Source organism: Nonomuraea angiospora (assembly GCF_014873145.1).
GTDB classification, from domain to species: Bacteria; Actinomycetota; Actinomycetes; order Streptosporangiales; family Streptosporangiaceae; genus Nonomuraea; species Nonomuraea angiospora.
In genome coordinates, this window is sequence record NZ_JADBEK010000001.1 from 2,493,763 (window position 1) to 2,605,235 (window position 111,473).

The 111,473-nt window shown below is 69.8% G+C and carries 113 protein-coding genes and 7 pseudogenes (2 of these 120 only partly in view); 73 read left to right on the plus strand and 47 right to left on the minus strand.

What is annotated here, in order from left to right; genetic code table 11:
* From H4W80_RS11390 to H4W80_RS11425, 10 genes and pseudogenes are all read left to right on the plus strand, one after another.
* Positions 1–563: the 3' portion of a TetR/AcrR family transcriptional regulator gene (locus H4W80_RS11390; RefSeq protein ID WP_192785065.1), read on the plus strand. Its footprint begins 46 nt before the window's first position; 563 of the gene's 609 nt are visible here — the last part of the coding sequence; its start codon lies beyond the left edge, outside the window; it ends in the stop codon at positions 561–563.
* A gap of 129 nt (positions 564–692) precedes the next feature.
* Positions 693–755 (plus strand): annotated as a pseudogene (locus H4W80_RS64475) (hypothetical protein); the annotation flags it as partial.
* A gap of 191 nt (positions 756–946) precedes the next feature.
* The gene (locus H4W80_RS11395; RefSeq protein WP_192785066.1) at positions 947–1,303 is read left to right on the plus strand and encodes a BlaI/MecI/CopY family transcriptional regulator; all 357 of its coding nucleotides are present in this window, start codon (positions 947–949) and stop codon (positions 1,301–1,303) included.
* Positions 1,300–2,232 carry a M56 family metallopeptidase gene (locus H4W80_RS63540; protein WP_192785067.1) on the plus strand — a complete coding sequence of 311 codons (933 nt, stop codon included), beginning with the start codon at positions 1,300–1,302 and terminating at the stop codon, positions 2,230–2,232. The genes H4W80_RS11395 and H4W80_RS63540 overlap by 4 nt, the downstream gene beginning before the upstream one ends.
* An 85-nt stretch (positions 2,233–2,317) precedes the next feature.
* Positions 2,318–2,536 (plus strand): hypothetical protein, encoded by a 219-nt coding sequence (locus H4W80_RS11405; RefSeq protein WP_192785068.1) that lies wholly within the window; start codon positions 2,318–2,320, stop codon positions 2,534–2,536.
* 75 nt (positions 2,537–2,611) lie between these two features.
* Complete coding sequence (locus tag H4W80_RS11410) at positions 2,612–3,031, plus strand: hypothetical protein (protein WP_192785069.1); 420 nt, start codon at positions 2,612–2,614, stop codon at positions 3,029–3,031.
* A 22-nt stretch (positions 3,032–3,053) separates the two neighbouring features.
* Positions 3,054–3,311: pseudogene (locus H4W80_RS64905) on the plus strand (VldE C-terminal domain-containing protein); the annotation flags it as partial.
* Between the two features lie 135 nt (positions 3,312–3,446).
* The gene (locus H4W80_RS11415) at positions 3,447–3,926 is read left to right on the plus strand and encodes a hypothetical protein (RefSeq protein ID WP_192785070.1); all 480 of its coding nucleotides are present in this window, start codon (positions 3,447–3,449) and stop codon (positions 3,924–3,926) included.
* Positions 3,927–3,979: 53 nt separating this feature from the next.
* The gene (locus H4W80_RS11420) at positions 3,980–4,342 is read left to right on the plus strand and encodes a cytochrome c oxidase assembly protein (RefSeq protein ID WP_192785071.1); all 363 of its coding nucleotides are present in this window, start codon (positions 3,980–3,982) and stop codon (positions 4,340–4,342) included.
* Between the two features lie 253 nt (positions 4,343–4,595).
* A complete protein-coding gene (locus H4W80_RS11425) occupies positions 4,596–5,351 on the plus strand; it encodes a glycerophosphodiester phosphodiesterase (protein WP_192785072.1) in 756 nt (251 codons plus the stop codon).
* Positions 5,352–5,487: 136 nt separating this feature from the next.
* On the opposite strand, the gene H4W80_RS11430 is transcribed toward H4W80_RS11425, so the two are convergent.
* Positions 5,488–5,844, minus strand: a complete 357-nt coding sequence (locus tag H4W80_RS11430; RefSeq protein ID WP_192785073.1) for an aminotransferase class V-fold PLP-dependent enzyme — start codon at positions 5,842–5,844, stop codon at positions 5,488–5,490.
* Positions 5,845–6,084: 240 nt separating this feature from the next.
* Here H4W80_RS11430 and H4W80_RS11435 point away from each other — a divergent pair, with 240 nt between their 5' ends.
* Positions 6,085–6,474, plus strand: a complete 390-nt coding sequence (locus tag H4W80_RS11435) for a hypothetical protein (protein ID WP_318786811.1) — start codon at positions 6,085–6,087, stop codon at positions 6,472–6,474.
* 124 nt (positions 6,475–6,598) lie between these two features.
* Here the strand turns inward: H4W80_RS11435 and H4W80_RS11440 are convergent, their stop codons facing one another.
* The 3 genes from H4W80_RS11440 to H4W80_RS11450 form a co-directional block, all read right to left on the minus strand.
* Complete coding sequence (locus H4W80_RS11440; protein ID WP_192785075.1) at positions 6,599–7,447, minus strand: F510_1955 family glycosylhydrolase; 849 nt, start codon at positions 7,445–7,447, stop codon at positions 6,599–6,601.
* A gap of 13 nt (positions 7,448–7,460) precedes the next feature.
* On the minus strand, positions 7,461–8,993 hold the full coding sequence (locus H4W80_RS11445) for a multicopper oxidase family protein (RefSeq protein ID WP_192785076.1): 1,533 nt from the start codon (positions 8,991–8,993) through the stop codon (positions 7,461–7,463).
* Between the two features lie 66 nt (positions 8,994–9,059).
* Complete coding sequence (locus H4W80_RS11450) at positions 9,060–9,452, minus strand: hypothetical protein (protein WP_192785077.1); 393 nt, start codon at positions 9,450–9,452, stop codon at positions 9,060–9,062.
* A gap of 513 nt (positions 9,453–9,965) precedes the next feature.
* Between H4W80_RS11450 and H4W80_RS11455 the strand changes: the two genes are divergently transcribed.
* From H4W80_RS11455 to H4W80_RS11470, 4 genes are all read left to right on the plus strand, one after another.
* Entirely contained in the window at positions 9,966–10,379 is a 414-nt protein-coding gene (locus H4W80_RS11455; RefSeq protein ID WP_192785078.1) for an ArsR/SmtB family transcription factor, read from the plus strand.
* Entirely contained in the window at positions 10,379–11,278 is a 900-nt protein-coding gene (locus H4W80_RS11460; RefSeq protein ID WP_192785079.1) for a cation diffusion facilitator family transporter, read from the plus strand. Before H4W80_RS11455 ends, H4W80_RS11460 begins: the two co-directional genes overlap by 1 nt.
* Positions 11,279–11,410: 132 nt before the next feature.
* Positions 11,411–12,637 carry a S1C family serine protease gene (locus H4W80_RS11465; protein WP_192785080.1) on the plus strand — a complete coding sequence of 409 codons (1,227 nt, stop codon included), beginning with the start codon at positions 11,411–11,413 and terminating at the stop codon, positions 12,635–12,637.
* Between the two features lie 639 nt (positions 12,638–13,276).
* Positions 13,277–13,651, plus strand: coding sequence for a hypothetical protein (locus H4W80_RS11470; RefSeq protein ID WP_192785081.1), 375 nt, complete (start codon positions 13,277–13,279; stop codon positions 13,649–13,651).
* 531 nt (positions 13,652–14,182) lie between these two features.
* Here the strand turns inward: H4W80_RS11470 and H4W80_RS11475 are convergent.
* The gene (locus H4W80_RS11475) at positions 14,183–15,319 is read right to left on the minus strand and encodes a PucR family transcriptional regulator (protein ID WP_192785082.1); all 1,137 of its coding nucleotides are present in this window, start codon (positions 15,317–15,319) and stop codon (positions 14,183–14,185) included.
* Positions 15,320–15,453: 134 nt separating this feature from the next.
* Here H4W80_RS11475 and H4W80_RS11480 point away from each other — a divergent pair, with 134 nt between their 5' ends.
* The 3 genes from H4W80_RS11480 to H4W80_RS11490 all read left to right on the plus strand — a co-directional run bounded on the left by H4W80_RS11480 (position 15,454) and on the right by H4W80_RS11490 (position 20,038).
* Positions 15,454–16,809 (plus strand): serine hydroxymethyltransferase, encoded by a 1,356-nt coding sequence (locus H4W80_RS11480; RefSeq protein ID WP_192785083.1) that lies wholly within the window; start codon positions 15,454–15,456, stop codon positions 16,807–16,809.
* Positions 16,810–16,814: 5 nt separating this feature from the next.
* Positions 16,815–17,981: an acetamidase/formamidase family protein gene (locus tag H4W80_RS11485; protein ID WP_192785084.1), complete on the plus strand. Its 1,167-nt coding sequence runs from the start codon at positions 16,815–16,817 to the stop codon at positions 17,979–17,981.
* Between the two features lie 641 nt (positions 17,982–18,622).
* Positions 18,623–20,038, plus strand: a complete 1,416-nt coding sequence (locus H4W80_RS11490; protein ID WP_192785085.1) for an MFS transporter — start codon at positions 18,623–18,625, stop codon at positions 20,036–20,038.
* A gap of 418 nt (positions 20,039–20,456) precedes the next feature.
* Here the strand turns inward: H4W80_RS11490 and H4W80_RS11495 are convergent, their stop codons facing one another.
* Positions 20,457–20,651, minus strand: coding sequence for a hypothetical protein (locus tag H4W80_RS11495; RefSeq protein ID WP_192785086.1), 195 nt, complete (start codon positions 20,649–20,651; stop codon positions 20,457–20,459).
* Between the two features lie 76 nt (positions 20,652–20,727).
* On the opposite strand from H4W80_RS11495, the gene H4W80_RS11500 reads away from it, so the two are divergent.
* Positions 20,728–21,336: a DUF2218 domain-containing protein gene (locus H4W80_RS11500; RefSeq protein WP_192785087.1), complete on the plus strand. Its 609-nt coding sequence runs from the start codon at positions 20,728–20,730 to the stop codon at positions 21,334–21,336.
* A gap of 19 nt (positions 21,337–21,355) precedes the next feature.
* Here the strand turns inward: H4W80_RS11500 and H4W80_RS11505 are convergent, their stop codons facing one another.
* Positions 21,356–21,934: a TetR/AcrR family transcriptional regulator gene (locus tag H4W80_RS11505; protein ID WP_192785088.1), complete on the minus strand. Its 579-nt coding sequence runs from the start codon at positions 21,932–21,934 to the stop codon at positions 21,356–21,358.
* A gap of 455 nt (positions 21,935–22,389) precedes the next feature.
* On the opposite strand from H4W80_RS11505, the gene H4W80_RS11510 reads away from it, so the two are divergent.
* From H4W80_RS11510 to H4W80_RS11525, 4 genes and pseudogenes are all read left to right on the plus strand, one after another.
* A complete protein-coding gene (locus H4W80_RS11510) occupies positions 22,390–23,067 on the plus strand; it encodes a sulfotransferase domain-containing protein (protein ID WP_192785089.1) in 678 nt (225 codons plus the stop codon).
* Between the two features lie 1,691 nt (positions 23,068–24,758).
* A pseudogene (locus H4W80_RS64480) lies at positions 24,759–24,896 on the plus strand (glycoside hydrolase family 27 protein); the annotation flags it as partial.
* The gene (locus H4W80_RS11520) at positions 24,897–25,475 is read left to right on the plus strand and encodes a hypothetical protein (RefSeq protein ID WP_192785090.1); all 579 of its coding nucleotides are present in this window, start codon (positions 24,897–24,899) and stop codon (positions 25,473–25,475) included. It begins immediately after the preceding pseudogene.
* Between the two features lie 2 nt (positions 25,476–25,477).
* Positions 25,478–26,047 (plus strand): NPCBM/NEW2 domain-containing protein, encoded by a 570-nt coding sequence (locus tag H4W80_RS11525; RefSeq protein ID WP_192785091.1) that lies wholly within the window; start codon positions 25,478–25,480, stop codon positions 26,045–26,047.
* Positions 26,048–26,359: 312 nt separating this feature from the next.
* Here H4W80_RS11525 and H4W80_RS11530 read toward each other — a convergent pair whose 3' ends face one another.
* The 5 genes from H4W80_RS11530 to H4W80_RS11550 all read right to left on the minus strand — a co-directional run bounded on the left by H4W80_RS11530 (position 26,360) and on the right by H4W80_RS11550 (position 30,890).
* Positions 26,360–27,043, minus strand: coding sequence for a hypothetical protein (locus tag H4W80_RS11530; RefSeq protein ID WP_192785092.1), 684 nt, complete (start codon positions 27,041–27,043; stop codon positions 26,360–26,362).
* Positions 27,040–28,116: a beta/alpha barrel domain-containing protein gene (locus tag H4W80_RS11535; protein ID WP_225963369.1), complete on the minus strand. Its 1,077-nt coding sequence runs from the start codon at positions 28,114–28,116 to the stop codon at positions 27,040–27,042. The genes H4W80_RS11530 and H4W80_RS11535 overlap by 4 nt, the downstream gene beginning before the upstream one ends.
* A gap of 232 nt (positions 28,117–28,348) precedes the next feature.
* Positions 28,349–29,344, minus strand: a complete 996-nt coding sequence (locus H4W80_RS11540; RefSeq protein ID WP_318786812.1) for a cupin domain-containing protein — start codon at positions 29,342–29,344, stop codon at positions 28,349–28,351.
* A 22-nt stretch (positions 29,345–29,366) separates the two neighbouring features.
* Positions 29,367–30,353 (minus strand): amidohydrolase family protein, encoded by a 987-nt coding sequence (locus tag H4W80_RS11545; protein ID WP_192785093.1) that lies wholly within the window; start codon positions 30,351–30,353, stop codon positions 29,367–29,369.
* Positions 30,354–30,572: 219 nt separating this feature from the next.
* Entirely contained in the window at positions 30,573–30,890 is a 318-nt protein-coding gene (locus tag H4W80_RS11550) for a hypothetical protein (RefSeq protein ID WP_192785094.1), read from the minus strand.
* Positions 30,891–31,166: 276 nt separating this feature from the next.
* On the opposite strand from H4W80_RS11550, the gene H4W80_RS11555 reads away from it, so the two are divergent.
* From H4W80_RS11555 to H4W80_RS64490, 3 genes and pseudogenes are all read left to right on the plus strand, one after another.
* Positions 31,167–32,375: a Gfo/Idh/MocA family protein gene (locus H4W80_RS11555; protein WP_225964742.1), complete on the plus strand. Its 1,209-nt coding sequence runs from the start codon at positions 31,167–31,169 to the stop codon at positions 32,373–32,375.
* 55 nt (positions 32,376–32,430) lie between these two features.
* A pseudogene (locus H4W80_RS64485) lies at positions 32,431–32,736 on the plus strand (substrate-binding domain-containing protein); the annotation flags it as partial.
* Positions 32,619–33,101, plus strand: coding sequence for a substrate-binding domain-containing protein (locus H4W80_RS64490; RefSeq protein WP_378526106.1), 483 nt, complete (start codon positions 32,619–32,621; stop codon positions 33,099–33,101). The pseudogene H4W80_RS64485 and the gene H4W80_RS64490, both read left to right, overlap by 118 nt.
* On the opposite strand, the gene H4W80_RS11565 is transcribed toward H4W80_RS64490, so the two are convergent.
* The 3 genes from H4W80_RS11565 to H4W80_RS11580 form a co-directional block, all read right to left on the minus strand.
* Positions 33,067–33,231 (minus strand): hypothetical protein, encoded by a 165-nt coding sequence (locus H4W80_RS11565; RefSeq protein ID WP_192785097.1) that lies wholly within the window; start codon positions 33,229–33,231, stop codon positions 33,067–33,069. The genes H4W80_RS64490 and H4W80_RS11565 overlap by 35 nt on opposite strands.
* Before the next feature lie 605 nt (positions 33,232–33,836).
* On the minus strand, positions 33,837–34,487 hold the full coding sequence (locus H4W80_RS11575; protein ID WP_192785098.1) for a DUF3159 domain-containing protein: 651 nt from the start codon (positions 34,485–34,487) through the stop codon (positions 33,837–33,839).
* Positions 34,484–35,719 (minus strand): FAD-dependent oxidoreductase, encoded by a 1,236-nt coding sequence (locus H4W80_RS11580; protein WP_225963370.1) that lies wholly within the window; start codon positions 35,717–35,719, stop codon positions 34,484–34,486. Before H4W80_RS11580 ends, H4W80_RS11575 begins: the two co-directional genes overlap by 4 nt.
* 66 nt (positions 35,720–35,785) lie before the next feature.
* On the opposite strand from H4W80_RS11580, the gene H4W80_RS11585 reads away from it, so the two are divergent.
* Complete coding sequence (locus H4W80_RS11585) at positions 35,786–36,421, plus strand: TetR/AcrR family transcriptional regulator (protein WP_192785099.1); 636 nt, start codon at positions 35,786–35,788, stop codon at positions 36,419–36,421.
* A 425-nt stretch (positions 36,422–36,846) separates the two neighbouring features.
* On the opposite strand, the gene H4W80_RS11590 is transcribed toward H4W80_RS11585, so the two are convergent.
* Positions 36,847–37,221 carry a hypothetical protein gene (locus H4W80_RS11590; RefSeq protein ID WP_192785100.1) on the minus strand — a complete coding sequence of 125 codons (375 nt, stop codon included), beginning with the start codon at positions 37,219–37,221 and terminating at the stop codon, positions 36,847–36,849.
* A 350-nt stretch (positions 37,222–37,571) separates the two neighbouring features.
* Positions 37,572–38,168 (minus strand): alpha/beta hydrolase, encoded by a 597-nt coding sequence (locus tag H4W80_RS11595; protein WP_192785101.1) that lies wholly within the window; start codon positions 38,166–38,168, stop codon positions 37,572–37,574.
* A 147-nt stretch (positions 38,169–38,315) separates the two neighbouring features.
* Here H4W80_RS11595 and H4W80_RS11600 point away from each other — a divergent pair, with 147 nt between their 5' ends.
* Both H4W80_RS11600 and H4W80_RS11605 read left to right on the plus strand, forming a co-directional pair.
* On the plus strand, positions 38,316–38,483 hold the full coding sequence (locus tag H4W80_RS11600; RefSeq protein ID WP_192785102.1) for a hypothetical protein: 168 nt from the start codon (positions 38,316–38,318) through the stop codon (positions 38,481–38,483).
* Between the two features lie 52 nt (positions 38,484–38,535).
* Positions 38,536–39,228, plus strand: coding sequence for a tyrosine-type recombinase/integrase (locus H4W80_RS11605; protein ID WP_192785103.1), 693 nt, complete (start codon positions 38,536–38,538; stop codon positions 39,226–39,228).
* Positions 39,229–39,370: 142 nt separating this feature from the next.
* Here H4W80_RS11605 and H4W80_RS11610 read toward each other — a convergent pair whose 3' ends face one another.
* Positions 39,371–40,264: an NmrA/HSCARG family protein gene (locus tag H4W80_RS11610; protein ID WP_192785104.1), complete on the minus strand. Its 894-nt coding sequence runs from the start codon at positions 40,262–40,264 to the stop codon at positions 39,371–39,373.
* Positions 40,265–40,278: 14 nt separating this feature from the next.
* Complete coding sequence (locus H4W80_RS11615) at positions 40,279–41,013, minus strand: enoyl-CoA hydratase/isomerase family protein (RefSeq protein WP_318786813.1); 735 nt, start codon at positions 41,011–41,013, stop codon at positions 40,279–40,281.
* A gap of 91 nt (positions 41,014–41,104) precedes the next feature.
* On the opposite strand from H4W80_RS11615, the gene H4W80_RS11620 reads away from it, so the two are divergent.
* The 5 genes from H4W80_RS11620 to H4W80_RS11640 all read left to right on the plus strand — a co-directional run bounded on the left by H4W80_RS11620 (position 41,105) and on the right by H4W80_RS11640 (position 46,274).
* Positions 41,105–41,677, plus strand: coding sequence for a TetR/AcrR family transcriptional regulator (locus H4W80_RS11620; protein ID WP_318786814.1), 573 nt, complete (start codon positions 41,105–41,107; stop codon positions 41,675–41,677).
* 786 nt (positions 41,678–42,463) lie between these two features.
* Positions 42,464–43,021, plus strand: coding sequence for a DDE-type integrase/transposase/recombinase (locus H4W80_RS11625; RefSeq protein WP_192785105.1), 558 nt, complete (start codon positions 42,464–42,466; stop codon positions 43,019–43,021).
* A 346-nt stretch (positions 43,022–43,367) separates the two neighbouring features.
* Complete coding sequence (locus H4W80_RS11630; protein WP_192785106.1) at positions 43,368–44,027, plus strand: ankyrin repeat domain-containing protein; 660 nt, start codon at positions 43,368–43,370, stop codon at positions 44,025–44,027.
* Positions 44,028–44,203: 176 nt separating this feature from the next.
* Positions 44,204–44,647, plus strand: a complete 444-nt coding sequence (locus tag H4W80_RS11635; protein ID WP_192785107.1) for a hypothetical protein — start codon at positions 44,204–44,206, stop codon at positions 44,645–44,647.
* Between the two features lie 412 nt (positions 44,648–45,059).
* Positions 45,060–46,274 carry an ISAs1 family transposase gene (locus tag H4W80_RS11640; protein WP_192785108.1) on the plus strand — a complete coding sequence of 405 codons (1,215 nt, stop codon included), beginning with the start codon at positions 45,060–45,062 and terminating at the stop codon, positions 46,272–46,274.
* A gap of 34 nt (positions 46,275–46,308) precedes the next feature.
* Here the strand turns inward: H4W80_RS11640 and H4W80_RS60570 are convergent.
* From H4W80_RS60570 to H4W80_RS11660, 4 genes and pseudogenes are all read right to left on the minus strand, one after another.
* A pseudogene (locus H4W80_RS60570) lies at positions 46,309–46,416 on the minus strand (IS5/IS1182 family transposase); the annotation flags it as partial.
* Between the two features lie 398 nt (positions 46,417–46,814).
* On the minus strand, positions 46,815–47,672 hold the full coding sequence (locus H4W80_RS11650; RefSeq protein WP_192785109.1) for a hypothetical protein: 858 nt from the start codon (positions 47,670–47,672) through the stop codon (positions 46,815–46,817).
* Between the two features lie 303 nt (positions 47,673–47,975).
* A complete protein-coding gene (locus tag H4W80_RS11655; protein ID WP_192785110.1) occupies positions 47,976–48,683 on the minus strand; it encodes a hypothetical protein in 708 nt (235 codons plus the stop codon).
* A gap of 200 nt (positions 48,684–48,883) precedes the next feature.
* A complete protein-coding gene (locus H4W80_RS11660) occupies positions 48,884–50,053 on the minus strand; it encodes an acyl-CoA dehydrogenase family protein (RefSeq protein WP_192785111.1) in 1,170 nt (389 codons plus the stop codon).
* A 117-nt stretch (positions 50,054–50,170) separates the two neighbouring features.
* Here H4W80_RS11660 and H4W80_RS11665 point away from each other — a divergent pair, with 117 nt between their 5' ends.
* A complete protein-coding gene (locus tag H4W80_RS11665; RefSeq protein ID WP_192785112.1) occupies positions 50,171–50,884 on the plus strand; it encodes a TetR family transcriptional regulator in 714 nt (237 codons plus the stop codon).
* Positions 50,885–50,983: 99 nt separating this feature from the next.
* Here H4W80_RS11665 and H4W80_RS11670 read toward each other — a convergent pair whose 3' ends face one another.
* A complete protein-coding gene (locus H4W80_RS11670) occupies positions 50,984–51,394 on the minus strand; it encodes an organic hydroperoxide resistance protein (protein WP_192785113.1) in 411 nt (136 codons plus the stop codon).
* Positions 51,395–51,476: 82 nt separating this feature from the next.
* Here H4W80_RS11670 and H4W80_RS11675 point away from each other — a divergent pair, with 82 nt between their 5' ends.
* Positions 51,477–52,049, plus strand: coding sequence for a TetR/AcrR family transcriptional regulator (locus H4W80_RS11675; RefSeq protein WP_318786815.1), 573 nt, complete (start codon positions 51,477–51,479; stop codon positions 52,047–52,049).
* A 24-nt stretch (positions 52,050–52,073) separates the two neighbouring features.
* Here H4W80_RS11675 and H4W80_RS11680 read toward each other — a convergent pair whose 3' ends face one another.
* Positions 52,074–53,852, minus strand: a complete 1,779-nt coding sequence (locus H4W80_RS11680) for a PA14 domain-containing protein (RefSeq protein WP_192785115.1) — start codon at positions 53,850–53,852, stop codon at positions 52,074–52,076.
* A gap of 131 nt (positions 53,853–53,983) precedes the next feature.
* On the opposite strand from H4W80_RS11680, the gene H4W80_RS11685 reads away from it, so the two are divergent.
* The 4 genes from H4W80_RS11685 (at position 53,984) to hypF (ending at position 60,516) form a co-directional block, all read left to right on the plus strand.
* Positions 53,984–55,027, plus strand: a complete 1,044-nt coding sequence (locus H4W80_RS11685; RefSeq protein ID WP_192785116.1) for a phosphotransferase enzyme family protein — start codon at positions 53,984–53,986, stop codon at positions 55,025–55,027.
* Between the two features lie 181 nt (positions 55,028–55,208).
* A complete protein-coding gene (locus H4W80_RS11690) occupies positions 55,209–56,816 on the plus strand; it encodes an FAD-dependent oxidoreductase (RefSeq protein ID WP_192785117.1) in 1,608 nt (535 codons plus the stop codon).
* 86 nt (positions 56,817–56,902) lie between these two features.
* Positions 56,903–58,150, plus strand: coding sequence for a cytochrome P450 (locus H4W80_RS11695; RefSeq protein WP_192785118.1), 1,248 nt, complete (start codon positions 56,903–56,905; stop codon positions 58,148–58,150).
* 35 nt (positions 58,151–58,185) lie between these two features.
* Positions 58,186–60,516 carry a carbamoyltransferase HypF gene (gene hypF / locus H4W80_RS11700; RefSeq protein ID WP_192785119.1) on the plus strand — a complete coding sequence of 777 codons (2,331 nt, stop codon included), beginning with the start codon at positions 58,186–58,188 and terminating at the stop codon, positions 60,514–60,516.
* Here the strand turns inward: hypF and H4W80_RS11705 are convergent.
* Positions 60,506–61,039: a DUF1440 domain-containing protein gene (locus H4W80_RS11705; RefSeq protein WP_225963374.1), complete on the minus strand. Its 534-nt coding sequence runs from the start codon at positions 61,037–61,039 to the stop codon at positions 60,506–60,508. The two genes, hypF and H4W80_RS11705, sit on opposite strands and share 11 nt — an antisense overlap.
* 109 nt (positions 61,040–61,148) lie before the next feature.
* Between H4W80_RS11705 and H4W80_RS11710 the strand changes: the two genes are divergently transcribed.
* Genes H4W80_RS11710 through hypE form a run of 13 tightly spaced genes read left to right on the plus strand, consistent with a single transcriptional unit; the run spans position 61,149 to position 70,706 of the window.
* Positions 61,149–62,195, plus strand: a complete 1,047-nt coding sequence (locus H4W80_RS11710; protein ID WP_192785120.1) for an NADH-quinone oxidoreductase subunit B family protein — start codon at positions 61,149–61,151, stop codon at positions 62,193–62,195.
* 16 nt (positions 62,196–62,211) lie between these two features.
* Positions 62,212–64,017, plus strand: a complete 1,806-nt coding sequence (locus H4W80_RS11715) for a nickel-dependent hydrogenase large subunit (protein ID WP_318786816.1) — start codon at positions 62,212–62,214, stop codon at positions 64,015–64,017.
* Positions 64,017–64,472 (plus strand): nitrogen fixation protein NifU, encoded by a 456-nt coding sequence (locus H4W80_RS11720; RefSeq protein WP_192785121.1) that lies wholly within the window; start codon positions 64,017–64,019, stop codon positions 64,470–64,472. The genes H4W80_RS11715 and H4W80_RS11720 overlap by 1 nt, the downstream gene beginning before the upstream one ends.
* Complete coding sequence (locus H4W80_RS11725; protein WP_192785122.1) at positions 64,469–65,104, plus strand: DUF5947 family protein; 636 nt, start codon at positions 64,469–64,471, stop codon at positions 65,102–65,104. The genes H4W80_RS11720 and H4W80_RS11725 overlap by 4 nt, the downstream gene beginning before the upstream one ends.
* Positions 65,101–65,319 (plus strand): hypothetical protein, encoded by a 219-nt coding sequence (locus tag H4W80_RS11730; protein WP_192785123.1) that lies wholly within the window; start codon positions 65,101–65,103, stop codon positions 65,317–65,319. Before H4W80_RS11725 ends, H4W80_RS11730 begins: the two co-directional genes overlap by 4 nt.
* An 8-nt stretch (positions 65,320–65,327) precedes the next feature.
* On the plus strand, positions 65,328–65,969 hold the full coding sequence (locus H4W80_RS11735; protein WP_192785124.1) for a DUF6084 family protein: 642 nt from the start codon (positions 65,328–65,330) through the stop codon (positions 65,967–65,969).
* A 6-nt stretch (positions 65,970–65,975) separates the two neighbouring features.
* A complete protein-coding gene (locus tag H4W80_RS11740) occupies positions 65,976–66,893 on the plus strand; it encodes a hypothetical protein (protein WP_192785125.1) in 918 nt (305 codons plus the stop codon).
* Complete coding sequence (locus H4W80_RS11745; protein WP_225963375.1) at positions 66,890–67,711, plus strand: hydrogenase maturation protease; 822 nt, start codon at positions 66,890–66,892, stop codon at positions 67,709–67,711. Before H4W80_RS11740 ends, H4W80_RS11745 begins: the two co-directional genes overlap by 4 nt.
* 6 nt (positions 67,712–67,717) lie before the next feature.
* Positions 67,718–67,825 carry a DUF6893 family small protein gene (locus H4W80_RS64495; protein WP_376776106.1) on the plus strand — a complete coding sequence of 36 codons (108 nt, stop codon included), beginning with the start codon at positions 67,718–67,720 and terminating at the stop codon, positions 67,823–67,825.
* Positions 67,826–67,832: 7 nt separating this feature from the next.
* Positions 67,833–68,216, plus strand: a complete 384-nt coding sequence (locus H4W80_RS11750; protein ID WP_192785126.1) for a hydrogenase maturation nickel metallochaperone HypA/HybF — start codon at positions 67,833–67,835, stop codon at positions 68,214–68,216.
* Positions 68,194–68,466: a HypC/HybG/HupF family hydrogenase formation chaperone gene (locus tag H4W80_RS11755; protein WP_192785127.1), complete on the plus strand. Its 273-nt coding sequence runs from the start codon at positions 68,194–68,196 to the stop codon at positions 68,464–68,466. The genes H4W80_RS11750 and H4W80_RS11755 overlap by 23 nt, the downstream gene beginning before the upstream one ends.
* A 12-nt stretch (positions 68,467–68,478) precedes the next feature.
* On the plus strand, positions 68,479–69,636 hold the full coding sequence (gene hypD, locus H4W80_RS11760) for a hydrogenase formation protein HypD (RefSeq protein ID WP_192785128.1): 1,158 nt from the start codon (positions 68,479–68,481) through the stop codon (positions 69,634–69,636).
* The gene (gene hypE, locus H4W80_RS11765; protein ID WP_225963376.1) at positions 69,633–70,706 is read left to right on the plus strand and encodes a hydrogenase expression/formation protein HypE; all 1,074 of its coding nucleotides are present in this window, start codon (positions 69,633–69,635) and stop codon (positions 70,704–70,706) included. Before hypD ends, hypE begins: the two co-directional genes overlap by 4 nt.
* A 23-nt stretch (positions 70,707–70,729) precedes the next feature.
* On the opposite strand, the gene H4W80_RS11770 is transcribed toward hypE, so the two are convergent.
* The 3 genes from H4W80_RS11770 to H4W80_RS11780 are packed head-to-tail and all read right to left on the minus strand — an operon-like array spanning position 70,730 to position 72,032.
* Positions 70,730–71,329: a D-sedoheptulose-7-phosphate isomerase gene (locus H4W80_RS11770; RefSeq protein WP_192785129.1), complete on the minus strand. Its 600-nt coding sequence runs from the start codon at positions 71,327–71,329 to the stop codon at positions 70,730–70,732.
* Positions 71,326–71,562 carry a HypC/HybG/HupF family hydrogenase formation chaperone gene (locus H4W80_RS60575; RefSeq protein ID WP_318786817.1) on the minus strand — a complete coding sequence of 79 codons (237 nt, stop codon included), beginning with the start codon at positions 71,560–71,562 and terminating at the stop codon, positions 71,326–71,328. The genes H4W80_RS11770 and H4W80_RS60575 overlap by 4 nt, the downstream gene beginning before the upstream one ends.
* The gene (locus H4W80_RS11780) at positions 71,550–72,032 is read right to left on the minus strand and encodes a phosphoheptose isomerase family protein (protein WP_225966527.1); all 483 of its coding nucleotides are present in this window, start codon (positions 72,030–72,032) and stop codon (positions 71,550–71,552) included. Before H4W80_RS11780 ends, H4W80_RS60575 begins: the two co-directional genes overlap by 13 nt.
* Before the next feature lie 150 nt (positions 72,033–72,182).
* Between H4W80_RS11780 and H4W80_RS11785 the strand changes: the two genes are divergently transcribed.
* Positions 72,183–72,722 carry a DinB family protein gene (locus H4W80_RS11785; RefSeq protein ID WP_192785131.1) on the plus strand — a complete coding sequence of 180 codons (540 nt, stop codon included), beginning with the start codon at positions 72,183–72,185 and terminating at the stop codon, positions 72,720–72,722.
* A 37-nt stretch (positions 72,723–72,759) separates the two neighbouring features.
* Positions 72,760–73,470, plus strand: coding sequence for an alpha/beta fold hydrolase (locus tag H4W80_RS11790; RefSeq protein ID WP_192785132.1), 711 nt, complete (start codon positions 72,760–72,762; stop codon positions 73,468–73,470).
* 68 nt (positions 73,471–73,538) lie between these two features.
* On the opposite strand, the gene H4W80_RS11795 is transcribed toward H4W80_RS11790, so the two are convergent.
* Both H4W80_RS11795 and H4W80_RS11800 read right to left on the minus strand, forming a co-directional pair.
* Positions 73,539–77,231 (minus strand): nSTAND1 domain-containing NTPase, encoded by a 3,693-nt coding sequence (locus H4W80_RS11795; protein ID WP_192785133.1) that lies wholly within the window; start codon positions 77,229–77,231, stop codon positions 73,539–73,541.
* Between the two features lie 533 nt (positions 77,232–77,764).
* On the minus strand, positions 77,765–78,268 hold the full coding sequence (locus H4W80_RS11800; protein WP_192785134.1) for a nucleotidyltransferase domain-containing protein: 504 nt from the start codon (positions 78,266–78,268) through the stop codon (positions 77,765–77,767).
* A 756-nt stretch (positions 78,269–79,024) separates the two neighbouring features.
* On the opposite strand from H4W80_RS11800, the gene H4W80_RS60580 reads away from it, so the two are divergent.
* The gene (locus tag H4W80_RS60580) at positions 79,025–79,162 is read left to right on the plus strand and encodes a hypothetical protein (RefSeq protein WP_225966528.1); all 138 of its coding nucleotides are present in this window, start codon (positions 79,025–79,027) and stop codon (positions 79,160–79,162) included.
* A gap of 161 nt (positions 79,163–79,323) precedes the next feature.
* On the opposite strand, the gene H4W80_RS11810 is transcribed toward H4W80_RS60580, so the two are convergent.
* A complete protein-coding gene (locus H4W80_RS11810) occupies positions 79,324–79,671 on the minus strand; it encodes a cellulose binding domain-containing protein (RefSeq protein WP_192785135.1) in 348 nt (115 codons plus the stop codon).
* Between the two features lie 1,267 nt (positions 79,672–80,938).
* Positions 80,939–81,571, minus strand: a complete 633-nt coding sequence (locus H4W80_RS11815; protein ID WP_192785136.1) for a TetR/AcrR family transcriptional regulator — start codon at positions 81,569–81,571, stop codon at positions 80,939–80,941.
* A 227-nt stretch (positions 81,572–81,798) separates the two neighbouring features.
* On the opposite strand from H4W80_RS11815, the gene H4W80_RS11820 reads away from it, so the two are divergent.
* From H4W80_RS11820 to H4W80_RS11830, 3 genes are all read left to right on the plus strand, one after another.
* Complete coding sequence (locus H4W80_RS11820; RefSeq protein ID WP_318786818.1) at positions 81,799–82,146, plus strand: nitroreductase family deazaflavin-dependent oxidoreductase; 348 nt, start codon at positions 81,799–81,801, stop codon at positions 82,144–82,146.
* On the plus strand, positions 82,076–82,939 hold the full coding sequence (locus H4W80_RS11825) for a DUF4386 domain-containing protein (protein WP_225963377.1): 864 nt from the start codon (positions 82,076–82,078) through the stop codon (positions 82,937–82,939). Before H4W80_RS11820 ends, H4W80_RS11825 begins: the two co-directional genes overlap by 71 nt.
* A 563-nt stretch (positions 82,940–83,502) precedes the next feature.
* Positions 83,503–83,925, plus strand: a complete 423-nt coding sequence (locus H4W80_RS11830; protein ID WP_192785139.1) for a hypothetical protein — start codon at positions 83,503–83,505, stop codon at positions 83,923–83,925.
* A 77-nt stretch (positions 83,926–84,002) separates the two neighbouring features.
* Here H4W80_RS11830 and H4W80_RS11835 read toward each other — a convergent pair whose 3' ends face one another.
* Positions 84,003–84,806: an IS5 family transposase gene (locus H4W80_RS11835; protein ID WP_192793430.1), complete on the minus strand. Its 804-nt coding sequence runs from the start codon at positions 84,804–84,806 to the stop codon at positions 84,003–84,005.
* A gap of 562 nt (positions 84,807–85,368) precedes the next feature.
* On the opposite strand from H4W80_RS11835, the gene H4W80_RS11840 reads away from it, so the two are divergent.
* Positions 85,369–87,621, plus strand: a complete 2,253-nt coding sequence (locus H4W80_RS11840; protein ID WP_192785140.1) for a tetratricopeptide repeat protein — start codon at positions 85,369–85,371, stop codon at positions 87,619–87,621.
* Here the strand turns inward: H4W80_RS11840 and H4W80_RS11845 are convergent.
* From H4W80_RS11845 to H4W80_RS64500, 6 genes and pseudogenes are all read right to left on the minus strand, one after another.
* Complete coding sequence (locus tag H4W80_RS11845) at positions 87,541–88,014, minus strand: hypothetical protein (RefSeq protein WP_192785141.1); 474 nt, start codon at positions 88,012–88,014, stop codon at positions 87,541–87,543. The two genes, H4W80_RS11840 and H4W80_RS11845, sit on opposite strands and share 81 nt — an antisense overlap.
* Before the next feature lie 9 nt (positions 88,015–88,023).
* Positions 88,024–91,485, minus strand: a complete 3,462-nt coding sequence (locus H4W80_RS11850; protein ID WP_192785142.1) for a CHAT domain-containing protein — start codon at positions 91,483–91,485, stop codon at positions 88,024–88,026.
* 108 nt (positions 91,486–91,593) lie between these two features.
* Positions 91,594–93,054 (minus strand): class II fumarate hydratase, encoded by a 1,461-nt coding sequence (locus H4W80_RS11855; RefSeq protein WP_192785143.1) that lies wholly within the window; start codon positions 93,052–93,054, stop codon positions 91,594–91,596.
* Positions 93,051–94,787, minus strand: coding sequence for an NAD-dependent malic enzyme (locus tag H4W80_RS11860; RefSeq protein ID WP_192785144.1), 1,737 nt, complete (start codon positions 94,785–94,787; stop codon positions 93,051–93,053). The genes H4W80_RS11855 and H4W80_RS11860 overlap by 4 nt, the downstream gene beginning before the upstream one ends.
* Positions 94,788–94,962: 175 nt before the next feature.
* Positions 94,963–96,705 carry a pyruvate dehydrogenase gene (locus H4W80_RS11865; RefSeq protein ID WP_192785145.1) on the minus strand — a complete coding sequence of 581 codons (1,743 nt, stop codon included), beginning with the start codon at positions 96,703–96,705 and terminating at the stop codon, positions 94,963–94,965.
* 237 nt (positions 96,706–96,942) lie between these two features.
* A pseudogene (locus H4W80_RS64500) lies at positions 96,943–97,014 on the minus strand (Mu transposase C-terminal domain-containing protein); the annotation flags it as partial.
* A 95-nt stretch (positions 97,015–97,109) separates the two neighbouring features.
* Here H4W80_RS64500 and H4W80_RS11875 point away from each other — a divergent pair.
* The 3 genes from H4W80_RS11875 (at position 97,110) to asnB (ending at position 101,014) form a co-directional block, all read left to right on the plus strand.
* Complete coding sequence (locus H4W80_RS11875; RefSeq protein WP_192785146.1) at positions 97,110–97,745, plus strand: TetR/AcrR family transcriptional regulator; 636 nt, start codon at positions 97,110–97,112, stop codon at positions 97,743–97,745.
* A 106-nt stretch (positions 97,746–97,851) separates the two neighbouring features.
* Positions 97,852–99,039, plus strand: a complete 1,188-nt coding sequence (locus tag H4W80_RS11880; RefSeq protein WP_318786819.1) for a cytochrome P450 — start codon at positions 97,852–97,854, stop codon at positions 99,037–99,039.
* A 133-nt stretch (positions 99,040–99,172) separates the two neighbouring features.
* The gene (gene asnB, locus H4W80_RS11885; protein ID WP_192785148.1) at positions 99,173–101,014 is read left to right on the plus strand and encodes an asparagine synthase (glutamine-hydrolyzing); all 1,842 of its coding nucleotides are present in this window, start codon (positions 99,173–99,175) and stop codon (positions 101,012–101,014) included.
* A gap of 454 nt (positions 101,015–101,468) precedes the next feature.
* Here the strand turns inward: asnB and rpmF are convergent, their stop codons facing one another.
* Genes rpmF through rpmG form a run of 5 tightly spaced genes read right to left on the minus strand, consistent with a single transcriptional unit; the run spans position 101,469 to position 102,580 of the window.
* Positions 101,469–101,636 (minus strand): 50S ribosomal protein L32, encoded by a 168-nt coding sequence (gene rpmF, locus H4W80_RS11890; RefSeq protein ID WP_192785149.1) that lies wholly within the window; start codon positions 101,634–101,636, stop codon positions 101,469–101,471.
* 2 nt (positions 101,637–101,638) lie between these two features.
* A complete protein-coding gene (rpsN, locus tag H4W80_RS11895) occupies positions 101,639–101,938 on the minus strand; it encodes a 30S ribosomal protein S14 (protein WP_192785150.1) in 300 nt (99 codons plus the stop codon).
* Positions 101,938–102,174 (minus strand): 50S ribosomal protein L28, encoded by a 237-nt coding sequence (rpmB, locus tag H4W80_RS11900; protein WP_192785151.1) that lies wholly within the window; start codon positions 102,172–102,174, stop codon positions 101,938–101,940. The genes rpsN and rpmB overlap by 1 nt, the downstream gene beginning before the upstream one ends.
* Positions 102,174–102,419: a type B 50S ribosomal protein L31 gene (locus H4W80_RS11905; protein ID WP_192785152.1), complete on the minus strand. Its 246-nt coding sequence runs from the start codon at positions 102,417–102,419 to the stop codon at positions 102,174–102,176. The genes rpmB and H4W80_RS11905 overlap by 1 nt, the downstream gene beginning before the upstream one ends.
* Positions 102,416–102,580: a 50S ribosomal protein L33 gene (gene rpmG / locus H4W80_RS11910; protein WP_192785153.1), complete on the minus strand. Its 165-nt coding sequence runs from the start codon at positions 102,578–102,580 to the stop codon at positions 102,416–102,418. The genes H4W80_RS11905 and rpmG overlap by 4 nt, the downstream gene beginning before the upstream one ends.
* 73 nt (positions 102,581–102,653) lie before the next feature.
* Here rpmG and H4W80_RS11915 point away from each other — a divergent pair, with 73 nt between their 5' ends.
* Entirely contained in the window at positions 102,654–103,796 is a 1,143-nt protein-coding gene (locus tag H4W80_RS11915; RefSeq protein WP_318786820.1) for a CobW family GTP-binding protein, read from the plus strand.
* On the plus strand, positions 103,793–104,020 hold the full coding sequence (gene rpsR, locus H4W80_RS11920) for a 30S ribosomal protein S18 (RefSeq protein WP_192785155.1): 228 nt from the start codon (positions 103,793–103,795) through the stop codon (positions 104,018–104,020). Before H4W80_RS11915 ends, rpsR begins: the two co-directional genes overlap by 4 nt.
* Here the strand turns inward: rpsR and H4W80_RS11925 are convergent.
* Complete coding sequence (locus H4W80_RS11925) at positions 103,996–104,280, minus strand: hypothetical protein (RefSeq protein ID WP_192785156.1); 285 nt, start codon at positions 104,278–104,280, stop codon at positions 103,996–103,998. The two genes, rpsR and H4W80_RS11925, sit on opposite strands and share 25 nt — an antisense overlap.
* Positions 104,271–104,672, minus strand: coding sequence for a hypothetical protein (locus H4W80_RS11930; protein WP_192785157.1), 402 nt, complete (start codon positions 104,670–104,672; stop codon positions 104,271–104,273). The genes H4W80_RS11925 and H4W80_RS11930 overlap by 10 nt, the downstream gene beginning before the upstream one ends.
* Before the next feature lie 114 nt (positions 104,673–104,786).
* Here H4W80_RS11930 and H4W80_RS11935 point away from each other — a divergent pair, with 114 nt between their 5' ends.
* The 8 genes and pseudogenes from H4W80_RS11935 to H4W80_RS11975 form a co-directional block, all read left to right on the plus strand.
* A complete protein-coding gene (locus H4W80_RS11935) occupies positions 104,787–105,554 on the plus strand; it encodes a class I SAM-dependent methyltransferase (RefSeq protein WP_318786821.1) in 768 nt (255 codons plus the stop codon).
* Positions 105,555–105,594: 40 nt separating this feature from the next.
* The gene (locus H4W80_RS11940; RefSeq protein ID WP_192785158.1) at positions 105,595–105,765 is read left to right on the plus strand and encodes a helix-turn-helix domain-containing protein; all 171 of its coding nucleotides are present in this window, start codon (positions 105,595–105,597) and stop codon (positions 105,763–105,765) included.
* Positions 105,766–105,834: 69 nt separating this feature from the next.
* Positions 105,835–106,570 (plus strand): annotated as a pseudogene (locus H4W80_RS60585) (permease).
* On the plus strand, positions 106,555–107,259 hold the full coding sequence (locus H4W80_RS11955) for a TIGR03943 family putative permease subunit (RefSeq protein WP_192793432.1): 705 nt from the start codon (positions 106,555–106,557) through the stop codon (positions 107,257–107,259). The pseudogene H4W80_RS60585 and the gene H4W80_RS11955 overlap by 16 nt, the downstream one beginning before the upstream one ends.
* 78 nt (positions 107,260–107,337) lie before the next feature.
* The gene (locus H4W80_RS11960) at positions 107,338–108,879 is read left to right on the plus strand and encodes an ABC transporter substrate-binding protein (protein WP_192785159.1); all 1,542 of its coding nucleotides are present in this window, start codon (positions 107,338–107,340) and stop codon (positions 108,877–108,879) included.
* Complete coding sequence (locus H4W80_RS11965; RefSeq protein WP_192785160.1) at positions 108,876–109,805, plus strand: ABC transporter permease; 930 nt, start codon at positions 108,876–108,878, stop codon at positions 109,803–109,805. The genes H4W80_RS11960 and H4W80_RS11965 overlap by 4 nt, the downstream gene beginning before the upstream one ends.
* Positions 109,802–110,593 (plus strand): ABC transporter permease, encoded by a 792-nt coding sequence (locus H4W80_RS11970; RefSeq protein WP_192785161.1) that lies wholly within the window; start codon positions 109,802–109,804, stop codon positions 110,591–110,593. The genes H4W80_RS11965 and H4W80_RS11970 overlap by 4 nt, the downstream gene beginning before the upstream one ends.
* Positions 110,594–110,882: 289 nt before the next feature.
* Positions 110,883–111,473: the 5' portion of an NAD(P)/FAD-dependent oxidoreductase gene (locus tag H4W80_RS11975; protein ID WP_192785162.1), read on the plus strand. The gene runs 342 nt beyond the window's last position; the window shows 591 of its 933 coding nt (coding positions 1–591); it begins with the start codon at positions 110,883–110,885; the stop codon falls past the right edge of the window.

Below are 111,473 nucleotides of genomic sequence, written 5' to 3' on the forward strand. Positions count from 1 at the left end.
AGCAGCGCGCCTGGCAGACTCGCCAGCGCATCGAGGAGGCGGCGGCTCGCGTTTTCGCCCGCCATGGTTACGCCTCCGGGACGACCGACCGGATCGCGGAAGAGGCCGGACTCTCCGTCGGATCGCTGTACCAGTACTTCCCGAACAAAGATGCGATCTTGGCAGTGCTTGCACAGGCACATCTCGAGCAAATGGTCGAAACGGTGCGCGATGTGCTGACCGAGCAGCGCCCTCTCGCAGAGTGGCTTCCCGAGCTGACCCGGGCGCTGGTGCGTATTCATGCCGCCGACCCGCAGTTGCACCAGGTGCTGTTCGAGCAGGCGCCGAGACCGCCGGAGCTGCTGGCCCGGTTCCGTCAGGCCGAGGACGAGGCGGTGGCCTCAGTCGAGAGGCTGCTGCGCGCCGATCCCGATCTGACGCCGGCAGATCCCGGGTGTCAGGCTCGCTTCGTCGTGGCCACGATCGAGTCGCTCATCCACCGGTTCGTGGGCCGAGTGCCGGACTTCGACGCGGCGGATCTCGAGCGGGAGATCGTCATGATCGTGACGGGGTACCTGTATTGATCGCCTGTCGACGGACGACATGGGGACGGTAGCCTTCTACCTTGAGTAGAACACGGCAGGAGGGTCGCCGTGCAGCTCGGCAGCTTGGAGCGATCGGTCACGGAAGCCCTGTGGGAGCATCCGGACGGCATGTTCCCCCACGTGCTCGCAGCCGGGCTGCCGTCCCGACCGGCCACCACGACGGTGCTCACCGTCTTGATGCGGCTTTCCAACAAGGGCATGGTCTCCCCCGGGCGCGTCGGCCGGGCCACACCTCTACAAGGCCACCGCCGGCAAGGACGCCTTCGTCGTCGCTGCCGGTGGTTCGACCACCGTGGCGGACCGACGCGGCGGAGTGGCCGCGATAGCCTTCTACTTCAAGTAGAAAGCGGCGGGAGACGGCAGTGCAGCTCGGCAACCTCGAACGATCGATCATGGAAGCCCTGTGGGAGCAACCAGAGGGCGTGTTCGCCCATGTTCTCGCGGCGCGCCTGCCGTCTCAGCCCGCCATCACCACGGTGCTGACCGTACTGGTGCGGCTCTGCAACAAGGGCCTGGTCTCCCGCGAGCGCGTCGGCCGGGCACACCTCTACAAGGCCACCGCCGGCAAGGACGCCTTCGTCGCCGAGGCCATGCGCGCCGCCCTGGACGAAGCGGGCGACGTCGCGGCGGCCGTCCAGCGCTTCGTCGGTGCGGTCCCCCCGGAGGTCGCCGCCGCTCTGCGGGAGGCGCTGGGCGAGCGGGACGGATCCGCCCAGTGATCGCCTGGCTGGTCGCGGCCGGGTTCGCGCTGCTGCCGGTCACGCTGGGCGACCGGGCCGCCCGGAGGTTGGCCGGGGCGGCATGGGCGCACCACCATCCCCGCTCGGCGCTGGCATTGTGGCAGGCAATCGGGGCGGGCGCCGGGCTCGGCGCGGTGGGCCTCGGGCTGGTGGCCGCGGTCGCGCCGCTGCCCGCGCTCTTCCCGCACGGAGTGCACACGCTGGCGCGTCAGATCGCCGACGGTCGCGGGCTGGACGGGCTCGGGCCGGCGCAGTTGCTGGCGCTGGCGTGGTCGGGGAGCCTGCTGAGCTGGCTCCTCATTCACACGATCCGCGTCACTGCCAAGACGATCAAGGAGCGGCGCCGCCAGCGCCTGCTGGTCGACATGGTCGCCGATCACTCCCCTGCGCACGACGTCTATGTGCTGCCGGTAGGGGAACGCGTCGCCTATTGCGTACCGGGCCGGCGGCGGCGGATCGTGCTGAGCCGGGGCACCATGGACGTGCTGTCCGCCCAGGAGTTGCAGGCCGTTCTCGAACACGAGCGCGCGCATGCCCGGGGCCACCACGACCTGGCCCTGCTCGCCTTCGTGGCGTTGGAGCACGCGTTCCCGTGGGCCGCCTCCCCGCGGACGGCGCGGCAGGCGGTCGCCTTGCTGCTGGAGATGCTCGCCGATGATCACGCCAGCCGGGCGCAAGGGGAGCTGCCGCTGGCGCGCGCCCTGGTCAGGATGACGGCCTGCGAGCCCAGCCCGGGCCTCGGCTCGTTCGCCCTGGCCGATGCGGGTGTGGTCGAACGTCTGCGGCGGCTGCTCGGCGAACGCCGCCGGTCCCGCTGGGTGCCCTTGGCGGTCTACTCGACGGCCGGCCTGCTGCTCAGCGGCCCGATGGCTGTGCTGATCGCCCCGCTGGTCTGCATCACCTTGTGAAGGAATCGTCCCCTGAGCACCGCCTCGCCCCATGGACTCCCCCATACTTCTACGGAGCGTAGAAGAAGCTGGAGAGGGAGCAGGCGTGACGGCTGGATGGCTGAGGGTTTCATATAGCACGGTCGGCTCGTTCCTCACTGTCGCCACGCTCGTCATGCTCCCGGCGCACGCGGAGCCCAAGCCCACCGCCGAGCAACTCGGCCGGCTCCAGAAGGATTTCGATCGCGCAGCCGCCGGCCACAACGCCAACCTGGCCGCTCTGGCCGCCGCCCAGCGCGCGGAGAAGGAGGCCGCGACCGGCTGAGGACCGCGCAGGGCGACTACGACGCCACCCGCGAGCAGCTGGTCAAGCTGGTGGCGCTCGCCTACCAGACCACCGGTGAGCCAGAGCGTCCCGATGGGCGCCCAGGAACCGCACGCCGCCCTCCACGCGGCCGCGGCCCTGCAGGAGCAGGCGCAGAACCAGCAGGCGATCATCAGCCGGTACGCCACCGCCCGCGACGCGCGCCAGCGCGCCCAGGAGACCGCCACCGCGAGAACGCGTGAGCTGCGCGATCGCGGGACCCGGCTGCGCGCGGAACGACAGAGGGCCGACAAGCTCATCGCCCAGATCACCGACCGGATCGACCGCCTCATGGCCGCGCCGGGAGTGCGCAGGTCCGACGGCAGCTGGGTGCCGGAGCTGCCGTCGGGCGCCGACAACATCACCCCTCGCACCCGGATGGTGCGAGATCAGGTGAAACGCCGGTTCATGTTGCCCAGCATCGGGTGTTTTCCGCTCGCTTCAGGACGGCGGTGAGCATCCCCAGGGACGCGCCTGTGATTTCATGATCACGCGAGGCGGCACGTGGCCCTCCCCCGCCCAGTCGGCTCAGGGTGACGCCCTGGCGGCATGGGCGATCAGGAACGCCTCCCGCCTGGGCATCAAGTACGTGATCTACAAGCAGCGCATCTGGCAGGGCTCCAGCTGGAGAACCATGTCCGACCGCGGCGGCATCACCGGGACCACGTGCACATCTCGATGCAGTAGCGAACTCTTACAACCTCTGTATTCGACATGCGACAGAACTTCTGCTTGACGTAGAAGTTCGCAGGCGCGGCGCGGAGTCGCGCCCCGGGCCGCCATCACTGTCGAGATCGCCGGGCTCCCCGACGCCGGAACCGTCACGCGCTGGGGACTGCCGGTCGCCAGGCTCGGCGCCGACCTGTCCGCCGTGATGACAGTGGGCCTGCTGCTCATGGCGACCGTCCTGCTCCCCTCCACCAAGGGGCTGCTGTCCCCCGAGGCGCGGGGATATGCGCGCATGGCGTCGTGGGCCGCCCTGTCCTGGGCCGGGACGACCGCGCTGACCATGCTGTTCACGCTGTCGGATCTCCTGGCGGTGCCCGCCACGGGGCTGAGCGGCACAGTGATCGTCAGCTTCGTCACCACCGTCCCGCAAGGCACCATGCTGCCGCTGGTGCTGATCCTGGCGGGCTGCGTCGCGGGATACGCCAGAGGGGTGGTGAGCGCGCATGGCGCCGCCGGACTGCTCGCCGTCGCGCTGCTGACGCTGCTTCCGCCCGTACTGACCGGCCACTCGGCCAGCTGTTCTCCTCCTCGTACGGGCTGCCCATCCTGGCCAAGACGGCCACCTTGGTCATCCTGGGAGGGTTCGGCCGGCTTCACCGCCACCACACACTGGCAGCCCTGAACGCCGGCCGGCCACGGGCCTTCATCCGGCTCGCGGCCGGCGCTGTCGTGGTCATGGCCGCCGCCATCGGGCTGGCGGTGGCCCTGTCGCGGACCTCACCGCCGCCCACCGCGCTACCCGTCGACCTGGTTGGCGACCTGCTGGGATACGCGATGCCGCCCGAGCTCACCACCGCCCGCCTGGCCTCGCTGTGGCGCCTGGACCTCTTCTTCGCCCTGCTGACCCTCGCCGGCGCCGCCGGATACGCGGCGGGGGTCGTCCGGCTGCGCCGCAGAGGTGACTCCTGGCCTCTGGGGCGGTCGATCGCCTGGACGGTCGGGCTCGTCCTCATCGTCGTCTTCACGCAGATGGGGATCGCCGCTGAGACCGGCCGCCAGGCGCTACATCTACAGATGAACATCTGGTCAGATGCTTAAACTCTGTGCAATGAAACGACTACTCTTTGTATCAGGTGCCGTTGGTCAGGACCGGACCACCTGTTACACCGGGCTCCGCGGGCCCGGTGCGGACGCGCACAGGAAGGGGCTCTGTATGAGAACCGTCCACGTCACCACCGCCGCTCCGGCGCGGCCTGGAGCTACTGCCTGCGCAAACGCATCGCCCCTGGCACGGCCCCGACCGCGGCCGACGCGCGCGTGGCGGCGGCCCGCTGCGACAGCCGTGCTCATCGTGTTCACGTTGATCCCCACTTCAGCCGCCCCTGCCGACGCCGTCCGGGCGGGCGGCCGGTGCCGTGCACCCGGCTTGATCGCCCATCGCGGCTATCCCCTCCCGGGGTCGGAGAACACGCTCGCCTCGCTGCGGCGGGCGCTGGCCGCCGGCGCCCGGCAGATGGAGATCGACATCCGCTTCACCAAAGATCATCAGCCGGTGCTCATGCATGACGCCACGCTGAACCGCTCCACGAACGGCAACGGCTTGGTGGCCACCTCGACCCTGGCCCGGATGCGCACACTGCGTGGCGGTGACGGACTCGCGCCGCCCACCTTGGCGCAGGCGCTGGGCGTGCTCCGCGGCCGCGCCAACCTGGTGCTGATCGAGCTGAAAAGCGTGCCGGACGAGGCTGACAGCCAAGCGCTTGCTGCCGTCTATCGCCACTATCGCCCCTACCGCTGGACGGCGCTGACCTCGTTTCTCCCCGGTGCGCTGACACGAGTGTCCTTCCTGCCGGTCGCCCAGGGACTGGTGGCTCGCACCGCCCCCTCTCCCGCCCAGGCCCGGGGCTACGCGTTCGTCGCCGTCCGCCACGACCGGCTCTCCCGCTCACAAGTGCGCCAGTACCACTCCGCCGGAGTGCCCGTCTACGCATGGACCCCCAACACGCCCGCCGACTGGCGGCGCTTGGCCGGATATGGCGTCGACCGCATCATCACTGACCGAAGCGCCCAGTATTCGAGCTGGGCAAGCACCATATGCGCCCCCTGAATCGCCGGACGCGGCAATCCGCCCCCGCACAGCCACGCCGCGACCGTCGACGGTCCCGTCCCAAGCGTCCGGCCACGGCCGGTTCGCCCTGGTGATGGCCGTCATGCTGCACTACCAGGCCGTCGGCGAAGCGCGGTCAATCCGCCAGTTCCTCGAGGAGCCGGTCCATCTCCTCTTCGGTGTTGTAGTAGTGAACGGAGGCCCGCACCACCGATGCCAGGCCGCGATCGGTCATGTCCAGGAGCGTCGAAGGCGCGCGTGAGACGCTGACGTTGATCGATCGACCGGCCAACCGGTCTTTGATCTCATCGGCGGGCACTCCGTCGACAGTGAAGGTGACGATGCCGCACTGCTCAGTCCCTTGGTCACGGACCTGGCAGCCGGGGATCGCGGCCAGCCGTGCGCGCAGCAGGCCGGCAAGGGCGTAGACGCGGTCACGGTATGGGCCAGGCCCCAGCCGAGCGCCTCGTCGATGGCCGAGCCGGGCGGCCACACCGTACTCCCAGTTCTCGAACCTGCGCGCCCCCGGCTGCACCTCATAGCGACCCGAAGCGACCCAGCGAGCGCCGTGCAGGTCGGGATATGCGTGATCGAGATGAGCCGGACACGATCGTCGATCATCTCGCGCAGGGCCTCGACGGAGATCTGGCCGAGCCCGTCGTTGGGCACCACGTCCACCTGGACCCCGAAGCGCGCTGCTCCGCGGTGAGCTGTTCACGCTCGCGGCTTCGTCGTGGCGGCCGCGGCGACGATCGTGCTGGTCATGCCGCCCTCGATCGATCCCGCCGCCACCGCGGCGACGCAGACGTCATCAGGCCCTCTCACGGCGGCGGACCGTGACCTGCTCATCAAAGTGCGGCAGGCGGGCCTGTGGGAGATGCCCGTAGGCGAGTACGCCGAGTCGCAGCGCGCCAAGGAGGTCGGCAGGCAGATCATGAACGAACACGCGAAGCTGGACCTGATGACCCGCCAGACCGCGAAGAAGCTGGGCGTCGCGCTGCCCGGCGACATGACCTACCCGGAATCCACCGGCCTGGTGGACCATGACCAACTGCCGGAACCTCCGACGCCCTCACCCGCCACGCCCCGCGCTGTGCCGGTCGAAACGGGGGGACAGAAATAAGGAGACAATCACCGAAGCGACTGGGCGGCGTCGGCCAGGCCTGCGGCGGGGTCGCTCAGCTGATTCCCTGCCGCAAGCCCCGGCCGGCCCGCTGACATCGCGTCCGGGGCAGCCTCGACCCTCGTCAGGGCTGGTGGACGGTCGTGAAGTCCTTGCCGCCGTTCATCGACTCGTAGACCGTGCCGTCCATGGCGGCGGCCAGGAGACGCTCGGCGGATACGGCGGTGAAGGCGACGGCCTGCATGGGCAGGCGCCCGGCCGGCTGCCAGGTCGCTCCTCGGTCGGCACTGACCTGCACCTGGCCGCCCGGGTCGACGCCGACCAGCCGATCCTTGCCGACGACGTCCAGGAACGACAGCAGCGGGGCTCCCTTCAGCGCTTCGAAGGATTTGCCGGAGTCGCCGCTGACCTTCACACCGTCGGGCGTCGTGGCGTAGAGGCGATCGGGCGCGTCGGCGCCGGCGGCGAGGTCGAGCAGGTCAAGCCGGGCGGCCGGCTCGAGGTCGGCTCCCTGCCCGCGCCAGATCTGGCCGGTCTGGCTGTCGTACCCGTAGGCCGTCTTCCCCGCGACCTGCAAGGCATGGAAGTCGGCCTTGCCCGCCAGCGCCACCTGCTCCCAGGTGAGGCCGGAGTCGGTGGAGCGGATCAGCCCGAGGTGCGGCGGCTCGCCGGCGGTGACGTCATCCGCGGCGGGGTGCCCGCTGGCGTAGAAGGTCTTCGGGCCGGCGACCGTGAAACCCATGTGGTCGGCGTCCCGGTCCCCCACCCTGACCAGCTTCCCGTTCTCCAGGGTGAACAGGCCGAAGTGGCCCGCGACGTAGGTCTTGCCGGTCGCGGGGTCCACCCCCAGGCCGTGAACGTGCCCGACGCCCACGTCCGAGGGACGGGCGGAAGGGGTGGCGGCCGGTTCGCCGGCACCGCACGCCGTCAGGCCGATGGCCAGGGCAAGCGCCAGCCCCAGTTTCTTGATCATCGCGCGGGTCCTTTCAGGCCTGGTAGCCGAGCAGGCTCATCATCCCGGCCTCGGCGTGGTAGACGTTGTGGCAGTGGATCATCCACAGGCCGGGATTGTCGGCGTCGAAGTCGACGTCGAGGGTCGCGCCCGGGAGCACGATCGCGGTGTCCTTCCTGAGGCCGGTCCGCGCCAGGGCGAAGGTGTGGCCGTGCAGGTGCATGGGGTGCCACATCAGGCTCTGGTTGACGAACGACAGCCTGACCCGCTCCCCGGACCTGATCGGCTCGATGATCTTCGGGTCGTATTTCCTGCCGTTGATGGCCCAGTCGTACTTGGCCATGGTTCCGGTGAGGTTCAGAGTGATCGTCCGATCTGCGGCCCGCTGCGGCAGCCGTACGTCCTGCGCGGGTTTCAGCTGGTCATAGCCGACGATGCGGCTGTTCAGCTCGTCGGGCCGGGCATCGGCCTGCGGGGTTCTGGCGCTCTTGGCGGTGCGAACCAGGGCACGGGCCAGCCCCCGCTTGCCTTCCGCCAGCGCGACCAGGGGAAAGGCGCCGTCCTTCAGGGTGACCAGCACGTCGTAGCGTTCGCCCATGCCGAGCAGCAGCGCGTCGGTCTCCACCGGCTCCACCGGGAAGCCGTCGGCGTGGGTGACGGTCAGCCGGTGGCCGCCCAGCGCCACCCGGAACGCGGTGTCGCCACCCGCGTTGATCAACCTGATGCGCACCCGGACACCCGGCTTGGCGGTGAACGTCTCCGGAGCGGCGGCCACCCGCCCGTTGATCAGGAAATGCGGGTAGTAGACGTCGCCGGCGTCTCCGCCGAGCAGGTCGCTCTCGGCGTTCATCATCATGTGCGGCCACTTCGCCGACGCGGTCGGCGTGGGCGTGGGCATGGCCATGCCGCCGTGGCCGTCGTGTCCGCCACCGCCGGTCGTCATGCCCGCCATCGCGGTCAGCTCCGCCAGCACGTCGTCGGGGGTGCCGGTCACGCCGTCCATCCAGTCATCCAGGACGACGACCCATTCCTCGTCGTAGCCGAGCGGCTCGGCCGGGTCCTCGACGATCAGCGGCGCGTAAAGGCCGCAGTCGAGCTGCGTGCCATGGTGCGGATGGAACCAGTAGGTCCCCGGATGGGCGGCGGTGAACTCGTAGAGGTGCTCGCCGCCGGACGGAACGGGCTGTTGGGTCACGCCCGGCACGCCGTCGGCGTCGTTGCGCAACGCCAGGCCGTGCCAGTGCACGGTCGTCTCCTTCGGCAGCCGGTTGACGAGCCTGGCCCGGACCACCTCCCCGTTGGCGACGCGGATCACCTGGCCAGGCAGGCGATCGCCGTACAGCCAGGTCCGCACGGTCGGCCCGCCGAGGTCGGCTCGCCCCTCATGGGCGAGGAGCCGGAACTCCCGTACGGAGCCAGGACGCCGGGCGGCTTCGGCGGCCCGCACCTGCGCCCCACCAGGCTGAACAAAAGTGGTGCTCTCGCTCGTCGAGCACGCCGACAACACGGCTCCTCCCACGGCGGCCACGCCGGCACGCAGGAAGAACCGTCGATCGATGGATGTCATGAATCGCTCACGGTTCGAAACGGACGGGAATCCTTGACGCCGGGCTCAGCCCGGCCCAGAGGACTCCTATGTCCGCAGAACCGCTACGCGTCGGAGAGAAAGCGCGTACGGCAGCGGCGACCCGCGCACCGCGGGCAGTTCCCTCGGGCGATGCGCGCCCGAGCGACCGATGGCATTCGGCCGGCCGAGGCCGAACAGGGCCAGCACGAACACGACGACCACCGCGGCCAGCGCGGCCAGGCACAACACGACAGGACCGTGATCGGAGCCGACGGACGACCCGTGGCCTGCGCTCATGCCAGGATGATCGTCACCCGACGCGGAGGCGCAGGCGCCGACCGCGGTGTGAGCGGCCGCGCAGAAGTGTGCGGTGGCGTAACTGAGCCCGACGCCCAGCAGGACGGCGGCCACGAGCACGAGTTTCGGCAGCACCGCGGCGAACGCGTTTCTCCCGCTCACGACTCATCCCACCAGACAGACACGGCTTCACCTTACCGGCACGAGGTATCGCCCTACGTCTGGCCTCGGCAGGAAGATGCCGGCGGCACTGCCAGAGGAGCTCAGCCGCAGGGCGCCCATGGTCACCTGGAGCGCACCGAGGGCGGCCAGGCCGTACGCCTAGTGGCTCGTCTCGCCCGCGGCTACGGCGGTCGCGGGGGCGTACGGGTCATCCGCGGAAGGCACCCCGTGGGAGAGCAGCACGAAGGGTCATGGCCAGCGCGCTCCAGGCCGGCCTCGTCACCGCCGCGTTCCCCCCGATCACCCCTGGCTCCCAGACGATCACACGGTATTCGTCGTGACCTAAGACGGATGAAAAGCTGACCGACAACAGTCGCGTGGCCGTATCCGCGAGGTTCCGCGCATGGTCCAGATCGCGCCTGCCCTGTTCGCCTCCCGGACGCCCTGCGCGACATCAGCCAACAAATCGGACGCTCTTGACACGGCATCCAGGCGACGCCATAACTTGATTATATGAAAGAGTCTTCAGATGAGCGCGTGTTGAAGATGGACGGCTGTGCTGTCAAGGTGGTCGACGCGGACAGGGTGTCCGCCGTCTGCGAGCGCATGCCTGCCGCCGAGGATCTGACCGACACTGCCGACATCTTCGGCCTGCTGTCCGACCCGAACCGGCTGCGACTGCTGGTGGCGCTGCTGGACGGCGAGCTGTGCGTGTGCGACCTGGCCGCGGTGACCGGCCAGAGCGAGTCGGCCGTCTCCCACGCGCTGCGACTGCTGCGCGCGCACCGCATCGTCGCCGCGCGCCGATCCGGCCGGATGGCCTACTACCGCCTGGAAGACCCGCACGTACGCATGCTGCTCGACCTGGCGCTCGCCCACACCGAGCACACCGACGCCATCCACCCCGAACGCGACGGAAACACCTGATGGGCGCCGGGCACGGGCACGGTCACGCGGGCAGCCGGCACCGCCGGCGCCTCGGTGTCTCCTTCGCGCTCATCGGCTCCTTCTTCATCGTCGAGCTCGCCTACGGCCTGATCTCCGGCTCGCTGGCACTGATGTCCGACGCCGGACACATGGCCGCCGACGTTGTCACCCTCGGCGCGGCCCTGATCGCCACCAGAATCGCCACCCGCCGGGACACCACGGGCCGCCGCAGTTACGGCTCCTACCGGGCCGAGGTGTTCGCGTCCCTGCTGGCCGTCGTGCTGATGCTGGGCGTCGCCCTCTACGTGGTCGCCGAAGCCATCGGCCGGATCGGCGGGCCGGCCGAGGTCTCCTCCGGCCCGATGCTCGTCGTCGGCGCCATCGGCCTGATCGTCAACCTCATCGCCCTGCTACTGCTGCGCTCAGGCGCCAGCGAGAGCCTCAACGTCAAGGGCGCCTATCTCGAAGTCGTCGCCGACACCGCCGGATCCGTCGGCGTCATCATCGCGGGCTGGCTCGTCGCCGCCACCGGCCAGACGTTCTGGGACACCGTCGTCGCCCTGGCCATCGGCGTCTTCGTCGCCGTACGCGCCATCTCCCTGGGCCGTCAGGTCTTCGCCGTGCTCGGCCAGCACGTGCCCGAAGGCATGGACGCCACCACGGTCGCACACGACCTGGCCGCGATCGACGGCGTGCGCGACGTACACGACCTGCACCTGTGGACCCTCACCTCCGGCATGAACGTCGCCACCGCCCACCTCGTCACCGCCGACCAGAACGACAATCACGCCGTCCTGGACCAGGCCCGTGACGTGCTGCTGCGCCGCCACGGCGTCGCCCACGCCACCCTCCAGGTCGAACCCGCCAACCACAAGGGCTGCGACGAACTCGGCTGGTAACCGACTGCCGAGGCCCGGCCCGTCAGAAACGAAGGAGCGCGGAGCCCTGTCTCGCCTCGATCATCGGGCTTAACCGCCTCTTATGTGACTCCTGACACTCTTCGAGAGCATCGGGACTTAGGGAGATGGCGGATGAACGCGAGCGAGCCCCATCAGCAGGGGACCAGCGGGTGGAGTCAGTTCGGCAGTGCACCGCCGGTGGCCGGGGGCTTCCCCCGACGCGACACGATCGTCATGGAGCAGCCGCCACCGCCGCCACCTCCCGTGAATGAGCCCGGTTCCGGCGCCGGCCGAAGGGCCGTCGCCGCGCTGGCCCTGGCCGCCATGGCCATCGGCGGCGGCGTTGTGGGCGCCGTCGTTGTCAGCACGTTCCGGGCCGAGCCGGTGGCCACCGCCGGCGCGCCGAGCCCAGTCTTCAAGTCGGCCGCCGACCAGCTCACGGTGGCCGAGGTCGCGGCCAAGGTGCAGCCGACCGTCGTGATGATCCAGGGCCAGAGCGGCGAGGGCTCCGGAGTGGTGCTGTCGCCGGACGGGCTCATCCTCACCAACAACCACGTGGTCGAAGGGGCCGGCCAGGGCGGCGGGCAGATGACCGTCAAGTTCAGCGACGGCAAGACGGCCAAGGCCGGCGTCGTCGGCACCGACCCGGCCACCGACCTCGCCGTCATCAGGGCCGAAGGCGTCTCCGGGCTGGCCAAGGCCACCCTCGGCGACAGCGGCGCGCTCAAGGTCGGCGACCCGGTGCTGGCCATCGGAAGCCCGCTCGGGCTGGACGGATCGGTTACGGCGGGCATCGTCAGCGCGCTCGACCGTACCCTCACCACCGGTCCTGACCAACGGCAGCAGATCCCGCCGGGCTTGGGCCAGGAGCAGCAGCAGAGCGCCGGGACCACGATCGGCGGCGCCATCCAGACCGACGCCGCCATCAACCCCGGCAACTCCGGCGGCGCGCTGGTGAACGCCACCGGCGAGCTGATCGGCATCAACACCGCGATCGCCTCGAACGCGGCGGGCGGCGGCGTCGGCTTCGCCATCCCGGTCAACACCGCCAAGCAGGTCTCCGAGCAGCTCATCAGCAACGGCAAGGTCAGCCACGCGTTCCTCGGCGTGAGCGTCACCGACGCGACCGGCGACGTTCCCGGCGCCCTGATCGGGCAGATCACCGCGGGGAGCCCGGCGGACAAGGCGGGCCTGAAGCAGGGGGACCTGATCACCAAGATCGGCGACACGACGGTCGACGCAGGGGAAACGGTGGTCGGACAGGTGAGAGGTTTCAAACCGGGCCAACAGGTCAAGATCACGTACATGAGGGACGGCAAGCTCAGCGAGGTCACCGTTGCCCTCCAAGAGAAGAGGTAGCGGGACTCCCCCAAGTCCGCCATCAGGAGAGGCGCCGGCTCACTCTCGCGCGCTACCACCGCGGTCCACACCGCCAGCGCCACCCGGTTGGCGCTGGCGGGTTGTCGTCCCCCGACACTGACCGGGTCACCTTCACCATCACCCTGCACACCGCCCGCGATCAGTCCTCCGATCGCCAAACGCGATCTCCAGGCAAACGGCCAAGCGCCAGGTCGACCGCCCGACCGTTCGAGGACTGACGGGTGTTGACGATCGGCTTCCCGCGGAGCCACCTGATGCCGGGCATCGGCCCGCGAGCATGCTCGTGTGGGGGCGGCCCATGCTGGTGTGGGGCCGTGCCGGGAAGCCGGGCCGGCCCATGCTGGTGTGGGGCCGTGCCGGGAAGCCGGGCGGCGGCGAGCACGTCCTCGGTCACCGTCGCCGGGCGACCGCCGACACGGCCAGCGGCGCGGGGGTGTCCAGGCCCTCCAGGGCGCGCTCCTGGATCAGGCCGCGTCCTGCCGCCGCCCGGCCAGGCGCGCGAAGGTGGCCTGGCCACCACATTCACCGTTGCCTGGTCAGCGGTCTGACGGATCCTCAACAGATCCTCAACGCGACCGATCTACCCTCGTCCCATACCGATCGAGATGGGAAGTGGTCATGGGCAGGCTTTCGCGGTTCGGGCTCGTCGCCGCAGGCGTGGTGGTGGGCGGCGCGCTCGCCTGGGGCGGGGTCGCGGCGGCGGGCCGGCTGTCGGGGCCCGCGGTCACCGTCGTGAAGGAGAGCAGGCAGGTCCCCAAAGGTTATCTCTCCACAAACGTGGTGTGCCCGCCGGAGCAGCGCGCCATCGGCGGCGGCTATGCCTACCACGGAGACCACGACCTGGAGAATCCTGTGACCGTCGAGGTGAACGCGCCCGAGACCACCAGCGACAAGCCGGGGAGCGTGGCCGACGCCTGGGGTCTGTTCTTCCTCAACCCCAAGAGCAAGACGATCACCGTCGAGGTTTCGGTGATTTGCGTCCCCATCGGCTAGCCCCGATGCCGATCGGAGCCAGTGATCCCCCGCTGATCGGCCCGGCCGGCCAGGTAACCCGCTGCTCGAGATCCGGGCCGGCAGCCAGGGTTTCGGTGCGAGCGGCCGCGTACCGCTCTGCGAGTGTTGCGCGGGCTGCGGCGGTCAAGGAGGCACGGATCGGGTACGGGCGCCGGCGGTTCACACGAGTTTCACCTCGTAAGAGTCCTGTCAGCGCCGTCGCGGACGTCCGGACTCTCCCGGGCATGGGAGGGCCTCGGCCTGCCGCGTCCGTGCGCGGCCCTCACGATGGATCTCCAGGTCAGCACGTGCCTTGATGTGGACGGCATCCGCACAGAGGAAGGTGGGCCCGGAAGGGATGCACACCTGGTTCGACGAGGGCAACCGCGGTGGGGAGACTCTTGTACACGTGACAGGACCTGAGCCACGGCGGCGCTCCCAAACCCGCGCGTGTCATCGCCACTCCCGCAGCGGGGACCTTCAACCACCCACCGGGGAGGACGTCGTGGCGGTCACGATCGATGTCGCCGCTCAGGTCACCACGGAGTGTCCGTTCGAGGGCCGGCCGCTGAGACGACGTGCCTTCAAGGCGAGGTGCAGGTGGGAGCGCACCAGCCCGTCGCGAAGATCCGCCCCGAGGGTCGTGGCTATCCGGTCGAGCCGGTAGTACACCGTGGTGCGGTGCAGATGCAGCGACGCCGCCGTGCGCTGAACGTCACAGCCGGCATCGAGGTACGTCTCCAGGGTCCGCAGAAGCTCTTCATCCTCTTTCAGCGGGACGAGCACGGGATCGGCCCCCGGCGCGACGGGAAGCAACATGCGGTACGGCCCGGCGCCCGACCACGGCAGAACCCGCGGCAAGGCCGGATCCAGCGCGGCCACCCCGGCCGCCGCCCTGGCTTGTCCATACGCGTCGCGCACCGCACGAACTTCGAAGGGCACTGGGTCACCGATCCCGATGGCGAAGGGACGACGGGCGACCTTGCGCAGCGCCTCGTCCAAGGCCGTGGGACCGCTCGGACCGGACAGGAGCAGGGCGATCACGTGCGTGGGAGTGACGAAGCAAGGAAGCACCCGCGGTAGAGCCGTGCCGAGGCGCTCCAGCTCGGTGGCGGACAAGGCGGGCACCCGCTCGCGGTGGCGTCCCATCGGCACGCCGGCGCAGATGAGGACCTCGGAGGAGAGCAGCGACGGCTCGAGCGCAGCCAGCCGATCACGGGCTCCTTCCCCGGTTCGGTCCGGATCGAGCAACCAGCGGATCAGGCCCTCACGCTCGTCGCCCCGCCCTGCCAGGGCCCGGGCCAGTTCGGCGGCGGCACCCTGCAGCGCGCCGAGCGCGGTCTCGTCGAGCGCCTTACCGTCCGCGGGGATCCACAGATAGCCGAGGCACCGCCCATCACGCCGGATGGGGACGCAGAAGCGAGCCCGTATGCCGAGCTCATCGTTCGGGGGCAGGCGGACGACCTCCGTGGCCTTGGAGATCCCGTACCGGTTCTGCCACTCACGAATCTCAGGCGGGACCCGGCGCGACATGACCGAGGCGACGCGGGCCGGGTCCGCGTGCGCGTCCTGCTTGCTGTAGCCGAGCAGCCGCCCATCCGTCGAGTCGACGAACAGTCCGCAGCCCAGCCGCTGAGCGAGGTCTTCCAGCAGGTCTTGAAGATCCATGCATGACTCTCCCCCCACCGTGCGACAAATGTCGAGACCGGCACGGCACGATCTCGGCGTCGATCCGATGTGCCGGCCGCCCGTCGCTGCTTACCGTCGAACCGCACGAGCCCGAACCGGGAGATGAGACCGTGATGCGTGCCCGCTTTCCCCGTCCCTGGATCTCCGCCGCGAGCGAGCGGCTGACGCGCGAGGTAGCAGGCGCCGTGGCGGGGCGATCCCCCGCCGCCACGCTGGAGGAGATCGGCCGCCTGGTGGCCTGGAACCACCGCATTCACCACGCTGAGGCGGTCAATCTCAATCCCGCGACAAACGTCATGAATCCCCGGGCCGAGGCGCTGCTGTCGGCTGGACTCGGCACGCGTCCCTCACTCGGCCATCCGGCGGAGAAGTACGAGACGGGCCTGGAGGCCATCGAACGGATCGAGATCATCGCCGCTGAGCTGGCCGCGCAGGTCTTCGACGCCGACTACGCCGAGGTCCGCGTCGGCTCCGGCGCGCTTGCCAACCTGTACGCCTTCATGGCGACCTGCCGCCCCGGCGACACGATCATCGTTCCACCCACGAGCGTCGGCGGCCACGTCACCCACCACGCTGAGGGGGCCGCCGGGCTGTACGGGCTCACCACCGTCCCCGCCCCCGCCGCCCAGGGCGGCTACACGGTCGACCTGACTGGGCTGCGGGAAATGGCCATGCGACTTCGTCCGAAGTTGATCACCATCGGCGGCAGCCTCAACCTCTTCCCCCACCCGATCGCGGCCGTGCGGGAGATCGCCGAATCCGTCGGAGCACGCGTGCTCTGCGATGCGGCCCACATGTGCGGCATGATCGCCGGCGGGGTCTGGCCGAACCCGCTGCGCGAGGGCGCGCACCTGATCACGATGAGCACGTACAAGAGCCTTGGGGGGCCGCCCGGCGGGCTGGTGGTCACGGACGATGAGGAACTGGCGCAGCGTCTCGACACCATCGCCTACCCCGGGTTGACCGCCAACTCCGACGCCGGTCGCATCGCCGCATTGGCCGTCACGATGCTCGACTGGCAGGCGGAGGGGCCCGCCTACGCACAGGCGATGGCGGCGAACGCGGCCCGGCTCGCGGCTGAACTGCGAGCGCTGGATGTGCCGGTGTTCGCGGGTGGGACCAGGTCGCACCAGTTCGCCGTGCCCGCCCACCGCTTCGGCGGAGGGCAGTGCGCCTCCCGCCGGCTCCGAGCCGCCAACCTGCTCGCGTGCGGCATCGGCCTGCCCATGGCGCCGGTGGCCGGCGACCTGAACGGCCTGCGGCTCGGCACCCCGGAGATCACCCGTAACGGCATGGACGAGGACGACATGCCCGCTCTGGCCGCCTTCATCGCCCGCGCCCTCGCCCCCGCCAGCGTGCCGGCCACGCTGGCGGCCGAGGTCACCGCATGGCGTGCGCCCTTCACCGAAGTGCGCTTCACCGCGGTCCCCCGGCCAGTAGGACCGCCTCATGACCCCTCCGACCAGTAAGGACCATGATGGAGCCGCTTTCCCGTCACAGCGACCGCTACTTGGACGTGCCCCGGGTGACCTGCCAGGTCGGGGTCCCGCTCGCCGATCAGCCGAAGATCGGGCACAACCGCTGGCATCCCGAGATCCCACCGGCCGTGACGGTGGATCCAGGCGGCGAGGTGATCCTGGAGTCGGCCGCCTATGACGACTACCAGATCCACGACAACGGCAGTCTCGACGAGCTGCGCCACGTCGATCTGTCCCGCATGCATCCGCTGACCGGCCCGGTGCACGTCAACGGCGCACGGCCCGGTGACGTGCTGGTCGCGGAGGTGCTCGGCGTCGAACCGCTGAGCGGCATCGCCTTCGCCAACATCCTGCCCGGCACGCCCGGACTGCTCGGCGAGATCTTCCCTGATGGTTACCGCTCGACGTGGTACGCCCGCGGCGGCATCGCCGAGTCGCCGCAGGTGCCCGGCGTGCGCATTCCCGCCCAGCCCCATGCCGGAACCATGGGGGTCGCGCCGTCGTACGAGCTGATGCGACTGTGGCACGAGCGCGAGCAGCCCCTCTACGCCGACGATCGCGCCTTCCCCCCGGATCCGCGCAACGCGTTGCTGCGTGGCCTCGGAGCCGACGCCGCCCGGATGGCGGCCCGAACCCAGCCGCCCCGGGAGAACGGCGGCAACATGGACATCAACGCCCTCGGCCCGGGCGCCACGATCTACTTCCCGGTGTTCGTGGAGGGCGCGCTACTGTCGCTCGGCGACCACCATCTCGCGGCAGCGGACGGGGAGTGCAGCTTCAACGCGATGGAGATGGACGGCCGCACCTGGCTACGGCTGCGTCTGATCAAGGACGGCATGGCCCGTCACCGAATCACCACGCCGATCGTCCGTCCGGCTCCCCTGGTCGCGCAGTTCGGTGCCGACCGCTATCTCGGCTTCACCGGTTTCTGCTTCCGCGGTAAGGAGCAGCGGTATCAGGACGCGAGCTTCGCCGCCCAAGAGGCGGTGCGCCGGGCCGTGGACTACCTGACAGGGCTGGGCTACAGCGGCGAGCAGGCGTACGTGATCCTGAGCGTCGCCCCCGTCGAGATCCGCGTCAGCTGCATCGTCACCATTCCCAATCCGACGGTGACGCTCTACCTTCCGATCGACATCTTCGACCGGGACGTCTTGCCGAGCTGACGTCCAGCCCCGTCCAGGTAGGCGATCACACCGTTCTCGGCGCCTGGGTCGGTGACAGGCGTGCGGCGCAGACACGGCAGGAGGCCCGCAACGGTTCCTACCAGGATGGCTGCTTCCACGGCACGAGATAGCCCGGCGGGCCGCAGGACGACGACGTCTCTTACGACCAGGACCAACGGCCCCGGCTGCCGGCATCGCCTGTGAGTTCTGGGCGCAGGCCTCCCGCCGGCGCGTCGAGACCCGGCACGAGCTGCTGACCGCACCGCTTCCCTGCGTCCCCCGGCCGTACTCAGCGGCCGAACCCTGTCATCACGACCGACCCGACCGTTCGACTGATCAAAACTGACAGTTACACGCCCTACGGGGTTGGCGGCGGGGACGGTTGGTGCGATCCGGGGGCCGCCGGCAGGGACCGTCCGGTTCACGATGAGTTTGCCGCTTCTGGCGGGTCATAACTCGTGACAGGCTCACCAACCCACGAGAACGGAGCCATCGATGCCAACGGACGAGGAGCGCATTCGTACGCCGCACGAGGGCGTGCCCGGCCCTCGATGCCCACGGCCGGACGCGGTCACCCTCCCGCCTATGCCAGGCGAACACCCCACGGCCAAGCGAACCGTCGCAGTCGCGGGGTACGCGGCATGAGCATTCGAGGAGACCGGAGGACCTTCTATCAGCTGTTGGTCAACACTCTGCTGGTGTCGGTCATCAACAACACCGTCTGGTTCGCGATCACTTTCTACGTCTATCTGCAGACGCGTTCGGTCTTCGCCACCGGCGTGATCTCCGGCATCTTCCTGGTGATGACGGCGCTCACCGGTGTCTGGTTCGGCAGCCTGGTCGACCGCCACGCGAAGAAGACGATGATGCAATTGTCGGCGTTGGTGTCACTCATGCTCTACGCCGCGGCGCTCGCGGTTTACGGGGCAGTCCCGGAGGAATCGTTCACCGATCCGGCGAGCGTTGCCCTGTGGACGATGATCGTGCTGCTGATGTTCGGCGTCATCGCGGGCAACATCCGGACGATCGCGCTGCCGACGCTGGTGACCACGCTGATCGAAGAAGACAGCAGGGACCGGGCCAACGGGCTGGTCGGCAGCACGTCGGGCGTGAGCTTCCTGGTGACATCGGTCTTCAGCGGCCTGCTCGTGGCATTCGGCGGCATGTTCTGGGTGCTGATCCTGGCGCTGACGGCACTCGCCGCAGGCGTGCTGCACCTGGCCGCCGTGCGGATGCCGGAGCGGCCGGCGGCCCCCGGCGTGCCCGTGCCGGTGGGGGCAGGGCCTTCGGCGGAGGCAGCCCCGGTGCTCGGCGAGCCGGCCGCCGCCCCGGCGCACGCCGTGGACCTGCGGGGCACGATCCGGCTGGTCCGCGAGGTGCCGGGGTTGATGGCACTGATCGCCTTCTCCGCGTTCAACAATTTCCTCGGCGGCGTCTTCATGGCGCTGATGGACGCTTACGGACTGTCCCTGGTGTCGGTGCAGGTGTGGGGGCTGCTCTGGGGCGTGCTGAGCACCGGCCTGATCTTCGGCGGGCTGCTCGTCGCCCGGACCGGCCTGAGTCACAACCCTGTACGCGTGCTGCTGCTGGTCAACCTGGTGCTGTGGACGGTGACCCTGCTGTTCCCGCTACGGTCCTCGATCGTCCTGCTCGCTGTCGGAATGTACGTGTACATGCTGCTCGTGCCGTACGCGGAGGCCGCCGAGCAGACGATCCTGCAGAAGGTCGTGCCCTACGAGCGGCAGGGCCGGGTCTTCGGCTTCGCGCAGAGCGTCGAGCAGGCTGCCTCTCCGCTGACCGCGTTCCTGATCTCACCGATCGCCCAGTTCGTCTTCATCCCGCTCATGACCGGCGGTGGTGCGGGCGCCCAGACGATCGGCGGCTGGTTCGGCACCGGCGCCGACCGCGGTCTTGCCCTCGTCTTCATGCTGACCGGCGTCATCGGCCTGATCGCCACCACCCTGGCACTACGCAGCCACCCGTATCGGCGGCTGAGCCACCGGCTCGGCTCGGGCCCGGCAACCGGGGCAGCCACCGCAGCGTCGCCTCGACCTTGAAGCCGCCGCCGGGCAGCCACAGCGACAGAAAACAGCACTCCGCGACGCTGAACGGCATCGAGGGAACCGGCTCATGATCTGTGGGTCGCGGGTTCAAGGTACGCCCGCCCTACCCTGGGCTCGCCATCGAGGTAGTTGATCATCTTTGGTTGCTCGTTGACTGCTCCTCACCTCATACTCCAGGATTTTGCGATACACAGTGTATGTGTACAGTACGATCTGTTCTGGATCGAGACAGAGAGGCAGCTCCATGGCAGGAACCCCGCACTGGCCACCGGAGGGTCTCTACAGTGGCCTGCTTCCGTGGCATCGGCCCGCACACGCTCCTGTGCGCCGCGCGCTCGGCCTCGACACCACCGGCATGGACCTCGCCCCACAGCGATCGGCGCTGCGCAGACCAAGGCGTCCAAGCGCGGGCTCACCGCGCGGTTCCTTCGCCACGAACGCGTTGCGACTGGCCGAGCTCGGGGAATCCTTCGACGCCGTGCTCGGCTCGCCGGTGTTCCACATCTTCGGCGACGACGAACAAACCGCCTATGCCGGCAGCCTGCATGTGGCGACGAAGCCTGGCGGTCGGCTGTTCCCCCTCTGCCGCCATCGACGACACCGTCATCCCGACCTCGTCCCGGCCCGGCTCGCCGCGCTCACCAGAATCCGACCCCCTCATCAAATCCCCGAAAGGACTGCCGATGCCGACCGCCGAAGCCCGCGTCGCGACCGAACGCGCCAGCCGATACCTCGTCCAGCTATGCCGCCACGCCACCCAGCTGGGCCACGGCTTCCCCGCTCACCCAGGCCGCAACCGGCACATGGACAGCGAGAGGCCGAAGAACATTCAGGCTGAATGGTCGGAAACCAGCGGGACCATCACCGTCGACTGGGGATCCTGCGTCCTGAAGGCCACTCCTGAGGCCTTGACACTAAGCATCGAGGCCGAGGACGAGGACGGGCTGCGGCGCCTCCAGACCCTCCTCACCAGGAACATCACCCGGATGGGCAGAAGGGACAACCTGGCCGTGGACTGGAACCGTACGGACGTGAACGCCGAGACGGCGCCCGCCATCGGGACGGCGCCCGGCGAGAAGGCCACACCACGTCGAGATCGGCACACGGTGGTCGGTCTTACGTTGGCCGCCCTCCTGGCGGTCGGCGTGCACGTGGGCCTGGCCGCGGGCATTCTGACGATCCCGCATTGGGCTGGAGTGGGCGCGGACGTCGTCCTGGTGGCCCTCCTGGTGAAGGCGGCCCTCGTAGCGACCCACGTCTGGCGCCGCCGCCCATCCGCCAAAGCCCGCTGAGAACGAGCGGGCGTCCGGCTCAGCGGGCTCGCAACCCCGCCAAAGTGAGTGCGACGAGCGTCTGGACAGCGGCTTCCGACGGAAGGGCGGCAGCCGCCTGAAGCGCGTGGAGGCAGAACGTGGCAAGCTCGTCCGCCGCCACGTCATCACGTATGACACCGGCCCGCACGGCATCGGCCAGCGCGTCACGGAGCATGGCGTGCAGCTGCTGCCGGGCGTGGCCGGCGTCGTGCGATCGGTGCAGGAGCGTGACGAGGTCGGGGCTGAGACCGTGCCCTGCCATCTGTCGATGGATGAGCGCGTACGTCTCCAGCATGGCCTCCAGCCGCTGCCCGGCATCGCTCTCGCGCTCCCCCGCCCGTGCGAGGTGCTCCAGATGCCCGGCGACCTGGCGGTTGTGCCAGGCCAGCAGAATCGTCTCGACGTCGGGGAAGTATTTGTAGAGCGTGGCTCGGCCGATGCCGGTCTTCTCGGCGATCTGCGACATCGTCACCGCCAGCAGCCCCCGCTCGCCCACCAGCTCGACTGTGGCGTCCAGGATCGCGTCATGCACGGTACGGCGGTGCGCCTCGATCGTCTCGTTCCACAGCTTGGGCACCCAGCTAGTGTACGAGGCGACATAGGAGCCACATCTTGCCCACGTCCCCACTCCCTGACGGTGGCAGAGCTCCCCCAGCAGTGCCCGCATCGAGCTTCCCTGCGGAGACACGGCGGTCAAGCACCTACGTGCGCCGGTTGACCATGCCCATCGCAACCCGGTCATCGGACCGACGTCATGACGCCGGCGATCGCGGCATGAACCACAGCTTTCTCTTCACCGGTCAGGTCCAAGGGGCGATGTGTGAGGGTGTTGTCCGTGTGGACGTGAACCTCCAGCCCCGACGACCTGGCACCAGCGCTCAAACGGCGTGCGTCCACGCTTATGTCGGCGTCCGCGAGGGCTACGCCCTCACTGACGGCCGAGCTGCACACCCACGCCGGCATCTCGTCCTTCCGACCCCGCACAGAACAATCCATGCGCACGCGATGCGCGAAGACGTTACCGTTAAGGTCATGATCATCTGGGTCGCCTCGTTCCCTCGATCAGGCAACACCTTCCTCCGCATCATCCTGAAGCAGCTGTACGGCGTGCGCACCTCCACCGTCTACGACGTCGATGGCGTGGCCGCGCGGCTCGGCCCTGACCTGATCGGCTTCGAGGAGCGTCCCTCCTCCATCGAGGAGATGCGCGCTTCCGAGAAGCTGCATTTCGTCAAGACGCACCGGCAGCGTGCCAGGGAAGAGGATCGGGCGATCTGTCTCGTCCGAGACGGCCGCGACTCCATAACCTCATGGGCGCACCTGACCAGCGCGCCTGATTTCGAGGCCGAGATCCGCGCGATAATCAACCGTCGTGACGATGTAGGAACGGGCAGCTGGGGTCAGAACGTACTGAGCTGGCTACGTCCGCCCGCGCCCCATCGCGTGATGCTCCGCTACGAGGAGCTGATCCGCCGGCCGCGACGGACCGTCGAGACGGTGCTGGCCACGCTGGCGCCGGCCCTGCGGCCACTGCCTGATGCCCGCATCCCTACCTTCGCAGAGCTCCACCAGGTCGATGGCGGATTCTTCCGGAGAGGACACCCGGGCACACACTCGGACGAGCTGCCAGAGGAGCTGCACCAGCTCTTCTGGTCCCGCCCCGACAACGTCGCGGCCATGGAGCTGCTTGGGTATTCACGCGATGCGTGAAGGTTAGGTCCGCTCTCGCATTTCCGGTCCAGGGAATCTACGCATCTCGAGGATGCCGTCGATGAAGTCGTTCACGGCACCCGGTGCATAGAGGCGCCGAAGCCTCATGGAAGCGTCCTCTGGCTGCGACTCAGATCACCAGCAAAGCGCCGCCAACGCCGGACGGCATTCGCCCGCTTCCCGCCTACATGGACCATCCGCTTTCAGCCTTTGATGTGGCTTCGCACACCCTCTGCGGGCGGGAAATCAGGCGTGGTGGCCCACTGCCGTCGTCTCCAACGGTGCCTGATCGAGGCCGGTTCCGCAGGAGGCGCTCACCGGCCTCTTCACCGACGAACACGGCTTCCTCTGCCAGAGGATGACCGACCGCATCGACGACCTGCCCGCTCGGATCGAGGCCATAGTAGGTGAATGACCGGGGCTTGCGTGCAGGCCCGCGACGAGGACGGGGAGCTGAGCTGTTACGAGGATGCTCTCGTGGGGCGGCCATGTGACTGCGGCCGCGACGAGCGGGTGCGTCGGCGGTGTTGATCGGACCGGCTCATCCTGGGAGCTTCCGCCAAATCTTCTGCCAGGACCTCTGCAGAAGGTGGAGGGCCGTCAGCAGCCGGGAGCGTCCCGTCCATCCAGCGCGACTCAGCGTCAGTCTCGGCGCAGTCGCGACATAACCGTTCTGGAAGGTCGTCCCACTTCCATCCAGCGCTGTCGCGGTAGTAGTAGTCGAAATCGGCCCTGGTTTCTTCTACATCAAACGTCTCGCCGCACCTGGGGCAGTCCTCTTCGCCGTTCGTAGGCGAGGGGCCGAGACATTTAGGGCCGTTCTCGAACTACTGCAGCCGGGGGGGCGGCGGCGGGCAGGGTGTTCGGGGACGTCCCGGCCCGCCGTTTGTCGTTTTGTCAGTTGACCTGCGGAAACATCTCAGATCGACGCAAACAAGATCAACCTTTTGGACCTATCCAGCACCAACGCGAAGAGCGCGACGAATGCGCAGATTCACCAGCCCCCGGGCAAGCCGGTACTGCTCGGCATGATCTACCGAGTACCGGCAGCCGCCGCACACCGGCCGAGCAGCCCACACGCCCAGGTTGATCGGGCCGCGCTGAGGAACCCACGCCGACTTGTCCAGCACGCTCGACTTCGACCTGGACACGTAGCTGGCCAACACCAGTCACCCGACATCCATCACGCCGCAGATATCGCACCGGTAGAGCGTGCCCTGATCATCCTCGCCGAACTCACTCCATAGATGAGCGTTGCCCGCCAAGTCGTACGGGTCGCCCGAGCAGAACTTCCGCGAACCAGCGCCCCGGCTTGCCGCGCCAGCCCGGCGGCCCGCGGACGTGACATGAGGCTTGGCAGGGTTAGGGACAGCAGGCGAAAGCATGGCATCTCCCAGGTGAAACGCTTCCCAAGCGGGTGGTGGGCATGTCCCTTTCCCGAAAGAAACCCGCGAAACCGTCAATTGGAGCCAGTGCTGGTCAACCTCCTCCTGGTACAGGTGGGCTCGCGATCAGCTGACGCGCGGAGCACATGCGGGAGGCGTACGCCGGGCACCTGATGTCGTTTAGGCGGTCAGGGGCTACTTCAAGAGCTGCCTGGCCATGACCAGGCGCTGGATCTGGTTGGTGCCCTCGTAGATCTGAGCTTCCTCGTCTACTCCATCTGCGAGCAGGGCAGGTCCGCGCCGTGGATCTGGGCGGGCGATGTCGGCCACCTGTGGCGGACCACCGTTGACATCCGGGACATCTGGCCCGAGGTCGCCGCGATCTTCCGTTCGACAGTCGCGCTCGCAGAGCACGCCGGCCCCGGCGCCTGGAACGACCCCGACATGCTCGAGGTGGCCAGCAAGGCGACCCTTGAGATCCTGACCAACCGCGACCTGATCGCGATCGATCAGGATCCGCTCGGCAAACCGGCGCGGGTGCTTTCGCACGTCGGCAAGCAGTGGATTCTGGTGAAAGACCTCGCCGGCGGCGACAAGGCCGTGTTGTTCTTCAACGAGGACATGGGGCCGGTGACGCAGCGCGTCTCGTTGCGATCGCTCGGCATCGGCGGCCGCGGTTCCTACGTGGTCAAGGATCTCTGGTCGCACAAGAGATCGCAGGTGCACGACCGGCTCACCGCCTTCGTCGAGGGTCACGGGACGGCGATCTACCGGGTCTCCCGACCCCGCGACATCCCGAGCCTGAAGCAGTCTCACGTCGCGGCGACGAACTCGGTCACCGACACCTACGTCGAGCCGGGCAAGTCGACGACCATCACTGGCAACCTGGTGAACGACGGCACGCGATCCATCAACCACGTTGCGCTCACTCTCAGCGTCCCCCCCGCTGGAAGGTGGAGCAGGTCAAGGGCCCGAGGTCGAGCGTGCCCGGCGGCGCAAGCACGAGCGCGTCCTGGGAGCTGACCGTGCCACCCGGCGCATCAGTGAAGGCGTACTCGGTCGAGGTCTCCGGCAGCTACCAGGTCGGCGGGCACCGGGAACGGAGGAGCAGCGAGAGACCGATCGTCGTCCCGCCCGCGCCGCCCACGGCGACGAGTTGGCTCAGCGACCTGCCGCGGACGTCGGCGGTCGGCAAGGCCTACAAGGACCAACAGCTCATCCCGAAGTACACCCCTGGCAGCGGCCTGTCCTACGAATACAAACCGATCACGATGCGCGGCGTGACCTACGCCAAGGGCGTCGGCACCATATCGGGATCGAGCTTGATCTACTACCTCGGCGGGCGCTGCTCGAAGCTGACCGCGATCGTCGGTGTAGATGACAACGCCTTCTCGTACGGGCTGCCCACGCCCTCGCTACCGATTCGGATCGTCGTCGATGGCAAGACGGTGTTCGATCAAAGGGTCGCCCAGGGTTCGCCGGTCGTGATCGACGAGGACCTCAGCACCGCCAAGGCCGTGGAGCTGGAGGCGGAGTTGGAGATGATCTCCAACCTCTCTGTCGACTGGGCGAACGCTCGGGTGGTCTGCTCTTAGAGGCCAAAGGATCGCCGCGGACCGATGACCGGCCCGCGGCGATCCTGGGTTCCGCCCCGTGGCTGACGGCCCCGTACCGAGCTCTGCAGACAGGCGATCACCGCCACGAGCGCTCACCGACCGGATAACCGCGCTGCGCCGCATCTCCCACACCCGCTGCTGTCCCAACTCCGCCAACAGCGTTGGCGGGCACCGCTGCGCTGCCGGCATGTAAGCCCTCCGAGGGCTTGCTGCAGCCGGTTGCCAGCGAGTTCGTCATCGGCTCCAACGTCAGGCTGCTGGATCATCGACCGTACGTTGCTTGGTGAGGCGTCAGGTGTTGGTCCACGAATGCGAGGCGGTGAGGACGAGTGTCGCGGTGAGGCCGGCGACGGCGAGAGTCAGCAGCAGGATGACGACTCGGGCGGTACGCCCGGATAGGGGCGTTGTTTCGCGACCGATGCCGACGATGCGGAGTGCGGGCAGAATTCGGCTGAGCGTGTGCAACCCGGTCGTTATGACCCAGGCAGCGGTGGCGATCTTGTGGAATGTCACCAGGCTCGTGGTGTCAGGGCCTGCGGCGACGAGGGCGAGTCCGGTGCCGAGCAGCGCCAGGGTGGACACGACGACCAAGGGGCCGAGGACGCGCAGAAGCATCGGTGGCGGGCCGGCCTGCCGGTAGGCGGGTCGATGGGTGTAATAGCGCAAGACACGCCAGCCGGTGGTCACGGTCTTGAGGAGTGCCGGTGGCACCAGCAGCGTTCCGATCGTAATATGCCAGCTGATGAAGCCCTCGAGATCGAGCATGGTGCCGATCTCGGCGAGAAACAACACCAGCAGCACCAGCCCGGTCCATGCGGTCAGGCGGGCGTTGCCGGCCGGGCCGCCGGTGCGCGGTGCGACCGGGTCGACCCGGTGGCGGCGCCCGGTCGCCTCGGCCAGGGTCTGGCCCGCCCACCGTCGCCACCGCGCTCCTGGCGCGGCGTCCGGTGTCCCGTCGTCACCGCCGATCGTCATGGCGAAAGGGTCGACAGAGCGCGGGGAGGCTCGGCCGCGGTCGACCCCTGCCTCACCCACTCGAAGACCGTGGCCTCCGAACGTGCGCCGGCGAGCGTGCGGGACCGGTTGGGTTCGCCGAGTTCGGCCAGCAGATGCTCGGAAAGATCGGCCAGCGTCGCCAAGCTCGCCGGGGTGAACCAATCGGGTCGGGTCGCGAACAGCAGATCTTCGCTGGCGGTGTTGCCGCTGGCGCTGGGCGCGAACGGGCAGCCCCCCAGGCCGCCGAGCGTGCCGTCGATCACGCTCGCCCCCGCGGCGAGGGCGGCGAGCGAGTTCGCCACCCCCATTCCCCAGGTGTCGTGACCGTGAAAGACGATGCGGCGCCACGCAGATGCGTCGCGCACCGCCGCGACGAGCGCGCTCACCTGCGCGGGATGCGCCTGTCCGAGGGTGTCGGCGAGCACGATGTCTGCCGCGCCCTGCGCACGCGGATCGTTCGCGATCTCCAGCACCCGCCGCGGATCCACCGCACCCTCGAACGGGCAGGTGAACGCGGTAACCAGGCACAGCTGAATCGAGCCGCCGGTGTCGCAGGCCAGGCGGACGGCCGCCGGCATGGCCGACAAGCTGTCCTCGGTACTGCGACCGATGTTGGCCTTGTTGTGCGAATCCGAGACCGACAAGCAGTACTGGAAGTTGCGTACGCCGGCGGCTGCTGCTTTCTCCACGTGCCGCGGTGTGGCCACCCAGAGCCAACACCGTTGCAGCTCTGCGGGTGTCAGTGCGGCGACCAGCTCCATCGTGCCGGCCATCGGCGGGACCAGGTCAGGCCGGGCCATCGAACCGATCTCCAGCGCCGGGACCCCCAATTGCAGGAGGGTGCGGGCGATTTCGAGCTTGCGTTCGGTGGGCAGCACATTGCCGGTCAGCTGCAGACCATCGCGCAGGGTGACATCGCGCAGGGTGACATCGCGCAGGATTATCGCCGAGCCGTCGTGCGCTGGTGGGTCGGATTGGCGGGAAGCGTTCATTTCTCGCTCCGGGATCATGTGGCGCAACGTCTTGTCGAAGCCCGATTGCGCCCCGGTCATTATTGGTTTTCGCGGAGATAGCGTCGCCGGATCTCGTCGGTATGCGCTCCCAGATCCGGTCCGATCGAGCCGCACGGTACGCCGGCCTCGCCGAGGATCTCGAGGACCTCATCACGCGGTCGCCTCGCGGTCCATGCGCCCATCGCGTCGTCGAGCGCTTCGCGCCGGGCTCAGCGACCATCGTTGGTAGCCAATTCGGGATCCGCAGCCAGATCCGGACGGTCGATGACGGTCATGTACCGCTGGAAGATGGCGTCGGAATTGCCGCGATGACAACCGATTTGGCGTCCGCGCACAGGTAGGCGTTGGACGGCGCGATACCCTCCATGCGTCCACCGGTGCGGTGTCGTTGGACTCCGTGGGCCAGGTAGTCGGGAACCAGCGACTCCATCATCGAGTAGATCGATTCGTTCAGTGCGACATCGATGATCCGATCTTGCAAAGGAATTGACTTGCCGGGGTGTCGTTGCCGATCAAGAAGCGCCATCACCGCGCCGAACGCGCCGTAGAGCCCAGCGATCGAGTCACCGATCGACACCCCCACTCGCGTCAGGGGCGAGGACGGGCCATCGAACGCCGGCGTCTGGTTCCCGACCGGCACCAAGCCCGCGCTCTGCCCGTAGAACATCTCCGACGCCGAGCGCGCTGGACACTGCTGCGCGGGGTTGCCGGGGCGCTGTTCGAAAAATAGTGCCTCGAGACCGATCACCAGCGGCAAGTCCAGCACATCAAGCCAGACCATCGGCTCGTCGCCCGGATTGTGATGCTCGTGCACGGTCCATCCCGGCGTGAGCACCAGGTCGCCGGGCGTCATCGGAATGGAGTCGCCATCGACCACGGTGTAGGCGCCACGGCCGCCGAGAATGAACCGCAGGGCCGCTGCGGTGTGGCGGTGGGGCGGCGCCAGCTCACCGGGCAGGAGGAATTGCACCCCAGCCCACAACGACGGCGCGATGAAGGGCGCACCGCCCAGACCGGGGTTGGCCAACCCGATGACCCTGCGGTCGCCTCCCCGCTCGATCGGGACGAGGTCCCCGGCGCGGCCGGCCAGCTCGTGGAGGTCGGCGGCCCGCCATCGATGCGGGACAGCGGCGGCCTTGGGTTCGGAGGTAAACATTTCGCCCAGCTCCCACAACGGCCGCAGATCCTTGGCTGCCAGGTCGCCGTAGTAGCTGTCGAGCTCGGGGTCCGGGGAGGTGTAACGCTTCGTCGTCATGCTGTCGGTCACTCCGATCGTGAGGTGCTGGACGCTAGCCGAGATGGGCGGTGAGGCGCTCCCAGTTGCCGTGTGCGATAGCTTCACGCTCGGCCGCGGTGAGGGCCGCGTCGTCGAGGAAGTCGTGGGCGTTGCCGGCATCGATGAAGGGGTAGTCGGTGGCGTAGAGGATGCGGTCGATGCCGACCACCTCCTTGGTCCAGTGCAGGTAGCGTTCGCTGAGGATCCCGCTGCCGGTGTAGGAGACGTTGCGCGCGAAGTAGTCGCCGATCGGCCGCTGCAGGGACAGTCCGGTCCAGGACTGGGTCTGGGTGATCCGGTCGAGGTAGAACAGCACGACCTCACCCCAGTGCCCGGTGATGATCTGCAGGGTCGGGAACCGGTCGAAAGTCCCCGCCAGCACCAGCCGCAGCAGCTGCAGTCCGGTCTCGTAGTGCCATCCGACCATGGGACCTGCGAAGACTTTGTCGGCGACGGTCCCCAAATGCGAATAGTAGGCGTCACGGACAGGCGTGTCGGGGAACTGGGGGTGCAGGTAGATCGGGCAACGTAGCTCCGCGGCCGCCTCCCAGATCGGTGTCATGTCGGGATGGTCGAGGTTCCTCGACCCGGTCCGGCCATGGATCATGGCGCCCTTGAGGCCGAGGCCGGTGACCGCCCGCCGCAGTTCCTCAGCGGCCGCATGGGGGTCCGGGGTGGGCAGTGTCGCGAATCCCTCGAAGCGGCCGGGATGGGCGCGGACGGCTGCGGCGATAGCGTCGTTGGCCTCCCGCGCGAGCGGGACCGCCCTTGCCGCGCCGAGGCTCTGGACCCCGGGCGGTGTCACCGACAGCACCTGAACGTCGATGCCCTGGTCGTCCATGTCCGCCAGCCGGGCCTGACCCAGGTCGAGAAGCCGGTCGATGAGGTCCGGGCGGCCCGTGGCGGCCCCATACAACTGCCAGGTTTCCGGCACCGTCCGCCATGCCTCGAAGATCCCCGCCGTGACCAGGTGCTCTTCGAGAGCGGTGATCTTCAGCATGGGCGCTGTCTCCTTCCTTATCCAGCCAGGGCCAGCTGGGCGGTCGGGCCTGACCGGGCCCGGTGTCAGCGTGTTCCGCACGATCTCATCGCCACGGTGTTCGTCGCCGCGACCAGCTCCCACCTCCATCGACTACAGGTCCTGGGCTCTGGTCGTCTGTGCTGCGTGAGCGCTGACACCCGGCGTCGTATCGCTGTGTTCACGCGGGTACTCCCGCCTTCAGGATTCGCCGGCTCCACCAGGCGCACGCGGCGATGGCGGGTGGGCGCGCGCTACTGCCAGTTCTTCGGCAACGTCGGTGAGGAACTGGGTGTTCTTGCGCAGACCACCGGTGGTGGCCTCCACCATCGCCATATGCGCCGGCGGCAGGCACGCGCACAGCGCCGTCATCGCCCGATCGTCACAGTGCAGGCTGATGCCCTGCGGACGACCCTGCACGTCGTCGCGCTCGTACGCCACGACATCGATCCCCGCCTGGCGCAGCCCCTGTGTCAGGGTCGATCCCCCCATCCCCGCGCCGATTGCGACTACACGCATCCTCCAAGCCTTTCTTCACCAGTCGATGAAGTACGATAGCACGATAGTTCACCGCATGGTGGAGAAAGGGTGATACGCTCCGAGCATGAGCGACCTCGAAGGTCGTTAGGCGTTGTCAGCAGCAACGCCGATGGGCAATCAGCAGGCCACCCTGGTGCTCGTTCCCGAGAGCGGTGCGGTCACCGGCACGTGTAAACCAGCATGGAACGCTCATGTCGCTACCACAGCGGTTCGCCGAGCTCAGTAAGGGGCGTCATCATGGCATTCAGCCTTGGCATGGTCGGAGCGGGGCAGTTCTCGGCCCACTTCGCCTCCCTCTTCCACCTGCACCCTGGCATCTCCCACGTGTACGCGACGGACGAGATCGAAGGTCGCGCGGAGAAGCTGGTCGACGTTTGGGGCCTGGCCGGCGCACGCCCCGACTTCGACGCCATGCTGGCCGATCCGTCGATCGACGCGATCGCCATCTTCACGCAGCGCTGGACGCACGGGCCGCTCGTCGTACAGGCCTTGCGTGCCGGCAAGCACGTCTTCTCGACGGTGCCGATGGCGGTGTCGCGGGAGGAGATCTCCTCGATCATCGACGCGGTGCGCGAGACGGGCCTGACGTACATGATGGGGGAGACCAGCTACTACAACCCTGCCACCGTCTTCGCGCGGCAGAAGCTCGCCGCGGGAGAGTTCGGCCGGGTGTTCTACGCCGAGGGCGACTACCTGCACGACATGGATCTCGGCTTCTACGACGCGTACCGCTTCAGCGGCGGTGAAGCCTGGAAGGCGACGGCCAGTTACCCGCCCATGTGGTACCCGACCCACTCCATCGGCGGAGTGCTCGGGGCGATCCCGAGCCATGCCGTGAGCGTCAGCTGCATCGGCGTTCACGACGAAAGAGGCGACGGTGTCTTCGACACCGGGGTCAGCATGTTCGGCAACGACTTCTCCAACATGACCGCGCTGTTCGAACTCGCCGATGGCGGCTCGATGCGGATCAACGAGTTCCGGCGGGTGGGCTACCCAGCACGGACCCGCGAGAGCCGGTTCCGCTTCTTCGGCACCGAGGGCAGCTTCGAGCAACTGGCCACGACCTCGATCTGGCAGGACAAGACCGAAGCGAAAGACGTGTCCGAACTGATCGAGTCCCGGCCGACCTTGAGCCTCGATGATCCCCTGCTCGCCGATGTCGCACCGGCGCTGCGCGCCGCGTTCGTGTCGGGGCACGCTCCGGTGCACGACGAGGAGGCCGCACGCCTGCCAGCCGAGTTCAAGGGGGCGCCGAACGGACACGAGGGGAGCCATCAGCTCCTGGTCGACGATTTCGTACGCGCCGTCGAGGTCGGCACCCTGCCGACAGTCAATGCATGGGCCGCCGCCCGCTTCACTCTGCCCGGCCTGATCGCGCAGGAATCGGCCCTTCGCGGCGGCGAGCGTCTCGCCATACCCGATCTCGGGGACGCTCCCGTCCCCGTCGGCAGTCCGCTGCGGTAGATGGTCTGGGCAGTTTGACGACTCGCGGCCCGGGGAGGGAGACGACGATGTTCCCGTGTACACGAACCCGTTCTTCACGGAGTTCGCCCACGCCGTCGAGAAAGCGGCGCGATCACGGGGATACGCGCTCCACGTGACGACCGACGCTCCCGAGCCGGGCAAGCTGCTTGAGCGGTTCAGCGAGCTCGCCGCCCGCCAGGTCGACGGAGTGGTCATCGTGCCGGGTTCGCGTTCGGTGGACGCATCCGGCCTGGTCGGCCTGCCGCGGGTGCAACTGAACACGACAAATCCGCTGCCCGAGGTCGACAGCGTGGGGGGCGACCTCTATCGGGGCGCGTTCGAAGCGACGGAGCACCTGATCGCTCACGGGCACCCGGGAAGGCAGCTACCGGGCCGGCCTCGAACTCGCCGCGGCGGACGACCGGCCCTGGCGCGATCTTCGCCTCCTCCGGCCTCATCGCGCTCGGCGTCCTCCGGGCTCTGCACGAGCAGGACGTGCAGGTTCCGGAGGGCATCGCCATTGTCTCCCTCGACGGATCATGGGAGACCGAGTACTCCTGGCCCGCACTGAGCTCGGTACGACAGCCCATCGAGGCGATGGCCGAGGCATCCGCCGACCGGCTACTTGATCAACACAGTGCCGAGCGCCGGGAAGGTGACGCCGCCGCCCGTGTGCCGCTCGAATATCGAGTTACGCGGCCTGAGCAGCGTGGTGGTATTCGTTGATCGCGCCTGCGGCGACGGCGATGTGAACGTCGATACCCATCGAGCCCTCGCGCCGGATGACTGCTTCCGGCGCGAAGAACCCTGCGACATGGAAGGCCTCGCTGTGGACGGACGGCGGATTGTCGCCCACCAGAATGACTGGAACGGAATTCATTACTCGTCTCTGCTGAATTGGCTGGCGGCGCGGGCCCGTTCCGAGCGAAGCGGCGTCATGGAGCTCACCGTTGCGCTACGACGATCATGCAAGGATGGAGCGGCACGACCCGGGACCGGTGCACGGCCCCTCGAAAAACGGCGCTGACCAGCGCTGACGACCCTCGCACGTACTCCATGACAGCCTCGTTGGCAAGAACTCCCACTGATCGAACCGACCGAACGGGATCCATCGGATGCCTGGACGGACAGGGATCGCTTGGGCCAAGACTTGATTGTGCTCGCGCGGGGAGAGAAGCGCCATCCTGTTGGCGGCTCATTCGACGGACCGGGGTGTCAGAGAAAACGCACCAGAACGGGCCGGAAATACCCATCAGCCGTGGGTGGGATTATGGGGGATCTTGGCGTAGTTGTCGCCGGGCTGCGACCCGAGCCTCGTGTGCGGCGGGCGGCTCAGATCGCTTCACCGTGGCCGTGGTGTTCGTCGTCGGGGGTGACGTAGCCGATGCCCTCGTGCAGCCGGACGGTGTTGTAGAAGGTGCGGCGTGCCGGAACATCCAACGGCCGGACCGGTTGCAGTTGTCAGCCGCGGTTCGAGATGGGAACTGCGGATTCGGCTCCCGTGGGGTCCGCTTCGGCGCGCAGGATCCGCCAGATCACATAGGCGCAGGCGGCGGTTGCGGGCATGGTCAGCAGTGTGCTGACAATCCCGAGCACGATCACGTTCCCGGCCAGGTACAAAGGCACCATCACCATCGCGCCGATGGCGAATTTCGCCAGGAAGACCGCCGAACACTTCTGGTAGAGGCGCCGCCTCGCACGATCGCGCCGCCAGGTGAACCGTTCACCGCGCGCTTGCCCCACCACCAACCCGATCAACGGCCACCCCACCAGCATGGATACCAGGAACACGGCCGCGCCGGCCACGCTGGCCAGCACACCGACAAGGTAGAAGTTGACCCCCACCCCGCTACTCCCGGCCAAGAACGCAGACACGCCCACCGTGAGTAGCCCGCCTGCTGCCTGCCAGTACTTTCGGTCGGTCCACACCCGGGCCACCGCGATGACGAACACACCACCGACTGCGATCAGGGCGGAGGTCGTGACTTGGCCGGTTATCAGATAGACAACCGTGAACAGCGCTCGGGATGCGATGCTTTCCGCGAGCGTGCGCCAGCCGCCCACTACGGCGAACAAGGACAGCGACTTCTGCGTCAGCAGGTTGAAGTTCATGTGCTGACCTCCGCTCCATTGGATCCGCCGGATCCGCCGGGGGTGGGAACCATGCGGGGGGTGCCTTTGGTGACGCCGGGGGCGGGGAAGCTGTCGCGGCGCATCGCGTCCTCGTAAGCACCGATCGCGGCGCGCAGACTCTGCTGCCCATGGGAGGCCTGGACCAGTTCATCGCAGAGGCGGTGCGCATCCTGCATCGCCAAGTTGCCGCCGAAACCCGGTGCCACGTGGATCGCATCGCCGATGACCGTCACCGGAGCAGCCGGCCATGCCTGCATCAGCGGGATCAGCCCGCCCCGCAGGGCGACTGTGAGGTGCGGCCATGCGTGGTCGACGACCATCTGCAACGTCGGGTGAAAACCGGCGGACACTTCCTGCGCTCGGCGCCACACCGTGGCCGGTGATTCGGCCGAACCGAGCACCTCCTTCGTGACGGGCAGCGCCCACATCATGTAGTCCTCGGCATCGGCGACGACGCGGGAGCGCAGAGCAGGCAGCCACTCCTTCCTCGCGACGACCGGCGGCTGGCTGAACCGCAGCACGGCCATCGCCATCATCGCGCCGTGCGCCTGTGCGTTGGAGGGGCTGTGGCCGATCAGTTCGGGTAGCCCGGTACCGGCCACGGCCCGCAGCGGCGTCGCGCCCATCAGCGTGCGTTTCCCCGTGTCGACCACCCGCACATGAGGCAGGTACTGGCGGCGAACGGCTGAACCGATGCCGTCCGCACCGACCAGCACGTCGGCGGTGTCCGTACTGCCATCGGCGAACCACGATCGGACGGTCCCGTCGGGCCGCTGTTCGAACCGCGTGAACTCCGCCCCGAACCGCACCGTGTCCTCCAGTCCGGTCAGCAGCACCGCCCGCAACAGCGGCCGGTGTACCTGCCGCCCGGGACGCACCCCCGCCGTGCCGTCCAGCGGTTGGCTCCGCGCAACCACGAGCCTTCCCTCTACTTCGGACAGGAGCAGCCTCTGTTCGCGCGGTCCGCCCATGGTGGCCTCCGCCATCGCCACGTGCGGCGGCGGCAGGCACGCCCGCAGCGCAGCCGTTCCGCGGTCATCGAAATGCAGGCTGATGCCCTGCGGGCGCCCCTGCTCCCCTTCCCGCTCGTATACCACGACGTCGATTCCCGCCCGTCGCAACCCGTGGGCCAGCGTCAACCCGCCAAGCCCCGCACCGACCACGACCACCTTCACCCTGCCGACCTTTCTCCACCGGTTGATGAAGTTCAAGGTAGCACGTACCGGGTGAATAACTTCACCAATCGGTGAGGAAAGATCCGATAGACTCGCCCTGCCATGACAGAACACAGTCCCTCTGCTCGCCCCGGACGCTGGCGATCCGGCGCGGAAAGCAGGCAACGGATCCTGGAAGCCGCCCGCGCGCTGTTCCGCGAGCACGGCTATGGCGGCACGACCGTGCGCGCCGTCGCCGCCCAGGCGGAAGTCGATCCCGCCATGGTGTTCTACTTCTTCAAAACCAAGCAGGGCTTGTTCGCCGCGGCCACGGAGATGCCCCCCCATCTGCCGTCAGCCATCGAATCGATCTTCACCGGCGGCCTCGATGGCGTCGGCGAACGCATCATCCGGACGCTCTTGGAGAACCTGGACAAACCCGGCCGCACGCCGCTCATGATGCTGACCCGGTCAGCCCCCACTCACGAGGTGTCCGAAGCACTACTCCGCGAATTCATCGACCGGGAAATCACCAGTCGGCTCGCGGCGATGCTCGACACGCCCGACGCCGCGCTACGGGCCGGCATGGTGAACGTCCAGATCCTGGGCCTCGCAGTAGCGCGTTACATCGTACGACTCGAACCGATCGCCTCTGCCTCCGCCGATGAACTGGTGGCCAGTCTCGGCCCGGTGGTGCAGCAGTGCCTCACCGGACAGGGGGCTACTACCGCTACCGACACGCCGGGCAGTGGAAGGTGATCGGGTTGCGGTGGCGTGCCAGGGCGCGTAGGCCCGCAACCGTTGCAGCGCGGCCGGGTCGTTGCAACGCGGCCGGGTCGTTGCGGCGCAGGTCGGCGAGGTGACGGTCGGCCATAGAGGCGTAGGCGCCCGGCCTGATCCCATGAGGCGGGAGACCGGCCGGTCCTCGGTCGTGCTGCGGCTGTCGATGTGAGCGCGGAACTCGGCCCAGGCCCGGAATCCGTGTTCCTGAGCGAGCACGAACTGGGCGTCGGGCCCTGCCGCACAAGTTCCACGGCACCTCGGACGCGACGACGGTCCGTTCCGGTCGCGGGTGCTGTTCGCCGGCCCATCCAGGCGTGGAGCAGCGCGACCGGTCGGTCAGTCGCGAGACATCGGTTTCCAGACGCCTTCGGCCGCTGGTGTGTCCGTCCGGCGGATCACGCTCAACTGCCGTCGGTCTTGGTGGAGGTCGTGCTCGGGATATTCGGCGGCTGGTGCTGCTTGCAGGCCTCCTCGGCCTTCTTGAACTGCGGTGTGTTGGCGTCCTTGCCGTCGAGTGTGAAAGCGCCGCTTGTGTCGGGGTCGGGGAACGACGGCACGCCGTTGCTGCGCATGCACGCCGCGTACTTGAGTTTGTCCGCCTGGGGCCAGTCCGCCGTCGCATTGCCCTTTGGCACCAAGGACACCTCGGACTTGCCGGATTCCTGGCTCCTTCCGCAGGCCGCGCCGGCCAATGCGACGGCGGCCAGCGCGACGGCCAGCGCGATGCTCCTGTGCGAGCGCTTCTGACTGGGGGCGTTTTCCATGTTGATCTCCATCGTGTGTGCGTTGTCGTCCGGTCGCTGTGGCTACCGGGCAGGGTTGTTCGCTTTTCGGGTACGGAAGTGCTGTCGCGGTTGCTGCCGATGAGGCCGTGTTGCGGTACGACACGGGTTCGGTGGCGCAGTTGGGCACGCGCGGGACGGATCCGCGCACGTGGCCGGTGGCGAAGACCGTGCCGCCGGTCCGCCCATGATCGGGTTGCGATCGAGGTGCTGCTGGTTGAGGTGGGTCATGCGCCGAGCCGGCTGCGGTCCTCGTTGGAGAGGACAGTCTGGCCCGTGGTCGTGTTGAACCGCACCGGGGTGTCGGCCGGTGGGCCTTGGAGCTTCCTGTCCGAGCAGTTCCTTCAGGGTGGTCGGCGCGCGGTGTCGCTGTCGCACGCGATGCACTCGGCGACCCGCCCATCGGACAAGGTCGTGACGTAGCTCTCGTAGGTGTGGTCGATCCCGGCCACCACGTACCCTCGGCTGGCCAGGTCCTCGGCCAGGGACGTGAGTGAGCTCAACGGCTTGGTGAAGCCGGCAGAGAGCACCACCAGTGGAAGTTTCTCCCCTGCGGGTTCGGCGTCCTTGATGGCGTTCGTCCGCGTCTTGCTCAGCGTGTCAGACGGCACGCCCGCGACCTTGGAGCCCTTCAGGAAGAGCTCCGACTCCTTCGGCGTCACGTACGGCGCCCGCTCCCCGTCCTTCTGCTCGGTCGGATACCACACGGTGACCTTGAGCTCCCTGGTTTTGACGTCGAGGTTCCAGGGATCGGGGCGGGAGGTGTCGTTCACATACAGGATGGTGGTGCCGACCGTATGGTCACCGGTGGGCGCGGGCAGGACGGCCGGACCGGTGGGCGTGGGCGACGGGCTGGTTGCCGACCGGGGCGGCGTGGGCGCGGAGCAGGCGGACGCGGCCAGGACGACCAGTCCCGCGGCGACTGCCAGGAGGTGTCTCATCGAGCGGTCCATTCACTTGTGCAGCAGGGTCAGCGCCTTGGCCAGGGCGGGGTCGCGCCCGGCGGCCGCGTCCTTCGGGGTCAGGGGCACGTAGTGGTCAGGCGGCACGCCGATCCGGTCGAGCGTCTCGCGGTTCGGCCCCAGGTGGTGCTGTCGATCGTGCGCGCGGTCACCCTCGCTCACCGGGGACGGATCGCGGTCGCCGCCCGGACCGGCGGCGGCCTCGACATCACCATCGACTTCCCGCAGAACCCGGTGACGAAGGACGCGAGATCGCAGGACATTGATTCGCTTCAGGAAATGGCCCTTCCGTGAAGTAAATCGAGCGCTACCTCGACCTCGCGGTGCGCGGGTGCGCTCCGCCGAGGTGAGCACGAAGATCAGCCGCCACCTGGAGCGGCTGCGCGCCTGGCTGGCCGCCGGGCTCGGGCACCCGCGCGTCTCGGCGGTCACCGCCCGCGAGATCACCGCCTGGCGCGATCACCTGGCCGCTGCCAGGTGGCGGCGCAAGGACGGCAGCGCGGCCGCCACGCACCGCCATGCCCGGCCGCCGCGTGATCGCGCCGTCGTGCACACGATGCTGGGTACCGGGCTGCGCCGCGCCGAGATCGCCGGCCCGGACCTGGCCCAGCTGGAGCCACGCGACCCCGCCCAGCTGCGGCGGGTGAAGGAGGCCAAGCTGAGCGGGGTGCGCGGCAAAGGCCGCACCAGCCGCAGCGTCTTCCTCGGCCTGGACGCCCGCACCGCGCTGGCCGACTACCTCGAGCACGGACGCGGCCTCGACGTCAGCGACGAGTCGGCCGCGCTGTTCCTGGCGGCCTCCTCCATCGCTGCCCGCCGGCCCGACGGGCAGCTGTCGCCGCGCTCGATCAACACCATCGTCGCCATCCATGACCTGCAGGTCACCGGCGCCGACCGGCAGCTCGGCCGGCTGCGCCCGCATGACCTGCGCCATACCTTCGCCTATCTGCTTTCCCAGGCATCCGGGCACAACCGGGCCGAGCTGGAGCGGCGCCTGGGCCACGCCAACGAGCCCGCCCCGGCCTGGCGGAACCGGTAGCCGCCCTGTCGGTCGGCGACCGTCTTGGCCACCTGCTGCGCATGCCCGGCCTCGCCCGAAGAGTGTTCTGGATGGGTGCGCCGGCGAGGCGGGCTGGTGACGGCGTGCGGTGGTCAGGTCTGTCGGCGGTTCCCCCGAGTTGTCAGTCGCGCTTCTGGGCGGCGGCGTACTTCTCCGCGCCCTCCCGCTCCAGCCAGGCGGCGAAGGTCATCAGGCCGGGGTGCCGCTCGCGCAGGGCCGGAATGTCGGCGTACCAGCCGCCTCCGTGGTTGGCGAACTCGTATCCGGCGATGGCGTCATGGCCCTTGTCCAGAAGGACCTCGCGCGGAATGGCCCGGTAGGTGATCGGCTCGTGCAGCACCTGCTCCATGACGTGCGCGATCTGGGTCATGGTGAGCTCGTCGCCCGCCAGTTCGAGGGTCTCGCCCACGTACTGGGCGGGGTCGGTGAAGGCCAGGGCGGCGAAGGCGCCGATGTCCGTACCCGCGATGAGCTGCACCGGCACATCGGGGAAGATGACGTCGGCCAGCACACCGTCGCGGATGCCGAAACGCGGATCGACCTGGTTGTCCATGAACCGGACCGGCCGCAGCACCGTGGTCGGCGTGCCAAGCCGCCAGGCGTGGGTCTCCAGTTCCGCCTTGCTCTCCCAGCGGCGAATGCCGTGGCCGGCGTCGGCGGCGCCGACCGAGGCGTAGACGAAATGCTCGATGTGGGCGTCGGCGGCCGCGTCCGCGACATTCCTGCCCAGCCGCAATTCATCCTCGACGGTGAAGCCCGGCGGCGTTCCCGGGTAGCCCGCGGTGGGCTGGACGCTGAAAACGCCGTACACGCCGCGGAACGCGGCGTCGAGCGAGGCGCGGTCGTCCATGTCACCGTGCGCCACCTCGGCACCCGCCTCGGCCAGCGCGCGGGCACTCGCCGATTGAGGGTTCCGTACCAGGGCCCGCACGCGCCACCCGGCCCCCAGCAGCGCACGGGCCGCCGCACCGCCCTGGGTGCCGGTGGCGCCTGTCACCGCGACAATGTTCTCCATCACTTACTCCTTGATCACGTTTCGAACAGTTGGTGCGCGCGGCCGAAGCCCAGGTCGTCCACCAGGCGCCGCTTCCACGGACGCTGGAGCACGGCGTGGGTCAGCCTGCGCGTGGTACGAGGGGCCGCCATGATCGTCGCTGCCAGCTCCCTGGCCCGGAGGATCAGCCGGTCGGCCGGCACCACCTCGTTGACCAGGCCCAGCTCCAGCGCCTGCGCGGCATCCATGCCCGCGCCGGTGTAGAGCGCCATGGCGCTGCGCTTGAGGCCGAGGAGCTCCTGAAAGACCAGGTGCTGGCCGTCACCCGGCACCGCGCCGGCCCGGAAATGAGTGTCGTCGAAGACGGTCTCGGGGGTGCACAAGGTGATGTCACAGGCGAGCGCGAGCTCGTGGTGGTAACCAGGGCCGTTGATGGCGCCGATGGTGGGAACGTCCACCGCGAACACCAGGTTCTCCAGCAGCTTGATGCCGTCGTAGTAGGTCTGGTAGCGCCCGCCGGTCAGCCGCCTCTCGCGCAGGTCCGGCTCCAGCCCGGCCATCCAGGACCCGCCGGTGCCCGTGATAATCAGCACCTCGTTGGCCGGGTCGTTCCCGGCTTCCTGAAAGACCTGTCCCCACGCGTGGTGCAGGGACAACCCCATGACGGCGGGACCGCCACCGGTGTGCATCCGCAGCAGCAGCACACCGTCGTTCCGCTCCATCACGAAGTGCTCGGCATACGTGCTCGCGTACTTGTCCAGTTCGGCCACATGAACCTCCCAAGCTAAACGGGGAGATTCCCCGTTTAGCGGCCTGCGCTACGATACGGGGACTGTCCCCGTTTCTGCAACTGGAAGTACCGTGACCCAGCCAACGGCCAAGCCCATGCGGGCCGACGCAGCGCGCAACTACGAGCGCATCCTCACGGCCGCGAGATCGGCCTTCGCCGAACAGGGATCCCAGGCACCGCTCGACGACATCGCCCAGCGGGCAGGCGTCGGAAACGCGACCCTCTACCGCCACTTCCCGACCCGGCAGGCCCTGCTCGAAGCCGTACACCGCGACCACATCGAGGCCCTGTGCCGCCAGGCCGAGGCACTGCTGTCGTCCGCCTCGCCCGGCGAGGCCCTGATGTCCTGGCTCAAGGCCGTCGTCGCCCAGGGCAGCACGACCCGCGGCCTGGCCGCCTCCCTCATGGCTGCAGTGGGAACGCAGGAGGAGTCATGGTGCCGCGCGGCCATCGTCACCTCGGCCACCGCACTGCTCACCCGAGCCCAGCAGTCGAACGCCATCCGCCAGGACGTCACGGCCCAGCAACTGCTCAAATTCGTCAACGCCATCGCCCTGGCCACAGAAACGGAACCCGACCGAGACCAGCAGTCCGGCCATCTCCTCGACCTCCTCCTCAACGGCCTGCGCCCCGCACCCGGCTGATCCGCAAGCCGGGATAGACCGTGTGACCTTTCCCGACGCCATCGAAAATCCTCAACCCCGACGACACCCACAAAAGACCAGAGGGGTCCGCGAACTGGCCGGGCGTGGAGGGACGCACCGACCGCGCCCCGGTGGCCGCGCAGGCGGGAGCGTGGGGATCGATCCTTCCGGCCATGTGGAGTTTCATGCTGGCCGCCCGGGCGCGCGGCCTGGGCACCGGGTGGGCCGTCCCGACCCCAGGAGTGGCCTGGCAAGCGGATCGGACGCACACGGAGGTGCCCTCACCCCACCGATCCCGGGACAAATCACAGGTCCCGGTGTGCGGAGTTGTCGCAAACCGCGGCCTTCACGGGTGTGGTGGGCATCGGTTGTGGGGACGGACGATGGCAGGGTGAGCACTGCGAGTGAACAACACGCACACGCCAGGCCGGACAGCGGGCGCTCCGGGGACGTGGCCGGGCGCGCCCTGGCCATGAGCCGGTACGAGATGCCGGCGCCGCACCCGCACGAGGGGGTGCCGCTGGCACGGCTGGCGGCCGCCCAGGGCGAAGACGGGCCCTGCTACCGGACCTTGCAGCGGTGGCCGGCCGACTACCGGCGTTCTGGTCTGGACGGCCTGGCGCGCGCCAGCCGTAGCGACAAGGGCCTGCGCCGGTTCCCGGACGAGCTGGTGACGTTCGTCGAGGGGCTTGCCTTGCGCAAACCCGCCCCAGCGCGGCAACGATTCACCGGCAGGCCGAGAGCGTCGCCAAGGCGCACGGCTGGCCGGTGCCCCGCTATTGGACCGTGCATGGCATCGTCGCCGACCTCGACCCTGCGTTGGTCACTCTCGGCGTGGACGGCACCAAGAAGTACCGGGAGTCCTTTGAGCTGGTGTACCGGCGTGAGGCCACCACGCCGAACGAGATCTGGCAGGCCGACCACACCGAGTTGGACATCTGGGTGGTCGACGAGCGGGGCAGGCCTGCCCGGCCGTGGCTGGCCGCCATCGAGGACGACCACTCCCGTGCCATCGCTGGTTACGCCGCCAACCTGGAAGCGCCCTCGGCTCTGACGACCGCGCTGGCGTTCCGGCACGCGATCGGGCGCAAACCCGAGCCGGACTGGCACGTGTGCGGCATCCCGTCGGTATTCCGCCTCCACCAGGGATCCGACTTCACCTCCGCCCACCTGGAACAGGTGATGGCGGACCTCAAGGTGAACCCGGTCCTCACCTTGAAGGACCAGACACATGGCCACGGGAAAATCGAGCGGCTGATCGGCACCATCAACCAGATGTGCCTGGCACACCAGCCCGGCTACGCGCGCCGCGGCACCCCGACCGCGCTGGCCAGGCGAAACTGACCCTGGCCGATCTGGACGCCGCGATCGGCCGTGGACCCCGCCCACTATTCAGGAAGTACCGGGTTTCCGCACGTCAACGCCTACTTCAACAACTGCCGGGCCATCACTAGGCGCTGGATCTGGTTCGTGCCCTCGTAGATCTGGGTGATCTTCGATGCGTAATCGAGCCACTTGGGAAAACGAGTCGATCACGCAGCTGAGCAGTGATTACGCTTGCGAGTGTCTCTCGTCACTTATCCCAGTCTTCGGCACGCCCACGGAACAGGGACGGAACAGAGCAGGGGTGGTGTACCTGTCCTGGCACACTGCTTGATGTATCTCCGGTGGCCGAGCAGATAGGTGCCGCATGGGGCAGGACGAGGTTTCGACGTGGGATGGCGTCACTCTGCGGTCGAGTTACAGCGATTGGGTGATCGAGGGACGCGACAAGCTGGCCGACGCGGCGCGTGACGGTGACTGGCCAAGGGTCTTCGATCTGCTCAAAGCACACCCTGATTGGATCAACAGCGGCAGAGTCGGCGGCAGTAGCCGATACGCCCCGCTTCACCAGGTCGCCTGGCACGGTGCTGACGCCGACATTGCTCACCAGTTGGTTGCAGGCGGCGCCTGGCGCATGCTGCGCACGGCTCAAGGAGAGCAGGCGGTCGACATCGCTGATCGCATGGGACACCATCATCTCCTGGTACCGCTCACGCCAGTTATCCGCCACCAACTGCCAGTCGAGACCATGAGGTCGATCCAACGCCACTTTCACACACTGATTCACGACCGTGCCGGTGATCTGATCACCGATCAGCAGTTACGCCTTCCCGAGCTGGAAACACTCACCGAGCAGCGGAACCCAGCCTGCTGGTTTGCTGTCCCCGGCATGTACGGCGGTTTCAGCTATCGACTAGAGCGAACCGAACTGACCGTGGAAAGTTGGTGTCGCATCGTTGGGGGATCGGGTCAGCGGCACGTTATCGACGAACACGGTGCACGGCTCGTTGCCGAGGGTTTCGTCTGATCAACAGAATCCGAAGCCAATAGATCGCATAAAGTCCGTGGCGCGGCTTTGCGGATCAGTTGCTGTACTTCCGTGCTGTACAGCAACGGAGAGAACCCGCATGCCCGGTGGCGAGGCGGCTACCAATCGCATCAATACTGTCGAGCTGGACCGATCCAGAGTGTATGCATGACCTCATGATCTGGTTACGACGACACCTCCACGCCGCCGCCGCGCTTGCACTGGTCGGCCTCCTCACCGCCTGCGGCGGGGCCACGACCAACAAGGACGCCGCCGCCATCATCGGCGACCTCGGCGCCAACGGCGTGCCCGCTGAGCTCGGCACCGTCTACGACGGGAACACCGACCCGAACAAGCTGCTTGGCCGCCCCAACGGCTATCTCAGCAAGGCCGAGTTCACTGATAGCAGGGTCAAGGCCGAAAAGGCGGGCAGTGTGGAGGTGTTCGAGGACGCCGGCAGCGCCGAGGCCCGCGCTGAGTACATACAGGCGCTCGGGAAGGCTCCGATGCTGGCTGAGTACACGTACGTCAAGGGGAACGTCGTGGTGCGCGTGGACAAGGACATGGCCCCCTCCGACGCCAAGGCGTACGAGGACGCGCTCAACGAGATCGTCGAATAGCTCCGGAAACGCCGAAACGGCCCCGCCTCCGGAAGAGGATCGGGGCCGGAGCCACTGACGTGATCTCAGCGAAGTCTTTGTAGATAGTCGTGCTCGAAATGGGTGAGGACAAGCGCTGCTCGGGCGATGTCGCCGATTCTGCTGGGGCTGACGGGTGATGTGCTGAAGGGTTCGCCAGCGGCCTTTGAGCAGGGCGAAGCCGCGTTCGCCGAGGCAGCGAAGGGCTCGGAGGAGCCGGTTGTAGGTGCGGTTGTCCGGGCTGAGGACCCAAGGCCGTTGCGTTCTCGGTTGATGGACGTTCGCTGGCTCGATGAGGCATGGGTTAGGAGCACCCCAGGGTGCACATGACAAACGCGACCCCTGATGATCGTCGGTGTCTAGCCAGTCGATCAAGAACAGGGGCCGCGTTCGCGTGCCATCATCCCCGATCGACGTGCTCTCGCGCCACTTGGAGCACGTCACCGCCGCCAGACTGCCCGCCGACCTGCCCGCCGAGCCGCTCGATCTGCCCACGCTCGCCGAACTCCTGAACACCATCCCGGACCCGCGCAGCCGCCGGGGACGCCGCTACCGGCTCGGCCCTCTGCTGGCGTTATCCCTGCTCGCCGTGCTCGGCGGCGCCACCTCCCCGGCCAAGATCGCCAGATTCATCGCCGGGTACGACCCCGACCTGCGCGCCCATGCCGGCCTGCCCGGCACGATACGCCTGGCCGCCAGTACCCTGGGACGACTGTTCGCCCGCCTGGACGGCGACGCCTTCGACACAGCGACCTGCACCTATCTCGCCGAGCTTGCCACCTGCGCCCCGCCCGCCGGCCCAGGCGACCAGCCCGAAGGCCGGATCCCGCTGTCCGGCCTGGCCGTGGACGGCAAAACCCTGCGCGGCAGCCGCACCAGCCAAGGCGTGACCCATTTGCTGGCCGCCACCTGCCAGAACACACAGATCGTCGTGGCCCAACGGCAGGTCGAGGCCAACAGCAACGAGATTCCCGCGTTCACCCCCCTGCTGTCCGGGCTCGACCTGACCGGCGTGGTGGTCACCGCCGATGCCCTGCATACCCAGCAGGAGCACGCCCGGCAGATCGTCACCGCCAGCGGCCACTACCTGTTCATCGTCAAAGGCAACCAGCCCACACTCCTGCGCCGGCTCAAGGCCCTGCCCTGGCGCGAAGCGATTCTCAACGACCACACCGACGAGACCGGCCACGGCCGCCGAGAGATCCGCCACATGAAGATCTGCACTGCCCGCCCGGGCCTGCCCTTCCCCCACGCCGCCCAGGCGATCCAGGTCAAACGCCGCCGCACCGACCACCGCACCGGCAAGACCACCATCGTCACGATCTACGCGATCACCAGCCTGTCACCGGGCCGGATCACCCACGCCCAGCTCGCCGCACTCATCCGTGGCCACTGGAGCATCGAGGCCCTGCACCACATTCGCGACGTCACCTACCGCGAAGACGCCTCCCGCGTCCGCACCGGCACGGCACCCCGCATCATGGCCGGTTTGCGTAACCTGGCCATCGGCCTGGCCCGTCTGATCGGCTCAACCAACATCGCCGCCGCCACCGACCACTACCGCAGCCACCCCGCCGACGGACTCCAGCTACTCGGGTTCACAACATGAGAACGCATCGGCCCTGGCTGAGGACCTGGCCTTCGTCGGGTTGTTTGATCGGCGTGTGGATGCCGATTCCGGCGCCTTCGTAGCCGCTGTCGGCCAGGGTGGGCAGGCCTGCTGCGGCCGCGGCGTACAGCGCACCGAGGACGTGGGCGCGGGCGCTTGGGGATGTCGTGCTCGCCCCGGAACCAGCGCAGGATCAGCACCGCTTGCCAGAACGGAGTCAAGGCGCGGCTGCCCTGCGGGGTGCCGAGACGGCGGCGTTCGTCCCGCAGCGACCCGGCAACGTGGTGAATCAGCGCGCGGGAGACGTCGAGCGTGGCACGATGAGCAATCACGTGGAGCCTTTCGGCGGTTGTGCTTTCTTGTGGTGAGAACTCATCTACCGGAGGCTCCACGTCCATCTCCGGCCTTCGACGACTCCTCCCGAAAGGCCCGAAACGCCACTACCGGCGCCCCAGATATGCCCCTATTGTCCGATTTATTTTGCTGAGATCACCTCACTGGAGTGATACCCCCGGACATTCCTAAGGCCAGGCAGTTCTGTCAGGTGTTCGGGTCAGTGAAACAGACCATGTCTTCGCCGCCGGACACCAGGACCATCCAGTACATGCGGTTGTCGTACTGGTTCTTCTTGCAGTAGCCGACGTGGGCGTCCGGCGGGGCCCTGTAGACGTCCGAGACGACCATGATCCGGTTGTAAGGCTTGGGCACGCGGTCGGCGTTGCAGCCCACGGCGGTCGACAGGCCGAAAGACAGGCTTTGGTTCCCGGAATCAATCGCGAGGACGCAGTAATTCTTCACCCAGATCCGCCTGAGACAGAGTGTCGTGGTCTGTCTCGACATGGCGGAGTAGTAGCGCCATGAGTCCTCGGCGCGGCCGTTGGGGCAGATCAGGCCGCTGCCTCCGGTTCGGGTGACATAGAAGAGACCGGCATAGTTGCCGCGGCAGGAGACCGGTTCGGGTGGCTTCGGCTGACTCCAGTCGTCGCTGTAGCCGGTGCGGTAGATGGGCAGGCAATCGCCCGCGCTGACGGATCGGAACGCGTCCTCGGTGGGGTCGGGTTCCGGTTCTTCCGCTTCGGAGTTCTGCTCGGATCCGCTGTCCCGCTCGCTGTTGTCCGAACCGCTGTCCCGCTCGCTGTTGTCCGAACCGCTGTCCTGCTTGCTATTGTCCGAGTCGCCGCCCACCTCGATCGGGACCTCGATGGTGATCCCGGGCTCGTCGCCGCCGGAGCTGTTTCTAGGTTCGGCGCTCGATGTGATCTCGTGCTGAGAGGTGCTCGGATGGTGGGACGCCGCGTCTCTGTTCTTGCGGTCGCAACCGACCAGCATTGCCGGAATAAGCAGCCATATCAGCGATGCACGGCATATCCGGCGATATCCACATTTCATATGGGCCACCCGTGTCACGAGAGAGCTGCGGTGACGCGAGTTTGTCATAGCGCGCCGCGCGGTACAGTGGGTTTCGAGGACCACGTCCCCCATGTCACAGTTTCGGCATCGCACCTCTAGGAACAATGCCGCTTAGTTAAAAGCAGTGATCGGCGGGATCACGCGTGGGCGCGGTCGGGTGTTGCCCTGGTGGCAACGAAGCTCCCCTGATAGAACGGGCGATCGACCAAGATCAGCTCGTTGTGGGGAGCTTCGTTGCCCGCTCAGTGTGAGGGGCCACGGAGATTCCGGACAGCCGTCTTGTGGCGTAGCCTATGCGGCCGCCGGGGTTGAAAGGGACTCAATGATGTCATCGTCACTGTGGCCAGAGAAGTGGACAACATGGGGGCGGAACCCGGTGATTCCGTCGAGAAGATCAGCGGTCGTCGCGGCCGGCCGCACATCAAGCTCGATGAGGTCCCGGTGCAGCGCAGAGTTAACAGCACTACGGATGCGCTTCTGCTCGCGGCCGACGCGCAGGTCGCCCCGAGATGCGGCCCCCAAGATCAAAACGTGAAGCTTCTCAGAATTGGGCGCCCGTAGTTCTCGGATGGCTCTTTGCACGATCGACTCCGTGTGGCTGATGCGGTGTTGAGGGGATGCGCTCTCAGCTGCACGCTGACGCTGCGCTTGCTGCTGCTCGCGCTGACGCTTCCGCTCAGCCGCGTCGCGCTCGGCTTGCTCAGCCTTGGCGAGCTTACCTTGCAAGCTGGCCTCCTCTTTGGCGTAACCAACCGCCTTGTCCCCCCAACAGCCCGCCTCCTTACCAGCTGTGGCGGCGTCCTTGTCGAAGCGTTCAGCCTCGCGGAGCTTACTGGTCATCATGCTGCTACTCCTGGCCTTGGCTGCTGCCGTACGCGCCTTGGCCGCCGCCGTGCGTTTCGCGGTCTCCTTACTCCGGTACTCCCCAGCCTTCTTCTCCGCCTCGATGCGCTGTTTGCGTTTGCGCTCCAGTTGGCTTCGGTACTGATTCGCGCTCATTGCCGACCCCCTCGTCAGCTCGCGGTCACAGCCGTCGCAGCAGAGACTAGGAGACCTACCGACACTTCACTCTTCGTTGGATCTCATGCATGTGAGCTCCCACGGAACAGCCACGGAACGTGGCTCTTAAGGGATGTCGAGCCTCACATAAGAAACCCTGCTTCCCAGAGGATGAAAGCAGGGTTTTCGCAAGTCAACGCCTACTTGAGGAGCTGGCGGGCCATCACCATACGCTGGATCTGGTTGGTGCCCTCGTAGATCTGGGTAATCTTGGCGTCGCGCATCATCCGCTCCACCGGGAAGTCCCGCGTGTAGCCATACCCCCCGAGCAGTTGTACGGCGTCCGTGGTGATCTCCATGGCCGCGTCAGAGGCCGCGCACTTCGCCGCGCTGGAGAAGAAGGTCAGCTCCTTGACCGGGGTCCCGCGCATGGCCGTCTCCGACATGCCCGCCGCCGCATACGTGAGCTGCCGGGCCGCCTCCAGCTTCATGGCCATGTCGGCGATCATGAACTGCAGGCCCTGGAAGTCGGCGATCGGGCGGCCGAACTGGCGGCGTTCCTTGACGTAGCCGATCGCGTAGTCGAGGGCGCCCTGGGCGATGCCGAGGGCCTGGGCGGCGATGGTGACGCGGGTGTGGTCGAGGGTGGCCAGGGCGGTCTTGAAGCCGGTGCCCGGCGCGCCGATCATGCGCCAGGCCGGGATGCGGACGTCCTGCAGGATCACCTGGCGCGTGGGTGAGCCCTTGATGCCGAGCTTCTTCTCCTTCGGGCCGAAGGAGACGCCCTCGTCGGACTTCTCGACGACGAAGGCGGAGATGCCGCGCGCGCCGGCAGAGGGGTCGGTGACCGCCATCACGGTGTAGTACTCGGACACGCCGGCGTTGGTGATCCACATCTTGGTGCCGTTGAGGACGTAGTCGTCGCCGTCCAGGACCGCCCGGGTCTTCATCGACGCCGCGTCCGAGCCGGCCTCCGGCTCGCTCAGCGCGTACGAGAACATGGCCTCGCCACTGGCCACCGCGGGCAGGTAGCGGGACTTCAGCTCCTCCGACGCCGACAGCAGGAGCGGGACCGTGCCGAGCTTGTTGACGGCCGGGATGAGCGAGGACGAGGCGCAGGCTCGGGCCACCTCTTCGATGACGATCACGGTGGCCAGCGCGTCCGCCCCGGCGCCCCCGTACTGCTCGGGGATGTGCACGGCGTGGAAGTCGGCCGCGACGAGGTCCTTGTAGACCTGCCAGGGGAACTCCTCGTTCTCGTCCGCGGCGGCGGCCTGCGGGGCGATCTTCTCCTCGGCGAGGGCCCTGATCGCCTCGCGGAGCATGGGGTACTCCTCCGCCACGTCGTGCAGGTGGCCTGCCAGGCTCATACGCTTCTCCCAACTCAATGACGGGCACTCAGTGACTTAAGATAAGGCACTGAGTGACATGGCGCCAGAGCGGGTGTACGGTGAAGCCCCCATGGACGGGCGGAGGGAAGGGAGCGGATGTCCGCGAGGCGAGACGCGCGCCGGGAGCTGATGTCCGCGGCCATCAGCCTGTCGCTTGAGGCCGGGTTCGACGCGACCACGGTGGACGAGATCGCCAAGGCCGCCGGGGTGGCCAGGCGGACGTTCTTCCGGCACTTCCGTACGAAGGAGGACGCGATCCTCCCCGACCACGACGCGTGCCTGGGACGGGTGACGGAGTTCCTGGAGTCGGCCTCTCCGCTGCGTTCGCCGCTCCTCGTGATCGCGGACGCCGCCGGGATCGTCCTGGACATGTACGCCGAGGACCCGGAGACCGCCGTCAAGCGGTACGAGCTGACGCGGCGGGTGCCGGCGCTGCGCGAGTGGGAGATCGCCGCCATCAGCCGTTACCAGCGGGCCTTCGTCGGCTATATGGACGGCCGCCGCGCGGAGGACGGCGGGCCGGAGTTCCGGCTGCGGCACGAGGTCGCCTCCGCCGCCGTGGTGGCCGCGCACAACCACGTGCTGCGCGGGTGGTTGCGGTCGGGCGGCCGGGGGGACGTACGGGTGCGACTCGCGGCGGCGATCTCCGAGGTGATCAAGACCCTCGGCCCCTGGGTGGACGGCCTCGAGGCGGAGGCCGCCGCGGACGAGGTCATGGTCGTCCTCACCACCCGCCGCACGCCGCTGTGGAAGATCGCGGAGGAGATCGAGGCCGTCGCCCGCCGCGCCGAGGATCCGGCTCCTCGATGAGCAGGTTGGCGGGGATGGCGGCCGCCCGCCGTCCCCACGATCCCGCTATGCGAACCAGGTTGGCGGGGATGGCAGCCGCCCGTCGCCCCCAAGGTCCCGCTACTCGATGACCAGGTTGACGGGGATGTTGCCGCGGGTGGCGTTGGAGTAGGGGCACACCTGGTGGGTGGCCTCGACGAGCTCTCTGGCCGCCTCCGGTGCGATGGAGTCGGGCAGTTCGACCCGGAGCGTGGCCTCGAGCTGGAAGCCGCCCTTGCCGTTGGGCGACAGGCCGATCTCGGCCGTGACCGACGCGTCCGAGACGTCGAGCTTCTGCTGCGCGCCCACCAGCCGCATCGCCGAGGCGAAGCAGGCGGCGTAGCCGGCGGCGAAGAGCTGCTCGGGGTTGGTGCCCTCGCCGTCGCCGCCCAGCTCCTTCTGCATGGCCAGCTTGACGTCCAGCTTTCCGTCCGAGGAGACCGCGCGGGCGTCGCGTCCGGCGGAGGTGGCGATGGCGGTGTAGATGCTCATGTCGTCAGCCCTTCAGTTAGACAGACCTGTCTGTCTGCCGATGGATATGAGAGTAGACAGGTCTGTCTGGTACCGTCAACTCGTGAGCGCAGAAACGTTGGAGGGCCGTCGCCCCAGCCCGGCGCGCGAGCGCGTCCTCGAGACCGCGACGCGCCTGTTCTACACGGAGGGCGTCCACTCGGTCGGGATCGACCGGATCATCGCCGAGGCGGGCGTCGCCAAGGCGACCTTCTACCACCACTTCCCGGGCAAGGACGACCTCGTCCGCGCCTACGTGGTCCAGCAGACCTCGCTGCAGCACACCCTGGTCACGACCCTGCGGGCCACCTCGCCGCGCGAGAAGCTGATGGAGATCTTCGCCTACATGTGCGAGTTCGGCGCGGGCACCAGCTATCGCGGCTGCCCGTTCGTCAACACGGCGGCCGAGTATCCCGACCCCGCCCATCCCGTACGGCAGGCCATCAACGAATATCGCAGCTGGGTCCGCGGCCTCTACCGCGACCTCCTGGCCGCCGACGGCCACCCCGACCCAGAGCGGACCGCCGACATCGTCCTGCTGCTCAGGGACGGGCTCGTGGTCGGCTTCGACCTCGACGATCCCGCCACGGTCCGCGCCGCCGTCCAGGAGGCGCTCGCCAGGGTGCTGGCCACGTGAGCCCCCGGCCGGGGGGCTCACGGCTCAGCCGGCGAGCAGGTTCGCCGTGGGGATGATCTGCCTCTGTACGGTGGGGCTGGACCAGTGGAGCTGGGCGATGGCGTCGTAGCCGCTGTCGTAGAACTCCATCTTGAGGTCGTGCGCCCCGGCGCTCAGCGCGATGTCGCCGCTGTCGTCGCGCTTGGAATGGTCCGTCCAGTTGTCCACGACGAGCGTGCCGTCCACCCAGAGCCGCACGCCGTCGTCGCTGGTGGTGATGAACGTGTACGTCTCGGCGCGCGCGGCGATCACCTTGCCGGTCCACCGCACGCTGAACGTGTCCGCGGACACGGCCGGGTCGGGGGCGTTCGCGCCCCAGTCGAAGTCCACCGCCGGGTCGATCCGGGTCAGCTTGGGCGCGGTCAGGTCGGCGTTGTCGAAGTAGGTCGCCGACAGTCCCTGCTGGTCGATGACCAGGGTCGTGGCCGAGCCCGCGGGGAGCGTGAGCGTCGCGGCGCCGCCCGCGATGGTGGCCGTGCCGGTGCGGTGCGGGGCCCACGCGTCGGAGGTGCTCTGCCAGATCGCGGCCGTGCCCGCCGTCAGGCCGGTGAACGTGAGCCTGGTCTCCAGCGGCTGGGCGCCGACATTGACAAGGACGACGTTCTTGGCCGCGTCCGAGGCGAACGCGTACAACTGGGCGGTGTCGGCCGTCGCCTGCACCATGGTCGTGCCGAACGGGCGGAACAGGCCCTCGCCGGTGAACATGCCGATGCCGTGGTAGATGGGCAGCGGCTCGCTGCGCTGGATGCCGCCCTCACCTTTCGTGCTGGTCAGGCCGAGCTGGCCGTTCTTGTCGCCGTACTGGTAGGCGGCGGCTCCGGCGTGCAGGATCTGGCCCAGCGCCGCCGCGCCCCACAGCGTGTTGAAGTGCGTCAGCGTACGGTGGCCGTCGGGGTCGTCGAAGTCGGAGTTGAACTCGCCGATCTGCAGGTCGATCTTGCGGCCGAGCACGGACTCGGCCAGCGCGCCGACCTCCTTCAGGTCCGTCTCGTAGCTGCGGATGGCGGCGCCCAGGAGGTCCTCGTCGGTGATCGGGTCAGTGCCGTTGCCGTAGTCGTGGTAGTCGAGGAAGTCGACCCGGTCCCGCGAGCCCTCCAGGAACGTCCTGATGTACGACAGGTCGTTCCAGGCCGTGGCGGGGCCGCCGACGCGGACCGCGGAGTCCACGGCGTCGAGGGCGTCGGTGATCAGGTTGAAGCGCCGACTGTACTCAGATGCCGACATTTCCGGCTTTTCTGGGGTGCAGGTGCAGTTGAGCTCGTTGCCCAGAATGAAGCGCCGCACCGGCGTGCCCGAGGCGGCGAAGTGCCGGTAGAGGGCGACCGCGTCGTCCCGGTTCACCTCGGCGGTCTGGCGGCCGTCCACCTGGAGGATGACGACCGGCTCGGCGCCCAGGTCGCGGATGGCCGCGATCCAGGCGTCGCCCGTGATGGTCGTGTCGCACTTGTACCCACCGCACACGATCGGGCTGGAGTGGTTGCCCGGCTCCTGGTAGTGCAGCTCTATGCGCATCCGGCCCGCTTTGAGGTTGCGCAGGTTTTCGCGGTGGCGGGAGTCGTTCGTGATGTACGAGCCCTCGCCGTACCCGGTGATGCCCACGCCGTAGTCGCCGGCGGACAGCGTACGAACCGGCTTGGTGAAGTCCACCGACACGGCGGCGGAGACGGCCGCCTCCGCCGGTGCCGCCACCGGCCAGATCGCCACGGCCGCGGCCAGGCCGCCCGCGAGGGCGGCGCGGAGCGCGCGGCGCGCTGATGCAGTCATCCTTCTCCTGTCACAAGATCCGTGAGAACCCGTGGATCATGACATATGCGGATGACAGTCGAGTGAACGGTGCTGTGGCGGGCGTGGCGGTTCATACTGGGGCACACGGATCTCGCCGCCGAGGGGTGAACGTGGGCACGGAACTGGGCGCGTACGTGCGGGAGGCGTTCGGGTGGGACGCCGACGTCGTGGTGTCGGCGGGGCCACGTGGCGCGCTGGGGCAGATCTGGCGGCTGGACGTTGGCCCGGCGCGCTACGCGCTGAAGGAGATCTTCGGCGAGCCGCCGTCGGAGGCGTTGATCGAGGCGGAGCTGGCGTTCGGGCGGCGGGCGGCCGAGGCGGGCGTGCGACTGCCGGCCGGCCACCGCGACCGCGACGGCCGCCACCTGCTGAGCGCGCCCGGCGGGGGGACGTGGCTGCGTCTGTACGACTGGGTGGACCTGCGGCCGGTCGATCTCGCGGCGCGGGCCACGCCGGGAGAGCTCGGGGCGCTGCTGGCACGCCTGCACCGGTGCGCTCCCGCCGCGGCGACGGAGCCGGACGGCGGGCCGCCCGACGCCTGGTACCACCAGGTCCCGACCGAGCAGGAGTGGCCGAGGGTGGAGAATCACCAGGTCCCGGCCGAGGAGGAACGGCCGCGGGCGGAGTGCCCCCAAGGCCCGGCCGAGCGGGCGGGCGTGGCCTGGGCGGGGCGGCTGGCTGAGCGGGTGGCGACGTTGCCCGAGCTGTGTGCGGCGGTGGCGCCGGCCGATCCCGCCGAGCTGATCGTCTGCCACCGCGACCTGCACCCGGAGAACGTCCTGGCCGACCCCTCGGGCGCCCTGGTGGTCGTCGACTGGGACAACCTCGGGCCGGCCGTGCCGGGCCGGGAGCTGGCCAGGGCGCTGTTCGACTGGTTCTGCGACGGCCCGGACGCGGACCTCGACGCCATGCGGGCCATGTACGAGGCTTACGTGCGCGAGGACGGTCCTGGGCGCATCAGGCAGGCAGCGGACTTCTCGATGCTGCTGGCGGGCCGGCTGAACTTCCTGCTGGCCCAGACCCGCGTCGCGCTGGACCCGGGGGCCGAGCGGCGGCACCGCGAGTGGGCCGAACGCGAGATCGACGAGGCCCTGCGCATCCTGCCGACGCCGCGCCAGCTCGCGGACGTGCTGGCGCTGACCGCCTCCCGCTGACCGCCTCACGCCGGCCGCCTGGCGCTGACCGCCTCCCGCAGACCACCTCCCGCAGACCACCTGGCGCTGGCCGCCTCCCGCTGACCCCGCGCGCGGGCGGTTGGTGTGGCTATGTACCGCAATGGGTATGCCACCGATGATTACTCAGAGTAATCGTCAGGCTACGAAGAGGGCGAGCCAGATGAGAGTCGTCGTTGATCTCACCCGCTGCGAGGGCTACGGGCAGTGCGCCTTCCTCGCGCCGGAGGTCTTCGCGATGCGCCGCTCCGAAGCCCTCATGTACGAGCTCCACCCGGCCGACTCCGAGCGCACCCGCGTCCTGCGCGCCGCCGCGGCCTGCCCGGTCCAGGCCCTGGTGGTCGACCAGGTCCACACGCTCGGACGGCCCGCCAAGGCCGCCCCGCTCAAGCCGGCGAACGGGAAGAGACCCGTGGAGGTCGGCCGCATCGTCATCGTGGGCGCCTCGCTGGCCGGGCTGCGGGCGGCGGCGACGCTGCGCAGGGAGGGCTACGCCGGGTCCCTGACGCTGATCAGCGCGGAGCCGTACGAGCCGTACGACCGGCCGCCGCTGTCCAAGCAGGTCCTGACCGGGCAGGTGGCCGCCGACGACACGGCGCTGCCGCGGCGGGCCGAGTTCGAGGCCGAATGGCTGCTCGGGCAGGCGGCGACCGGGCTGGACCTGGCGGCCAGGCAGGTTCACCTCGCGGACGGCCGGAAGGTGGACTTCGACCGCCTGCTGATCGCCACGGGAGCGCGCGCCCGGCCCTGGCCGAACGCGGCGGAGGCCGCCCTCGACGGGGTGTTCGTGCTGCGTACCAACGAGGACGCGGCCCGGCTGCGGGAGCGGCTGACCGCGCGCCCCGGCCGCGTGCTGATCATCGGCGCCGGCTTCACCGGGTCGGAGATCGCCTCCGTCTGCCGCGAACTGGGCCTGGACGTCACCGTCACCGAGCGCGGGAAGGCGCCGCTGGCGGGCGCGCTGGGCGGGACGATCGGGGCGATCGCGGCGGACCTGCAGCGCGACCACGGCGTGGACCTGCGCTGCGGGGTCACCGTCGAGGCGCTCGAAGGGGACGGGGACGGGCGCCTGCGCCGCGCGCGCCTGTCCGACGGCACCACGCTCGACGTGGACGTGGCGGTGGCCGCGCTGGGCGCGGAGCGCAACGTCGAATGGCTGGAGGGCTCCGGGCTGGCCGCCGGGGTGTGGGGCGTCGCGTGCGACGCGGGCTGCCGCGCGTTCGACGTCAACGCGCTGGTCACCGACAACGTCTTCGTCGCCGGCGACGTGGCGCGCTTCCCGCACCCGGTGTACGAGTACCAGTTCCTGTCCCTCGAACACTGGGGCAACGCGGTCACCCAGGCCCAGGTCGCGGCGCACAACATGATCAGCGCCGAGAGCGACCGCTGGCCGCACGTGTCCCTGCCGGTCTTCTGGTCCGCCCAGTTCGGCACCAACATCAAGTCCGTCGGGGTGCCGACGTTCGCTGACGAGGTCGTCATCGCGCAGGGCTCGGTCGCCGAGCGCCGGTTCGTCGCCGTCTACGGCAACCGGGGCCGCATCACGGCCGCGGTCGCCTTCGACCAGGCGATGTGGCTGGACTTCTACCAGGCGCAGATCGAGCGGGCCGCGCCGTTCCCGCCCGGCCCCGGCATGGTCGGGCGGCCCGACGGGCTCCAGGTCATGCCGGCCGACGTACCGCAGCGGATCTCCCCCGCCTACGGCGCGACCGTGGTGCTGACCGGCCACAACCCGGACGAGCGTCGCGTGACGCTGCAGCGGCGGCACTGAACCACACCGAGCGAGCACATCATCAGGGAGCCGTCATCGTGGCAAAGGACGTGGCAAAGGACGTGGCAAAGGACGTGGCAAAGGACATGGCAGAGGCAGGCGTCTACGAGCAGATCCTCGACTACGCCAACCGCGCCGATCCGTACCCGCTCTACGCCGAGCTCCGCAGGACCCCGGTGGCGCGGCAGTCGGACGGCAGCTACGTGGTCAGCGGCTACCGGGAGATCGTCGCGCTGCTGCACGACCCGCGCGTCAGCTCCGACGTCCGCAACATTCCCGAGATCGCCGCCGAGCAGGAGGCGGGGACGGCGCTGCCGTCGTCCTTCATCAGGCTCGACCCGCCGGAGCACGACCGGATCCGCTCCATGATGATGCGGCACTTCGGGCCGCCCCACTCCCCCGGCCGGGTCGACGATCTGGAACCCCGGATGCTGCGGATCGTCACGGACCTGATCGACGGGTTCGCCGGGAGGACCCGGGTCGACATCGTCGAGGACTTCGCCTATCCGTTGCCGGTCACGGTGATCTGCGAGCTGCTGGGCGTGCCCCGCGAGGACGAGCCCCGCTTCCACCGGTGGTCGCAGGCCATCATCGAGACCATCGACCCGACGACCGGGACCGTCGCCGAGCGGGAGCGGCGGAACATGGAGGTCAGGACGGAGCTCGGCACGTACATGAAGGAGCTGGTGGACGCCCACCGGCGGCGGCCGGGCGACGACCTGCTGTCGGCCATCGTCACCGACCCGGCCGTCGACCTGCGGCTGGAGGAGCTGCTGAGCGCGGCCGCGACGCTGCTCGTCGCCGGCCACGAGACCACCGTCAACCTCGTCACCAACGGCCTGCTCACCCTGCTGCGCAACCCCCGCGTGCTGGACCGGCTGCGCCACGAGCCCGACCTGGTCATCGGCACGGTCGAGGAGCTGCTCCGCTTCGAGCCGCCGGTGCAGCTGCTCAGCCTGCGGCGCTCGGCGCTGGCCGACATCGACATCGCGGGCACGACGATCCCGAAGGGCGCGATCATCAGCCTCGCGCTCGCCGCCGGCAGCCGTGACCCGGCCCGTTTCCCCGATCCCGACCGGTTCGACCCCGACCGGCAGGACAACCAGCACCTCGGCTTCGGCAGCGGCATCCACTACTGTTTCGGCGCCCCGCTGGCGCGGCTGGAGACGCAGCTCGCGCTGGGCGAGCTGGCGCGGCGGCTGGTCAATCCGCGCCTGGCCGCCGACCCGCCGCCGTACCGGCCGAACCCGGGGCTGCGCGGGCCCCGGCACCTCTACGTGGAGTTCGACGACGTCCTGCCCGCACAAGCGATCCGCGCCTCGCCGACGGGGTGATTCAGTCCGGGCCGTTCTCGTTGCAGACTGGCCCGATGGGGGTGCGGGTCCGGGTCGAGGGCGTCGTTCAGGGGGTGGGGTTCCGGCCGTTCGTGCACGGGCTGGCCACGCGGCTCGGGCTGGCGGGGCAGGTGGGCAACGACGCGCACGGCGTCTTCGTCGAGCTGGAGGGCGGGCGCGGCCAGATCGCGGAGTTCCTGGTACGGCTGGAGCGCGACGCGCCCCCGCTGGCCGCGATCGAGCGGGTGACCGTCACCTCCCGTGCGGTGCGCGCCGACGGCCGGTTCCGGATCGTCGCGAGCGACCCGTCGGGGGCGTCGCGCACGCTGGTGTCGCCCGACATCGCGACCTGCGCCGACTGCCTGGCGGAGCTGGCCGACCCCGCCGACCGGCGCTACCGCTACCCGTTCGTCAACTGCGTCAACTGCGGGCCGAGGCTGACGATCGTGCGGGCGATGCCGTACGACCGGCCGCTGACCACGATGGCCGGGTTCGCGATGTGCGACGACTGCCGGGCCGAGTACCACGATCCGGCCGACCGGCGCTTCCACGCGCAGCCGATCTGCTGCCCGACGTGCGGCCCGACGCTCAGGCTCGTCGGCGCGGCGGGCGACTCCCTGGCCGGACCCGCCGACCCGCTGGCCGAGGCCGTGGAGGTGCTGCGCCGGGGCGGGGTGCTGGCGGTGAAGGGGCTCGGCGGCTACCACCTGTCGGTGCTCGCCGCCCACGAGGGCGCCGCCGCCGAGCTGCGGCGGCGCAAGCGGCGCGAGGACAAGCCGTTCGCCGTCATGGTCGCCGACCTGGCCGAGGCCCGGCGGCTGTGCGAGGTGGACGAGGCCGGAGCCGCGCTCCTGACCGACCGCGCGCGTCCCATCGTCCTGCTCCCACGCCGCACGGACGCGGCGAAAGGCGCGGCGGTGGGCGGGGAGGTCGGCGGGGAGGTCGGCGGGGAGGTCGGCGGGGAGGTGGCCGGGGCGGTCGCGCCGGGGAGCCGTCACCTCGGGCTGATGCTGCCGTACACGCCGCTGCACCACCTGCTGCTCGCCGAGGCGGGCGCCCCGATCGTGCTGACCAGCGGCAACCGCTCGGACGAGCCGATCGCCTACGACGACCGCGACGCGCTGGAGCGGCTCGGCGGCCTCGCGGACGCGTTCCTCACGCATGACCGCCCGATCCACCTGCGCGCCGACGACTCGGTGGTGCGGCCCTTCCGGGGCAAGGGGATGGCCGTGCGGCGCTCGCGCGGCCACGCCCCGCGCCCGTTCACGCTGGCCGGGGAGGCGCCCCGGCCGATCCTCGGCTGCGGCGCCGAGCTGAAGAACACCTTCTGCCTGGCGAAGGGGCGGCACGCGTTCGTCTCCCCGCACATCGGCGACCTGGAGGACTACGAGACCTTCCGGTCGTACGTCGAAGGGATCGAGCATTTCGCCGCGCTGTTCGACGTGCGTCCCGAGGTGGTGGCCCACGACCTGCACCCGGAGTACCTGTCCACCAAGCACGCCCTGGGCCTGCCGGACGTCGAGCTGGTCGCCGTCCAGCACCACCACGCGCACGTCGCCGCCTGCCTGGCCGACAACGGCGAGCACGGCCGGGTGATCGGGGTCGCGTTCGACGGGCTCGGCTACGGACTCGACGGGACCCTGTGGGGCGGCGAGTTCCTGCTGGCCGACCTGGCGACGTTCGAGCGGGCCGGGCATCTGGCGCCCGTGCCGATGCCGGGCGGCGGCGCGGCGATCAGGCAGCCGTGGCGGATGGCCGCCGCGTACCTGGACGGCGAGGGCGAGGCGCCGGCCGTGGCCAGGCGCAACGAGGGGCGGTGGGGGCAGGTGAGCGCGCTGGCCCGGCGCGGCGGGCCGGCCGCGCCGCTGACGTCGAGCGCGGGCCGCCTGTTCGACGCGGTGGCGGCGGTGCTCGGCGTGCGCGACGCCGTCACGTACGAGGGGCAGGCCGCGATCGAGCTGGAGCAGCTCGCCGACCCCGCCGAGCGCGGCGGCTACCCGGCGGCCGTCTCCAGCGACGGCGGCGTGCTGGTGGTGGCCGGCTCGGACCTGGTACGGGCCGCCGTGGCGGACCTGGCCGCGGGCGTCGGCGTGCCGGTCATCTCCGCCCGCTTCCACAACGGCGTGAGCGAGGTCATCGTGCGCTGCTGCCGGATGCTGCGCGAGGGGACGGGGCTGACGACGGTCGCGCTGTCCGGCGGCGTCTTCCAGAACCTGCTGCTGCTGCGGCGCACGGTGGACCGGCTGGGCGAGGCCGGGTTCCGGGTGCTCACCCACTCCGGCGTTCCGGCCAACGACGGCGGCATCAGCCTCGGCCAGGTGGCCGTCGCCGCCGCCAGGGACCGGCTCGGCCCGGTCAGTCCGTAGGGCGCTCCACGGGGCTCTCCGGCACGTCCCGGTGAGGCCACGGGGAGGCGCCGACCACGACCCCGTACAGCAGGTGGTCGGCCAGCAGCGCCAGGCGCTCCGTCGTGGTGCGGGGATGGCGCGGCAGGCCGAGGGCGGGCGCGATGGCCGCCTCGAAGGCGAGCCAGAACGCCACGCCGTAGGCCGGTCCCGCCCAGGGGCGGCGGCGCAGCCCGTGGGGCAGCAGCCCGTACAGCGCTCCTCCGGCCGTGCCGTACCCCCAGTGTGTCAGCTCCACCATCGCGGGACGCCGCCGGTGGGGCACCCGGCGGAACAACCGCGGGACGGTGCGCTCCAGCACGGCCTCGGGCGGCACCTTCGCCACGAGGCCGACCGCCGTCGTGAACTGCCGCAGTCCGGACATCGCCATGGAGCCGATGGCTCCCCGGGCGGCGGCGCGGATCAGGGTCTGCGCGGGCCGGGTCGAGACGTGTTGGCGCAGCTCATCGCGGGTGCCGGTGTGGGTTGGCAGGGTCTGCGTCATGGTTTACAACCTCCGTCATCACGGTATGTCCGCTACGTAGAGTCGCAGGTCGGATACCAACGATATGGGGGCCTAAACCTCTACGCGGGCCAAGAAGGGGGCTTGGGCCATGACAACCACACAAACACCGAAAGCATTGGACGAGGTGCACATCCTGTGGACCTCGGAGGGCATGAGCTGCGACGGCGACACGGTCTCGGTCACCGCCGCCACGCTGCCGAGCCTGGAGGACGTCCTGCTCGGGCTCGTACCGGGGCTGCCCAAGGTGCACCTGCACAACAAGGTGCTGGCCAAGGAGACGGGTGACGCCTTCATGGCCCCGTTCCACCAGGCCCACCAGGGCGAGCTCGGCCCGTTCATCTTCGTGGTCGAGGGTTCCATCCCGAACGAGAAGATCAACGGCGAGGGCTACTGGACGTCGATGGGCAACGACCCGGCCACCGGCCAGCCCATCACGGTCAACGAGTGGATCGACCGGCTCGCGCCCAAGGCCTGGGCCGTGGTCGCGATCGGCACCTGCGCGACGTACGGCGGCATCCACGCCATGGCCGGCAACCCGACCGGATGCATGGGGCTGGCCGACTACCTGGGCCGCGACTTCCGCTCCGCGGGCGGGCTGCCCATCGTCAACGTGCCCGGCTGTCCCGTCCAGCCGGACAACTTCACCGAGACGCTGACCTGGCTGCTGTACCAGGCGGCGGGCATGGCGCCGACGATCCCGCTCGACGAGATGCTGCGTCCCACGTGGCTGTTCGGCAAGACCGTGCACGAGGGCTGCGACCGGGCCGGCTACTACGAGCAGGGCGACTTCGCCCTCGACTACAACTCCCCCAAGTGCCTCGTGCGCGTCGGCTGCTGGGGACCGGTGGTCAACTGCAACGTCACCAAGCGCGGCTGGATGGACGGCGTCGGCGGCTGCCCGAACGTGGGCGGCATCTGCATCGCCTGCACCATGCCCGGCTTCCCCGACAAGTTCATGCCCTTCATGGACGAGCCTCCGGGCGCGGCCGTCTCGGTCGCGATGAGCAGCGCGTACGGCGCGATGATCCGCAGGCTTCGCGGCATCACCAACAAGGCAGCGAACAAGGAGCCGAAGTGGCGCCACAACCGCCGCAGGCTGACGAGCGGGTTCGACCCGCGCTGGGGAAACGGTTGAGAGGGAGAGCGGCGAGGTGGCAATCCGTACGGCAGGTGAGAAGCAGCTCAAGGGCGAGGCCCGCGAGCTGGTGGAGATGTCCTGGGATCCGATCACCCGGATCATCGGGAACCTGGGCATCTACACGAAGATCGATTTCAAGAACCGCGAGGTCGTCGAGTGCAAGAGCACCTCGTCGCTGTTCCGCGGCTACAGCGTGTTCATGAGAGGCAAGGACCCGCGCGACGCCCACTTCATCACCAGCCGCATCTGCGGCATCTGCGGCGACAACCACGCGGTCTGCTCGATCTACGCCCAGAACATGGCGTACGGCATCAAGCCCCCGCCACTGGCTGACTGGATCATCAACCTCGGCGAAGCCGCCGAGTACATGTTCGACCACACGCTCTTCCAGGACAACCTCGTCTTCGTCGACTACTGCGAGCAGATGGTCAAGGAGACGAACCCGAGCCTGCTGCGCCGGGCCGAGCAGACCCAGGCGCCCAACTCCGCGATCCACGGCTACCGGACGATCGCCGACATCATGCGCGCCTGCAACCCGTTCAGCGGCGACCTCTATCGCGAGGCGCTGCAGGTGAGCCGGATCACCAGGGAGATGTGCTGCCTGATGGAGGGCCGGCACGTGCACCCGTCCACGCTCTACCCCGGCGGCGTGGGCACCGTGGCCACCCCGCAGGTGTTCACCGACTACATGGTGCGGCTGCTGCGGGTGCTCGACTTCGTCAAGAAGGCCGTCCCGATGAACGACGACCTCTTCGACTTCTTCTACGAGGCGATGCCCGGCTACGAGGAGGTCGGCCGCCGGCGCGTGATGCTCGGCTGCTGGGGCGCCTTCCAGGACCCGGCGGTGGTCGACTACGACTACCGGAACATGGACCGGTGGGGCCGCCGGATGTTCGTCACGCCGGGCATCGTGGTGGACGGCGAGCTGATCACGACGAACCTGGTGGACATCAACCTCGGCATCAGGATCCTGCTGGGCAGCTCCTACTACGACGACTGGCAGGCCGAGGAGACGTTCGTCACCCACGACCCGCTGGGCAACCCGGTGGACCAGCGCCACCCGTGGAACCAGACGACCCTGCCCAAGCCGCAGAAGCGCGACCTGGAGAGCGGCAACTACAGCTGGGTGATGAGCCCCCGCTGGTACGACAAGCGCACCGGCGACCACCTGGCGCTCGACACCGGCGGCGGCCCGCTGGCCCGGCTGTGGACCACGGCGCTGGCCGGTCTCGTCGACACCGGCACGGTGCGGGCCACCGGCCAGAGCGTGGAGATCAACCTGCCCAAGAGCGCCGCCCTGCCGGAGATGCGGCTGGAGTGGAAGATCCCGCGCTGGGCGAACACCATCGAGCGCAACCGCGCCCGCGCCTACTTCGTGGCGTACGCGGCGGCGATGGCCGTCTACTTCTACGAGCAGGCGATGGGCGAGGTCAGGGCCGGGCGCACGCAGGTGTTCACCGACTTCGAGGTGCCGGACGAGGCGATCGGCGTCGGCTTCCACGAGGCGGTGCGCGGCGTGCTGTCGCACCACGTGGTGATCCGGGAGGGGAAGATCGCCAACTACCACCCGTACCCGCCGACGCCGTGGAACGCCAGCCCGCGCGACATGCACGGCACGCCGGGCCCGTACGAGGACGCGGTGCAGGGGCTGCCGATCTTCGAGGAGAACGGCGCCGACTCGTTCAAGGGCATCGACATCATGCGTACCGTGCGCAGCTTCGACCCGTGCCTGCCCTGCGGGGTGCACATGTACCTCGGCGACGGCAAGGTGCTCAAGCAGGTGCACTCGCCCACGTTCGGCGCGAGCGTCTCCGGCTGATGAACGAGCGCGTCCGCAGGATCGAATCCCTGCTCGACAAGGCCGACCCGGCCGCCACGGAGCTCGTCGCGGAGGTGCTCGGCCTGTACGGCGAGGGCCTGGCTCGGGTCATGACGCTCGTGGGCGAGGAGGCGGCGGCCCGCCTCGGCGCCGACGAGCTGGTCTCGCCCCTGCTCCTGCTGCACGACCTGCACCCGCTGGACACGCGGACCCGGGTGGAGCAGGCGCTGGCCGGCTCCGCCGAGCTGCTGTCCGTCGAGGGCGACCTGGTACGGCTGCGCTTCCGCCCGACCGGCTGCCGCTCCTCGGCGGCCGGGGCGGCCTCGGCCCTGCGGGACGCGGTGCGCGAGGCGGCCCCGGAGATCGAGCGGGTCGAGATCGAGGTCGCGGACGCGGCCCTGATCCCGGTCGAGAGCCTGACCGTCCGCCCCGCCTCGCGGGCGCCGGTGCCATGACGGGCCTGCTGCGCCGGCTCGCCACGCAGGCGGTCGAGCCCGCCCGGCGGGAACGGCGCACCGAGCGCTGCGAGCTGTGCGCCGAGCCGCTGCCCGCCGTCCACCGCCACCTGCTGGAGCTGGCGGGGCGCGAGCTGCGCTGCGCGTGCCGCGCCTGTCAGGTGCTGTTCGACCACGCGGCGGCCGGCGGCGGGCACTACCGGCTGGTGCCCGAGCGCCGCTGGCGGCTGAGCGGCTTCCGCCTGGACGAGGGGGCCTGGGCCCGCCTGCGGGCCCCGGTGCGCACGGTGTTCCTGATCCACGACTCGGACACCGGCGACCCGGTCCTGTACTACCCGAGCCCGGCCGGGGCGGTGCAGGCGCCCGCCGACAGGAGCGCCTGGGAGCTGCTGCGGCGCGACAACCCGGTGCTGCGGCAGCTGGAGCCGGACGTCGAGGCCCTGCTCGTCGACAGCGAGGCCTGGATGGTGCCGGTGGACGACTGCTACGCGCTCGTCGGAGCCATCCGCGCGCACTGGCGGGGCCTGACGGGCGGCAAGGACGTACGCGAGCACATCACCCGATTCTTCACCGACCTCGGCGGCCGGTCCGTCACCGTGCCGGCCGCCGGCAGCGACAGGAGTCCAGCGTGAACAAGAAGTCGACGATCAAGACCGGGCGGCGCGACGTGCGCCCCGACGCCCCCTCCCACGTCAAGGGCGTGGCCGAGGGCAACGCGATGGGTGGTTACGACAAGCAGAAGGGCCACCTGCCCGACGGCCGCTCCACGGCCCGGCGCTCGACCGGCGTCAACCCGCACATGCACGAACCGATCGACCCCGACATGCCCAACCTGTCGCCCGCGTGATGCCGCCGATGTCAATGGCCACGCCACCGGCCCTGCGGATCGAGGTGCGCGACGTCGAGCCCGCCACGCCCGCCGTCGCGCCCGCTCTGTGTTTCCGGCTCGACGTGCGCGCGGACGCTCCCGTCCAGGCGCTCACGCTGGCCACGCAGATCCGCATCGACGCCGCCGCACGCGGCTACGACGGGCAGGCGCCGCACCGGCTCAAGGAGTTGTTCGGCCCGCCCGAGGAGTGGGGCCGCAACCTGTCCAGCCTGCTGTGGACGCAGACCGTCACCCACGTCCCGGCCTTCGACGGCAGCACGACCACGCCGGTCACGGTCGCGTGCACGTACGACTTCGACGTGGCCGCGGCCAAATACCTGCACGGCCTGCCGGACGGCGAGGTGCCGCTGCGGTTCCTGTTCACCGGGACCGTCTTCTACCTCGACGACGGCCGCCTGCAGGCGGCCTGCCTGCCGTGGGACACCGAGGCGGACTTCCGCATGCCGGTGACGGTGTGGAAGGACCTCATGGACCGCCACTTCCCGGACACCGCCTGGATCCGGCTGGAACGCGGCACGTTCGACCGCCTGTACGAGCACCGGGTGCGGCACACGCTGCCCGGCTGGGACGACGCGGTGCGGTCGCTGCTGGAGACGGGCGGAGGCTGATCCCCCATGGACCCTGTCAGGCAGATCGCGCAGGCCGTGCTGTACGAGGGCTACCTGCTGTGGCCGTACCGGGAGTCGTCGCTGAAGAACCGGCACCGCTGGACGATCGGCGGCGTCCACCCCGAGGCGTACGGGCGGGCCCATGACGGCAACCCGTGGCTGATGCGTACCGAGTGCCTGCTCGAAGCCGGGCCCCGCGACGTCGTCGAGGTGTCCGTACGCTTCCTGCACGTCGTCACCCGGCTCCGCGCCGGACAGCCGGAGGCGACCGGCGAGGAGGCGCAGGAGCGTGAGGTGAGCCTGCCGGGCCTGGTCCTGGAGGACCTGATGCACGGCCCGGTCATCGAGAAGATCGACATCCCGGCCCGGGACCGGTCCCCCGAAGGGGGCTGGCGGGAGCTGTGCGGCCGGATCGAGGCGAGCGCGCGGCGGCTGCGCCCGGACCTGTTCCGGATCACGGTCGAGGTGGTCAACACCACGCCCTGGCCCGGCGGCGGCCGCGAGGAGGCCATGCGGCGCACGCTGGTCTCCGCGCACACCGTGCTGCGCGCGCCGCAGGCTCGGTTCGTCTCCCTCATGGACCCGCCGGAGGACCTGCGGGCGGAGGCGGCGGGCTGCGACAACGCCGGCGTCTGGCCGGTGCTGGCCGGGCCGGAGGGCGACCGGCACACCGTGCTGGCCGCGCCGATCATCCTCTACGACCACCCGCGGATCTCGCCGGAGAGCCCCGGCGACCTCTTCGACGCGACCGAGATCGACCAGCTCCTCACGCTGAGCGTGCTCGCCCTCAGTGACCGGGAACGGGAGGAGATCCGCCACGGGGACCCGCGCGCCCGCGCGATCCTCGAGCGCTGCGACTCCCTCACACCCGACGAGCTGATGCGGTTGCACGGCATCATGCGCAGGACGGAGCCACACGAATGACGGGATTCTGGACCCGGATGGCGGGCCGCGGCCCGGACGAGGTCGTCATCGCCGGCGTGCCGGTCGGGCCGGGCAGCCGGGTACGGCTGCGGCCCCGCGCGCAGGCCGACGTCTTCGACCTCGTGCTGGACGGCCGCGTGGCCGTCGTGGAGAGCGTGGAGCAGGACGACGAGGGCGCCTTCCACATCGCGGTCACGCTCGACGACGATCCCGGGCGCGACCTGGGCGAGGCCCGGCTGCCCGGGCACCGGTTCTTCTACTCCGCCGAGGAGATCGAGCCCCTCGGGGGGCAGGACGGCCGCCCGGCCCCCGGCCGCGTCCTGGTGGCCGGGATCGGGAACGTGTTCCTGGGGGACGACGGGTTCGGCGTCGAGGTGGCCCGCCACCTGGCCGGGCAGGCGGGCGTAGCGGGCATGGAGGTCGTCGACTTCGGCATCCGCGGCATGGACCTGGCCTACGCCCTGCAACGGGACTACACGGGCGTGGTCTTCGTGGACGCGGCCCCGCGCGGCCTGGCTCCCGGGACGCTCACCGTCCTCGAACCCGACCTGCCGGACGGGGACGGCGCGTCGGTGGAGACGCACGGCATGGACCCGGTCCAGGTCCTGCGGCTGGCCCGGCAGCTCGGCCGGCTCCCCGCGCGGGTGCGGGTCGTCTGCTGCGAGCCGGCGTCGGTCGAGGAGGACCCGTTCGAGCTGAGCGCGCCGGTGCGCGCGATGGTCGGCGAGGCGGCCGGCCTAGTGAAGTCCCTGGTTATGGAAATGATTGCGGAAAGTGCCACTCCGGACGCCCGCGATCCGGCACCCACGGTGAGGTGATGTGAGATGTGGAAGTCGCGCACGGTGAAGCTGGTCGTGCTCTGCGGATTGGCGCTGGTCGTCATCCGCCAATGGCCGGACATCCGGCGATACATCAAGATGGAGCGAATGTAGGGACACCATGCATGAGATCGGGATGTGCGAGGGGCTCGTCGAGCTGATCGAGCAGCAGGCGGGAGGCAGGGCGGTCGCGGCCGCCCGGGTACGCGTCGGAGCCCGGCACGCCGTCGTCGACGAGGCCTTCGGGCAGGCGTTCACGCTGGCCGCGGCCGGCACGGCCGTGCAGGACGCGGTGGTGGAGCTGGTCATCACGCCGATGACGGTCGGCTGCCGCAACTGCGGCGAGCGCTCCGAGTCGGTGGACACGCTGGCGGTCTGCCCGGGCTGCGGCGACGACGGCGTCGACATCAGCGGCGGTGACGAGCTGGTCCTGGAGTCGCTCACCTTCGCCACGTCAGGCGCGTCCGGCGGGGAGGTGCCCGGTGTGCCTTGGCATTCCAGGTGAGCTCGTCGAGCGCCTGCCCGAACACGAAGACCTCGCCGTGGTGGACGTCAGCGGCGTGCGCCGGCGCATCAACGTCGGCCTGCTCGCCGACGAGGCGCTCGGGCCCGGCGACTGGGTGCTCGTGCACGTCGGGTTCGCGCTGTCCAAGATCTCCGAGCTGGAGGCGCAGGCGGTGCTCGACTACCTCAACGGGCTCGGACAGCCGTACGAGGACGAGCTCGACGCGCTGCGCACCTCGGACATCGCCTAGGAAGGACCTCTGATGCGGTTCGTCGATGAGTACCGCGACGCGGGCACGGCGCGGGCGCTGGCCGCGCAGATCGCCGCCCGCTGCCGGCCGGGGCGCCGATACACGTTCATGGAGGTGTGCGGCGGTCACACGCACACCATCTACAAGCACGGCCTGGAGGACCACCTGCCGGCCGAGGTGAACCTCGTGCACGGCCCCGGCTGCCCGGTCTGCGTGATCCCGATGGGCCGGGTGGACGACGCGATCCACATCGCCCGCCGGCCGGACGTGATCATGACGTCGTTCGGCGACATGATGCGGGTGCCCGGCGGGCAGGGCTCGTTCCTGGACGCCAAGGCGGCGGGGGCCGACATCCGGATGGTGTACTCGCCGCTTGACGCGCTCAAGATCGCGCGGGCCAACCCGGACCGCAAGGTCGTCTTCATGGCCATCGGGTTCGAGACCACGGCGCCGTCCACGGCCATGACAGTGCTGCGCGCGGAGGCCGAGGGGCTGTCCAACTTCTCCGTCTTCTGCAACCACGTCATGATCATTCCGGCGATCAAGGCCATCCTCGACTCGCCGGACCTGCGGCTCGACGGGTTCATCGGGCCCGGCCACGTCTCGGCGGTGATCGGCTGCCAGCCGTACGAGTTCATCGCCCGCGACTACGGCAAGCCGCTGGTGGTCGCCGGGTTCGAGCCGCTGGACATCCTCGACTCCGTACACCGCCTGCTGACGCAGCTCGCCGAGGGGCGGTGCGAGGTGGAGAACCAGTACGCCCGCGTCGTGCCGTGGCAGGGCAACCGCATCGCGCTGTCGGCCATGGGCCGGGTGATGCGGCTGCGGCCGCACTTCGAGTGGCGCGGGCTCGGCTTCATCGCGCACTCCGCCCTCGCCATGTCGGACGAGTACGCCCGCTTCGACGCCGAACGCGTCTTCGACCTGCCCGGGGTCCGCGTCGCCGACCCGCGCTCGTGCCAGTGCGGCGAGGTGCTCAAGGGCGTGCTCAAGCCGTGGGAGTGCAAGGTGTTCGGCACCGCGTGCACCCCGGAGACGCCGATCGGCACCTGCATGGTCTCCTCCGAGGGCGCGTGCGCCGCGTACTACAACTTCGGGCGCTTCAGCCGCGAGGAGATGCGCACGACCGCCGCCCAAGGGCCGCAGGCCGAGGAGGCGAGCCGGGCATGAACCGCGAACAGCAGGTCCTGGCCCGCATCGAGCGGATCCGGCGGCGCAAGCCCGTCGTCAGGGAGGAGCGCATCACGCTCGCCCACGGCGCCGGGGGCAAGGCCACGCACACCCTGATCGAGGCCGTCTTCCTGGAGGCGTTCCGCAACCCGCTGCTCGCGCCGCTGGACGACGGCGCGCTCCTGCGGGTGGGCGGCGAGCGCCTGGCCTTCACCACCGACTCCTTCGTGGTCTCGCCGCTGTTCTTCCCCGGCGGGGACATCGGCGACCTGGCCGTCAACGGCACCGTGAACGACCTGGCCATGTGCGGGGCCCGGCCGGCCCACCTGTCGGCCGGCTTCGTCCTGGAGGAGGGCTTCCCCGTCGCCGACCTGCGGCGCATCACCGACTCGATGGCCGCCGCCGCGGCGGCGGCCGACGTCACGATCGTGACCGGCGACACCAAGGTCGTGCAGCGCGGCAAGGCCGACGGCTGCTTCATCACCACGGCCGGGGTCGGGCTCGTCGAGCAGCCGGTCACGCTGTCGGCCTCGCACGCGCGACCGGGGGACGCGGTCATCGTCTCGGGCCCGATCGGGGAGCACGGCGCCGCCATCATGCTGGCCAGGGACGACTTCGGCATCGAGGCGCCGATCGTCTCCGACACGGCGCCGCTGCACGCCATCGTCGCCGAACTGCTGGCCGCGATGCCGCAGCACGTCCGTACCCTGAGGGACGCCACCCGGGGAGGCGTGGCCACCGTCGTCAACGAGGTGGCCAACGCGTCGGAGGTGGCCGTAGTCCTGCGGGAGGACGACATCCCGGTGCGGCCGGAGGTCACCGGCGTGTGCGAGCTGCTCGGCCTCGACCCGCTCTACGTCGCCTGCGAGGGCCGGTTCGTCACGGTGGTCGACGGCGAGCACGCCGGGCGGGCCCTCGAGGTGCTGCGCTCCCATCCGCTGGGCGCCGAGGCCGCGATCATCGGGACCGTCGCCGCGGCTCCGGCCGGGCTGGTCCTGCTGCGCACCGCCTTCGGCGGCACCCGGGTGGTGGACGTCCTGGTGGGCGACCCGCTGCCCCGCATCTGCTGAGCCCTGGTGGGGCGGGCGATCCGCTACCGCGCCGCGGCCGACACCAGCTCGGCCAGCACGTGGTAGAGGGTCGCCTGCGCCTCCTGGATGCGGTGCACCGACGACGACGGGACCACGAACAGGTGCTCGGCCAGCCGCTCCTCGGCCATGCGGCCGCCACCGGAGCCGGCGAACCCGACGGTCACCATCCGCAGGCTCGCGGCCCGCTCCAGGCCGCGCAGCACGTTGGCCGAGCCGCCGCTGGTGGACAGGGCGCAGGCGACGTCGCCCTCGCCGCCGAGCGCGGCGAGCTGCCGGGCGAACACCACCTCGAAGCCGACGTCGTTGCCGAGCGCCGTCACGAGCGCCGTGTCGGCCGCCAGCGACACCGCGGGCAGACCCCGCCCGGTGAACAGGTCCGCCACCGACTGCGCGTCGGTGCTGCTGCCGCCGTTCCCGAACGTGAACAGCCGCCCCCCGCCGCGGAAGGCGGCGGCCAGCGCCCCCGCGCACGCCGCCAGCGGGCCCGCCATCTCGTCGAGCACCCGCCGCCGCAGCTCCAGGCTCTCGCGGGCCTTCTCCACGGTGGACGCCGTCAGGTCGAGCGGGTCGCGCCGCAGGAACGGGTAGAGCGTCCCGGTCATCGGTAGTCCCTTCCGAGTACGGCGATCGCCTCGCCCGCGTGCACCAGCACGGTGTCCCCGACCTGGACCTCCACCAGCCCCACGCTGATCTCCTCGGTCCCGGCGCCGGTGTCGGCCCGTGCCAGCCCGTCGGGCAGCAGCCCCACGACCCGGACGGCCACGGCCACATCCCCACACGTCACGCAGGAGTCGCAGGTCTCCTCCTCCGCGGGCTCGCCGCTCACTCGGGGCACTCCGACTCCTGGAACACGTGGACCAGCTCCCACAGCAGGTGGTACATGGTGATGTGAATCTCCCTCGCGACCAGCGGATCCGTGCTCCGCGCGGTCAGCACGTGCTCCGCCTGCGCGCACTCCTCGTCCGCCGTCAGGGCGACGGTCAGCATGCCGAGCCCGCGGGCGGCGGCCAGGTCGCCGTCGAACGGCCGGATCCCCACCGCGATGTCCTGGGGGCGTCCCAGCACCGGCAGCGCGGAGGGCTCCGCGCCCAGGCTGAATGCTGGAAGGGCGCGCTTGCCCACGATCACCGGGTGGGTGAACTCCACGGCCACGTGCGCCGCGTCCGAGGCGGCCTCGCCCCGGCCGAAAGCCAGCAGCCTGCCTCCACGCCGGAATCGCCCGGACATGGCGGACGCCGCCGCGACGACCGCGCCGGCGTCTTCCACCAGCGCCGCTCCCGCGGCCTCACGGATCCGATCGAGCACTTCGGCATCCCGCCTTCCTGCGCTGCACGACATCGCCCATTCCACCGTGGTGCGCCACGAACGGCCCGCCTTTGCCCGCCACCGGTTCGGCAAGGTCCCGGCAAGATTCGCCCACCCGAGACGGCGGCCGGGCCCCTAGACTCAGGGCTCGTGACCCAAGTGGATGAGCAGGGCCGCCTCGAGCCTCCTCTCGCGGCCGACGAGACCGGGACCCTCCTGGGCTTCCTCGACTATCAGCGCGCGACCCTGGCGTGGAAGTGCTCGAACCTGGACGCGGCCGGGCTGAAGGCGACCGTCGGCGTGTCGCCGATGACGCTGGGCGGGATGCTCAAGCACCTCGCCTACGTCGAGAGCCACTGGTTCATCCGGTCGCTGCACGGCGCGGAGTGGCCGCCTCCGTGGGACACGGTCGACTGGAAGGCCGACCACGACTGGGACTGGCACTCGGCCGCCGACGACACCCCCGAACAGCTCTTCGCGCTCTGGCAGGAGGCGGTGGACCGCTCGCGGGCGGCGGTGACGAAGGCGCTGGCCGACGGCGACCTCGGCCAGCCGGCCAAGCGCGGCTGGCCCGACGGCCAGACGCCCAGCCTGCGGTGGATCCTGTGCCACATGATCGAGGAGTACGCCCGGCACAACGGCCACGCGGACCTCATCCGGGAGTCGGTGGACGGGCTGACCGGGGAGTAGTCGAATATTGTCGGTGAGCTGCTCTAACCTCGGGGCGATGGACATCATCCTGATTCCCGGCCTCTGGCTCGACGCCTCGTCATGGGACGAGGTCGTCCCCGCGCTCGTGCGGGCCGGGCACCGCCCCCACGCGCTCACGCTGCCCGGCATGGAGTCGAAAGACGCCGACCGCTCCGAGATCACCCTGCTCGACCACGTCGGCGCGGTCGTCAAGGCGATCGACTCCTTCGACCCCGCCGGCGGCAAGGTGGTGCTGGTCGGCCACTCCGGCGGGGGCACGATCGCCCACATCGCCGCCGACGTGCGCCCCGACCGGGTCGCCCGGGTCGTCTTCGTCGACAGCGTGCCTCCCGGCGACGGCGGCCTCATCAACGACGAGCTCCCGGTCGAGAACGGTGAGATCCCGCTGCCCGACTGGGGGTTCTTCGAGGCGGAGGACCTTGTCGACCTCGACGACGAGCTGCGCGCGGCCTTCCGCGAGCGGGCGATCCCCTCGCCGGCCCGGGTCGCGAGCGACCGGGTGCGGCTGTCGGACGAGCGCCGCTACGAGGTGCCCGCCACCGTCATCACCTGCGAGTTCTCGAGCGAGATGGTCCAGAAGTGGATAGGGCAGTCGCTCGCGTTCACGCAGGAGCTCGCCAAGATCCGCCACGTCGACTACGTCGACCTGCCCACGGGCCACTGGCCGCAGTTCACCCGGCCGGAGGAGCTGGGCCGCGCGATCGCGACCAGCGTCGGCCCCGCCTGACGGCCCGGTCGGGGCGGCGCGGTCGGGGCGGCGCGGTCCGGGCGGCGCGGTCGTGACGGCGGATGTGGTCAGCTCGCCGTCGGGCAGGGTGGGTCGTAGGGCACGTCGGGCAGATACTGGCGCCACTCGGCCGGCGTGATCGGCGGGAAGACCAGCGCGCAGATCCGCCGGGCGGCGCCGGCGGGGTCGACCGGCCACAGGCGGGCGGTCGAGTCGCCGGACACCGTGGCCAGGGTGGCGCCGTCCGGGCTGAAGACCGCCTTGTTGACCTCCCCGAGGTGACCGGTCAGCGTGGCCAGCGCGGTGGCTCCGGCCGGGTCGGCGATGTTCCAGAGCATCGCGGTCCGGTCGTCGCCGGCGGTGGCCAGCGTGCGGCCGTCGCGGCTGAAGGCCACCGACTGCACGCTGTCGGCGTGCCCCCGCAGGACGGCGACGGGCCGGTCGAGGGAGCGCACGTTCCAGAGCCGGGCCGTGCGGTCGCCGCCGCCGCTGGCCAGCAGCGTGCCCGTGCGGTCGAAGGCGAGGTAGTAGACCGTGCCGCCGTGGCCTCTGGCGACGCCGAGCGGGGCCAGGTCGGCGGCGCGCCACAGCCGGATGGTCCGGTCGCCGCCGCCGGTGGCCAGCAGCCGGCCGTCGGGGCTGAAGGCCACGGCGTTGATGGCGGCCTCGTGGCCCTTGGCGACGGCCCGGCGTACCGGATGCCCGGGGTCGGAGATGTCCCAGACGTACACGTCGGACTTCTCGCCCGCCACCACCAGGCTCCTGCCGTCGGGGCTGACGGCCGCGGCGAAGATGTTGCCGATGCCGGCCGCCGTCGCGGACAGGAGCCGGGGGCGTGCCGGGTCGGTGAGGTCCCACAGGCGTATCGAGCTGTCCAGGTCGGTGCTGGCCAGGAGCGTGCCGCCGCGGGCGAAGGCGACGGCGGTGACCCCGTTGGCGTGCCCGGTCAGCGTGGCCAGCGGGCGGGGATCGCCCGACACGTCCCAGATCCTGATCACCGGGTGGCTGGCCGTGGCGAGCAGGCGGCCGTCGGGGCTGTAGGCGAGCGCGTAGACCGTGCCCTGGTGGCCGCCGAGCAGGGGCCGGCCCAGGTCCCACACGCGTACGGTGTCGTCGCGCCCGCCGGAGGCGAGGACGCGGCCGTCGGGGCTGTAGCGGACGGTGTAGACGGTGTTCGAGTGCCCCGTCATCACGATCGGGTCGGCACGGACGTCGGTCAGGTCCCACAGCCGGACCGTGCGGTCGTAGCTGCCGGTGGCCAGGGAGCGGCCGTCGGGGCTGAAGTCGACGGCGACCACGCCGTTCTCGTGCCCGGAGAGCGTGGCCAGGTGCCTGCCGTGGCGGGGATCGCGCAGGTCCCACAGCCTTACCGTGTTGTCGAAGCCGCCCGTGGCCAGGGTGTCGCCGTGGAAGGCGGCCGCCAGCACGGCCTTGGTGTGGCCGCGCAGGTCGGGCAGGCGTTCGGGGTGACGCGGGTCGCCGACGTCCCAGAGCATGACGTCGTTGGAGAAGGCGGTGACGGCCAGCGTCCTGCCGTCCGGGCTGAAGGCGACGTCCGACAGTCCCTCCGGCCCGCCTTTGAGCGTGCTCACCGTGTACGGTTTGCTGGGATTCGTAACGTTCCATAACAGGGCAGTGGCGTCGTAGGAGGCGGTCACCAGCAGCGTCCCGTCGGGGCTGAAGGCCAGCCCGATGATCCCCAGGCTGTGCCCGCCCATCGTGGCCAGCTCCACAGGGTGCCGGGGGTCGCGCACGTCCCACAGGTGGGCCGTGTTGTCGTTGCCGGCCGTGGCCACCGTCTCCCCGCCCGGCGCGAACGCCGCCGCGGAGATGCCCTTGGCGTCGCCCACCACCGACGACAGCGCGCCCGGCCGCAGCGGATCGGTCACGTCCCACATCCGCAGCGTGCCGTCGAGCGCCACCGTGGCCAGCCGCCTGCCGTCGGGGCTGTAGTTCACCGCGTAGACCGCGCCGGCGTGGGCGGTCAGCACGTTGGCGTACGGGTTGGCGGGCGTGCTGAGCACCGCGCCGCGCGACTCGGTGGTCGGCGTGAGCCGCTGGGCGGCCAGGGCGAGCTGCGCGGCCAGCGCCGGGTTGCCCGCCCGCAGCGCGACCGACTCGTTGGCGACCTTGCCGGACAGCGCCGCGTTGCGCTGGTCGCCGATGTCGCGCTGCCCGCGTACCGCGACCACGACCGCCGCCGTGGTCAGCAGCAGCAGCGCCGCCAGCACGGCCACGAGCCGGCGCAGCCGCCGGGTGCCGCGCCGCTGCGCCGCGGCCTCCACCTCCTGGCGTTCGACGGACGCCGCCAGGAACCGCCTGGCCTGCGGCCCGGGCGCGGCGTGCGGGCCGGCGCCCTCGGCCCAGAGGCGGGCCACGGCCAGCCGCGAGCCGCGGTAGAGCGCGCCGGGGTCATGGCCCTCCTTCGCCCACCGCGCCGCGGCCTCGGCCAGGTCGCGGCCGACGACCAGCCCCGCCCGGTCGCTCTCCAGCCAGCCGGCCAGCCGGGGCCAGGCGGTGAGCAGCGCCTCGTGGCTGATCTGCACCTTGTCGAGGTCGACGGTGATCAGGCGCTCGGCCACGAAGCGGTCGAGCACGTCCTCCGCCTCGGCCGCCACGGCGGGGTCGTGGTCGGCGAGGACCTCGGCGATCGTCATGCTCCTGCGGGTGGCGGCGGTGTCGGACGCCACGTGGACGAGCGTCAGGAACAGCCTCCTGGCCAGCTCCTGGCGGTGTTCGCCCAGGCCCAGGTAGACCTTCTCCGCGCTGTCGGCCACGGCCCTGCCGATGCCGCCGACCTTGCGGTAGTCGGCGATGGTCAGCCGCCTGCCCTGACTCTCGCGCCACATCGCGTACAGGGCGTGGGAGACCAGCGGCAGCGTGCCGGCCTCGTGCGCCTCGCCGTCGGCGCGGGCCGGGGCGACCTCGCGCAGCAGCAGCTCTACCAGGCCGTTCTCGATCTCTATGCGCGCCTTGCGGGCGGGTTCCACGACGGCGGCGCGCAGTTCGTCCTCGCGCATGGGGCCGACCACGAGCTGGCCGGAGCGCATCGCCGCGAGCAGCTCGGGGTGGCGCATCGCCTGGCCGTAGAAGTCGGCGCGCAGGCCGGCCACGACCACCGCCCGCTCCGCCGCCTCGCCCAGCGCCGCGACGAACCTCGTACGCTCGTCGGGGTCCTCGCAGACCGTGAAGACCTCCTCGAACTGGTCCACGATCAGCACCTCGCCCCGCTGCCGCGCCAGCGCGGCCATCGGGTGCGGCCCCGGCGTGAACACGGCGGCGTCGCGGCCCAGCGCCGGGACCACCCCCGCCCGCAGCAGCGAGGACTTGCCCGAGCCCGAGGCGCCCACCACGAGCCGCAGGCCCGGCTCGGTCAGGCGGGCGACGAGCTGCCCGGTCAGCGCCTCCCGGCCGAAGAACCACTCGGCGTGCTCGGTCTCGAAGGCCGCCAGGCCCCGGTACGGCTCCGGCCCCGCCGGGCGGCGGCCGGGCGCGCGGCGTACCCGGTGCCAGGCGTTGAGCCACTGCTCGACGGCCGCCTCGTCGCTCACCCCGCACACTCGCAGGACCTCGACCAGCAGGTCGCGTGAGGAGAGGGAGGGCAGGCCGCGCCCGGCGAACCAGTCGCCCAGCGTGCTGGGGGCGATGTCGGCCCCCACCTTGGCCGCCACCTGGCGCACCGACACCCCGGCGGATTCACGCAGCCGGGTCAGCGCCTGGCCGAACTCCTCGCGGGTCGTGATGAGTGCCTGCTCCTGCACGAGCGCCTCCTCGGACCCGGCTCGCCGTCATGGTAACCGGCCGCATACGGAGTTGTACGGATAATCGCCGCCCACTCCCCCGGCGCTGGTCGGAGGCGTTGAATCTGTCCGAGAAGGGGCTGACGTTGATCGACGTATTCGTTGTTCTCCCGCGTCATTCGAACGATCAACGCCTTGATCGATCGGCGGGTACAAGGGCGTCCCGGACGCCGGCCGTCGGTGCAGGTCCATTAACGTGCCACGAGGCTGCGATGCCAACGCAGGATCGTCGCAGGGGTCGCGGGGAACACCTTCGCCCACCGGGTCAGAACGGACCAGCACCTCACCAACCGGTAGACCAGCGACAAAACACCCCGCGATGGTCGCAGCCGCTACCCGGATCATGAAGCAGTTCAGAGCATGAAGCCATGTTTTCGGCGGGATGACCTGAACGGCATCAGGTGCGGCGAGCCGACCGCGTGGGCCTCCAGAACTCCCTGGAGACCACCTACCGATGATTCGATGCGACCGGAGAACGACCACAGGATCAGGTTCTAGAAGTGGGTGGCGACACCGAATGCCGCACGCAATTGGGCCATGTCATGACGGTCTCGGTCGCTGGGTTCATACCCTTGGTGGAAGGCAATCTGCTGGGCCACCGACAGGCAGTCCACCGAAACACCCTCGATCATGCCCGTGGTGAAGGCGTCCGCAGGGTAGTGAAAGGTGCCGCCATGATCGTCGGCTTGCTGGACGGCGGAGCCGTCCGCCTCGAACCGCAGCGGATGCAGGTCCAGCTCGTGACCATGGTGATCCTTCATGACGAACCGGGCGGGTCGGCCGGGCTGGGCATCGGGCTGCTCGATGAACCCCGCGGCCTCCAGCGTCTTGATCAGCAGCGGTTCCTGCTCGACGCGGTGCAACAGGTCAAGGTCGCGATGCTCGCGGGTGACCTTGCCAACCAGGGCATCGATGCCCCATCCACCAGCAACCCAGATCTCGCAATCCGCGTCGCGTAGCAGCGCCAGCAGCCGTAGCATCACACGCGCATCCATCATGGGAGGCATTCTGCCCGCCCCGCCTGGGCCATGTCGATCAAGCCCGACGGCCCGCCTGCGCCGCCGGGCAACCTCGGCCAGGGCCTGGTCGTGGGTGAGGCCGTCCCGGGCGGACCGGAGGAGCACCAGGTTCGACCTTGCTGAGAACAGTGATGTTCGCAACCCCCGTAAGATGCGGCCAGTGGGGTGGGAAACACTCGGGCAGTGGGGCGAAGACGTCGCTCGCATCGAACCGCTCGCCGGCGGAGTCGCCAACGACGTGTGGAGCGTGCGCGTCAACGGGCACCTCGCGGTCGGTCGTCTCGGTGCCAGGAGCGACGCTGATCTCGCGTGGGAGACCGAGCTCCTCCAGCACCTCGACCGTGAAGGTCTGACCGTGCCGGTGCCGATCCCGACTACGGACGGCCGGCTGTTCGTCGACGGTCTGGTGGTGATGACCTACCTGGAGGGCGGACCGCCCGAGACGCAGGCCGACTGGCGTCGCGTGGCCGGCACGCTCCGCGAGCTGCATCGGTTGACGCGGGGCTGGCCGCAGCGCCCAGGTTGGCGATCGTCGACCGACCTCCTGCACGCCGAGACCGGGACGAGGATCGACCTCGGCACGATGCCCCCTGAGGGCGTTGCCCGATGCCGGGCAGCGTGGGCGCGGCTCACCGGGCGTCAGACGTGCGTCGTCCACGGCGACCCCAACAACCCTGGCAACGTCCGCATGACCGCGAATCAAGTCGCGCTGATCGACTGGGACGAGTCGACCTCGTGCTGCCCGACAACGCCGCCGGGCTGGACGACGGCGCGTACGACGTCGCCGCGCAAGCGTCGGCCGCGTGGGAAGCCGCCGTCTGCTGGGGCGACGAGTTCGCAGTCAAGAGGCTCGCCGAAGTTCGAGCGGTCTGAGAACGCGTTCGAGGAGTTGGGTTACCGGCGGTCGAGTGCGCACATCACTTGGCCAAGCCGTGGTCCTTCGTGTCGGCCATGGAAGGGACGCTACTGTTCGCCAGTGCTGCGGTGCGCCGCAACGGAACCGGTCATGCAGACGCGCTGCCGGTGCGGGCAGCTCAGCACGGCAGCAAGGGTCCGCCGTTGACCCTCAGGCCGCCGCCGTGGCCGTCGCTGACGCCGGTGGCCAGAAAGCCGAAGCTCACCCGGCCGAACGACGGGACATAGCCGTTGTACGACTGGTTGCCGGCCGACATGCTCTGGCCTGGCTGAATCACGATCGCATCCCACGCGTTGGTGACCTTGGTGCCGTCGTCCCACGTCCAGGTGGCCGTCCAGCCGTCGACCGGTATCCCGTTGTTGATGAGGGTGACCTTGATCTGAAAACCGTTGGTCCACGAGCTGACTTTCTCCCACTCGCACGCGATGATCGTCGCTTGCGCGGGAGAGGCGTACGTGGCGATCAACACGATCGCTCCGGCGAGAGCCGCCGTCACCCGAGCCAACCGCGATGTACGTCGTCTCGTCATGACCAACCCTTCGGCAGGAGCGGGCACGGCCCGGCACCGAGGAACGCTTCCCCTCGGAGGTACCTCTCTTGAAAGACCGGGGTCAATGCGGGAACCGGCCTGCGCCCAGAGCCTGCGCACCGACACGGCTTCACCTGCCGTCATTCCCGATCAGGGGCTCATCCTGGGATTTTCGAACTGAAACTTTCACGTGTCATCCCGCCGGAGCGCTTGCCGCCAACGCGTGGGTGGCGAGGGCCAGGGCTTGCTGGGGTGTGATGCTGCTGCCGTCGTTCGGGTCCTCTCACGCCTCGCCCAGGGCGGCGTGGGTGGAGGTATTGGTGGTGATGCGGAAGCTCTGATGCCGAATGCCGTGCATGAGCACGTCCACGCTGCGTGGCGTCGGTGCTGCGGTGGGAGGACGGGGTACGGGCTTGCCGACGGCTGCGGTCCACGCGTGAGCGATCGCGAGGGAGACGGCCCACCTGGTGTGGACGTGCTCGGGCTGATGGTCGAGGACGGTTGTCGGCCACTTCTCGCGAGTCGGAGCGAGATGATCTTTTCAGGCACGTAGGGCTGTAGGGCGTCAAACTCGCGCGTGGGGTTTGAGCTGGGATTTCTCCGACCGAGCCATGAAGTCCGACATGGCGCGGGCCCAAACCCCGCCGCCGCCAGGACCCGGCGGACCATCCCCTCCCCCCACCCGGCATCCAAGGTAACAGCCTCGCCAGTGCGGCCGGCAGCTGCGCGAGGGCATCCTGCTGCCCGCGGGGATCACCACCCCGACCCCGGCCGATCAGCGAGGTGCGCCGCCGAGCACGCCCGCTTATATCGCACGCCGGCCGAGCGCGCCGACCCGGAGCTGTGGGCGAGGCCGGCCGAGCTGCTGCAGGTGCCCGCCGATCGGCGAGTCTCGGAGCTGGAGCGGCTTCGCACCGCGCCGACGCGGGCCTCGGGCCGGGTGATGGCGGCGGAGTCGCATCGGGCGGCCGAGATCGGCGCACCTCGCACGCCGGACATTCGAACCCGGATCGGCAAGATCGCTCATGTTCGCAGAACCTACCGCGCACGCTGTTATGAGAAACGGTTTTGCGAGAGGCTATGGGAACGGCGGGCGAGGACAAACCAGACACCGCCCGGTGGATCGGCACGGCGTGCCAGAACTCCTCATTTCTGAGAACACGAACGGTAGCTGTCGTTACACAAAGCTACTTTGGGGCTCATCTCACGAACCCGAGCGAGGGGCCTTCCGGCGAGCTTCGAGCGCATCCAAGATCAGGTCCAGGCCGTAACTGAACTCGCCGGTGTAGTCGTAGCCCGGCCGCAGTGCGTGGTCGCGGATCATCTCGGTGAGGTACGGCAGCTCCTCCGCCGGCAGATGCCGGAGAATGCCGCCGGCCACTTCCTCGACATCGTCCGGCGTCGTCATCGGCAGGTTCGCCTCCTGCAAGACGAACCCGGAGACGTAGCTGTCGATGAGCGAGACGGCGTGCGCGGCCATCGGCAGCGTGAACCCCGCCTTCCGGAGGACGCCCAGGACTGCGTCGTGGTGGCGAAGCGTCGCCGGTCCCGGATCGCGACGGGAGTCCATGAGGCCGAGAGCCCAGCTGTGCTGCGACAGGACCCCACGTGCGGAGAAGGCACGGGTACGGATCGCATCGCGCCAATCGTCGCATTCGGCACCGGGCAGCTTGATCGCCGCGAACACCATGTCGACCACGCCGTCGAGGATCGCGTCTTTGTTCGGCACGTGGTGGTAGAGCGACATCGCCTCCACGCCCAGTTCCTGCGCCACCCGGCGCATGGTGATCGCCTCCACGCCGCCGCGATCCGCGACCCGGATCGCGGCTTCCAGCACGAGGCCTCTGCTCAGCGGTTGTGGTGGTGGTGGTGGCACGACGGCTCCGGGGTGTGGGCGAGTTGACAGCCTTACGAGCGTAAGCCAACCTTACATGCGTAAGCAGCCTTACGAGTGTAAGCCTGTCCAGGTTCGCGTCAGCCAGGGTTCAGCCAACACCTGACCTGTGACGCGCCCCGCCGGGGCGAGAGGAGATTTCGATGCCGATGCCGAGGTGGTGGGGGCACGTGAACAAGAGGGTGTTCAACCCCCGCGCGATAACCGGCGGGGAATGGCCGGTACTGATTCACGTCGGTCGCATTTCTGGCGCCACGTACCGCACGCCGCTCGATGCGCATCCCGTCGACGGCGGTTACCTGTTCGTTCTGGTGTACGGATCGCGCTCCGATTGGGTGCAGAACGTCCTGGCGGCCAAAGGTGCGCGGCTCCGGGTCGACGGGAGAGAGGTGGAACTCACCGCCCCACGCCTTGTCGGTAAGGACGAGGCGTTCCAGGCCCTCCCCGATGAGGTGGCGCGCCCACCGAGGCTGCTCCGCATCACCGAGTTCCTCCGCATGGACCTTTTCACAGGCTGACCCTGGCCGCCGCCCCGGCAGTCCCTGTCTCGCGCGTCGGGGACCTCGCCGATCCGGTGCCGACAGACTCCGTCACCACGACAATTACAGGACAGGCATCGTGCATACGAACAGGCGGGCAACCGCAATTGCGGGAACACTGATCATCGTAGGCATGATCGCCGGTGTGCTGAGCATCGTTCCCGCTCTCGAGGAGCCACGCCATCTCGCTCTCATTTCCGCACACGAGAGCCAGGTCATCGTCGGCGCAGTTGCTCAGTCCATCATGATCCCCGCCTATGTCGGGTTCGCGCTGTACCTTTATCCGACATTGAGGGCGGAGAACGAAGCGCTCAGCCTTGGTTTCCTTGGGTTCAGGCTGATCGCAGCGACGTTCCACTTCATAGGCGTGATTTCCCTGCCCTTGTTTCTTGTGCTGGGCCATGGATTCACCCAAGCCGGCGCTTCGGACGCATCCCACCTCGAGGTCTTGGGCGAGTTGCTGCGGACGGCGCGCGACTTGGTCAATCACGTCGCATTGATCATCTCGCTGAGCCTCGGAGATCTCCTGTTGTTCCGCATTCTGTGGCGGTCGAGATCTGTCCCTCGATGGTTATCCGGGTGGGGATTCCTGGGAATCGGAGCAGCTATATCGGCGAGCTTCTTGGTGCTGCTTCGCCTAACCGACGTGGTCACGCCACTCTATCTGGCCATGAATGCGCCACTGGGCCTGCAGAGCTTTGTCTTCGCCGTGTGGTTGATGACAAGAGGCTTCGCTACGAATACATCAACCACGGCCCACCAGCACGGCTGACGCGCAGGCCGTCCCCCTTTGTTGCGATGACCTGCGGATTCCGCCACTCGTGAGGCGTTGACCAGGGAGCATCTGATCCCGTAGCACGTGACGCACTCCGGGCTTGCCGCTCACCAAGGCGCCGTCGTTCCGCCGCTCGCCCCCCGCCTGCCACCCTCGGGCAGCAGCGACTCGAGCCGCTCCCGCTCCGCATTGGTTGAGCGACCTCGACGCATACGCGAATCGTGACGATCCGGCAACGGTTAGCCAGTAGATCCAAGAAGCAAACTCTTAGAGCCTGCTGACAAACGATTTTGTCGCAGGGGCTGGGGTGGAGATGCCTTGCTCGAGGCCATTTGCGTGATGTGCCCGCGGACAGGAGCGGGCTCCTGATAGCTGAGGTGTTGTCTACGCAACTCGGCGGCCAGGAGCCCGTGGTTGTCTGTTTACCCGCCCGCGTCCTCGGGCGCCAGCGATTGCGCCTCACCGGGGTGCCGATGTCATACCGAAGGCCGGCACCGCGAGCATGTCCCGGCGAGGGCGTGCTCGCGAACCGGTCATGATCGGAACACGTTTACAGAGATATGCTTCGATTTCTCGCGGTTCTCGCGCTCGCCGTGACCCTCTGCGGTTGCCAGGGTGAGCAAGGATGCACGCTGATCGGCACGCGCGTGGGCGTCCAGGTGGATGTCGCCGCCCCGCTCGCCAGCCGGGTGGTAGCGGCGAAGCTGGAGGTGTGCCAGGCGGGTAGGTGCACCGAGCCCAAGCTGGAGCTCTTCCCCTCCGACCAGGGCGGCAAGTACGGGTTCGGCGACGTCGGGGGGCTGCGCAAGGAATGGGCCACCGTACGGCTGAGGCTCACGGACGCCGCCGGGAAGGAGGTGCTCGACCGCACCATCGACGTCACTCCCAAAGGCCGCTTCCCCAACGGCCCGCAGTGCGGCGAGGGCGGCCCGAACGCGCAGGTGGAGGTCAACGGCGAAGGCCGGATGCGGGAACGGCCCTGACGCATTGACCGCACGTCGCGCCGCGCCTAGCGTCCCCCGTAATAGAGTTTTGAGTCTAAGCGCCAAGTGGCAAAGGCTTAAGTGCTTGCGGGGATGGGTCCGTAGAGGGCTGGTCCGATCTTGTTGATGTAGCCCTGGTGCGACCATTGGAACAGCTGAACGCGGAAGCTGTTGATGTTCTCGATCTCGAGGAGGGCGGCCAGTTCCGGCGGCGGGTCGGCCCAACGGCCCGCGGGTAGCTGGCCGGCCAGTTCACGGGCCAGGCGGCGGGTCATCTGGTGCACGGTGGCCCACCAGATCACGGCTTCATGGTGTTCAGGCTTGCTTTCGTAGACCCGTACCAGCCGCCGGTAGCGGGTCAGCCAGGCCAACGTTCGTTCTGCCACCCACCTGCGGGGCAGAACGACGAAGCCGCCCATGTCGTCGGTGCGCTTGACGATCGTGATGGCCAGGCGCAGCACGTCGCGTGCCCAGGTGACCAGCCGTCCGGCGTAGCCGCCATCGGCCCACACCAGATTGATAGTGGAGTACTTCTCGGTCAGCAGCGCCAGCAACGGGTGTGCGCCGTCAGGGTCTTGGACGGAGGCGGCGGTGACGATCATGCACAACAGCAGCCCGAGCGTGTCGACCGCGATGTGCCGTTTCTGTCCCTTGATCTTCTTGCCTGCGTCGTAGCCGCAGGTCGCGGCCTCGACGGTGTCGGCTGCCTTGACCGTCTGGGAGTCGATGCATCCGGCCGTCGGCAGCTCGCCCCGCCCGGCCATGACCCACAGCCGGCCGCGTAACCGCCCGGCCAGCCGCTCCGGCAGACCACGCCGGGACCAGCGCCCACGGCCGGTGCAGTCGTCCTTGCGCGCCCGTACCAGCCCGAACCGGCCCAGGACCGCGGTGCGACGCTGTGGCGGGAGTAAAAGGCGGCACGGGAGACTCCCAGCAGCTCACACGCCCGCTTGACGCTGTGGCCCCCCTGCTTCTCCGCCTCGGTGAACGGATCCACGCTCACCGGGTCTCCCTCACGATGAAAGCCGTCGCACGCTTGAGCACATCGACGTCCTCGCGCAGTCGCCGATTCTCGCGCCGCAACGCAGCAGTACGCGCGCCTGCGCGAACGCGGGGGTTACCGGAACGACAGCGCCCTGGCTGAGCGTGCGGACGTGCTCGCCTTCACCGGCGCTCCCTTGACGGACGCGATCGAGGTCGTCGGCACACCTTGGCTCGAACTGGCGCACGACTCCGACACGCCGCACGCCGCACCGCCTCCGCGCCGGCCGTCGCATCCGGCTGCTGGTGGCAGGCGGAGAACACCCCCGCTGGGAGCGCAGCCTCGGCACGGGTGAGGACCCGGCCGGCGAGCACGTGCGTGACGCCGTCGGCGGGCGGCCTACCGCGGCTGGACGCGAGCTGGCATGCTCGAGTCGGCACCCCGCCCGGTGGAGGCTACCCATGGCGCTCGCACCCCTGACCCTGCTCGTCCCCGAGCTCCGCGCGGCTCCTTACGCGGGCGGCACGGACGTCCTGGACGACCTGGTGACCTGGGCGACCGCGCCCGGCCCCACCTCGGTGCGCCTGGTCTCCGGCCCGGCGGGAACCGGCAAGACGCGGCTGGCGGTCGAGCTGGCCGCCCGGCTTCCCGCGCCCGGCCCGCCCGCCGCTGGAGCGCCGTTCGTCTGGGCGCGGCCGGGCGCGCGGCCGCCGGAGCCGGAGGGGCCGGCGCTGGTGATCGTGGAGGACGCCGACGCGCACGAGGTCGGCGCCCTGGCCGGCCTGCTGGCCGGCGCGATCGGCAGGCCGGGTACGCGGGTGCTGCTGCTGGCCAGGTCGTTCCCCATGATGTGGGCGACGTGGGCGGAAGAGGTCCACACCTCTCCTGAGCAGGAGGCGTTCGCGCTGGTCGGACGGGCGGAAAGCATGACCCTGCCGTCCGTGGAGCTGGACTTCGCCGCGGTCCACGCCGCCATCGCCGCCAAGTTGGGCCTCGCGCCGTCGCCGGCGCCGTCATGGCGGCCGTCCGAAGCCGCGACCCCGCTGGACGTGCAGGCCGCCGCCCTGGCCACGCTCCTCGCCGACGGCCGGGACGTGAGCCTCGACGTCGACGGGTTGCTGCGGCTGGAGGAGGAACGGTGGCTGGCGGTGGCCGCCGGCCTGGGCCTGGCGCCCGGCCTTGACCTGCTGCGCGACGTACTGGCCGTGGCCGCCGCGCTGGACGGCTCGGTGTTCGGTGACGGCGACCTGGAGCTGGGCGAGCTGCTGCTGCGCGTGCCGGAGCTCGCGTACGCCGACAGCGAGGAGCGGCGCGACCTGGTGCGCTGGCTACGGACGGCCTACCCGCCTTCGGCGGTGCCCGCGGCCGGCCGGCCCGCGTGGCCGGAGGACCTCATGCTCGGCCTGGCCGCCGGCCATCTCACGCGGCGGCCCGAGCTGGCCGCGCGCCTGCTGCGCAGGCTGTCGGACCGGCGAGCCTGGCGCGCCCTGGTCGCTCTGGCCAGGACCGCCGCGGGCCGCCCCGAGGGCGTACGCGCGCTGGCCGCGGTGCTGGGCCAGGACCTGACCGGGCTGCAGAACGTGCTGACGGCGGCGCTCGGCACCGGCGTCACCGGCACGCTCGACGCAGCGCTGGCGCTCGCCCTGGACGAGCCGTTGCGCGCGGGAGCCACGCTGGCGGAGCTCCTTCCCGGCCCGGCCGCGCTGGACGAGGCGGCCCTGGCGGTCCTGCTGCCGATGACCAACGGCCTGGCCGGCGCGGACGAGGCGGCGCAGACCTCCGCCGCCGACCTGCGGTGGCTGCAGGGGAAGCGGCTGTCCGAGCTCGGCCACGACGACGAGGCCGCGGACGCCCTGCGCGACGCGGTGCGGTTGTACCGGTCGATCCCGGGCGAGCGTGAAAGTCTCGCGCTCGCGCTCAACAGCCTCTACAACTGCCTCATGGGCCTGGGCCGGCAGGAGGAGGCGCACGCCGCCATCGTCGAGGAGGTCGAGCTGAACCGGGCGCTGGCCGGGAGATCCCCGGGCCATCGCGCCGCCTACGCCGCCTCACTCAGCAACCTCAGCGCGGCCCTGGGCCGGCGCGGGCGCGAGGAGGAGGCGCTGGCGTCGGTTTCGGAGGCGGTGTCGATCCTGCGCGTGCTGTCGGGCGCCCGCCCACGGGAGCACGACGCCGACCTCGCCGGCGCCCTGGCCAACGAGGCGTACGCGCTGACGCGGCTGGGACGCCCCGAGGAGGCCCTGGCCGGGCTGTACCAGGCGCTGGAGATCCGGCGCAGGCAGGCCGGCGAAGACCCGGCCGCCTTCCTGCCCAAGCTGCTGCTGGTCCTCAACAACCTGTCCGCCACCCTGCGCGAGAGCGACCGGCTCACCCAGGCCGCCGAGATGGCCCGGCGCGCCGTCACGGTCGCGGGCGAGCTGGCGCCGGCGCAGGCGCGGGCGCAGCGCCCGCTGATCGCGGCGACCCTGCTCAACAAGGCGGTGGTGGGCGCGTACCTGGGCGACGCGGCGGCCGCCGAGGCCGACATCGAGGCTGCGCTGGACATCCAGCGGCAGTTGGCGGTCGAACGGCCGCAGCAGTACGGCGGGCAACTGGAGAAGATGCTGCGCGATCGGCAGCGGCTGCTGGACTTCCTACTTGCTCAGCAGGTCGATCAGCATCTGGACGATCCGGCCGACGTTCGGCACGCCTCTGACGTCGGCGACGAACCTTAGCTCGTCGTCCTTGCGCTTCCTCCGCAGCTCGATCCGGGGACGCATGATCGCCACCGCGGCGCCGATCGCGATCACCGCGGCGATCGTGTCCGGGCCGATGGGCAGCGTGCTGCGCTGACGTACCCGCTCGACGGCGGATTCGACCTCGGGAGCGACATCGGGCAGGGCGGCCAGCTCGGCCAGCAGTTCCCGCGCCGAGGGAGCGGGCGCGCCGGCGGTGACCTGGACGTCGAGGGCGTCGGCCAGCTCACGCACGAAGGCGCGGTCCCGCCCCGTCTTGGCCTCGATCTCCTGCTGGGTGGTGGCCGGCTCCTCGTCCTGGTCGAAGGCCGTCATGAGGTGCTGCAGCACGCGTACCGCTTCTTCTTCGCTCAGGTCCTCGATGGGGGGCATGGGCGCTCCTCAGCAACCGATCAGTTTGAAGGCAGACCAATGGTAGAGATGCCGCCACTCGGGACGGTCCGGATCGTCGTACATCGCGTGCTGCGCGTCGGCCAGCGCCCGCCACTTCGGGACCCCGTCCCGCAGCCAGAGCCGGTAGAAGTCCTCCAGGACGCGGGTGGAGGAGCTCAGGTCCACGTCCCACAGCGGCGCCACCACCGTGTCGGCGCCCGCGGCGAGGAAAGCCCTGGTCGGGCCCCACATCTCGTCGCTGGCCGCGCTCACGCCGCGGCCCAGCGAGCACGCCTGCAGGGTGACGTGGGCGGCCCGGGTGCCCTGTCCCATGAGATCGCGGCCGGACAGCAGCGCACTGTCCTGCCCGCCGGGCACGGAGCTGAGCGCGAAACCCGAGCGCATCACGTCCGCCGTGTCGTGGAAGGCGCCGTGGGCGAGCAGGTGGTGCAGCACCACCGACCGGGTCGTCGTCTGGAACGCCTCGACCGTGGCATGTTCGCCGAACGTCTCACGGACGCTCGGGAACGAGCCGCTCAGCACCCGTACGAGCGCGCGGTGCGCGCCGCCCATGACCTCGAGGTCGTCGCCCGGCATCGGCGCCGTGGTCACCCCGGCCCGGACGAACCGCGGGTCCTCCCGGGCTGCGGACCTGGACATGAGGAAGTCGAGCATGCCGAGGCTGGGCGCGTACGTCCACCCCGGCCGGTGGCCGCGCCGCCACAGCCGGGGCAGCAGGAGGGCGTGCACCGGCAGGTTGTGCCACTGCTGGTGCGGCAGGGCCACCACCAGCTCGCGGTCCTCCAGGTACGGCAGGGCAGCCGCCAGCGACTCGCCGACCTCGTCCAGGCCGCTCAGGAAACGGGCGTGATGGCGGCCCGGGTCTCGCGGGTCGACCGCCCCGAAGAGCCCTGCGGCCGAGAAGTAGGCCTGCATGCGGGTGACGACCCGCTCCAGCCGGCCGGCCGGCAGCGGGAGGCGCAGCATCGCGGGCGGCCCATCGGGGTCGCGCAGGACGGCGAGGAAGGTCTCGTGCGCGCCCGTGTAGAACGACATCAGCGCCGTACGCTCAGGCAGCCGCCGCCACAGGGCGCGGACGGCCTCCTCGTCCACGATGGCCGGCGGCTCGTCCTGCTCTCCTTGCCAGGCGCGCTCCGCGAGGTCCACGCGGGGATCGGCGAGCGCCTCCCAGGGCAGCTCGGCGACCGGTTCGCCGGCGTCCGCGCGCGCGGCGGGCGGGCGGCTCGGCAGGCCGAGCACGAGGTCGCGGCGGAACCAGCGGCTCTTGGCGTTCTCGATCTCCAGCAGCACCTCCAGCGGCCGCGCATTCACCACTTCGGGATGCCGGGTGGCGATGCGCGCCAGCCGGCCGATCACGTCGATGGCCATCCATCCCCCGTGCGTCTCCCTGGGGCGCGGCGGCCTGATCAGGTTGACGTACCCGGCCTGCTGGCCCTGCCTGGCCGCCCGGAACATCGCATAGGCGTCCTGCGGCTCCCCGATGTCCAGGGCCAGGTCGCCGGCCATCACCAGGACGGGCGTCTCCTTGCTGGCGCTGATCAGGCCGTACGCCTGGGACCGGGTCACGTGCCTGCCCATCTCGGTGGCGAAGCGGTGCAGCGCGCTGGGTTCGGTGTAGGCGAGCTTGCGCAGGGCCGCCAGCATGAACCAGCCCGCGGTGTGCGCGAGGGCTTCGTCCTGGGCCAGGTCCGGGGCCTTGGCCAGCTCGAGCAGGTGGGAGGCGGCCCCCGCGTGGTCGCCGAGCAGGTCCGCGACCCGCCAGCGGTAGAGCTCGATCGTACGCAGGGACCGCGCGTCCTCGGCGTCCTGGCCGGCCGCGTACCCCTGCCGGGCGCGTTCCAGGTGGGCCGCGGCCCGCTCCAGCAGCGTGCGCGACTCCTCGTCCAAGGGCGACAGGTAGCGGTGCTCGGGCTCGTGGTCGGAGAAGGCGATCGTGATGGAGATGCCGGCGCTCATGTTGAGAAGGTCTTCGACCAGCGGGTGCTCGAACGCGGCCGGGTTGCCGAGCGCGGCGGTGACGTGCGTGATCGCCTCGTCGACCCAGCCCAGGTACTCGCAGGACATGGCCGCGATCCGGCGGGCGACGCGGGCCTCGTCGTGTCTGCCGGCTTGCTCGGCGAGGGTGGCGACCCAGGAGGCCACCCATTCGGCGTGGTCGAAGCGGTCCTCGTCCAGCAGGCGGTCCGCCAGGCGCAGCCCGACGGCGATCGAGGCGCCTGTCTCCTCGGCGGTGGACGGCGGTCCGACGTAGCGGTGGTAGACGTAGGAGCGGAAGCCCGGCAGCAGCCGCCCCGCCTCGATGAACGAGATCGTCTCGCGCAGGTAGAGGTCGGCTTCGGCGACGTCGTTGGCGACCTCGCCGACGTCGTCCTGTCCGGTCATGATGAGAGTGCGTGGCAGGCCGTCCTTCGGCTGGACCTGCAGCACCCGCAGGCCGTGTTCGCGGGCGAACTTACGCAGGTCGCCGGCCTGCGCCCAGGCGGGCCATTCGACGGTGGGCGAACGCACGATCGACGTGCCGTACAGGAAGAGCACGGCCTCGGCGTTCGTGCGGGGATCGCGGCGGGAGACGGGCGGGACGGCGAGCGTGGTCCAGACGTCGCCGGTGTTCGGATACACGGCCCAGATCCGCGCGGCCGGCCATTCCGGCTGGGTGACCGGCACCTCACCGAGGACCCTGAGGAACAGGGAGCGGGCGGCGGACTCGATGAGGGGCGGGGTGTCGCCGGTGTCCGGTTCGAGGTAGCAGACCTGGTGGGTGGCCCGGGCGAAGTGGCCGGTGATCAGGTGAGCCCGGACGTCCAGCCCGGCCAGCCGGTACGGGCCGTTGACGCGTAACCGCGCCGTCAGGGCCTTGGCCGCGTCCAGGGCCAGCGTCCGGTCCGTGGTGCCGGGCGGCCGGTGGTAGGGGAAGATCGCCAGCCGTTCGTCGACGATCCAGGTGTCGATGAGCATGGCCGGCTCGTGCGCAGCCCTGGCGGCGTCAGCGAGTCGCCGGCACAGCAGGCGCAGCCGCCGGCCACGCGGCGGCTCTGCCCGCGTGACCAGCACGAACTGCCAGGTCTTGGCGTCGATCTCGGCGCGCAGGAGGTAGGCGGCCTGGCGTTTCCTGCCTTTGAACGGTCCTGACACCTCCACCGGGCGGGTGGGTTCCATGGCGTCGAGGAAGTCGAGTGCGGCCGATACGAGCTCGTCGTCCGGCAGGCCGTCGCCCTGGGGCAAGGGGTACAGGCCGTAGGGGTCGTCCTCACCGGGCGGCGCCGGCGCGCGGATCGCGATCCAGGTGCCGGTGGCGGGGCCGGGTTGTGCGGCGGCGTGGTCGAGCAGGGCGGTGAGGGTGCCGCTGTCCATGGGACGCGGCTCGTCGACGATCACGAGCGTGTGGAGACGGCCTCCGTGGTGGCCGCGCCAAACCCATACGGTTTCGAACTCGAGCAGATCACGCGGCATGGCCCCACCTGACCTCGGAAGCTGGGATCAGCATAGGCGAAGGGGACGTGACTCGCCCGCGACCGGGCGGCGTCGCGCCGCACGTCTCCTCTGGGCAGGACTCGAATATCAGCGTCGGGTACCGCCGTCCGGACTCGGTACGCCAGGTTGGGTGAGGCGTTCGGGAACGACGATCCTGTCGTAGAGGTCCGCGGCTACGCCGCATTGGAGTGCCGCGTCCTTGAGCGCCAAGCCCTTGTCGAGGGCGTAGTGGGCAATGCGGGCGGCCTGGTCGTAACCGACGACGGGACTGAGCGCGGTCACCATCATGATCGAGTGGTCGATGTTGTGGTGCAGCGTCTCGGTGTTCAGGCGGGCCCCTTCGACCAGATAGGTGCGGAAGTGGTCCATCATGTCGGCCAGGATGCGTGCCGAGTGCAGCACGTTCTTGATGATGACCGGGCGGAAGGCGTTCAGCTCGAAGTTGCCCTCACCGCCGGCCATCGAGACGGCGGTGTCGTTGCCGGCCACCTGGATGGCGACCATCAGCATGGCCTCGGCCTGGGTGGGGTTGACCTTGCCCGGCATGATCGACGAGCCCGGCTCGTTGGACGGCAGGATCAGTTCACGCAGGCCGGTACGCGGTCCGGAGCCGAGCCAGCGCAGGTCGTTGGCGAACTTGAACAGCGGTACGGCCAGGGCGCGCAGCGCCGCCGAGGTCCGTACGAGGTCGTCGCAGGAGGCCTGGGCGGCGAACTTGTTGGGCGCGCTGGTGAAGGGCCGCCGGGTGAGCTCGGCGATCTTCGCGGCCATCTCCTGGCCGAAGCCGGGCGGCGCGTTCAGCCCGGTGCCGACCGCGGTGCCGCCGATCGCCAGCCGGTACAGCCCGGTACGGGTCTGTTCGAGATGGGCGATGGCGTCGCCGAGCTGGGCGGCGTAGCCGGACCACTCCTGGCCGACGGTCAGCGGCGTGGCATCCTCCAGATGGGTACGCCCGATCTTGACCACGTGCTCCCATTCACTGCTCTTACCGGCCGCGGCCTCCCGAAGCCGGGTCGCGGCGGGCAGCACGTGGTCGTCGATCGCCGCGGCGGCGGCGAGGTGCATCGCGGTGACGAAGGTGTCGTTGGACGACTGGCCCATGTTCACGTGGTCGTTCGGATGGACGGGGTCCTTGCTGCCCAGCGTCCCGCCCACGAGCTGGATCGCCCGGTTGGAGATCACCTCGTTGACGTTCATGTTCGACTGGGTGCCCGAGCCGGTCTGCCACACGTACAGCGGGAACTCGCTGTCCAGGTCGCCCCGGATGACCTCGTCGGCGACCTGGACGATCACGTCGGCCAGCCATCGGGGAATCCGGCCCGCATGGGCGTTGACGATCGCGGCCGCCTTCTTGATGTAGCCGTAGGCGTGGTAGACGGCCTTGGGCATGCGGTCGTCGCCGATGTCGAAGTGGATCAGCGACCGCTGGGTCTGGGCACCCCAGTAGTGCTCGGCCGGGACCTCGATCTCGCCGAGGGAGTCGCTCTCCCTCCGGGTGCCGGTGGCCCGCAGCCCGATCGGCACCTCGCGGACCTGCGGCGCGTTCATCGTCCGTTCCCGTGGATCGAGCGGTACTTCGGCTGCCACATCGCATCTTGGACCTGCTGCACCGTGTGGCGCAGCGTGGTGCGGGCCAGGTGCTCCTCGGCTGCCCGGTCGGCGACGGCGACGGCGACCGTGGCCGAGACCTCGCGCAGATTCTCCACCTGGGGCAGCAGCGAGGCGCCCGCGGCCGAGACGTCGGCCATGCCGCCGACGGCTTCGGCGGCCGCCTGCAACATACCCGAACTGACCCGGCGCGCCCGCGCCACCACCACGCCGAGCCCCAGCCCCGGGTACAGCAGCGCGTTGTTGGCCTGGGCAATGACATAGGTGACGCCGTTGTAAGTGATCGGCTCGACCGGGATGCCGGTGGCGATCAGCGCCCGGCCGTCGGTCCAGCGGATGAGATCGGCGGGCATGGCCTCGATCCGCTCGGTCGGGTTGGAGATCGGGAAGATGATCGGCCGGTCCACGCCGGCCGCCATGGTACGCACGATCTTCTCGGTGAACGCGCCGTGAGCGGTGGAGGTGCCCAGCAGCATGGTCGGCTTGACCCGCTCGACGACCTCGGCCAGCGAAATGCCATGCCTGCCTCGGGTCCAGCCGGCCACCTCGTCCCTCGGACGGGCGTAGGGCTGCTGGAAGTCACGCAGGTCGGTCATGTCGTCGACCAGGAGGCCCTGCTTGTCGATCGGCCAGATCCGCCGGATGGCCTCCTCGCGGTCCAGGCCGTCGCGGATCATCGCATCACGCAGCTGGTCGGCGTTGCCGATGCCGGCGGTTCCGGCGCCGAAGATGACGATCCGCTGGTCCCGCATCGGCGTTCCCGACACTTTGACGGCACTGAGCATGGCGGCCAGCACGATCGCGCCGGTGCCCTGCATGTCGTCGTTGAAGGTGCAGATGCGCTCGGTGTACTTCTCCAGGATCCGCCGGGCGTTGGACGGGCCGAAGTCCTCCCAGTGCAGCAGGGCGCCGGGGAACATCCGGGTGGCCGTGGTGACGTAGGCGTCGATGAAGTCGTCGTAGCGCTGCCCCCGCACCCGCGCGTACCGGTTGCCGACATAGCCGGGATCGTTCAGCAGGGCCTCGTTGTCGGTGCCCACGTCCAGGGCGACCGGGATCACGCGGGCCGGGTCGATGCCGGCCGCGGCGGTGTAGACGGCCAGCTTGCCGGTCGCGATCCCGGCGCCGCCGCCCAGCCCCCAGTCCCCGATGCCGAGGATCTGCTCCGCGTCGGAGGCCACGATCAGATCGACGTCGTCCGGCCCCAGGTGCAGGTTCCTGAATGCCTGCTCGATCCCGTCCGGGTCGTCAATGGACAGGTACACGCCTCTGGGGCGGCGGTACTGGTGACTGTAGGTTCGGATCGCCTCAGCCACCGTAGGGTCGTAGACGATGGGCAGCATCTCGCTCAGGTGATCGCTCAGGAGCCGGTAGTAGAGCACCTCGTTGCGGTCTCTCAGCGCCTCCAGGTAGATGTTCTTGAGCAGGTCCGTCGGCTGTGCCCGGTACTGCGTGTACGTCCGCCGGGTCTGCTCGTCCAGGGTCTCGACCACCGGCGGCAACAGCCCCTCCAGGCTCAGCTCGGCCCGCTCCTGCGGTGAGAAGGCCGTGCCCTTGTTCAGCAGCGGCTCCCTCAGCACCTGCAGCCCGCGCAACGACGTCACGTAGCTTCCGTCTGGCTGCTCGGCGAACATCAGGCTCGGCAGATCCGGCTTCCGCTTTCCCGGCGACATGGTCATCCCCTTTCCTGAGCAGCCCCGGCCCGGAGCGCCCGGGACAAAGGTGCGGTTGCCACCTCCTGTCTGGCCTTCCCATGCCACGGACGCGGATGCCGACCTTCAGTCAGAACCATCCCTTATATGAACAAAGGGCTCATTGCGGACGCGCCGAGCAAGCCGCCTGGACCCGTTATGGGCGTGGGATGTTGCGCAGGTTGGAGCGGGCCAGGTCGATCATGCGGCCCACGCCGCCGGTCAGCACGAGCTTGCTGGTGGTGGTGGCGAAACCGGCCAGCTGCCGGCCCGTGATGCGCGGGGGCATGGCCATCGCGTTGGGGTCGGTGACCAGGTCCAGCAGTGCCGGGCCGTCATGCGCCAATGTCTCGCGCAGCGCGTCCCGTACGTCTTCGGGGTCGTCGACCCGTACGCCGTGCGCTCCGGCCGCACGGGCGATCGCGGCGTAGTCGGTGTGCGGGTAGGTGGTGCCGTACGGCGGGTACCCGGCGACCATCATCTCCAGATCGACCATGCCGAGCGCGGAGTTGTCGAACAGCACGACCTTGACGGGCAGGTCGTGCTGGATCAGCGTGAGGAAGTCGCCCATCAGCATGGAGAAGCCGCCGTCACCCGACAAGGAGATCACCTGCCGGTCGCGGTCGGCGAGCTGGGCGCCGATGGCCTGCGGCATGGCGTTGGCCATCGATCCGTGGCTGAACGATCCGATCAGGCGGCGCCGGCCGTTCGGGGACAGGTAGCGGGCCGCCCAGACGGTGCACATGCCGGTGTCGACCGTGAAGACGGCGTCGTCGGCGGCCTCTTCGTCCAGGATGGCGGCCGCGTACTCGGGGTGGATCGGCCGATGGCGCTCGACGTCGCGGGTGTAGGCCGTCACCACTCCCTCCAGGGCCTCGGCGTGCTTCTTCAGCATGCGGTCCAGGAAGCGGCGGTCGTTCTTCTCCCGTACCTGCGGGGTCAACGCGCGCAGGGTCTCGCCGACGTCGCCCCAGACGGCCAGGTCGAGTCTGGAGCGGCGGCCCAGGTGCTCGGGCCGGATGTCGACCTGGACGATGCGCACGTGGTCGGGCAGGAACGCGGTGTACGGAAAATCCGTCCCGAGCAGGATGAGCAGGTCGGCCTCGTGCATCGCCTCGTAGGCGGCGCCGTAGCCGAGCAGCCCGGACATGCCCACGTCGAACGGGTTGTCGTACTGGATCCACTCCTTGCCGCGCAGCGCGTGCCCGACCGGAGCCTTGACGCGCTCGGCGAATGCCATCACCTCGTCATGGGCGCGGGCGCTGCCGCTGCCGCAGAACAGCGTGACCGCCTGGGCCTCATCGACCAGCCGGGCCAGCTCGGCGATCTCCTCCCGTCCCGGGCAGATCGACGGCCGCCGCGTCACGATCGCCGGCCCGGTGGAGCGTTCCGGAGCGTCCTGTCCGGCGATGTCCCCCGACATGCTCACCACGGCCACCCCCGACCGGCCGATGGCGTGCTGGATGGCGGTCTGCAGGATCCGGGGCATCTGATCCGGGTGAGAGATCAGCTCCGAGTAGTGGCTGCATTCGGCGAACAACCGGTCGGGATGCGTCTCCTGAAAGTAGGAGGTGCCGATCTCGGCGCTGGGGATGTGCGCGGCCAGCGCCAGCACGGGCGCCATGCTGCGATGCGCGTCGTACAGCCCGTTGATCAGATGTAGATGGCCCGGCCCGCAGCTCCCGGCGCACGCGCAGAGCCGCCCGGTGAGCTGCGCCTCCGCCCCGGCCGCGAACGCCCCGGCCTCCTCGTGCCGCACCTGCACCCACTCGATCGCGGCACTGCGGCGCACGGCGTCGGTGACGGGATTGAGGCTGTCGCCCACCACTCCGTAGAACCGCTTGACCCCCGCCCGCGAGAGAACGTCGACGAACTGCTCAGCAACGCTTTGCCGCGCCATGTCTTCATCCCCTGTCCCCTGCGGCCCCTGGCTCTCCCTCTTTCGTATGCCCCTGGGGATCCGTCGTTCCGCAAAGCGTTTTCCAAATGACGGCATACCCGAGTCCTGGCTCGCCGTCGTCGAAGCGCCCGCCGTCCTGTCCGGTCGGTTCGATCGCACCCATCTCGGCCTTTCGCCAGGCTCCGCCCCTCATCGCCGGCCTGAGCCATTGAACAGCGGCCGGTACGGCACCGGCAGCTAGGCGCCTCCATCGGGGTCCAGCGCCCAGATCCGGGAGAGGTCGCGCGGGTCGCGGCGCAGCACGAACTTCTCCCGCCGCTCAGAGGTATGCGGCGGGTAGGCGAAAGGCTACGGTGCATGAAACGCGCGGTCGGCGCGGATCGCGGGCAGGAGGGACGGACGAGATGTCGAGCGGTGACGCGGCTTCCGCGCTTCGGGAAACGCGCAGGCCGCGCAAGGTGCCACTGAGCAATCCCGATCGGCGCCGGGAGGTTCTGGATGCCGTCCTGGAACTGCTGGCAGAAGTGGGCTACGAGCGGTTGACCATGGACATGGTCGCGCAGCGGGCCCGGGCCAGCAAGGCCACGCTCTATCAGCGCTGGCCGTCCAAGGCGCGCCTGGCGGTGGCGGCCCTGGAGCAGCACCGGCCGCACGTCATCGACCAGGACACCGGTTGCCTCGTCGAGGACCTGCGCCACCTGCTTGTCTCGTGGCTGGCCGGCTGGACACATCTCGACCGCGGCCTGGCGATCGCGCTGATGGAAGGCAGCAGAACCGATGCCGAGCTCGCCCGGTTGCGGCGTGAGCGGCTACGCCGCCCGCTCCGTCAGGCCGCCCGGACGATGCTGGCCCGAGCACGTCAGCGCGGGCAGATCCCCGACGGCGTCGACGCGGACCTGCTGCTGGAGATGCCGCTGTCGGTGGTGCTGATGCAGGTGCTCATCGAAGGCGAACAGCCCGACCGCGCGTTGGTCGACCACATCGTGGACCGGGCGCTGGCTCCCCTGCTCGGCACGCCGCCGCACGAACACGATGAGTAGCGGGGCGGGCATTGTGCGTATAGTACGGGGGCGTACTATGGAGGCTGCGGGCACTACCACCTGATAAAGGGGGAGCCGTCCCATGGATGCAGCCCAGTCTCCTGCCGTGGCCTTGCCCACTCAGCGCAGCTGCCCGTTCGATCCGCCCTCGCAGTATCACAGCCTGCGGCAAGAGCAGCCGATCGCCCCGCTGGCCTTCCCCGACGGTGGCGTGGGCTGGCTGCTGACCCGTCACCAGGACGTCCGCGCGGTGCTGGCCGACGACCGGTTCAGCTCCGACCGGACACGGGCGTCCTCCCCGGTGCGCACCAGCCCGTTCCGCCCCGAGGACAGCCCCGGGATGCTGCTGAACATGGACCCGCCGCAGCACACCCGCTACCGGCGCATGCTGACCCGCTACTTCACCGTGCGCCGGATGCGCGATCTGGCCCCGAGGATCGAGCAGATCGTCGCCGACCATCTCGACGCGATGCACACGGCCGGCCCTCCCGCGGACCTGGTGCCGGCCTTCGCCCGGCCGGTTCCCTCGCTGGTCATCTGCGAGCTGCTCGGCGTGCCCTACGCCGAGCGGGACGTCTTCCAGCAGCGCACCGCCACTCTCCTCAGGCTCGGGACCCCCGAGCAGGAGGCGCGGCAAGCCCGCCGGGCACTGCGCCAGTACATGCGCGACCTGGTCGCGGCCAAACGCGAGCACTCCGACGATGCCCTGCTCACCACTCTGGTCCAGGCAGCGCAAGACCCGCAGACGGCATTGACCGACGACGAACTGGCCGGCCTGGGCATGCTGCTCCTGGTGGCCGGACACGAGACGACCGCCAATATGCTCGCCCTGGGCACCTACGTCCTGCTGCGCCATCCCGACCAGCTCGATGCCCTGCGTGCGCACCCCGAAGGCATCGAGCACGCTGTCGAGGAGCTCCTGCGCTACCTGACCATCCTGCAGTTCGGCACCGTCCGGGTCGCCCGCCAGGACGTCGAGATCGGCGGCCGGCGCATCCGTGCCGGACAGACCGTCGTGCTGGCGCTGGCCGCCGCCAACCGCGACCCCGAGCACTTCGCCCATCCCAACGAGCTCGACCTGTCCCGGGGGCCGTCCCAGCACCTGGCCTTCGGACACGGCGTCCACCAGTGCCTGGGCCAGCAACTGGCCCGCGTCGAGATGCACATCGCCTTCCCCGCCCTGCTCCGGCGTTTCCCCACGCTTCGCCTGGCCGTACCGCCGGAGGAGGTCCCGATGCGCGACGACATGTTCGTCTACGGCGTGCACGCCCTTCCCCTCACCTGGGACAGGTGATCACGCCATGAAGTCCCACACCGTACCCCCCAGACCTGTGCAACTCGCGTACGCCCTGCCGCACCCAAGGGACGGAGGCTGAAGCCAGGTCACCGTGTCGACGACACACCAACAACCGGAACGGAGGACGACCGTGTGCGGTATCGCGGGATGGATCTCTTACCAGCGCGATCTGCGTGCCGAGCAGGCGACCGTGGACGCGATGACGCAGACCATGGCCTGTCGCGGCCCGGACGAGAGCGGCACCTGGATCCGGGGCCACGCCGCGCTCGGCCATCGACGGCTGGCCGTCATCGACCTGCCCGGCGGCCGGCAGCCCATGAGCGTTCAGGACGCGGGCACGACGGTGGTCATGGTCTACTCCGGCGAGGTCTACAACTTCACGCAGCTGCGCCAGCAGCTCATCCACCGGGGCCACCGCTTCACCACCGACTCCGACACCGAGGTGGTGCTGCACGGCTACCTGGAGTGGGGCCAAGCCGTCGCCGAGCGGCTGAACGGCATGTACGCCTTCGCCATCTGGGACGCCCGCCGGCACGAGCTCGTCATGATCCGTGACCGCATGGGTATCAAGCCCTTCTACTACTCCCCCACCGCCGACGGGGTACTGTTCGGTTCCGAGCCCAAGGCGATCCTCGCCAACCCCCTCGCCTCGCGCACCGTGACGCTGGACGGGCTGCGGGAGACGTTCGCGTTCGTCAAGACCCCCGGCCACGCCATCTGGCAGGGCATGCGCGAGGTCGAGCCGGGCACGGTCGTCACCGTCAGCCCCGAGGGCATCCGCACCCGCGTCTATTGGTCGCTGCAGACCCGGCCGCATCACGACGACCAGGCCGGCACTGTCGCGCAGGTGCGCGAGCTGCTGGAGGACATCATCCGCCGCCAACTCGTCGCGGACGTGCCACGCTGCACCCTGCTGTCCGGCGGCCTGGACTCCTCGGCCATGACCGCCCTGGCCGCCCGCCAGCTCGCCGCGGCCGGGAAGAGGATCCGCAGCTTCGCCGTCGACTTCGTCGGCCAGAGCGAGAACTTCATCCCCGACGACCTGCGCGCGACCCCGGACGGCCCCTACGTCCACGACGTGGCCGACGACTCCGCGACCGAGCATCAAGACATCGTGCTCGGCTCCGACCAGCTGGCCGACCCCGAGGTACGGGCCCGCGTGATCCGGGCCAGGGACCTCCCCCTCGCCATGGGCGACATGGACGCCTCTCTGTATCTGCTGTTCAGAGCCATCCGGCAGCACTCGACCGTGGCCCTGTCGGGAGAGTCAGCCGACGAGGTGTTCGGCGGCTACCAGCAGTTCTTCGACCCCGCGGCCCGATCCGCCGACACCTTCCCCTGGCTGGTGCACTTCCGGCGGCACTTCGGGAGCGACGACGACGTCCTGAACACAGACCTCACCAAGGCCCTCGACCTCGGCACCTACATCCACGACAGCTACCGCCAGGCAGTGGCCGGGATCCAGCGACTCGACGGCGAAAGCGACTTCGAGTATCGGATGCGGCAGATCAGTCACCTTCATCTCACCCGCTTCGTCCGCGTCCTGCTGGACCGCAAGGACCGCATGAGCATGGCGGTCGGCCTGGAAGTCCGCGTACCGTTCTGCGACCACAGGCTGGTGGAGTACGTCTACAACGCGCCCTGGCGGCTGAAGTCGTTCGACGGCCGGGAGAAGAGCCTGCTGCGCGAGGCCACCGCCGATGTGCTGCCCCAGTCGGTGTACGCCAGAGTCAAGAGCCCCTACCCCTCCACCCAGGACCCCGCCTACGCCGTAGCGCTGCAGAACCAGGTCAAGGACCTTCTGAACACCCCGTCACACCCGGTGTTCGAGGTGGTCAGCCACGAACGGCTCGCCCGCGCCGCCGGCACCGACGTGCCCCGGATCAACCAGGCGTCCCGGCAGGGCCTGGAGGTGGCACTCAACCTCGCCCTCTGGATCGACCTGTACTCCCCGGACCTGGTGCTCAGCTGACCTCGGCCCACGACCGGTCCGCTCGTGCTTCGGCGCACGACAGAGGTCGCCGTGCGGGTGGCACGGCGGGCGGGTCCGCGGCGTGTCTGGTGCCGAAACTCGCTACGCCCGCGCCTCCACCGTCCGCCGGTCCCAGTGGACAGGGCGGGGGTAGAGGTAACCACGCTCAGTGGGTGCCTGGTCCAGGCGCCACTGACGCTGGCGGCCGTTCGCTGCACTGGTGCTACACCCACACCGGACTGATCCGCATCGCCCGGCACGGCATCCGCGTCAACGCGGTCGCGCCCCGTCGTGCGCACCCCGATCTACGAGGTGTTCATCCCCAAGGCGGACGTCGACGGCGGTGTCATGGCCGGACGCAACTGGCCGCCACGACGCGTCGGCCACCGGGCATCCTGCCGTGCCACCGCGCCCGGCCTTGCACGCACGGCAGGAGCCCGGTGGCCGGGTCAGCTCAATCGACGGCGATCAAACCCCGCTGGTAGGCGCGGACGAGGCGCCGGGGCACGAGCAGGTGCCGCCCGTTCACGTTGATCGGGACAAGGTCGGGCGCGGTCGCCTTCCATTGGCTGCGGCGGTGCCGGGTGTTGCTGCGGGAGGTCCTGCGCTTGGGCACGGCCACGGCTACCAGCTCGCCTTCGTGATACCCGGCAGCTCACCGCGGTGGGCCATCTCCCGGAAACGCACCCGGGACAGGCCGAACTTGGTGAGGTGCCCGCGAGGACGGCCGTCGACGGCGTCGCGGTTGCGGACGCGGGTGGCGCTGGCGTCGCGTGGCTGGCGGGCCAGTGCCCGTACCGCTTCCGCCTGCTCCTGCGGTGTGCCGGTGCGGATGATCTCCTTCAGTTCGGCCCGCCGCGCGGCGTGCCGCTGGACCACGGCCTTGCGCCGCTCGTTCGCGGCGATCTTGCTCTTCTTGGCCATCAGACCTTCTCTCCTCTTGCACGGATCTGGGCGACGGCCCTGTCGATGCCGATCCTGTCGATGGTCTTGATCGCGCGGGCGCTGAGCGTCAACCGGACGTGGCGGCCCTCACTCTCGAGCCAGTAACGGCGCCGCTGGATGTTGGGGTCCCAGCGCCGCCGGGTGCGCCGGTGGGAGTGCGAGATGTTGTTACCGAAGGCCGGCTTGACCCCGGTGAGCTGGCAGTGCGCGGACATCAGGCCCTCCCGTAACGCTGGTTGAACCGCTCGACGCGACCGGCGGTGTCCAGGACGCGGCTGCGCCCGGTGTAGAAGGGATGACTGGCCGACGACACGTCGACGTCCACCACGGGGTAGGTGTTGCCGTCGGTCCACTCGATCGTCTTGTCGCTCGTGATCGTGGAGCGCGTGAGGAACGCGAAGTCCGCGCCGGGATCGCGGAAGACGACAGGGCGGTAGCCGGGGTGGATGCCCTTCTTCATCGTTCCTCCCTGAAGGGCACGTGCCGGCGGATGGTGGGGTCGTACTTGCGAAGGGCGAGCCTGTCGGGGGTGTTCCGGCGGTTCTTCCTGGTCACGTACGTGTAGCCGGTGCCCGCCGTCGACCTGAGCTTGATCACGGGACGCACCTCATTTCTAGCCAAAACGGTTCCTTTCCACTTGCTGCAGTGTGCCATGATAACGAAAACGGTTTTCGTTTCAGCAACTGGAGGCTCCGTGCCCACCCCGGTCGTCCTCGTCGCGGGCCTGCACGCCGCGGCTCGCACCGCCACCGTCGAACAACTCCTCGCCGAACATCCCGGCTCCCTCGCCGTCCACCACGATCTGCGTCAGGTCACCCACGGGCGCGTCCGCCGCGGCATTCGGGACAGGACGGGCGTGCTCGACACGGCCGAGGTCCATCTCGCGCACGGCTGCGTCACCTGCACCGTGCGCGAGGACCTGTTGCCCCAGCTCGTTGCGCTGGCGCCCGGCGCGACCCTGCTGATCGTGGACCTGTGGGACTCGGTGGAGCCCCGCTCGGTGGCCGAAGCGATCGACTGCGACGAGGCCCGGGAGACCGTGCGGCTCGCCGCCGTACTCACCGCACTGGACGCCGCGGCCCTGCCCGATGACATCACCCGCGGCGAACGCCTCAGCGAGGTCGGCAGACCCGCGGCCGCCGGTGACCAGCGTTACCTGGCCGAGGTGCTGGCCCGGCAGCTCGAATACCCGACCGCCCTGGTGCTGCACGGCGGCGACGCGGACGACCGGGAGCTGTCCCGTACGGTGCTCGCCCACCTCGCCCCCCTCACTCCGGTCCACACCGTCGCGGCCCTGCCACCGGTCACCGGCACCCACGTGTGCGCCGGCGAGCTGGCAGAACGCGTCGACCCCGCCACCTCCCAGCTGCCCGCCGACACTCAGACCGACGAGATCGTCACCACCGTCTGGCGCAGCCGCCGCCCGCTGCACCCGGCCCGCCTGTTCGAGGCCGTCGACGAGCTGGTGACCGAGTCGGTACGCTCGCGCGGCCGCTTCTGGCTCGCCAACCACCCAGGCGAGCTGCTGGCCTGGGACGCCGTGGCCGGCATCGTCTCCGTCGAGGCCGCGGGCCCCTGGCTGGCCGCGCTGCCCGAGGCCGCCTGGGACCTGGTCTCCCCGGCCCGCCGCCTGGCCGCCGACCTCGACTGGCATCCCGAGCGCGGCGACCGCGTCCAGCACCTGGTCTTCACCGGGCCTGACCTCGACCCCGGTCGCTTCCGGGCCCTGCTCGATTCCTGCCTCCTCACACAGGAGGAGGAACAAGAGGGCCCGGATGCCTGGGTCCGCTACGACGACCCGTTCGCCCCCATCCTCGCCATCAAGGAGAACGCATGAAGACTCGCCGCACCCCGCGCAAGAAGCCCAACCCGCTTCTGCACGTCGACCGCATCGACTACAAGGACACCGCGCTGCTGCGCAAGTTCGTCTCCGACCGGGGCAAGATCCGCAGCCGCCGGGTCACCGGCGTCACCGTGCAGCAGCAGCGCCTGATCGCCAGGGCCATCAAGAACGCCCGCGAGATGGCCCTGCTCCCCTACTCCTCACGCCCCAGCGCATGAACAAACCCGTTTCCGTCGCGCTGGTCGGGGGCCTGTACGGCAGTGCCCGGGCCGTCGCGGTCGATCGGCTGCCGCACCGCCATCCGGGAGCCGTCGCGATCCACCACGCCATCGCCGCGGGCCGAGTCGAGCGCGTGGTCCGCGACACCTCCGGCGTCTTGGACCACGCCGAGGTGCCGGCAAACCCCCATGGCCGCGTCACCCAAGATCTTCTCTCCCAGCTCGTCCGGCAGGCCGCGGTGGCCGGCGATCAACGCCACCCCCCAAGGTGCTTGCCCGCCAGATCGAGTACGCCACCAGCCTGTCCCTGCACGGCGGCGACGCTGAGGACACCGACCTGTCGGCCGCCGTGCTCGGCCATCTGGCACCGCACACGCCGATCGTCACCGTCCCCGACGTCACCGGTCCCATGCTGGACGTCCACGAACTCGCCCAACGCGTCGCCCCCGCCACCGCCCAGCTCCCGGCCAACAGGCAGACCGGCGAGGTCACCACGGTCGTCTGGCACCGTCTGCGCCCGCTCCACCCCGGCCGCCTGGGATCTGATCTCGCCGATCCGCCGGGCCGTCGCCGCCCTGGACTGGAACCCGATCATCGGCGACCGCGTCCAGCACCTGGTCTTCACCGGGCCCGGCATCGACCGCGACCGCATCTGCGGCCTGCTCGACTCCTGCCTCATCGGCCAGGGCGACAGCCTGCCGGGTGCCGTCGCGTGGGCCCGTTACGACGATCCGTTCACCCCCGTACTGAATCTGAAGGAGCGCGCGTGAAGCCTCACCACGTACAGCAACAGCGGCAACTCGCCACCGAGATGGACCAGTACGAACGCTCCGCCGAGTTCGTGGACGTGATGCTCGCCCCGGTCTGGACGGCACTGGACCCGGTGCTGGCCGAGGCGCTGCGCGGAGCCTCCGGACCGGTCGTGGACGTCGGGGCCGGCGGCGGACACGGCACCCAGGTGATCGCACGGGCCATGCCCCAGACGGAGATCTTCGCCGTGGAGCCGTCGCCAGGCCTGCGCGCGGTCCTGCTCGCCAGGGTCAACGAGGACCCGGACCTGCGCGACCGCGTGACCGTGCTGCCCAGCGACCTGCTCCGCGCCGCGCTCCCGCCCCGTCTGGGCACGCTGGTCGCGATGAACGTCATCGGCCACTTCGACCCCACCGAGCGCCGCACGATCTGGCAACTGCTGGCCGAACGCCTGCTGCCCGGTGGTCGGGCCGTGCTCAACCTCCAGCCCCCGGCCGAACCCATCGCCGTGCCGCACACCCGCTTCTCCGAGCTGCGCATCGGGCGGCGCCGGTACGAGGGCTGGGGCCGCGCTGAACCCGCCGGGCCCGAGCAGGTCACCTGGCACATGACCTACCGCGTCTTCCAGGACGAGGAACCGGCCGAGGAAGTGGAGGTCGAGTACGCCTGGTGGGTCCTCGGCCATGACGGGCTCAAGGCTGAACTGGCCGAACACGGCCTGCACGTCCGCCCCACCGGCCCAGCCGACCTCGGGCTGCGGCGCATCAGCAGATCGCCCGAGTGAGAAGTCGCGCGGGGGCAACGCCAACGGCGATGGAGGAGACATGGCCGATATGGCGCGGTGGGGACCGGTGCCGGCGGCGGCTGGCATCCGGGTGACCAACCAGCGGCTGCTCGTGCTCGATGTCCTGGCGGCCCATCGGCTGTGCGGCCCCGCCAGGCACCACCATCTCGTCTGCCGCGTCTGCGGGATGGTGGCGGAACGGCAGGTCTAACGCTGCGAGATCAACCCTTACTCTGCTGCCGCGTATCAGTATGAGCTCGCGCCGGAGCCAAGGAGAGCGATGACGCAGCCGAGCACGGCAGATCTGCCAGGCCAGGAGAGCCACGCCCCTACGAAGAACTCCGCTGGGATCCAGCTGCCATGGGCGTTCATCGCTCTGGTGGCCTTGCTGGCGGTGGGCCGGTTCGTGCTGGCGCCGCACCTGACGGCTCCGGCGTTGCAGACGTGGGCGACGGTGTTCGTGGCGGTGTGCGTGCAGGCGCTGCCGTTCCTGGTGTTCGGGGTGGCCCTGTCGGCGGCCATCACCGCGTTCGTGCCCGCGTCGTTCTGGACCAGGGCGCTGCCACGTCCCGTCTATGCGGCGGTGCCCGTCGCCGGGGTGGCCGGGGCGGTGCTGCCCGGCTGCGAGTGCGCGTCCGTGCCGGTGGCCTTCCTCAACAACCCTTCGATGGTGGTCGCGCGGTTCGCCGCCTCGCTGGCGGTGGCCGTGCTGGCCGGGTGGATCTGGGCGCGGTTCGGGCGGGGCGAGTGGCTGCCGGCGCCTCGCCGCACGGCTGGCCCTGCTCGCGGTGCTGCTGTCGATCTGCTCGGAGGCGGACGCGTTCGTGGCGGCCTCACTCACGGCGTTCTCCCCGACGGCCAAGCTGGCGTTCCTGGTGGTCGGGCCCATGGTGGACCTGAAGCTCATCGCGCTCCAGGCGGGCACCTTCGGACGGGCCTTCACCTGGCGTTTCGTGCCGCTCACGCTTGCCCTGGCGATCGGCGTCAGCTTCGTCGCGGGATGGGCGCTGCTGTGAGCCGCCAGACGCAGGGGGCGCTCCTGATGATCCTCGGCGCCGTGCTGCTGACCATCTCCGCGTTCTCCACGACGTACGTCAACTACGTCAAGCCCGGCTTCCGGCCGCTGCTCGTGGGGGCCGGTGCGGTGCTGGTGGGTCTGGGCCTGCTTTCTGTCGTTCAGGGCTGGCTGGGCAGGCCCGGCGCCCACGGCCACGGTCCGCGGGTGGCGTGGTTGCTGGCCGCGCCCGTGTTCGCGATCGTGATGATCGCACCTCCCGCACTCGGCTCGTACGCTGCCCAGCAGGCCCCACCCCCAGCTCCGCCGGCCCTCGTGGACGCGCAGCCCGTCAGACCGCTCAAGAGCGACCGGGTGAACGTACTGAGCCTGGCCGAATTCGCCGACCGGGCCTGGTACGAGCCGATCAGATCGCTCGCCGGCAAGACCGTCCGCCTGACCGGGTTCGTCTTGCCGTCTCCTACCAAGGCCGAGTGGTACATCGCTCGCATGCGGATCAGCTGCTGCGCCGCCGACGCCCTGACCATGAAGGTCATCATCAGAGGAGCCCCCGCTCCGGCCACGGACACGTGGGTACGAGTCACCGGCACCTGGATCCCCCGAGAGGGCCGGCCATCGGACACGTACGTACCGGCGATGACCGCCTCCGACGTCCACCCGATATCCCCACCCGTGGAGCCGTACGAATAGCGCCCCTCGATCTGCCATCACAGAATGAATACGGTTATCGTTTACACCTGAATACGGGCCTCTGGATCGGAGATCGGGATGCGAAAACGAGCCGCGATCATGCTGGCGACGCTCTTGGGAATGCTCCTCGCGGGGTGCGGCGGCCAGGAACCGCCAGGCGGGAACGACCGGCAGCTGACCCTTGCCGCCCCGCGCGACCTCGTCGCCGGTCCCGCGGATCCGTACTACACGCACCAGACGTTACGGGTGTGGGAGCCCCTGGTGACCGTGGACGACAAGCTGCGGCCCGTTCCCGCGCTGGCCACCGGCTGGGACAGCGCGGACCGGGGGCGGCGCTGGACGTTCACGCTGCGCGACGGCGTACGGTTCAGCGACGGGACACCGCTGACCGCCGAGTCGGTGGTCGCCAACATCAAGCGGTTCCTACGGATCGCGCCACGCCAGTCGGCGTTCTTCAGCCTGGACGCCGGTATGGAGGCGGCCTACGGCAAGCTCGGCGAGGTCCGGGCCGAGGGCGGCAAGGTGACGTTCGTCCTGGACCGGCCGCTGGCCGACCTGCCGAGCAGGCTGGCGGGTTTCTACAGCATGATCCAGTCGCCCAAGGCGTTCACGCCCTCGGGCGACTTCGCCGGCAAGCCGGTGGGGACGGGGCCGTACACGCTGGTGAACTGGGTCAAGGGCCAGCGGGCCGAGCTTGCCGTCAACCCGCACTACTACGGCACCGCCCCCGCCTACAGGAAGATCGTGGTCAGGGTGATCCCGGACGCCAACGCGCGGGTCGCGGCGCTGCGTGCCGGGGAGGTGGACGGGCTGATCGACAAGGGCGCGCTGCTGCCCGGGCAGGTCGCGGCGGTCGCCGGCGGCTTCCGGGTCGTCCGCAGCCCCTCGGTGCTGACGCACTACCTGACCTTCAACGCCTCGCGGAAGCCGTTCTCCGATCCCCGCCTGCGCGAGGCGGCCGACCTGGCGATCGATCGGCAGGCCATCGCCGGCAAACTCCTCGCCGGCACCGCCCGCGCGGGCGCCGGGTTCCTGTCACCGGTCTTCGGCGACCTCGCCGAGCCAGGATCGACCGTGAGGTACGACCCCGGCAAGGCACGTGAGCTGGTCACCACCGCAGGTGCGCCGACCGCGCCCGTCTCCATCCTCATCTCCTCGGCCGAGACCGGACAGTTCCCCTACACCGACATCGCCGAGGTGCTGCGCGCGGCCTTGGAACAGGCGGGACTACCCGCGAAGGTGACCGTGGCCGAGGCCACCAAGTCCGTGATGGAGGCCGGAGACTACGACCTCTTCCTCAGCGCCTACAGCGTGCCCAACGGCGACGCCGACTACCTGTTCCGCCGGTTCCTGCGCTCCGACGCCTCCTGGAACGTCGAGCGCAAGCTCGGCTACCGCAACCCCGACTTCGACGACCTGATCGACCAGGCCACCGAGCAGACCGACCCGGCCCGGCGGCGTGACCTCTACCACCGGGTCCAGCGGCTGCTCGCCACCGACCGCCCGATGATCCCGCTCGCGTACCAGGACAATCCCATCGTGACGACGAGCAAAGTCGGCGGGGTGGCCCAGAGCGTGGCGTACGTGGTCGACCTCGGCAAGCTGGCCCCCCTGAGGTGACGGCCACCGTCCTGCGGCGCGCCGCCGAGCTCCTGCTCGTGCTGCTGGGCCTGTCGGTGCTGGTCTTCCTGCTCACCTCGCTCGCGCCGGGCGATCCGGCCGAGGAGATCCTGCGGCGCGGCGGCATCCAGCCGACCGCGCGCAGCGTGGCGGCGCTGCGCGCCGAACTCGGTCTCGACCAGCCGCTGTTCACCCAATATCTGCGGTGGCTGCTCGCCCTGCTGCGTGGCGACTTCGGACATTCCTACACCGACCGCTCCCCCGTCGCCGCCGAGATCTTCTCGCGAGTTCCGGCGACACTGCGGCTGGCGGGAGCGGCGGCGGTGGTCGCGGTCGCACTCGCCGTGCTCGCCTCCGTCAGGGCCGCCTTCAGGCCGGGGGCGCTCGACAGCCGCGCCATCGCGCTCCTGACGGTGGCGATCGCCGGCGTCCCGCCCTACATCGTGGGGATCCTGCTGATCAGCGTCGTCGCGGTCGGCCTGCGCGCGCTGCCCACGGGCGGCGCGGACAGCCCCGGCGCCGTAGTGCTCCCCGCCCTCACCCTCGGCCTGGCGGGCGCCGCGACGCTGCTGCGGCTGCTCCGGGCCGACCTGGCCCAGGCCTTACGGCTGCCGTTCGTCAAACTCGCCGCCGCCAAGGGGCTGCGCCCCCGGCGCGCGATCATGGTGCACGCTCTCCGCGTGGCAGCGCCGAACGCCATCACGGCAGCCAGCACGGTGCTCGCGGAGCTGCTGGCCGGCGCGGTGGTGGTGGAGACGCTGTTCTCGTGGCCGGGCGTGGGGCAGCTCGCGGTGTCGGCGATCAGGCAGCGGGACCTGCCCGTCGTGCAGGCGTACGTGCTGGTCACCGCAGTCACGACCGTACTGGTCCTGGCCCTGGTCGAGCTCTGCCTGGCGGCCGCCGACCCGCGGGTGCGCCGCCGATGACCGGCCGCGCCGGCACCGCGCTGCTCGCCCTGGTCGTACTGTTCTGCCTGCTCGCCCCCATGCTGTCCGGGTACGACCCGAACCTGCCCGACCTGGAGGACGCCCTCCTGCCGCCGAGCGCCGAACACTGGCTCGGCACCGACCAGCTCGGCCGCGACCTCCTCACCAGGACCGCCGCGGCCGGCCGCATCTCCCTGCTGTTCGCGCTGGCCATCACGACGATCACCACGGTCCTCGGCACGCTGTTCGGCACCGCGGCGGGGCTCCCCGGCGGCCTGCCTGACCGGCTGCTGCGGCCGGCCGCCACCACGGCGCTCGCCCTGCCCGGTCTCACACTGGCGCTCGCGCTGGCCGGCGTGCTGCCGCCCGGGTACGTCACCGTCCTGGCCGCCCTCGTACCGCTCGGCTGGGTCAACTGCGGTCTCGTCGCGCACACGGCGACCCGGCGGGTGGCCTCCTCCGACTACGTCCTGGCCGCGCGGGCCATCGGCGCCACCCCGTTCTACCTGCTCCGGCGTACCATCGGACCGCACATCGCCGGGCCCGTCCTGACCGTCGCCACCGCGGACTTCGCCAGGACGCTGATCGCCGTCACCTCGCTGAGCTTCCTCGGCATCGGGCTGCCGCCACCGGAGACCGACTGGGGCGGCATGGTGAGCGAGGCCACGCCCCTGCTGGCCGCCACGCCACGCCTGGCGATCGTGCCCGCCCTCGCCCTCGCCGTCACGGGGCTGGCCGTCGCGCTCGTCGCGGACGCCCGCCGCGAGCCGGGTCAGAGTCCCGATTGAGGAACCTTCGGCCGCTGCCGGATCAACTGGGACGATGCTGCAGGACGAGGCGCAGCGTTTTCAGCGACACGGGAGCTGGGAGCGAATCTGGAATCGCGTCGCAGGCACTAGCGGACACGGCCAGGCGCATCGCCTGGGCCATGAGTGCCGATTCACCATCGCTGGTGCGCATCAGCACGCTGCCCAGCCATCGCAATGATTCTTGCGTTTTCCGCCACATCTCTGGCATCCCACGCGTGAAAATGATTATCGTTGCATATCTGGCCTGTAACGAAGGGATGCACACGAAATGTTCGATGTCGTCGTGGTGGGTGCGGGACCGGCGGGGCTGAACGCCGCATTGGTGTCGGGGCGGCAGCGGCGGCGCGTGCTGCTGCTGGACAGCGGCGCACCGCGCAACGCCCCCGCGCAGGAGACGCACATGCTGCTGTCCCGCGACGGTCTCTCACCCACAGCACTCAGGGAGGCGGGGCAGGCGGATCTGCGGGCCTACCCCACGGTCGAGACCCGATCCGCCGAGGTCGTCGACGCGTCGGCCATCGCCTCGGGCTTCGAGCTGACCCTGGCCGACGGCGGGCGGGAGCGGGCGCGCAAACTCGTCCTCGCCACCGGTCAGACCGACGTCCTCGCCGACGTTCCCGGCCTGGCCGAGCGGTTCGGCCGCAGCGTGTTCCACTGCCCCTTCTGCCACGGTTACGAGGCGAGGGAGCAGCCGATCGCCGTTCTGGGCTCCGACTTCCCGAGCGTCATGCTCGCCCTGTACGTCGCCGACCGCTTCAGCGGCGACGTCGTACTGTGCGGCAACGGCGAGGCACCGCCGGACGAGCACCGCGAGCGCCTGGAGAAGGCCGGAGTGGCGGTGCGGGAGGAACGGGTCACG

Excerpts from the sequence above, each read along its gene's own strand:
- H4W80_RS11480 (WP_192785083.1), top strand. The coding sequence starts at position 15,454 with ATGCGTGCCCGCTTTCCCCGTCCCTGGATCTCCGCCGCGAGCGAGCGG.
- H4W80_RS11555 (WP_225964742.1), top strand. The coding sequence starts at position 31,167 with ATGGTCGGAGCGGGGCAGTTCTCGGCCCACTTCGCCTCCCTCTTCCAC.
- H4W80_RS11520 (WP_192785090.1), top strand. The coding sequence starts at position 24,897 with ATGCTCGAGGTGGCCAGCAAGGCGACCCTTGAGATCCTGACCAACCGC.
- H4W80_RS11510 (WP_192785089.1), top strand. The coding sequence starts at position 22,390 with ATGATCATCTGGGTCGCCTCGTTCCCTCGATCAGGCAACACCTTCCTC.
- H4W80_RS11660 (WP_192785111.1), bottom strand. The coding sequence starts at position 50,053 with ATGAGCCTGGCAGGCCACCTGCACGACGTGGCGGAGGAGTACCCCATG.
- H4W80_RS11855 (WP_192785143.1), bottom strand. The coding sequence starts at position 93,054 with ATGAACGCGCCGCAGGTCCGCGAGGTGCCGATCGGGCTGCGGGCCACC.
- H4W80_RS11445 (WP_192785076.1), bottom strand. The coding sequence starts at position 8,993 with ATGACATCCATCGATCGACGGTTCTTCCTGCGTGCCGGCGTGGCCGCC.
- hypF (WP_192785119.1), top strand. The coding sequence starts at position 58,186 with ATGGGGGTGCGGGTCCGGGTCGAGGGCGTCGTTCAGGGGGTGGGGTTC.
- H4W80_RS11875 (WP_192785146.1), top strand. The coding sequence starts at position 97,110 with ATGTCGAGCGGTGACGCGGCTTCCGCGCTTCGGGAAACGCGCAGGCCG.
- H4W80_RS11850 (WP_192785142.1), bottom strand. The coding sequence starts at position 91,485 with ATGCCGCGTGATCTGCTCGAGTTCGAAACCGTATGGGTTTGGCGCGGC.
- H4W80_RS11750 (WP_192785126.1), top strand. The coding sequence starts at position 67,833 with ATGCATGAGATCGGGATGTGCGAGGGGCTCGTCGAGCTGATCGAGCAG.
- H4W80_RS64495 (WP_376776106.1), top strand. The coding sequence starts at position 67,718 with ATGTGGAAGTCGCGCACGGTGAAGCTGGTCGTGCTCTGCGGATTGGCG.
- H4W80_RS11770 (WP_192785129.1), bottom strand. The coding sequence starts at position 71,329 with ATGACCGGGACGCTCTACCCGTTCCTGCGGCGCGACCCGCTCGACCTG.
- H4W80_RS11440 (WP_192785075.1), bottom strand. The coding sequence starts at position 7,447 with ATGATCAAGAAACTGGGGCTGGCGCTTGCCCTGGCCATCGGCCTGACG.
- H4W80_RS11960 (WP_192785159.1), top strand. The coding sequence starts at position 107,338 with ATGCGAAAACGAGCCGCGATCATGCTGGCGACGCTCTTGGGAATGCTC.
- H4W80_RS11865 (WP_192785145.1), bottom strand. The coding sequence starts at position 96,705 with ATGGCGCGGCAAAGCGTTGCTGAGCAGTTCGTCGACGTTCTCTCGCGG.
- H4W80_RS11720 (WP_192785121.1), top strand. The coding sequence starts at position 64,017 with ATGAACGAGCGCGTCCGCAGGATCGAATCCCTGCTCGACAAGGCCGAC.
- H4W80_RS11500 (WP_192785087.1), top strand. The coding sequence starts at position 20,728 with ATGCCGACCGCCGAAGCCCGCGTCGCGACCGAACGCGCCAGCCGATAC.
- rpsN (WP_192785150.1), bottom strand. The coding sequence starts at position 101,938 with ATGGCCAAGAAGAGCAAGATCGCCGCGAACGAGCGGCGCAAGGCCGTG.
- H4W80_RS11635 (WP_192785107.1), top strand. The coding sequence starts at position 44,204 with ATGATCTGGTTACGACGACACCTCCACGCCGCCGCCGCGCTTGCACTG.
- H4W80_RS11725 (WP_192785122.1), top strand. The coding sequence starts at position 64,469 with ATGACGGGCCTGCTGCGCCGGCTCGCCACGCAGGCGGTCGAGCCCGCC.
- H4W80_RS11745 (WP_225963375.1), top strand. The coding sequence starts at position 66,890 with ATGACGGGATTCTGGACCCGGATGGCGGGCCGCGGCCCGGACGAGGTC.
- H4W80_RS11790 (WP_192785132.1), top strand. The coding sequence starts at position 72,760 with ATGGACATCATCCTGATTCCCGGCCTCTGGCTCGACGCCTCGTCATGG.
- H4W80_RS11420 (WP_192785071.1), top strand. The coding sequence starts at position 3,980 with ATGGCCGCCGCCATCGGGCTGGCGGTGGCCCTGTCGCGGACCTCACCG.
- H4W80_RS11680 (WP_192785115.1), bottom strand. The coding sequence starts at position 53,852 with ATGACTGCATCAGCGCGCCGCGCGCTCCGCGCCGCCCTCGCGGGCGGC.
- H4W80_RS11710 (WP_192785120.1), top strand. The coding sequence starts at position 61,149 with ATGACAACCACACAAACACCGAAAGCATTGGACGAGGTGCACATCCTG.
- H4W80_RS11495 (WP_192785086.1), bottom strand. The coding sequence starts at position 20,651 with ATGACGGTGTCGTCGATGGCGGCAGAGGGGGAACAGCCGACCGCCAGG.
- H4W80_RS11595 (WP_192785101.1), bottom strand. The coding sequence starts at position 38,168 with ATGAGACACCTCCTGGCAGTCGCCGCGGGACTGGTCGTCCTGGCCGCG.
- H4W80_RS11940 (WP_192785158.1), top strand. The coding sequence starts at position 105,595 with ATGGCCGATATGGCGCGGTGGGGACCGGTGCCGGCGGCGGCTGGCATC.
- H4W80_RS11475 (WP_192785082.1), bottom strand. The coding sequence starts at position 15,319 with ATGGATCTTCAAGACCTGCTGGAAGACCTCGCTCAGCGGCTGGGCTGC.
- hypD (WP_192785128.1), top strand. The coding sequence starts at position 68,479 with ATGCGGTTCGTCGATGAGTACCGCGACGCGGGCACGGCGCGGGCGCTG.
- rpmB (WP_192785151.1), bottom strand. The coding sequence starts at position 102,174 with ATGTCCGCGCACTGCCAGCTCACCGGGGTCAAGCCGGCCTTCGGTAAC.
- H4W80_RS11630 (WP_192785106.1), top strand. The coding sequence starts at position 43,368 with ATGGGGCAGGACGAGGTTTCGACGTGGGATGGCGTCACTCTGCGGTCG.
- H4W80_RS11955 (WP_192793432.1), top strand. The coding sequence starts at position 106,555 with ATGGGCGCTGCTGTGAGCCGCCAGACGCAGGGGGCGCTCCTGATGATC.
- H4W80_RS11485 (WP_192785084.1), top strand. The coding sequence starts at position 16,815 with ATGATGGAGCCGCTTTCCCGTCACAGCGACCGCTACTTGGACGTGCCC.
- H4W80_RS11590 (WP_192785100.1), bottom strand. The coding sequence starts at position 37,221 with ATGGAGATCAACATGGAAAACGCCCCCAGTCAGAAGCGCTCGCACAGG.
- H4W80_RS11670 (WP_192785113.1), bottom strand. The coding sequence starts at position 51,394 with ATGAGCATCTACACCGCCATCGCCACCTCCGCCGGACGCGACGCCCGC.
- H4W80_RS11490 (WP_192785085.1), top strand. The coding sequence starts at position 18,623 with ATGAGCATTCGAGGAGACCGGAGGACCTTCTATCAGCTGTTGGTCAAC.
- H4W80_RS11845 (WP_192785141.1), bottom strand. The coding sequence starts at position 88,014 with ATGCCCCCCATCGAGGACCTGAGCGAAGAAGAAGCGGTACGCGTGCTG.
- H4W80_RS11825 (WP_225963377.1), top strand. The coding sequence starts at position 82,076 with ATGAGGTGGCGCGCCCACCGAGGCTGCTCCGCATCACCGAGTTCCTCC.
- H4W80_RS11860 (WP_192785144.1), bottom strand. The coding sequence starts at position 94,787 with ATGTCGCCGGGAAAGCGGAAGCCGGATCTGCCGAGCCTGATGTTCGCC.
- H4W80_RS11655 (WP_192785110.1), bottom strand. The coding sequence starts at position 48,683 with ATGAGCGCGAATCAGTACCGAAGCCAACTGGAGCGCAAACGCAAACAG.
- H4W80_RS11800 (WP_192785134.1), bottom strand. The coding sequence starts at position 78,268 with ATGATGGATGCGCGTGTGATGCTACGGCTGCTGGCGCTGCTACGCGAC.
- H4W80_RS11665 (WP_192785112.1), top strand. The coding sequence starts at position 50,171 with ATGTCCGCGAGGCGAGACGCGCGCCGGGAGCTGATGTCCGCGGCCATC.
- H4W80_RS11465 (WP_192785080.1), top strand. The coding sequence starts at position 11,411 with ATGAACGCGAGCGAGCCCCATCAGCAGGGGACCAGCGGGTGGAGTCAG.
- H4W80_RS11695 (WP_192785118.1), top strand. The coding sequence starts at position 56,903 with ATGGCAGAGGCAGGCGTCTACGAGCAGATCCTCGACTACGCCAACCGC.
- H4W80_RS11690 (WP_192785117.1), top strand. The coding sequence starts at position 55,209 with ATGAGAGTCGTCGTTGATCTCACCCGCTGCGAGGGCTACGGGCAGTGC.
- H4W80_RS11550 (WP_192785094.1), bottom strand. The coding sequence starts at position 30,890 with ATGCGTGTAGTCGCAATCGGCGCGGGGATGGGGGGATCGACCCTGACA.
- H4W80_RS11970 (WP_192785161.1), top strand. The coding sequence starts at position 109,802 with ATGACCGGCCGCGCCGGCACCGCGCTGCTCGCCCTGGTCGTACTGTTC.
- H4W80_RS11735 (WP_192785124.1), top strand. The coding sequence starts at position 65,328 with ATGTCAATGGCCACGCCACCGGCCCTGCGGATCGAGGTGCGCGACGTC.
- H4W80_RS11455 (WP_192785078.1), top strand. The coding sequence starts at position 9,966 with ATGAAAGAGTCTTCAGATGAGCGCGTGTTGAAGATGGACGGCTGTGCT.
- hypE (WP_225963376.1), top strand. The coding sequence starts at position 69,633 with ATGAACCGCGAACAGCAGGTCCTGGCCCGCATCGAGCGGATCCGGCGG.
- H4W80_RS11610 (WP_192785104.1), bottom strand. The coding sequence starts at position 40,264 with ATGGAGAACATTGTCGCGGTGACAGGCGCCACCGGCACCCAGGGCGGT.
- H4W80_RS11840 (WP_192785140.1), top strand. The coding sequence starts at position 85,369 with ATGGCGCTCGCACCCCTGACCCTGCTCGTCCCCGAGCTCCGCGCGGCT.
- H4W80_RS11470 (WP_192785081.1), top strand. The coding sequence starts at position 13,277 with ATGGGCAGGCTTTCGCGGTTCGGGCTCGTCGCCGCAGGCGTGGTGGTG.
- H4W80_RS11585 (WP_192785099.1), top strand. The coding sequence starts at position 35,786 with ATGACAGAACACAGTCCCTCTGCTCGCCCCGGACGCTGGCGATCCGGC.
- H4W80_RS11575 (WP_192785098.1), bottom strand. The coding sequence starts at position 34,487 with ATGAACTTCAACCTGCTGACGCAGAAGTCGCTGTCCTTGTTCGCCGTA.
- H4W80_RS11930 (WP_192785157.1), bottom strand. The coding sequence starts at position 104,672 with ATGCGGTCGCGGTCGATGCCGGGCCCGGTGAAGACCAGGTGCTGGACG.
- H4W80_RS11545 (WP_192785093.1), bottom strand. The coding sequence starts at position 30,353 with ATGCTGAAGATCACCGCTCTCGAAGAGCACCTGGTCACGGCGGGGATC.
- H4W80_RS11535 (WP_225963369.1), bottom strand. The coding sequence starts at position 28,116 with ATGACCGGGGCGCAATCGGGCTTCGACAAGACGTTGCGCCACATGATC.
- H4W80_RS11905 (WP_192785152.1), bottom strand. The coding sequence starts at position 102,419 with ATGAAGAAGGGCATCCACCCCGGCTACCGCCCTGTCGTCTTCCGCGAT.
- H4W80_RS11830 (WP_192785139.1), top strand. The coding sequence starts at position 83,503 with ATGCTTCGATTTCTCGCGGTTCTCGCGCTCGCCGTGACCCTCTGCGGT.
- H4W80_RS11705 (WP_225963374.1), bottom strand. The coding sequence starts at position 61,039 with ATGACGCAGACCCTGCCAACCCACACCGGCACCCGCGATGAGCTGCGC.
- H4W80_RS11460 (WP_192785079.1), top strand. The coding sequence starts at position 10,379 with ATGGGCGCCGGGCACGGGCACGGTCACGCGGGCAGCCGGCACCGCCGG.
- rpsR (WP_192785155.1), top strand. The coding sequence starts at position 103,793 with ATGAAGACTCGCCGCACCCCGCGCAAGAAGCCCAACCCGCTTCTGCAC.
- H4W80_RS11740 (WP_192785125.1), top strand. The coding sequence starts at position 65,976 with ATGGACCCTGTCAGGCAGATCGCGCAGGCCGTGCTGTACGAGGGCTAC.
- H4W80_RS11530 (WP_192785092.1), bottom strand. The coding sequence starts at position 27,043 with ATGACGATCGGCGGTGACGACGGGACACCGGACGCCGCGCCAGGAGCG.